Origin of the sequence: Paenarthrobacter aurescens (genome assembly GCF_025421775.1) — a bacterium.
Taxonomy (GTDB): domain Bacteria; phylum Actinomycetota; class Actinomycetes; order Actinomycetales; family Micrococcaceae; genus Arthrobacter; species Arthrobacter aurescens_B.
Genome location: NZ_JAOEFX010000006.1, coordinates 173,015 through 286,980, shown reverse-complemented (window position 1 = coordinate 286,980; position 113,966 = coordinate 173,015). Strand labels below are relative to the sequence as shown.

Annotated in this window: 109 protein-coding genes (2 of these 109 running past the window's edge); 44 read left to right on the top strand and 65 right to left on the bottom strand. The window is 63.2% G+C overall.

The annotated features are described in order from the left end of the window. Both N7568_RS14930 and N7568_RS14925 read right to left on the bottom strand, forming a co-directional pair. On the bottom strand, positions 1-60 hold the 5' end (the start) of the coding sequence (locus tag N7568_RS14930; RefSeq protein ID WP_261610572.1) for a hypothetical protein. 171 nt of this gene lie to the left of the window's left edge; the window shows 60 of its 231 coding nt (coding positions 1-60); its start codon is at positions 58-60; its stop codon lies beyond the left edge, outside the window. 98 nt (positions 61-158) lie between these two features. Further along, complete coding sequence (locus tag N7568_RS14925; protein WP_261610571.1) at positions 159-383, bottom strand: hypothetical protein; 225 nt, start codon at positions 381-383, stop codon at positions 159-161. Between the two features lie 85 nt (positions 384-468). On the opposite strand from N7568_RS14925, the gene N7568_RS14920 reads away from it, so the two are divergent. The 4 genes from N7568_RS14920 to N7568_RS14905 all read left to right on the top strand — a co-directional run bounded on the left by N7568_RS14920 (position 469) and on the right by N7568_RS14905 (position 2,920). After that, the gene (locus N7568_RS14920; RefSeq protein ID WP_261610570.1) at positions 469-936 is read left to right on the top strand and encodes a MarR family winged helix-turn-helix transcriptional regulator; all 468 of its coding nucleotides are present in this window, start codon (positions 469-471) and stop codon (positions 934-936) included. Between the two features lie 118 nt (positions 937-1,054). Then, a complete protein-coding gene (locus tag N7568_RS14915; RefSeq protein ID WP_261610569.1) occupies positions 1,055-1,564 on the top strand; it encodes a subtilase-type protease inhibitor in 510 nt (169 codons plus the stop codon). After that, a complete protein-coding gene (locus N7568_RS14910; RefSeq protein ID WP_261610568.1) occupies positions 1,551-2,489 on the top strand; it encodes a 3-methyladenine DNA glycosylase in 939 nt (312 codons plus the stop codon). The genes N7568_RS14915 and N7568_RS14910 overlap by 14 nt, the downstream gene beginning before the upstream one ends. A gap of 29 nt (positions 2,490-2,518) precedes the next feature. After that, entirely contained in the window at positions 2,519-2,920 is a 402-nt protein-coding gene (locus N7568_RS14905; protein WP_261610567.1) for a serine protease inhibitor, read from the top strand. A 43-nt stretch (positions 2,921-2,963) separates the two neighbouring features. Here the strand turns inward: N7568_RS14905 and N7568_RS14900 are convergent, their stop codons facing one another. Further along, positions 2,964-3,698: an alpha/beta hydrolase family protein gene (locus N7568_RS14900; RefSeq protein WP_261610566.1), complete on the bottom strand. Its 735-nt coding sequence runs from the start codon at positions 3,696-3,698 to the stop codon at positions 2,964-2,966. Between the two features lie 90 nt (positions 3,699-3,788). Here N7568_RS14900 and N7568_RS14895 point away from each other — a divergent pair, with 90 nt between their 5' ends. Further along, a complete protein-coding gene (locus tag N7568_RS14895) occupies positions 3,789-4,256 on the top strand; it encodes a MarR family winged helix-turn-helix transcriptional regulator (RefSeq protein WP_231340473.1) in 468 nt (155 codons plus the stop codon). Here the strand turns inward: N7568_RS14895 and N7568_RS14890 are convergent. Further along, positions 4,249-5,502, bottom strand: a complete 1,254-nt coding sequence (locus N7568_RS14890) for an FAD-dependent oxidoreductase (RefSeq protein ID WP_261610565.1) — start codon at positions 5,500-5,502, stop codon at positions 4,249-4,251. The genes N7568_RS14895 and N7568_RS14890 overlap by 8 nt on opposite strands. Before the next feature lie 159 nt (positions 5,503-5,661). On the opposite strand from N7568_RS14890, the gene N7568_RS14885 reads away from it, so the two are divergent. Beyond that, positions 5,662-6,459, top strand: coding sequence for an alpha/beta fold hydrolase (locus N7568_RS14885; protein ID WP_261610564.1), 798 nt, complete (start codon positions 5,662-5,664; stop codon positions 6,457-6,459). A gap of 14 nt (positions 6,460-6,473) precedes the next feature. Beyond that, positions 6,474-7,730, top strand: coding sequence for an MFS transporter (locus N7568_RS14880; protein WP_261610563.1), 1,257 nt, complete (start codon positions 6,474-6,476; stop codon positions 7,728-7,730). Between the two features lie 101 nt (positions 7,731-7,831). On the opposite strand, the gene N7568_RS14875 is transcribed toward N7568_RS14880, so the two are convergent. Together N7568_RS14875 and N7568_RS14870 are read right to left on the bottom strand one after the other, a co-directional pair. Beyond that, the gene (locus N7568_RS14875; RefSeq protein ID WP_439898988.1) at positions 7,832-11,008 is read right to left on the bottom strand and encodes a S8 family serine peptidase; all 3,177 of its coding nucleotides are present in this window, start codon (positions 11,006-11,008) and stop codon (positions 7,832-7,834) included. Between the two features lie 259 nt (positions 11,009-11,267). Continuing rightward, positions 11,268-14,210 carry an exo-alpha-sialidase gene (locus N7568_RS14870; protein WP_261610562.1) on the bottom strand — a complete coding sequence of 981 codons (2,943 nt, stop codon included), beginning with the start codon at positions 14,208-14,210 and terminating at the stop codon, positions 11,268-11,270. A gap of 180 nt (positions 14,211-14,390) precedes the next feature. Between N7568_RS14870 and N7568_RS14865 the strand changes: the two genes are divergently transcribed. Together N7568_RS14865 and N7568_RS14860 are read left to right on the top strand one after the other, a co-directional pair. After that, on the top strand, positions 14,391-15,338 hold the full coding sequence (locus N7568_RS14865) for an NAD(P)-dependent oxidoreductase (RefSeq protein WP_261610561.1): 948 nt from the start codon (positions 14,391-14,393) through the stop codon (positions 15,336-15,338). Positions 15,339-15,468: 130 nt separating this feature from the next. Continuing rightward, positions 15,469-16,452: a manganese catalase family protein gene (locus tag N7568_RS14860; protein WP_261610632.1), complete on the top strand. Its 984-nt coding sequence runs from the start codon at positions 15,469-15,471 to the stop codon at positions 16,450-16,452. Between the two features lie 61 nt (positions 16,453-16,513). Here the strand turns inward: N7568_RS14860 and N7568_RS14855 are convergent, their stop codons facing one another. Together N7568_RS14855 and N7568_RS14850 are read right to left on the bottom strand one after the other, a co-directional pair. Beyond that, positions 16,514-16,804: a DUF1540 domain-containing protein gene (locus tag N7568_RS14855; protein WP_261610560.1), complete on the bottom strand. Its 291-nt coding sequence runs from the start codon at positions 16,802-16,804 to the stop codon at positions 16,514-16,516. A gap of 161 nt (positions 16,805-16,965) precedes the next feature. After that, a complete protein-coding gene (locus N7568_RS14850; protein ID WP_261610559.1) occupies positions 16,966-17,151 on the bottom strand; it encodes a hypothetical protein in 186 nt (61 codons plus the stop codon). A 341-nt stretch (positions 17,152-17,492) separates the two neighbouring features. On the opposite strand from N7568_RS14850, the gene purS reads away from it, so the two are divergent. The 3 genes from purS to purL are packed head-to-tail and all read left to right on the top strand — an operon-like array spanning position 17,493 to position 20,822. Beyond that, entirely contained in the window at positions 17,493-17,744 is a 252-nt protein-coding gene (gene purS, locus N7568_RS14845; RefSeq protein ID WP_011773385.1) for a phosphoribosylformylglycinamidine synthase subunit PurS, read from the top strand. 1 nt (position 17,745) lies between these two features. Beyond that, positions 17,746-18,516 carry a phosphoribosylformylglycinamidine synthase subunit PurQ gene (gene purQ / locus N7568_RS14840; protein ID WP_261610558.1) on the top strand — a complete coding sequence of 257 codons (771 nt, stop codon included), beginning with the start codon at positions 17,746-17,748 and terminating at the stop codon, positions 18,514-18,516. Then, positions 18,513-20,822, top strand: a complete 2,310-nt coding sequence (purL, locus tag N7568_RS14835) for a phosphoribosylformylglycinamidine synthase subunit PurL (protein WP_024819426.1) — start codon at positions 18,513-18,515, stop codon at positions 20,820-20,822. The genes purQ and purL overlap by 4 nt, the downstream gene beginning before the upstream one ends. Before the next feature lie 75 nt (positions 20,823-20,897). On the opposite strand, the gene N7568_RS14830 is transcribed toward purL, so the two are convergent. The 6 genes from N7568_RS14830 to N7568_RS14805 form a co-directional block, all read right to left on the bottom strand. Then, a complete protein-coding gene (locus tag N7568_RS14830) occupies positions 20,898-22,316 on the bottom strand; it encodes a putative bifunctional diguanylate cyclase/phosphodiesterase (protein ID WP_261610557.1) in 1,419 nt (472 codons plus the stop codon). After that, on the bottom strand, positions 22,313-22,816 hold the full coding sequence (locus tag N7568_RS14825) for a hypothetical protein (RefSeq protein WP_261610556.1): 504 nt from the start codon (positions 22,814-22,816) through the stop codon (positions 22,313-22,315). The genes N7568_RS14830 and N7568_RS14825 overlap by 4 nt, the downstream gene beginning before the upstream one ends. After that, positions 22,813-23,991, bottom strand: a complete 1,179-nt coding sequence (locus tag N7568_RS14820; RefSeq protein WP_261610555.1) for a GGDEF domain-containing protein — start codon at positions 23,989-23,991, stop codon at positions 22,813-22,815. Before N7568_RS14820 ends, N7568_RS14825 begins: the two co-directional genes overlap by 4 nt. A 109-nt stretch (positions 23,992-24,100) precedes the next feature. Then, the gene (locus tag N7568_RS14815; protein WP_261610554.1) at positions 24,101-26,059 is read right to left on the bottom strand and encodes a glycosyltransferase; all 1,959 of its coding nucleotides are present in this window, start codon (positions 26,057-26,059) and stop codon (positions 24,101-24,103) included. Then, entirely contained in the window at positions 26,056-27,750 is a 1,695-nt protein-coding gene (locus tag N7568_RS14810; RefSeq protein WP_261610553.1) for an ArnT family glycosyltransferase, read from the bottom strand. Before N7568_RS14810 ends, N7568_RS14815 begins: the two co-directional genes overlap by 4 nt. Beyond that, positions 27,740-29,731: a cellulose biosynthesis cyclic di-GMP-binding regulatory protein BcsB gene (locus N7568_RS14805; RefSeq protein WP_261610552.1), complete on the bottom strand. Its 1,992-nt coding sequence runs from the start codon at positions 29,729-29,731 to the stop codon at positions 27,740-27,742. The genes N7568_RS14810 and N7568_RS14805 overlap by 11 nt, the downstream gene beginning before the upstream one ends. 161 nt (positions 29,732-29,892) lie before the next feature. Between N7568_RS14805 and N7568_RS14800 the strand changes: the two genes are divergently transcribed. After that, entirely contained in the window at positions 29,893-30,186 is a 294-nt protein-coding gene (locus tag N7568_RS14800) for a DUF503 domain-containing protein (protein WP_261610551.1), read from the top strand. 6 nt (positions 30,187-30,192) lie between these two features. On the opposite strand, the gene N7568_RS14795 is transcribed toward N7568_RS14800, so the two are convergent. After that, entirely contained in the window at positions 30,193-30,834 is a 642-nt protein-coding gene (locus tag N7568_RS14795; RefSeq protein WP_261610550.1) for a GntR family transcriptional regulator, read from the bottom strand. A gap of 217 nt (positions 30,835-31,051) precedes the next feature. Here N7568_RS14795 and N7568_RS14790 point away from each other — a divergent pair, with 217 nt between their 5' ends. From N7568_RS14790 to N7568_RS14765, 6 genes are read left to right on the top strand one after another with little or no spacing between them, the layout of a single operon-like run. Further along, positions 31,052-32,419 (top strand): MFS transporter, encoded by a 1,368-nt coding sequence (locus N7568_RS14790; protein ID WP_261610549.1) that lies wholly within the window; start codon positions 31,052-31,054, stop codon positions 32,417-32,419. Further along, the gene (locus tag N7568_RS14785) at positions 32,416-33,210 is read left to right on the top strand and encodes a carbon-nitrogen family hydrolase (RefSeq protein ID WP_261610548.1); all 795 of its coding nucleotides are present in this window, start codon (positions 32,416-32,418) and stop codon (positions 33,208-33,210) included. Before N7568_RS14790 ends, N7568_RS14785 begins: the two co-directional genes overlap by 4 nt. Positions 33,211-33,230: 20 nt before the next feature. Then, positions 33,231-33,914: a DUF2848 domain-containing protein gene (locus tag N7568_RS14780; protein WP_261610547.1), complete on the top strand. Its 684-nt coding sequence runs from the start codon at positions 33,231-33,233 to the stop codon at positions 33,912-33,914. Further along, positions 33,914-35,386, top strand: coding sequence for a 4-hydroxyphenylacetate 3-hydroxylase family protein (locus N7568_RS14775; protein ID WP_261610546.1), 1,473 nt, complete (start codon positions 33,914-33,916; stop codon positions 35,384-35,386). Before N7568_RS14780 ends, N7568_RS14775 begins: the two co-directional genes overlap by 1 nt. Before the next feature lie 2 nt (positions 35,387-35,388). Next, the gene (locus N7568_RS14770; protein ID WP_261610545.1) at positions 35,389-35,760 is read left to right on the top strand and encodes a cupin domain-containing protein; all 372 of its coding nucleotides are present in this window, start codon (positions 35,389-35,391) and stop codon (positions 35,758-35,760) included. Between the two features lies 1 nt (position 35,761). After that, positions 35,762-36,286, top strand: a complete 525-nt coding sequence (locus tag N7568_RS14765; RefSeq protein ID WP_089593578.1) for a flavin reductase family protein — start codon at positions 35,762-35,764, stop codon at positions 36,284-36,286. Positions 36,287-36,362: 76 nt separating this feature from the next. Here the strand turns inward: N7568_RS14765 and N7568_RS14760 are convergent, their stop codons facing one another. The 7 genes from N7568_RS14760 to N7568_RS14730 all read right to left on the bottom strand — a co-directional run bounded on the left by N7568_RS14760 (position 36,363) and on the right by N7568_RS14730 (position 42,141). Beyond that, complete coding sequence (locus N7568_RS14760; protein ID WP_261610544.1) at positions 36,363-36,683, bottom strand: putative quinol monooxygenase; 321 nt, start codon at positions 36,681-36,683, stop codon at positions 36,363-36,365. A gap of 170 nt (positions 36,684-36,853) precedes the next feature. Beyond that, positions 36,854-37,747, bottom strand: coding sequence for a carbohydrate ABC transporter permease (locus N7568_RS14755; RefSeq protein WP_261610543.1), 894 nt, complete (start codon positions 37,745-37,747; stop codon positions 36,854-36,856). Then, positions 37,747-38,763 carry a carbohydrate ABC transporter permease gene (locus tag N7568_RS14750; protein WP_261610542.1) on the bottom strand — a complete coding sequence of 339 codons (1,017 nt, stop codon included), beginning with the start codon at positions 38,761-38,763 and terminating at the stop codon, positions 37,747-37,749. Before N7568_RS14750 ends, N7568_RS14755 begins: the two co-directional genes overlap by 1 nt. A 5-nt stretch (positions 38,764-38,768) precedes the next feature. Continuing rightward, the gene (ngcE, locus tag N7568_RS14745; RefSeq protein ID WP_261610541.1) at positions 38,769-40,178 is read right to left on the bottom strand and encodes an N-acetylglucosamine/diacetylchitobiose ABC transporter substrate-binding protein; all 1,410 of its coding nucleotides are present in this window, start codon (positions 40,176-40,178) and stop codon (positions 38,769-38,771) included. 176 nt (positions 40,179-40,354) lie between these two features. After that, positions 40,355-40,981 carry a hypothetical protein gene (locus N7568_RS14740; protein ID WP_261610540.1) on the bottom strand — a complete coding sequence of 209 codons (627 nt, stop codon included), beginning with the start codon at positions 40,979-40,981 and terminating at the stop codon, positions 40,355-40,357. A 97-nt stretch (positions 40,982-41,078) separates the two neighbouring features. Next, positions 41,079-41,489, bottom strand: a complete 411-nt coding sequence (locus N7568_RS14735) for an MmcQ/YjbR family DNA-binding protein (protein WP_261610539.1) — start codon at positions 41,487-41,489, stop codon at positions 41,079-41,081. 49 nt (positions 41,490-41,538) lie between these two features. Next, positions 41,539-42,141, bottom strand: a complete 603-nt coding sequence (locus N7568_RS14730) for a polysaccharide deacetylase family protein (protein ID WP_261610538.1) — start codon at positions 42,139-42,141, stop codon at positions 41,539-41,541. Positions 42,142-42,154: 13 nt separating this feature from the next. Here N7568_RS14730 and N7568_RS14725 point away from each other — a divergent pair, with 13 nt between their 5' ends. After that, complete coding sequence (locus N7568_RS14725; protein WP_261610537.1) at positions 42,155-42,463, top strand: hypothetical protein; 309 nt, start codon at positions 42,155-42,157, stop codon at positions 42,461-42,463. A gap of 8 nt (positions 42,464-42,471) precedes the next feature. Here N7568_RS14725 and N7568_RS14720 read toward each other — a convergent pair whose 3' ends face one another. Further along, positions 42,472-42,897 (bottom strand): CoA-binding protein, encoded by a 426-nt coding sequence (locus N7568_RS14720; protein WP_261610536.1) that lies wholly within the window; start codon positions 42,895-42,897, stop codon positions 42,472-42,474. Positions 42,898-43,114: 217 nt separating this feature from the next. On the opposite strand from N7568_RS14720, the gene acs reads away from it, so the two are divergent. Genes acs through N7568_RS14700 form a run of 4 tightly spaced genes read left to right on the top strand, consistent with a single transcriptional unit; the run spans position 43,115 to position 48,274 of the window. Then, positions 43,115-45,229 carry an acetate--CoA ligase gene (acs, locus tag N7568_RS14715; protein WP_261610535.1) on the top strand — a complete coding sequence of 705 codons (2,115 nt, stop codon included), beginning with the start codon at positions 43,115-43,117 and terminating at the stop codon, positions 45,227-45,229. Next, positions 45,226-46,416 carry a dimethylsulfone monooxygenase SfnG gene (gene sfnG, locus N7568_RS14710; RefSeq protein ID WP_261610534.1) on the top strand — a complete coding sequence of 397 codons (1,191 nt, stop codon included), beginning with the start codon at positions 45,226-45,228 and terminating at the stop codon, positions 46,414-46,416. The genes acs and sfnG overlap by 4 nt, the downstream gene beginning before the upstream one ends. Further along, positions 46,416-47,783, top strand: a complete 1,368-nt coding sequence (locus N7568_RS14705; RefSeq protein ID WP_261610533.1) for an O-acetylhomoserine aminocarboxypropyltransferase/cysteine synthase family protein — start codon at positions 46,416-46,418, stop codon at positions 47,781-47,783. Before sfnG ends, N7568_RS14705 begins: the two co-directional genes overlap by 1 nt. Beyond that, positions 47,780-48,274: a CoA-binding protein gene (locus N7568_RS14700; RefSeq protein ID WP_261610532.1), complete on the top strand. Its 495-nt coding sequence runs from the start codon at positions 47,780-47,782 to the stop codon at positions 48,272-48,274. The genes N7568_RS14705 and N7568_RS14700 overlap by 4 nt, the downstream gene beginning before the upstream one ends. Positions 48,275-48,291: 17 nt before the next feature. Here N7568_RS14700 and N7568_RS14695 read toward each other — a convergent pair whose 3' ends face one another. The 7 genes from N7568_RS14695 to N7568_RS14665 all read right to left on the bottom strand — a co-directional run bounded on the left by N7568_RS14695 (position 48,292) and on the right by N7568_RS14665 (position 55,553). Continuing rightward, positions 48,292-49,137, bottom strand: a complete 846-nt coding sequence (locus N7568_RS14695) for a hypothetical protein (protein ID WP_261610531.1) — start codon at positions 49,135-49,137, stop codon at positions 48,292-48,294. Continuing rightward, on the bottom strand, positions 49,134-49,688 hold the full coding sequence (locus N7568_RS14690; RefSeq protein ID WP_261610530.1) for an RNA polymerase sigma factor: 555 nt from the start codon (positions 49,686-49,688) through the stop codon (positions 49,134-49,136). Before N7568_RS14690 ends, N7568_RS14695 begins: the two co-directional genes overlap by 4 nt. A 374-nt stretch (positions 49,689-50,062) precedes the next feature. Then, the gene (locus tag N7568_RS14685; RefSeq protein WP_439898987.1) at positions 50,063-51,613 is read right to left on the bottom strand and encodes an HNH endonuclease; all 1,551 of its coding nucleotides are present in this window, start codon (positions 51,611-51,613) and stop codon (positions 50,063-50,065) included. A 106-nt stretch (positions 51,614-51,719) separates the two neighbouring features. Then, a complete protein-coding gene (locus N7568_RS14680) occupies positions 51,720-52,964 on the bottom strand; it encodes an alpha-L-fucosidase (protein WP_261610528.1) in 1,245 nt (414 codons plus the stop codon). An 8-nt stretch (positions 52,965-52,972) separates the two neighbouring features. Next, positions 52,973-53,587: a TetR/AcrR family transcriptional regulator gene (locus tag N7568_RS14675; RefSeq protein ID WP_261610527.1), complete on the bottom strand. Its 615-nt coding sequence runs from the start codon at positions 53,585-53,587 to the stop codon at positions 52,973-52,975. Beyond that, positions 53,584-54,630 carry a saccharopine dehydrogenase family protein gene (locus tag N7568_RS14670; RefSeq protein ID WP_261610526.1) on the bottom strand — a complete coding sequence of 349 codons (1,047 nt, stop codon included), beginning with the start codon at positions 54,628-54,630 and terminating at the stop codon, positions 53,584-53,586. The genes N7568_RS14675 and N7568_RS14670 overlap by 4 nt, the downstream gene beginning before the upstream one ends. 50 nt (positions 54,631-54,680) lie before the next feature. After that, on the bottom strand, positions 54,681-55,553 hold the full coding sequence (locus N7568_RS14665; RefSeq protein ID WP_261610525.1) for an NmrA family NAD(P)-binding protein: 873 nt from the start codon (positions 55,551-55,553) through the stop codon (positions 54,681-54,683). Positions 55,554-55,994: 441 nt separating this feature from the next. On the opposite strand from N7568_RS14665, the gene N7568_RS14660 reads away from it, so the two are divergent. Then, the gene (locus tag N7568_RS14660) at positions 55,995-57,131 is read left to right on the top strand and encodes an AI-2E family transporter (RefSeq protein ID WP_261610524.1); all 1,137 of its coding nucleotides are present in this window, start codon (positions 55,995-55,997) and stop codon (positions 57,129-57,131) included. Between the two features lie 11 nt (positions 57,132-57,142). Here N7568_RS14660 and N7568_RS14655 read toward each other — a convergent pair whose 3' ends face one another. Then, positions 57,143-57,601 (bottom strand): iron chaperone, encoded by a 459-nt coding sequence (locus N7568_RS14655; protein WP_261610523.1) that lies wholly within the window; start codon positions 57,599-57,601, stop codon positions 57,143-57,145. A gap of 173 nt (positions 57,602-57,774) precedes the next feature. Here N7568_RS14655 and N7568_RS14650 point away from each other — a divergent pair, with 173 nt between their 5' ends. After that, positions 57,775-58,452 (top strand): CalY family protein, encoded by a 678-nt coding sequence (locus tag N7568_RS14650; protein WP_261610522.1) that lies wholly within the window; start codon positions 57,775-57,777, stop codon positions 58,450-58,452. A 106-nt stretch (positions 58,453-58,558) separates the two neighbouring features. On the opposite strand, the gene N7568_RS14645 is transcribed toward N7568_RS14650, so the two are convergent. The 5 genes from N7568_RS14645 to N7568_RS14625 are packed head-to-tail and all read right to left on the bottom strand — an operon-like array spanning position 58,559 to position 63,237. Then, positions 58,559-59,677: an NAD(P)/FAD-dependent oxidoreductase gene (locus tag N7568_RS14645; RefSeq protein ID WP_261610521.1), complete on the bottom strand. Its 1,119-nt coding sequence runs from the start codon at positions 59,675-59,677 to the stop codon at positions 58,559-58,561. A gap of 49 nt (positions 59,678-59,726) precedes the next feature. Beyond that, positions 59,727-60,770, bottom strand: a complete 1,044-nt coding sequence (locus N7568_RS14640; protein WP_261610520.1) for a Gfo/Idh/MocA family protein — start codon at positions 60,768-60,770, stop codon at positions 59,727-59,729. Continuing rightward, positions 60,770-61,561, bottom strand: coding sequence for an amino acid ABC transporter ATP-binding protein (locus tag N7568_RS14635; protein ID WP_368736521.1), 792 nt, complete (start codon positions 61,559-61,561; stop codon positions 60,770-60,772). The genes N7568_RS14640 and N7568_RS14635 overlap by 1 nt, the downstream gene beginning before the upstream one ends. Further along, positions 61,558-62,346, bottom strand: a complete 789-nt coding sequence (locus N7568_RS14630; protein WP_011773348.1) for an amino acid ABC transporter permease — start codon at positions 62,344-62,346, stop codon at positions 61,558-61,560. Before N7568_RS14630 ends, N7568_RS14635 begins: the two co-directional genes overlap by 4 nt. 33 nt (positions 62,347-62,379) lie before the next feature. Next, a complete protein-coding gene (locus N7568_RS14625) occupies positions 62,380-63,237 on the bottom strand; it encodes an ABC transporter substrate-binding protein (RefSeq protein WP_261610630.1) in 858 nt (285 codons plus the stop codon). Between the two features lie 188 nt (positions 63,238-63,425). Between N7568_RS14625 and N7568_RS14620 the strand changes: the two genes are divergently transcribed. The 3 genes from N7568_RS14620 (at position 63,426) to N7568_RS14610 (ending at position 67,617) form a co-directional block, all read left to right on the top strand. Continuing rightward, positions 63,426-64,520, top strand: a complete 1,095-nt coding sequence (locus tag N7568_RS14620) for a LacI family DNA-binding transcriptional regulator (RefSeq protein ID WP_261610519.1) — start codon at positions 63,426-63,428, stop codon at positions 64,518-64,520. A 220-nt stretch (positions 64,521-64,740) separates the two neighbouring features. Further along, entirely contained in the window at positions 64,741-65,781 is a 1,041-nt protein-coding gene (locus N7568_RS14615) for a DUF4073 domain-containing protein (RefSeq protein ID WP_261610518.1), read from the top strand. A 111-nt stretch (positions 65,782-65,892) separates the two neighbouring features. Further along, positions 65,893-67,617 carry a PHP domain-containing protein gene (locus N7568_RS14610; RefSeq protein WP_261610517.1) on the top strand — a complete coding sequence of 575 codons (1,725 nt, stop codon included), beginning with the start codon at positions 65,893-65,895 and terminating at the stop codon, positions 67,615-67,617. Here the strand turns inward: N7568_RS14610 and N7568_RS14605 are convergent. The 3 genes from N7568_RS14605 to N7568_RS14595 all read right to left on the bottom strand — a co-directional run bounded on the left by N7568_RS14605 (position 67,614) and on the right by N7568_RS14595 (position 70,749). After that, the gene (locus N7568_RS14605) at positions 67,614-68,759 is read right to left on the bottom strand and encodes an App1 family protein (RefSeq protein ID WP_261610516.1); all 1,146 of its coding nucleotides are present in this window, start codon (positions 68,757-68,759) and stop codon (positions 67,614-67,616) included. The two genes, N7568_RS14610 and N7568_RS14605, sit on opposite strands and share 4 nt — an antisense overlap. A 29-nt stretch (positions 68,760-68,788) precedes the next feature. Beyond that, positions 68,789-70,090, bottom strand: a complete 1,302-nt coding sequence (locus N7568_RS14600) for a cation:proton antiporter (protein WP_261610515.1) — start codon at positions 70,088-70,090, stop codon at positions 68,789-68,791. Between the two features lie 92 nt (positions 70,091-70,182). Continuing rightward, the gene (locus N7568_RS14595) at positions 70,183-70,749 is read right to left on the bottom strand and encodes a TetR/AcrR family transcriptional regulator (RefSeq protein ID WP_261610514.1); all 567 of its coding nucleotides are present in this window, start codon (positions 70,747-70,749) and stop codon (positions 70,183-70,185) included. Between the two features lie 96 nt (positions 70,750-70,845). On the opposite strand from N7568_RS14595, the gene N7568_RS14590 reads away from it, so the two are divergent. Further along, a complete protein-coding gene (locus tag N7568_RS14590; protein ID WP_261610513.1) occupies positions 70,846-71,679 on the top strand; it encodes an alpha/beta fold hydrolase in 834 nt (277 codons plus the stop codon). Positions 71,680-71,891: 212 nt separating this feature from the next. Further along, a complete protein-coding gene (locus N7568_RS14585) occupies positions 71,892-73,241 on the top strand; it encodes an MFS transporter (protein WP_261610512.1) in 1,350 nt (449 codons plus the stop codon). A 76-nt stretch (positions 73,242-73,317) separates the two neighbouring features. On the opposite strand, the gene N7568_RS14580 is transcribed toward N7568_RS14585, so the two are convergent. From N7568_RS14580 to N7568_RS14560, 5 genes are all read right to left on the bottom strand, one after another. Continuing rightward, entirely contained in the window at positions 73,318-74,826 is a 1,509-nt protein-coding gene (locus N7568_RS14580; protein ID WP_261610511.1) for an APC family permease, read from the bottom strand. Positions 74,827-74,855: 29 nt separating this feature from the next. Next, positions 74,856-76,529 carry an amidohydrolase gene (locus tag N7568_RS14575; RefSeq protein WP_261610510.1) on the bottom strand — a complete coding sequence of 558 codons (1,674 nt, stop codon included), beginning with the start codon at positions 76,527-76,529 and terminating at the stop codon, positions 74,856-74,858. Positions 76,530-76,533: 4 nt separating this feature from the next. Beyond that, a complete protein-coding gene (locus N7568_RS14570) occupies positions 76,534-77,961 on the bottom strand; it encodes a purine-cytosine permease family protein (protein ID WP_261610509.1) in 1,428 nt (475 codons plus the stop codon). A gap of 173 nt (positions 77,962-78,134) precedes the next feature. Further along, positions 78,135-79,631, bottom strand: coding sequence for an aldehyde dehydrogenase family protein (locus N7568_RS14565; RefSeq protein WP_261610508.1), 1,497 nt, complete (start codon positions 79,629-79,631; stop codon positions 78,135-78,137). Beyond that, positions 79,628-80,116, bottom strand: coding sequence for a hypothetical protein (locus N7568_RS14560; protein ID WP_261610507.1), 489 nt, complete (start codon positions 80,114-80,116; stop codon positions 79,628-79,630). Before N7568_RS14560 ends, N7568_RS14565 begins: the two co-directional genes overlap by 4 nt. Before the next feature lie 117 nt (positions 80,117-80,233). Between N7568_RS14560 and N7568_RS14555 the strand changes: the two genes are divergently transcribed. Beyond that, positions 80,234-82,210 (top strand): primary-amine oxidase, encoded by a 1,977-nt coding sequence (locus N7568_RS14555; protein ID WP_261610506.1) that lies wholly within the window; start codon positions 80,234-80,236, stop codon positions 82,208-82,210. A gap of 108 nt (positions 82,211-82,318) precedes the next feature. Next, complete coding sequence (locus tag N7568_RS14550; protein WP_261610505.1) at positions 82,319-82,942, top strand: TetR/AcrR family transcriptional regulator; 624 nt, start codon at positions 82,319-82,321, stop codon at positions 82,940-82,942. A gap of 100 nt (positions 82,943-83,042) precedes the next feature. Here N7568_RS14550 and N7568_RS14545 read toward each other — a convergent pair whose 3' ends face one another. Together N7568_RS14545 and N7568_RS14540 are read right to left on the bottom strand one after the other, a co-directional pair. Beyond that, positions 83,043-84,404: an MFS transporter gene (locus tag N7568_RS14545; protein WP_261610504.1), complete on the bottom strand. Its 1,362-nt coding sequence runs from the start codon at positions 84,402-84,404 to the stop codon at positions 83,043-83,045. Between the two features lie 213 nt (positions 84,405-84,617). Beyond that, the gene (locus N7568_RS14540) at positions 84,618-85,532 is read right to left on the bottom strand and encodes a LysR substrate-binding domain-containing protein (protein ID WP_261610503.1); all 915 of its coding nucleotides are present in this window, start codon (positions 85,530-85,532) and stop codon (positions 84,618-84,620) included. A 133-nt stretch (positions 85,533-85,665) separates the two neighbouring features. Between N7568_RS14540 and N7568_RS14535 the strand changes: the two genes are divergently transcribed. The 4 genes from N7568_RS14535 to N7568_RS14520 are packed head-to-tail and all read left to right on the top strand — an operon-like array spanning position 85,666 to position 89,363. Further along, positions 85,666-86,088, top strand: a complete 423-nt coding sequence (locus N7568_RS14535) for a RidA family protein (protein WP_105694094.1) — start codon at positions 85,666-85,668, stop codon at positions 86,086-86,088. Continuing rightward, entirely contained in the window at positions 86,085-86,756 is a 672-nt protein-coding gene (locus N7568_RS14530) for a DUF1028 domain-containing protein (protein ID WP_261610502.1), read from the top strand. The genes N7568_RS14535 and N7568_RS14530 overlap by 4 nt, the downstream gene beginning before the upstream one ends. Continuing rightward, positions 86,746-87,903 carry a M20 family metallopeptidase gene (locus N7568_RS14525; protein ID WP_261610501.1) on the top strand — a complete coding sequence of 386 codons (1,158 nt, stop codon included), beginning with the start codon at positions 86,746-86,748 and terminating at the stop codon, positions 87,901-87,903. Before N7568_RS14530 ends, N7568_RS14525 begins: the two co-directional genes overlap by 11 nt. A 41-nt stretch (positions 87,904-87,944) precedes the next feature. After that, positions 87,945-89,363, top strand: a complete 1,419-nt coding sequence (locus N7568_RS14520; RefSeq protein ID WP_261610500.1) for an aspartate ammonia-lyase — start codon at positions 87,945-87,947, stop codon at positions 89,361-89,363. Positions 89,364-89,474: 111 nt separating this feature from the next. Here N7568_RS14520 and N7568_RS14515 read toward each other — a convergent pair whose 3' ends face one another. Continuing rightward, a complete protein-coding gene (locus N7568_RS14515) occupies positions 89,475-90,752 on the bottom strand; it encodes a flavin-containing monooxygenase (protein ID WP_261610499.1) in 1,278 nt (425 codons plus the stop codon). Positions 90,753-91,040: 288 nt separating this feature from the next. Here N7568_RS14515 and N7568_RS14510 point away from each other — a divergent pair, with 288 nt between their 5' ends. Continuing rightward, on the top strand, positions 91,041-92,027 hold the full coding sequence (locus N7568_RS14510; protein ID WP_261610498.1) for a malate dehydrogenase: 987 nt from the start codon (positions 91,041-91,043) through the stop codon (positions 92,025-92,027). Between the two features lie 6 nt (positions 92,028-92,033). Here N7568_RS14510 and N7568_RS14505 read toward each other — a convergent pair whose 3' ends face one another. Next, positions 92,034-92,975 (bottom strand): LysR family transcriptional regulator, encoded by a 942-nt coding sequence (locus N7568_RS14505; RefSeq protein WP_261610497.1) that lies wholly within the window; start codon positions 92,973-92,975, stop codon positions 92,034-92,036. A gap of 71 nt (positions 92,976-93,046) precedes the next feature. Here N7568_RS14505 and N7568_RS14500 point away from each other — a divergent pair, with 71 nt between their 5' ends. Continuing rightward, positions 93,047-94,795: an L-aspartate oxidase gene (locus N7568_RS14500; protein WP_261610496.1), complete on the top strand. Its 1,749-nt coding sequence runs from the start codon at positions 93,047-93,049 to the stop codon at positions 94,793-94,795. A gap of 13 nt (positions 94,796-94,808) precedes the next feature. Here the strand turns inward: N7568_RS14500 and N7568_RS14495 are convergent, their stop codons facing one another. From N7568_RS14495 to N7568_RS14440, 12 genes are all read right to left on the bottom strand, one after another. Beyond that, complete coding sequence (locus tag N7568_RS14495) at positions 94,809-95,042, bottom strand: DUF6480 family protein (RefSeq protein ID WP_261610495.1); 234 nt, start codon at positions 95,040-95,042, stop codon at positions 94,809-94,811. Positions 95,043-95,166: 124 nt separating this feature from the next. Continuing rightward, positions 95,167-96,429, bottom strand: coding sequence for an MFS transporter (locus tag N7568_RS14490; RefSeq protein ID WP_261610494.1), 1,263 nt, complete (start codon positions 96,427-96,429; stop codon positions 95,167-95,169). Further along, positions 96,426-96,800: a MarR family winged helix-turn-helix transcriptional regulator gene (locus tag N7568_RS14485; protein ID WP_261610629.1), complete on the bottom strand. Its 375-nt coding sequence runs from the start codon at positions 96,798-96,800 to the stop codon at positions 96,426-96,428. Before N7568_RS14485 ends, N7568_RS14490 begins: the two co-directional genes overlap by 4 nt. A 200-nt stretch (positions 96,801-97,000) precedes the next feature. Then, on the bottom strand, positions 97,001-97,870 hold the full coding sequence (locus N7568_RS14480; RefSeq protein ID WP_261610493.1) for an SMP-30/gluconolactonase/LRE family protein: 870 nt from the start codon (positions 97,868-97,870) through the stop codon (positions 97,001-97,003). 9 nt (positions 97,871-97,879) lie between these two features. After that, the gene (locus tag N7568_RS14475) at positions 97,880-99,337 is read right to left on the bottom strand and encodes an MFS transporter (RefSeq protein WP_261610492.1); all 1,458 of its coding nucleotides are present in this window, start codon (positions 99,335-99,337) and stop codon (positions 97,880-97,882) included. A 267-nt stretch (positions 99,338-99,604) separates the two neighbouring features. Then, positions 99,605-100,894 (bottom strand): adenylosuccinate synthase, encoded by a 1,290-nt coding sequence (locus N7568_RS14470; RefSeq protein ID WP_261610491.1) that lies wholly within the window; start codon positions 100,892-100,894, stop codon positions 99,605-99,607. 237 nt (positions 100,895-101,131) lie between these two features. Next, positions 101,132-101,662, bottom strand: coding sequence for a hypothetical protein (locus N7568_RS14465; RefSeq protein ID WP_261610490.1), 531 nt, complete (start codon positions 101,660-101,662; stop codon positions 101,132-101,134). Then, entirely contained in the window at positions 101,659-102,321 is a 663-nt protein-coding gene (locus tag N7568_RS14460; RefSeq protein ID WP_261610489.1) for a hypothetical protein, read from the bottom strand. Before N7568_RS14460 ends, N7568_RS14465 begins: the two co-directional genes overlap by 4 nt. Further along, entirely contained in the window at positions 102,308-102,832 is a 525-nt protein-coding gene (locus N7568_RS14455; RefSeq protein WP_261610488.1) for a signal peptidase I, read from the bottom strand. The genes N7568_RS14460 and N7568_RS14455 overlap by 14 nt, the downstream gene beginning before the upstream one ends. Then, positions 102,829-103,488 (bottom strand): SipW-dependent-type signal peptide-containing protein, encoded by a 660-nt coding sequence (locus N7568_RS14450; RefSeq protein WP_261610487.1) that lies wholly within the window; start codon positions 103,486-103,488, stop codon positions 102,829-102,831. The genes N7568_RS14455 and N7568_RS14450 overlap by 4 nt, the downstream gene beginning before the upstream one ends. 3 nt (positions 103,489-103,491) lie before the next feature. After that, positions 103,492-104,109, bottom strand: a complete 618-nt coding sequence (locus tag N7568_RS14445) for a SipW-dependent-type signal peptide-containing protein (protein WP_261610486.1) — start codon at positions 104,107-104,109, stop codon at positions 103,492-103,494. 110 nt (positions 104,110-104,219) lie between these two features. Beyond that, positions 104,220-104,558, bottom strand: coding sequence for a hypothetical protein (locus N7568_RS14440; RefSeq protein WP_261610485.1), 339 nt, complete (start codon positions 104,556-104,558; stop codon positions 104,220-104,222). Positions 104,559-104,801: 243 nt separating this feature from the next. Between N7568_RS14440 and N7568_RS14435 the strand changes: the two genes are divergently transcribed. Beyond that, the gene (locus N7568_RS14435; RefSeq protein ID WP_261610484.1) at positions 104,802-105,434 is read left to right on the top strand and encodes a uracil-DNA glycosylase; all 633 of its coding nucleotides are present in this window, start codon (positions 104,802-104,804) and stop codon (positions 105,432-105,434) included. Between the two features lie 88 nt (positions 105,435-105,522). Here N7568_RS14435 and N7568_RS14430 read toward each other — a convergent pair whose 3' ends face one another. Further along, a complete protein-coding gene (locus N7568_RS14430; RefSeq protein WP_439898986.1) occupies positions 105,523-106,590 on the bottom strand; it encodes an ABC transporter substrate-binding protein in 1,068 nt (355 codons plus the stop codon). Positions 106,591-106,680: 90 nt separating this feature from the next. Between N7568_RS14430 and N7568_RS14425 the strand changes: the two genes are divergently transcribed. The 3 genes from N7568_RS14425 to N7568_RS14415 are packed head-to-tail and all read left to right on the top strand — an operon-like array spanning position 106,681 to position 109,651. After that, positions 106,681-107,772 (top strand): iron chelate uptake ABC transporter family permease subunit, encoded by a 1,092-nt coding sequence (locus N7568_RS14425; protein WP_439898985.1) that lies wholly within the window; start codon positions 106,681-106,683, stop codon positions 107,770-107,772. Then, positions 107,769-108,833, top strand: coding sequence for an iron-enterobactin ABC transporter permease (gene fepG, locus N7568_RS14420; RefSeq protein ID WP_261610482.1), 1,065 nt, complete (start codon positions 107,769-107,771; stop codon positions 108,831-108,833). Before N7568_RS14425 ends, fepG begins: the two co-directional genes overlap by 4 nt. Further along, entirely contained in the window at positions 108,830-109,651 is an 822-nt protein-coding gene (locus tag N7568_RS14415; protein WP_261610481.1) for an ABC transporter ATP-binding protein, read from the top strand. Before fepG ends, N7568_RS14415 begins: the two co-directional genes overlap by 4 nt. 78 nt (positions 109,652-109,729) lie before the next feature. On the opposite strand, the gene N7568_RS14410 is transcribed toward N7568_RS14415, so the two are convergent. After that, the gene (locus N7568_RS14410) at positions 109,730-110,152 is read right to left on the bottom strand and encodes a DUF3151 domain-containing protein (RefSeq protein WP_261610480.1); all 423 of its coding nucleotides are present in this window, start codon (positions 110,150-110,152) and stop codon (positions 109,730-109,732) included. Then, positions 110,152-111,171, bottom strand: a complete 1,020-nt coding sequence (gene fbaA / locus N7568_RS14405; protein WP_261610479.1) for a class II fructose-bisphosphate aldolase — start codon at positions 111,169-111,171, stop codon at positions 110,152-110,154. Before fbaA ends, N7568_RS14410 begins: the two co-directional genes overlap by 1 nt. A gap of 187 nt (positions 111,172-111,358) precedes the next feature. On the opposite strand from fbaA, the gene N7568_RS14400 reads away from it, so the two are divergent. Next, positions 111,359-112,438: a hypothetical protein gene (locus N7568_RS14400; RefSeq protein WP_261610478.1), complete on the top strand. Its 1,080-nt coding sequence runs from the start codon at positions 111,359-111,361 to the stop codon at positions 112,436-112,438. A 50-nt stretch (positions 112,439-112,488) separates the two neighbouring features. Here the strand turns inward: N7568_RS14400 and N7568_RS14395 are convergent, their stop codons facing one another. Both N7568_RS14395 and N7568_RS14390 read right to left on the bottom strand, forming a co-directional pair. Continuing rightward, entirely contained in the window at positions 112,489-113,175 is a 687-nt protein-coding gene (locus N7568_RS14395) for a TrmH family RNA methyltransferase (RefSeq protein ID WP_439898984.1), read from the bottom strand. A 44-nt stretch (positions 113,176-113,219) separates the two neighbouring features. Continuing rightward, positions 113,220-113,966, bottom strand: the 3' portion of a protein-coding gene (locus N7568_RS14390) for a hypothetical protein (RefSeq protein ID WP_261610477.1). It continues 483 nt past the right edge of the window; only the last 747 of its 1,230 coding nucleotides appear in the window; its start codon lies off the right edge, out of view; the stop codon is at positions 113,220-113,222.

Here is a 113,966-nt window from a genome sequence, read left to right as displayed (position 1 = left end):
TCCAAAAACGGACTGCAGCCGTTCGGTCACATGCTGGAATCCCTCCAACTTGCGTCCCATGTTCTTCCACCTCCTTTCTTACCGGAGAGAAAGAGCGGCAGGGCCAGTGCGTGCCGTTCAGTGAGGCAATTTTACGCCCAAAATCCGTGAAAGAACGCTTACCGCAGCGACTTGTCGTCCGGGTTGCGGGGCACCACGTAGGTGCTGCCATCCGGACGGCGCAGCGTTTCCCACTGCTGGGTCTCGGCCTGGCGCTGGGCCAGCAGCTTCCGGTTGGCCTCGGTCATTTCGTGGTCGAGGGAACTGCTGTGCGCGGGGCCGAAGACGACCCTGAACTTCCCTGTGGCGCGCATGAACTTCCGGGTGAAGGATTCCTTTGCCACGCTGGATCGACTCCTTTTTTAGACGCTTCAACATCTCCATAGTACGCTAATCATTAGTACACTAACTAACCAGCAGGAGGGACCCATGACCACTGTCAGCGGTACGACCCAGGAAACCGATGACCTCCTGCTGGAGCGCCAACTGTGCTTCGCCCTCACCGTGGCGTCGCGGAGCGTAGTGGGTGTCTACAAGCCTGTACTGGAGAAGCTTGGGTTGACCCATCCGCAGTACTTGGTCATGCTGGCGCTCTGGGAACGGAGTCCGCGCACACTCAAGGACATCAGCGATGCCCTCCTCCATGACCCCGCCACGCTGTCACCCCTGCTGAGACGCCTCGAGGAGGCCCAGCTGGTAACCCGGGAGCGCGTCCCAGGCAACGAACGCGCCTTGGCCATCACGCTGACGGAGAAAGGGGCTGCCCTCCGTGAGCAGGCCACCGCCGTGCCCGGCGCCATCCGCGAACGCCTGCAGCTAAGCCGCGAGGAAGTGGCCGAACTCCACCAGGCCATGACCGGGCTGATCGCGGCAACCCAACGCGGCAGCTCAACCTGATACCAAACCGACAGCCAGTTTCCCTAGCCAAGCGCACAGCCCCAGTGGTCTGCTGGAAGCGGACACAGAGGCGGGCACCAAAAGTGCCACGTAAAATGGACGCAACCTAGGAGATTCCATGCGCACGCGATTTGTTCGGTACTTGTTGGCAGTCCTGGCCGTCGCTGGCCTCGCCGCATGCTCAGGCACCCCATCGCCAGGTTCGACGGGCAGCGCAACGCAGGCACCGTCGTCGTCGGCCCCCTCAAGCAGCAGCGCAACTCCCAGCGCGTCAGCAGCCACCGGGGCAGGCAATGCCGAACTCTCCATCACGCTGATTGAAACGCCGGAAGCCCCACCCCAGACCTTCACCCTCGTCTGCACGGATGGCACACCGGCCGCCGAAAGCAACCACCCGTCAGCTGCGGAAGCGTGCACGTCCATCAAGAACAGCCCCGCCATCCTGAGCCCTGCCCCACCCCGGACGGACCAGGCCTGCACCATGCAATACGGCGGCCCGGCAACTGCCAAGGTGACCGGCGCGGTGGATGGCAAGGAAGTCACAGCCGCGTTCAGCCGGACGGACGGCTGCCAGATCGCGCTGTGGGACGCTGCCAAGAGCGTCCTCGGATCTGATGGCGGCCTCTAGGCTGCAGCACCTCCCCCAGGAGCAATGGCTCGGGCTGGAGGCAGCCCATCACGCGAGGGTCGCGCGCTACGCGGACCCCTATCTGGCCAGACGCTCAGCCGGCAAGAAACACCCTGTCGAGGACTTCCTCTTCACGTACTACACCCAAAAACCGGGCCAATTGCTGCGGTGGCACCCCGGCGGCGGCGCGGTCCTCAGCGGCGTGCGCGCCCTTGAGCGCTCGGGCTGGAAGTTCTACCGAACGCTCGACGACGGCGAACTCGCCTCACTCGGACTGCCTGCGGGAACGCCCGCGGTCACCTTTGACCGCAGCAGCTTCCTGGCCGACCGTGCCGAAGCCGTCCGCTTCGCGGGAATCATCCTCGCCGGCACAGTGAAGCGTCCCGCCCAGTTCGGCTGCTTCGGCCTGCACGAGTGGGCCATGGTGTACCGGCAGGAGAAGTTCGAGCTGCGGCATGAATACCTGAAGCTGAGGCTGGGCGGCGAGGGTACGGACACCGTGGTGGAAGAGAACCGTATCCGCTGCTCCCACTTCGACGCCTTTCGCTTCTACACTCCGGACGCCGTGCCGCTGAACGAGCTCACCCCCACCCGGGAAAACCAGCGGACCATGGAGCAACCGGGATGCCTGCACGCCAACATGGACCTCTATAAGTGGGCCTACAAGCTGACGCCTGCGCTGCCCAGCGAGCTGGTGATGGATTGCTTCGAGTTGTCGTGGCGGATCCGCGCCATGGACATGAAGGCCTCCCCCTACGATCTCGAAGAATGGGGCTACCCACCTATCAGGATCGAGACACCGCAGGGCAAAGCCGAGTACGTTGAATATCAGCGGGCCTTCGCGGCTGAATCCCAGGAGTTGCGGACCCGCGTGCTACAGGCAGTGGGGCCGCTCTTGGACGAGCTGAGCGGTTTGGCTGCCTGAGCACCCGCCGCCACCAGCGAAAGGTAACGATGGTTTCCCCCACGAGCGAGTCACCCAACAGCGAGTACGACGTCGACCTCACAGTCACGCTGACCGAGGCACCTGGCGCTGAGAGCCACGAATTCCACCTCCGGTCCGTCGCCGGCCTCCTCTCTCCGGACCCCGACTCACTGGACTCGAACTTGCCGGACGCGCCTGCGGCGCTGGCCGCCGTCGAGCAGTTCGGCGAGGAGATCTTCTTCCCCGAACCCCGGCCGGACCGGATCTGCACGCAGCAGTACGGCGGTCCGCAAGTAGCCGTAGTGACGGGATGGTTCCGTGGACGCAAAGTCCATAGCCAGTTCAGCAGGACCGACGGCTGCGAGATCGCACGCTGGAAAACCCTGGCGTCGCTGCTGGGAAACACCGGAGGCTCAACCGGCGACGCCTAGGCGGCGAATCCGCCCGCTCAGCTTTCCCCAGGCGATACCCGTTCTAAGTCGGCTGATCCACCAGCCGGGCTTGCATCCATTCGACCACTTGCGGCCAATGCGTGCCCTCCGGGTTGATGGCTTGCAGATGGTCCAAATGGGACAGCTGCCGGAAGTCGACTGTGTCGCCGAGACTTTTGGCCTTGGCGCAGTATTCCTTGGAATGGTCAACCGGGACCCTTTGGTCGTCTGAACCATGGACAACGAGCAGGGGCTTCCCTAGAGGCAACTGGTGCACAGGAGAGTACCTTTCCAGCAAGGCCGGCAGGTCTTCTGTGTGGTCACCGATGAACCCCTTTACCGCGCTCTCCCCCAGGTCTTCCCTGTAGGCCCGGGGTAAATCGGTGACGGGCGCCAGAGCTACGAAGGCGTCCAGAAGGCCAACATTGAGCATCCCAAGCTGCGCACCTACCGAGTGCCCAATTCCGACCACTTTCCTTGGGTTCCCTGATTCAGCACTCCAGTCGAGCGCGCACTGCAAAGCCGTCGAAACATCATTGACCATTGCGAATGGTGCCGGCGCTTGGCCGACCCGTCGATACTCCACATTGGCAACCGCCCAGCCGCGCGTCACCAGGTCTGCCGCAAGCGGCACCATGAGGTCAGCGGTGAAGGCCTCACGCCAGTACCCTCCGTGCACCAGCACCGCCGTGCCATGGATCGCACCACCATCACCGGGTTGATGGAAACTGACCACTTGTTGGTCAGATGAGCCGTACTTATGAAGTGAGGATTGCATTTTTTCTTCTGCCTCTCATGGATTTGTTGGAGGAAGGGCACGCGACTAGTCTGGATTTCAGGAATCACTTCTCACAGGAACCCTCACATTATGAGCAGCCACGACGTCCCTCCCGAACTGCTTGATGACTGGATCCGCGCCTGCAATGACGTGTATCGGGTGCTGCGTCGGGGACGCAGCCGGGTAGGCGTGCTGGGCGAAGGCGAGACCCTGACAGAGTCCCAGGTGGCCGTCCTGGATTCAGTCGCCCAACGTGGCGCCCTCCCTGTCGGCGAGATCGCACGCCAAGCCGGAATCGCACAGCCTACCGTGACCCGAATGCTGAATTCCCTTGAAGAACGCGGCATAGTTTCCCGTAGGCCCTCCGAGCATGATGACCGGGTGACGCTGGTGGAGCTCACATCCCGGGGGGCTGAACTTTGGGAAGGGAAGAGACGTATCCTTCGGGACTTCCAGAAAGATTCGCTGCTTCAATTTCCGCCGGAAACCCGCCGCCAGGTTGTTGCCGTCCTGCAGGACTTTGTCCAGATCGTTGATGCCCAGATCTCTGCTAAATAGCGGGGCTTGGATCGGCGAGCCTGTCCCACCCTTTGAACCTTTCGCCGACTTCCACAGGAACCTTCATTCCCGTGGGAACCGTTGATGCCGCACGGGCCCGGGAACGGCCTATCCGCGGCAAGGTGGCGGCAACTTTGAGGATCTCCCGACGCGCATCGTCGGGGACATTGTTCAGTTCACTCACGCGAACCGAGAACCTCTGGGTGTGTTCGATGACCGGTCGTTCCGTGGTTTCCCACAGCGCGAGGGCTTCTTCGAGTGAACGGCCGGATTCGGAGACTGCATGCGCCAGGCCAAGTGCCGACATCATGGCGCAGCCGCCCCCTTGCCCCAGATAGGGTGGCTGGGCGTGTGCCGCATCTCCGATGACGGCAACCCGGCCGGCGGACCACTTTGACAGCTCTACCCACTCGAAGTCATCCCAACGGGGAACGGGACCCAATCTCCGGATGAGGGACTCCAGCGCAGGGAATGACCGCACCCATTCGTCCTTCGGCAGATGACCGCCCATTGCCCCCAGGTCCGAGGCTGGGCAAACGAGGGCCACATAGAGATCCCCTGAGCTGCTGGGCGTATAGAGCAGAAACCGTTGGCCTGACATGTACTCGATGTAGTTGTCTTCGATCTCATGGGGAACATCACCGCCGGCACGGGGCAGGAGGAGTCTTGCGCATCGCTGGCCCAAGGCCTGCCGGCGACGCAACAGGCCGACGCTTTCACGTACCTGCGATCCAACACCATCGGCCGCAATGACCAGATCGGCCGCCCTCGAGCTGCCATCGGCGAACCTGAGAACCCCTTCCACGTCAGCCCCCACAGCCACCGAGCCCGTGACAATCTCAACGCCCGACTCAACAGCGGCGTAATGCAGGGCTGCAATCAGCCTCTCGCGCAGCACGGTAAGCACCCGAACGGATCCTGGGGTGTTGATGGGCATCTCCCCTATCAAGGCTCCGTGGCTGTCCCGGCTCTGGATGCTCGGTCCGTAATGGGCCCCCTCCGTGGCCATACCTTCGACGCCCAGTGCGCGGAGCACCGCCAGCCCGTTGTCCCACAGGTATATCCCCGCGCCCAAAGCACGGATTGATTGATTGGCTTCGTGGAGACGGACCGTCCAGCCGCGCCGCGCCAAGGCAGCCGCCGCAGTCAACCCCCCGATGCCGCCACCGGCAATTTCAACATGGCCCTGCGAAACGCTCATTTGGAACTCCTCGATCGGTGCTTGGGTGGATGTGAGCTCGCTCACGCCGAGAAGTATTACATACCTAGCTATGTAATTGGAACCCTCAAATTATTTACATAGCAGGCTATTGACTTGGCGGAGCAGCCGCCCATAAGCTTCCGGTGACGCTCGTCACATTGAATCAATATCCCCTTCTTTCCGACACTCTCGAGTGAGGTCATCGTGCAGCTCAAAACCACGTCCATCAACAACACATCCCTCGAATACGTCGAATCGGGCGACCCCTCGGCTCCCCCGCTCATCCTGATCCACGGGTGGGCCCAGGACCACCGGCTCTTCCGACTCCTGGAACCCCATCTGCGGGACCACTTCCGTGTACTGCGGCTGAATTTCCGTGGTCACGACGGCAGTGCAGGGACTCCGGCCGATTTCACCGCCGAGGACCTCATCCAGGACACCGTGGAGTTCATCGAACAACTCGATCTCGAGGATGTCAGGATCGCCTCAACGTCCCACGGCTGCTGGGTCAACATTGGCGTTCAGGAGCGACTTGGCGCCAAGGGTTTCGGCCAGGCCGTGGTGATCGACTGGTTGCTGAAGCCCTTCGACGGTTTTCACCAGCAGATCGAACAAGGAGCCTCTCCCGATACAGTCGCCGCGGCACGTCAGAGCATGTTCGATGAGTGGACTGAAGGCACGGATTCCCTTGATGTCATAGACCACGTCCAGCGGGAGATGACCTGGTTCGGTGAAAGCATGTGGATGCGGGCCTGCCGGGAGATCAGCAAGAGCTATTCACAATGGGAAAACCCACTTGAACGGATGAAAGCCGTCCCGGGCAACCTCGAGGTGGCTCACATCTACTCTCAGCCACTGGACCCCGAATACCGGAAGTTCCAGGAGGAATTCGCGGCCGGGAACCCTTGGTTCACGCCTATCCACATCCCTGGGAAGACGCACTTCCCAACGCTGGAGAATCCCGAATCAGTCGCCGCCGCCATCAAGACGTTCTTCAGCTAAGCGCCGGTTTCGACATGAACAGTCAAATCCAGCAGAATGCTTCCGCACGATGGGTCATGCTGGGCGTCATCGCCGTGGGTTTCGTTGCGATGACCTTCAACTGGTTCGTCATGCCGTCCACGTTCGCCGGCATTTCAGCGGACTACGACGCGGACCTGCCCCAGCTTGCCCTGCTGATTTCCGGCTTCGTCGTCGGCTACGGAATCATGCACATCCCCGCCGGCTTCATCGCCGCGAAATGCGGCATCCGCGCCGCCCTTGTCGGAGGCCTGCTCCTGGAAGGCCTCTTCACCGCACTGGCCGGGATCGTTGATGGATACACAATGCTGCTGTCCTTGCGGGTGCTGGCAGGCTTGGCGGCATCCGTGTACGCCGGCATAGGAATCGCGGCCGTCAGCGTGTGGTTCCGCGGGCGTGAACATGCCGCAGCTCTAGGGGTTGTCTCCGCCGCGTTCAGCGCCGGTGTCGCCGTCGGCTTGTACGCCTGGGGCCCAGTAGAGACGTCAATGGGCTGGCGGGGAGCCCTCATCCTGGCCGGGCTCATTGCCGTGGCATGTGCGCTTCTTGTTCTGCTGGTGTACCGGATTCCGCTGGGAGTTCCGGCCCTGCTGGGCACGAGGCTTAGCGGCCGGAACATTGCGGCCATACTCCGCAATCGAAGGCTGTGGCGTCACAGCATGGCGTTCTTCGGTGGCTACGGGGCGTACTTCGTCGCTTCCCAACTGATAGGAGTTTACGCAGCAGAAGAACGCGGGTTCTCCGTGGAGGTTGTGGCGTTGGCCGGACTGCTGGTCGGCCTCGCCGGCATCCCGGGCAGCATCATTGCCGGCCTTCTCGCTGATCGACTCTTGAGTGCAAAGATCACGTTCCTCCTTTTCCTGGCGATCCAGGGAATCGGAATCCTCTTGTTGCCTGCTACAGGGCCTGACGTGCTGTGGCTGTCCGCAGCGCTCATCGGCTTTGGCTTCAACGGCTGCTTTGCGGTGTGGCAAACTGCTCCCGGAGAAGATCCGGACGTGCCACCGGAACTCATTGGAACAGCGGTGGGCCTTCTCCTGACCGTGACGGCCGTCAGCGGGTTTATTCTGCCCTGGATCTTCGGTGAGATGGCGGCATCGGCGGGTTACACCCCGGCGTGGTTAATGATCGGCATCGCAACTCTCGTCTTCGGCTTGTTCGCGCTGGGGCCAGGCAAGCCAAAACCACCTGTGCCACCCAAAGCCGACGATCTGCCGAGTTCCGAAACGACCAGCGCAATTCCTTCCTCGTAACTGCTGAAGAGCCGGTAAGTGATGGAAAGAAACGGCAGTGGCCGGCAGGAAAACCCGCCGGCCACTGCCGTTACTGAATCAGTTACTGCATCAAGAAAGCCTTAGCCGGCATTGTTGCTCTGCGTCGGCTCATCAGCGCGGATCTTGCCGCGGTTCTTCTTGTCCTTCTTGTCCTTCTTCGGGTCCTCGTCGTCCGGGACCACTACGGCGCCGCCCGGGTTGACCAGAACGGTGACGAAGCTCGGCTCGCTGGTTCCTGCGAAGGTGAGGCGGCCGATGTAGGAGCCGGGTTCCAGGTTCTTCCAGTTCAGCGAAATCTGGCCCGTCTTGCCGTTGGCGAGGCGGATCGGATTCGGCGTCACCGTGGCGTTGCCCTGGTTGGCTCCCAGGACTGCGGCATCAACAGTGGCCTTGGTGGCCTGGTTGTTGGGGCTCGCGTAGAGGTTGGCGAAAACGTAGTAGTCGCCTGGCGCCGGGTTGGGAACGGACAAGGTTTCGCTGGCCGAGGCCGTCGCGGCCGGCAACTGCTGACCGGACGGAGTGAGCACCAGCATGTCGAAGTCCGCGGCCTCGTTGGAGGAGATGACCGAGAACTTAGCCAGGGCGCTGCCCTCGCCAACGGTCACCTTCTTCACGTAGTTGGAAGCATTGGTCTCACCCGCGAACGGGCCGGGAACCAGCTCGACAGCCGAGGAATCAGCCTTGGACAGACCATCAACAGTGACACCCACCGGCAGGTTGGTGCCGGAGGTGATGTTGATGGTGGCGGAGCCGTTGGGGCCCGTTCCCGTGAATGCCAGGGCCTTGTCCGCGATGACGGACTGCGGCCGGACGGCGATCGGCGAGGTGACGGTCTTGTTGGCACCCTGCCAGTTCAGCGAACCCATGGCGAACTTACCCAGTTCGGCGTTCTTGTTTTCGAACTGGACCTTGAACGTCTTCTTCTCACCGGGGGCACCGAAGGTGAGCACGGACGGCGTGACCTTGACGTTGACACCCGGAACGTTGACCGATGCCCGGTACGTGCCCGGGGTCAATGCGGTGAGCGTACGCGTGACTTCAATCTTGCCCGCGAGGTTGCCGAGGGCGAAAGAGGGAACGTTCATGTCGCGCGGTGCCGTGGTGCCAAGCCCCTCAATGCCCAGGTCCATACCCGTGCCCTGGACGAACTTGAGGTAATCCTCGGTAGTGGCGTCATACACCAGGCCCGGCGAGAGGACCTTTGCAGGATCCACCTGCCCTGCTCCGGTAGCGAAGACGTCCTTGTTGATGGCACCGTTGGCCAGCTTGACCGGTCCGGCGGTGGTCATCATGGCGGACTTCACGGTGGCCGGGGACCACTGCGGGTTCTTGCCCAGGATCAGCGCGCCGAAACCGGCAACGTGCGGTGAGGCCATGGACGTTCCGGAGAGGAAGCCGAAGTTGTCGCCGCCGGTTCCGATCGGGGAAACGCCTGCGAGGATTGCCACGCCGGGTGCGGATACATCAGGCTTCAGCAGGTCCGAGTCGGTTGCGAGCAACGGACCGCGCGAGGAGAAACCTGCGATCTGCGGCTGCGCCTCGGCCGGGAGGCCGGTGGTGTCCCTGTTGAGCAGGGACACGGTGATGGCCGGGTTGGCCGTGACCTTGTCCTTGATGGTCTGCGTTGCCGGCGGGTTCACGTGGACCGTGGGGATCACATGCTTGTCGGTGTCCAGCGACGAATCGGTCAGGTTCACCAGGATCATGCCGACACCGCCGCCACGCAGCACCTCGGCGCTCTTGGCGGTGCGGTCAACCACACCACGGTCACAGACAACAACCTTGCCGGCCACCTTGGCCGGGTCCAGGGAGCCCGGAGCACACAGGGCCGCGTTGCCTTCACCGCTTGCAGCGTTGGTGGACAGCACGACGCCGGCCCCGCTCACCTCGCGGTTCATGATGCTCGCTCCGCGGAACTTGCTGCCATCGGAGAACTCAACAGTGCCCTGGAGCTCCTGCGAGAACGAGGTCGCGGCAACCGTGGTCAGCCAAGGTGCTCCGTGGTTCACGGTGCTGGCGGTCGGTCCGGAGTTGCCGGCTGAGGTGGCCACGAAGATCCCGGCGGAAGCTGCGGACAGGAAGGCCAGCGACACGGGGTCCGTGGTGGACGTGGTGGAACCGGAGATGGAGTAGTTCAGCACATCGACGCCATCCAGGATGGCCTGCTCGATGGCGTCCACGGAAGCGGAGCCATAGCAGCCGCCCGTGGCGGGATCGGTGTCTTCCCAGCAGACCTTGTAGACGGAGAGCTTGGCGGCGGGTGCGATCCCGCTGGTGGTTCCGAAGCTGCGGCCGTCCACTACCGCGTCCACGTTGGCGTTACCCGCCGCGGTGCTGGCCGTGTGGGTGCCGTGGCTGTCCACGTCAACGGGAGAAATGACTTCTTCGGGAGCGCGGTTCTCCGGTGCAACGGTCTCCAGGAAGGCGTCTGCGAAGTAGTGGGTGCTGAGGACCTTGGAGTTGCAGGCGCTGCCGTCGTAGTCAGCTCCGGTGTCGGTACCGGGCTGGCATTCACCGATGAAGGTATCGCCATCAGCCTTGAGCATGGCGATCTTGCCGTCTGCCGTGCGGTAGGGGACGCCGACCTGCGGGTTGCCCACCAGCGGCCCGACGGGCTCGCCGGCGAAGAACGGGTTGGAGGGGGTGTAGCCGGTGTCGATCACGCCAACAACGGTGCCCTTGCCGGCGTTGTCCTGGCCACCGTACTGGGTGGCCCACGTGCCGTTGGGGCCGCTGAGCTTCAGGAAGTCCGTGGTGGAGTAGTCGGGGGCGTACTGGGTGTCCGGTGCCACCATGAGGACTTTGGGATCCTTGGCCAGGTTGATGGCCTGGTCTGCCGTCAGGTTGGCGCTGAATCCGTTGACGGCGGTGGTGAAGTCACGCTCAATGGTGATGTTTTCCTGGGTGGCAATGTCTTGCTGCTGCGTCTGCAGGTGCTGCTGGTATTCCTTCACCTCGGCGCTGTCGGCGTCGAGCTTCTTGCCCTCTTCCGGCTTGGTGGCCGCGAGGCCCGCCGTGCCGCCGTCGTAGGTTGCTGCAGGTTTCTCCGCCAGGACAACCATGTAACGGCCGTCCTCATAGGCACTGGGGTCAAGGTTCTTCTTGGCCACGCCTGCAACGTTCCCGGGCGTCTCCGGCGTGGGAGCGGCCTGGGCCGGCATCGCCATCGAAGAGAGAAGCAACGGCAAGCCCACGGCCAGTGCCGCGGCCTTTCGAAGCCCCCCGCTTCTGACGAAGCTCTTTCCTTGTGATTTCACGAGTGGTTGCACCTTTCACTGAGGGAGGACCAGGCTCCATCGCCTGGACCTGTCAACTTTTAGTTGGTTGAACCTTTGACAGTTCTTGTCAAAGCCGCGCAACCAGCCGAGTCACAGAGTACCTAGTGAGAGCGAAATATGACATAGAGCACATTTAAGGAAATTTGTCTTGTCACAGCAGGGGCGATTCGTCATGGAACGACAAACAACGGACCGCAGGAATGGCCTGCGGTCCGTTGTTTGCGCCTGCCGTTAAAGGTCAGCCCTTGGGCGTCACCTGCAGCCGGTCAAAGGAAACCAACGCGCCATCCTTATCCAGGACCACAACGTCGTCCCTGCCGTTGTTCACATCCGAGGGCAGGATGAACTCCACAGTGTTCGCCGTGGAGGGGAAAATCCAACCAATGCGGTAGCTCTTCTTGTTGAGGTAGACGTAATACCAGTCCCCATATTCGAGGCCTTTGAGCACAACCTTCTGGCCAGTGCGGTACTTGTCTTCAGTGCCCAGATCAGTGGGCGGCGTGCCCAGGTCCTGGCTGGTCACGGTGGGCTCAGCCTCCGGTTGCAGCGGCTGCACGGCCAGCACCAGCGAATCACCTTCGGCAGCAGTGGCAACTTCACGGGAACCGTTGCGCGCCTTTGCCTCAAAGGAAACGGCACCGAGCGTTCCGGCAGCGATATCTGCTGCCGTCAGCACATGCTCGCTCGTAGCGGTCACCGTGGACCCGGCGGCGAGCGCAGCCGCCGAGATGCCGGCGTCGGGTGCTTCCAAACCGGTCACGGCGACATTGCCCGCGTTGCCCACCGTGTAGGTGTACGTGACGGGATCACCGGCACTGGCGAACCGGTCGCCGTCGGCGTCTTCCCACGCGGCCGAGACGGTGGCCTCAAGCTTGGGTTCACGAACCTTGAGATCCACTTCGCCGCCATCCACCGTGATGGTTTTGGTGGTTTGGCCTGCAGAACTGACTTCCCAGGTGGTTTTTGGAATGAAGAATCCCTGCTCAGCTTCTTCAGCGGTCACAGTATGGCGCGGAGTGGTGCACTGGTAGCTCTGCCCCGCCGGGAGCACGCCGTAGCGGCAGTTGCCCGGCCCTTCCGGGAGGAACGGGCTGAAGTTGCCTGTAGTCGGGACAACCTTCTCAACCAACGGGCTCGTGTTCTTTACCGTGAAGGTGTAAGGGACCAGGTCGCCTGCGGCATACGGCTGGGTGGCGAGGTCACGCCCGACGTCGGCACGCGCCCCGCTGATGTCTGCCGTCAGCAGGCCGTCGCGCAAAGCTACTGCAGCGCCTGTGAACGGCACCGTTTTGGTGAGCGCCGGCGTCGTGCTGGCTGTGATGCTGAAGCTCGCTTCCGGCACGAAGTAGCCGCGCTCGACGTCGGCTGCCGTGATGACATGCTTGGCGGTGGTGCAGTTGTAGCTGGCTCCCGCGGCCAGGTTGTTGAAGCGGCAGTTAGGGGCCGACGGCGGCAGGAAGCCGGAGTCGAACGTCCCGGAAACCGGCACCGCGTTGGCCGTGACGTTGGCGGTGCTCTTGACGTTGAGGGAGTAGCTGAGGACCTCGCCTGCCTGGTAGGGGTTGGCCACGACATCGCGGACCGGAGCTGAGCCAGTGATGGTGAGCCCCACCTGCGGGGCTACCGGCACGGTAGCCGTGAAGGTGAACTGCGAAACCCGGCCGTCCGCCGTCGTAAATGCGGCGTTCAGGTTCTGCGGTCCACTCGCGTTGGCCGGTGCCGTCAGCGCAACGTTGACGGTAGCCGAGGCGCCGGGAGCGACGTCCGGAACCGGCACCGTGGTGGCCGACCAGCCAGCAGGCGTATAGACAGTGGCACTGGCTCCGGAAAGGGTGCTGGCTTCCTGGTTGGTGACGGTCACTGGCACCTGCTGGGTAGCCCCCGGCGCGGTGGTGACGGCCGGAACAGACAACGGAGCGCAGGCAAAGTTCAACCACGCGTCGTCGAACTTCGCGAACGGCATATTGTCTGTGTAGTTGCCCTCGTAGAGCACGCCGAACTTACCGTCTTCCAACCGGGTCACCGTGGAGTAGGCGGAGAAGCCGGAACGGATGGTGCGAACACCCGGCCACGTTGCGCCGTCGTCACAAGAGACGCGCGCCGAGACGTTTTCCCTCCCGGTCTTGGAGTTGGCGTTGGTGAAGATCAGCTTCCTGGCATCGGCCGAGCCCTGCGCCGCGTTGGGGAACATGCGGGCAATGGCGCCGTTGTTGGCAGGATCCGGGAGTTCGGTGTCCTGCGTAACAGGACCATAGGTGGCGCCGCCGTCCGTGGAGATAGCTACCTTGCGGTAGCCCTGGTTGGCGTTGTCCCGTGAATTCAGGAGCACACGGCCGTCGGAGAGTTCAACGGTCTTGTTCTCATCCATCCGGTCTCCGACGTTGGCGCCCTTCTTCCACGTCAAGCCGTGGTCATCGGAGTAGACGCTGTAGGCCTGGATCTTGTTGGTGCCGTCTGCCTGGCGGATGTCCCCGGCGTATTGCTGGATGAGGCGGCCCTTGTACTGGCCGTACTTGAGTTGGATGCCCTCGCCGGAGGATGCGAAGTTGGAGCGCACGTCACCGGCCACCGGGCTGGTCTTGCTGGTTCCGGGCTTGGTGACATTCGTAATGAGCCGCGGCTGGCTCCAGGTAACGCCACCGTCCGAGGACTCGATGACTGCCGAGGAAATCACTGTCCGGTCGGCATCGCTGTTGCCGAACTGGCTGCCACCGAACCCTTGGTCCTTGGAGTACACAAAGAAATTGAAGACTTTGTCGGCCTCGGCGTCGTAGATGTAGGAGGGGTCGCTGTAGCCGTATTTGGGACCGCTGGCGTCGCCCACGTGCCCGGCGGCAATAACGGTGACAGGTCCCCACGTCTGGCCGCCGTCAGTACTGCGGCGTTGGACTATCGAGTTGGGGTTCGGAGCATCCGCGGCTGAGCCCGGACGGCCGTCCCAAGAGGCGAGCACCACGTTGTTGCCCAGATACGTCAGAGCGGGGATCCGGTAGAAGAAGTTGGCGCCCGTGCGGTCTGCAGCGATGTTGGATTCGGTGAAGGTGCCCGGCGCTGCCGCGGGGCTGTTGGGCGGGATGGGGGCGGCGGTGGCCGGAAGACCGAGGCCGGCCAGGAGGCCCAGGCTCAGTGCGCCGGCAACTGCGATGCGGGCGAGCGATGGTGCAGGGGGTATGGATTTCAAATCCAAGGTCCTTTCGAATCGTCACGATGGGCGTTCGTGTTACGTGCTACGTCGAACGTCCTACAACCATAGGGTGTTCGTCGTCACATTGCCAGGGATGAAGTCCGGGGAGCTTCACCAGGGGGTAAAAGCTGTAGCCTCGAAGCGAACCGCCCGCCCGTTTTGAGCACTGGAGCTGCCGTGAAAATCCTTGTCCCGGACACCATCGAGCTGGACCTCGCCGATCTCGCCGCTTCAGGGGATGACGCGGTGGTTTACGCCGTGGACAAGCCCATCCCCAGCGAGCACCGCGACGCGGAAGTCCTGGTCGTATGGCGCAATACGGCGGAGAACCTGACAGACGCCTCCGGCTCAATGCCCCATCTCAAGCTTGTTCAAACACTCGCCGCCGGCCCGGACTCCGTGCTCTCGGCAGGCTTTGCGGACAGCGTGGCCATCACCTCCGGCCGCTCACTTCATGACGGTCCCGTCGCCGAACACGCCCTGGCGCTGGTGCTGGCGGCGGTGCGCCGACTGGATGTCCTGCTGGAATCCCAAAAGGCAGCCACGTGGAACAAGCCCTACAACGAGGCACAGTCCAACCCGGCGACCGAACAGCTCTACACGCTCGACGGCGCCAACGTCACCATTTGGGGCTTCGGCTCCATCGCAGGGCGGCTGGCTCCCCTGCTGGCCGCTTTGGGTGCGAAGGTCACAGGAGTGGCAAGCTCCAAGGGAGAGCGCTACGGCTTCCCCGTTGTGACAGACGACGAATTCCCGGAAGTTTTGCGCACCACCGACGTCCTGATTTCCATCCTTCCCGCCACCCCGGAAACCACTGACGCCCTCAATGAAGGCATACTCCGCGCACTGCCATCGTCGGCAGTCTTCGTTAACGTGGGCCGTGGCGCCACCGTTGATGAAGACGCACTGCTCGCCGCGCTGGCTGAAGGCCGCCTGCGCACTGCCGCCTTGGACGTCACTAAAGTTGAGCCCCTGCCGGTTGAATCGAAGCTCTGGCAGGCGCCGAACCTGATCATCACGCCGCACGTGGCAGGAAACCGCCCTAAAGGCTCAGCCAGGCTTGTCTTGGCCAACATCAAGGCGCTCAAGGAGGGAAAGCCGCTGACCAACCAGGTTGCCGGCTGAATCCAATCCATAATCCCATCGACCGATTTCATTGCCTCCGAATAGTAAGCATGCTTATGGTAAGTGGGTCCGGGATGGCCAGCAGAGGGTTTCCATCCCACGAATAGCATGAGACAACGTGAGGAAACGTATGTACCTGCACACCCAGCTTCTCATCAATGAAATCGCCGCTGACGAGCCAGATCCCGCAGCCGCCAATGCCCTCCAGGAAGGTCTCGGCGGACAGTTCGGCGAGATGCGCACCATGATGCAGTACCTCTTCCAAAGCATGAACTTCCGGGGCGACGCCGCCTCGAAACCCTACAAGGACCTCCTTCAGGGCATCGGCACAGAAGAGATCAGCCACGTGGAGCTCATCGGCACCACCATTTCCCAGCTGCTGGATGGCTCGCCTCGCTACCAGGGCAAGAAGTCCGATCCCGTGGACCAGCCGGGAGCAGGGGGCGCAACTCCCCTGAAGATCGCGCTGGACACGAGCAACATCCACCATTACCTGGTAGGCGCCCAGGGCGCCCTGCCTGTGGACGCCGCGGGCAACCCGTGGAGCGGCTCCTACGTCTACAACAGTGGCAACCTGGTGCTGGACTTGCTGTACAACCTGATGCTGGAATCCACGGGCCGGCTCCAGAAGTGCCGGATCTACGAGATGACGGAAAACAAGACGGCGCGCTCCACCATCGCGTACCTGATCGTTCGCGACCAAGCCCATGAGAATGCTTATGCCAAAGCCTTGGAGAGCCTGGGCGTGAACTGGGGCAAGCTACTTCCCATTCCGAAGACCAACGCGGAGCAATTCCCCGAAGTGAAGAAGCTTCTGGACCTCGGACTCCAGAGCATTCAGTACACCTTCAGCGCTGACAACCTCAGCGAAGCAGGCAAGCTCTACCGTGGAGCTTCACCGTCCAACGACGGTACAGAGCTCAGCACCCAGCAGATGCCTGACGGTTTCCCTATGACCGTCTCGCCGGAACGCAAGGAAGAGTTTGCGCCGGGTCTTGACCCTGAACTCATGGCTTTGATCCAGGCCACGGCGGAACAGGAAATGAAGGAAGCCGACAGCCCCAAGGAAGCGAAGTCCACCACAGCCAAGTCCACGGCCGCCAGGAAGAAGTAACCCGCATACAGAAAAGCGGGCCTGTCCTCGAATGAGGTCAGGCCCGCTTTGGTGTTGTCCGTCAGGCGTGCTCGTACGTCAGGCAGTCAGCGGCCTCGCGGCCCGGGCCAACTTTGACGTCGTGCGCCTCGCACATGAGGTTGTTGTTGTGGACACACTCGGACCGCTGGCAAGCTCCCACGTGGGCGAGGACCTTGGGAAGGCCGCCCATGGCATTCGTGTCAATGAAAGTTGCGCAGGAAGCGTGGTCCGCGGTCCCACCAATAGTGATTCCAAAGGCGGTGCAGCCATCATGGTTGAATCCGCAGCTGCCAACGCTACAGGCGGATACTTCGGCAATGTGTTCGGTCATTGTTCCTCCTGGTGTGGATCCTGAATAGTACTGGGGCTGAACCCCGCGTGTACTTTCCAAACTACGCCGAAATCACGCCAGTTGACCCGATTGAATAACGCATTTGTATGTGCCCTAATCCGCGCCATTCCGCCGAAAAACGGCAGTTCCAAGGTGAGGCTTCACTTACTTGGAGTACGCAATGCGTCACTGATTTTGGCCCGCGTTTCAGCGTCCAACGGAGCGGTCACACGGTTGTCCCGCGCCGCTCGGTCGGCGATGACTTTCTGGATGACCATGCGGCCCAAGCCCGCAAAAACGGCCGCGGCCACAACGCCCAGTACCAGGGATTTCGGTTTCTCAGCCATGCCGCAATCCTAGTGACGCCGGACACCCCCTGCCAGTGCCGGAGCAAGCCGCGCCAGCAGACACAACCAGCCCCCGCCGTCGTGCCTTCAGTTGGCTCTTTTTTCCCCGCCGCGGCGGGGTGTCCTCGCGCAATCCGGCTGAATAGGGTATGGGCGCCACTCCCGGTAGAATGGGTGTGCAAGCTCGCGGAGCGCCCCCCACGCCGTTCAAACATTGCAGTTCACCACCGTGTTTAACCCTGTGTTCAAGACGCTGTTTGAATGCGGCTGAATGGCGTGAGACGGCACCTCCGCGGCAGCCTTATTTAAGGTTCACCCAACTCACGCACAGGAGTTACCGGATGCCCCGGATCGTCGTTGACGTCATGCCCAAGCCCGAGATTCTGGACCCCCAGGGGAAGGCCATCGTGGGTGCATTGCCCCGCCTCGGCTTCAACAGCTTCAGCGCAGTCCGCCAAGGCAAGCGTTTTGAACTCACCGTCGACGGCGAGGTGACCGACGCTATCCTGGCCCAGGCCCGCGAAGCTGCCGAGACCCTCCTGTCCAACCCGGTGATCGAGGATGTTGTCAACGTCGAGGTCGTCGAGGCCTGATATGACGTCGATCCCCCTGATTGGCGAGGCAGTCGCCGTCGCCGCGGAACCCCGCTTGGCAGGCGCCAAGATCGGCGTCGTGACCTTCCCCGGCACCCTTGATGACCGCGACGCCGCCCGTGCAGTGCGGCTTGCAGGCGGCACTGCCGTTTCGCTCTGGCACGCCGACAGCGAACTGGGCGATGTTGACGCAGTCATCATCCCCGGCGGCTTCTCCTACGGCGACTACCTCCGCGCGGGTGCCATTTCCCGCTTCGCTCCGTTGATGTCCAAGATCATCGACGCTGCCAACTCCGAAGCAAAGCTCCCGGTTCTGGGTATTTGCAATGGTTTCCAGATCCTGACCGAGTCGCACCTGCTGCCCGGTTCCATGATCAAGAACGACCACCTGAAGTTCATCTGCCGCGACCAGACGCTGCGCGTGGAGAACGCCAACACCGCCTGGACCGTGGACTACACCGATGGCCAGGAAATCATTGTGCCGTTGAAGAACCAAGACGGCCAGTACATCGCTGACGAGAAGACCCTGGATGCCCTTGAGGCTGAGGGCCGCGTGGTGTTCCGCTACGTGGGCTTCAACCCGAACGGCTCCCGCCGCGACATCGCAGGCATCTCCAACGCCGCAGGCAACGTGGTGGGCCTCATGCCGCACCCGGAGCACGCTGTGGAGACGGGCTTTGGTCCTGAGTCACTGAATGGCGAGCCCCGCGACACCGACGGACTCGGTTTCTTCACCTCCGTTTTGACCAAGATTGTGGGAGGCGACAAGTGACCACGGAAACCACCAAGAAGTTCAACATCGATACCGTTGAGCACGCCGCCAAGACCCCGGACACGGAACTCCCGTGGGCCGAGCTGGGCTTGAAGCAGAACGAGTTCGACGAGATCGTCAAGGTCCTGGGCCGCCGCCCCACCGGCGCCGAGCTGGCCATGTACTCCGTCATGTGGAGCGAGCACTGCTCCTACAAGTCCTCCAAGAACCACCTCCGCCAGTTCGGCGAGAAGGTCACCGAGGAAATGAAGAAGGACATGCTGGTGGGCATCGGCGAGAACGCCGGCGTCACCAACCTGGGCGACGGCTGGGCCGTGACGTTCAAGATCGAGTCCCACAACTCGCCGTCGTTCGTTGAGCCGTACCAGGGTGCCGCTACCGGCATCGGCGGCATTGTCCGCGACATCATCTCCATGGGTGCCCGCCCGGTTGCCGTAATGGACCCGTTGCGCTTCGGTGCAATCGACCACCCGGACACCGCCCGCGTCATGCACGGTGCTGTTGCCGGCATCGGCGGCTACGGCAACTGCCTTGGCCTGCCGAACATCGGCGGCGAAATGGTCTTCGACTCCGTCTACCAGGGCAACCCGCTGGTGAACGCACTGGCTGTGGGCGTCATGCGCCACGAGGACATCCGCCTCGCCAACGCCTCCGGCAAGGGCAACAAGGTTGTCCTGTTCGGTGCCCGCACGGGTGGCGACGGAATCGGCGGTGCTTCGGTGCTCGCTTCCGAGTCCTTCGATGACACCAAGCCCTCCAAGCGTCCGGCCGTCCAGGTGGGCGACCCCTTCGCTGAGAAGGTCCTGATCGAATGCTGCCTGGAGCTCTTCAAGGGCTCGCTGGTTGAAGGAATCCAGGACCTCGGCGCTGCAGGTATTTCCTGCGCCACGTCCGAGCTCGCCTCCAACGGCGACGGCGGCATGGAGGTTGAGCTGACCTCTGTCCTCCTGCGCGACCCCACGCTGACCCCGGGCGAGATCCTCATGTCCGAGTCGCAGGAACGCATGATGGCCGTGGTCACCCCGGAGAACATCGCCGCATTTGAAGCTGTGATGGACAAGTGGGCCGTGGAGTACTCCTGGTTGGGTGAAGTTACCGACACCGGTCGCCTCATCATCACCTGGGAAGGCGAAGTAATCGTCGACGTCGATCCCCGCACCGTTGCGCACGACGGCCCGGTCTACGACCGCCCGTTTGCCCGCCCGGAGTGGCAGGACTCGGTGCAGGCCAACTCCTTCACCGGTTCCGTTGAGGACGCTGGCCGTCCGTCGGCTCCCACCGAGCTGGCCGCAGCCGTCACCGAACTGGTGGCATCGCCCAACATGTGCAGCAAGGCCTGGATCACCAAGCAGTACGACCGCTACGTTGGCGGCAACACTGCCATGGCGTTCCCGGACGACGCCGGCGTGGTCCGCGTTGACGAGGAAACCGGCCTGGGCGTTGCCTTGGCTACTGACGCCAACGGCCGCTACACCTACCTTGAGCCGTACCAGGGTGCACAGCTCGCGCTGGCTGAGGCCTACCGCAATGTGGCCACCTCCGGCGCCGTTCCGATGGCCGTCAGCGACTGCCTGAACTTCGGTTCCCCCGAGGACCCGGATGTCATGTGGCAGCTGGCCGAAGCCATCCGTGGCCTCTCCGACGCCTGCATGGAACTCGGCATCCCCGTGACCGGCGGCAACGTCTCGCTCTACAACCAGACCGGCACCACGCCGATCCACCCCTCCCCTGTGGTGGCAGTTCTGGGCAAGCTCGACGACGTCGCCCGCCGCACGCCGTCGGGCTGGCGCGAGGACGGCCAGGCCATCTACCTGCTGGGCACCACCGCAGCAGAGTTGGATGGTTCGGAGTGGTCCAACCTCCGCGGACACCTTGGTGGCTTGCCGCCGAAGGTTGACCTCGCAGCAGAGCGTGCCTTGGGCGAAATCCTGATCAACGCTTCCCGCGACGGCATGGTTGACGCAGCACACGACCTCTCCGAAGGTGGCCTCGCGGCTGCTTTGGTGGAGTCCTCGCTGCGCTACGGCGTCGGCGCCCGGATCGCCCTTGAGGAACTCATGGAGCGCGACGGCGTGGACCTGTTCACGGCCCTCTTCTCCGAGACCCAGGCCCGGGCCATCGTGTCCGTGCCGCGCTCGGAGGAAGTCCGCTTCAAGGACATGTGCACCGCCCGCGGCTTCGCCCACCTCCGGATCGGCGTAGTTGACGCCGCTGGTGGAAAGCTGGAGATCAACGGCGTGGACGAGCTCTCCCTGGACGCTCTCCGCGAAGCACACGAAGCCACCCTGCCGAAGTACTTCGGCTAGGACTGGCCAGCCAAAAGGCCCCTGCACCCGTCCGCAAGGACGGTTGCAGGGGCCTTTTGCTGTCTCACAGGGAGATCAAGCCGGCCAGGTCCGCTGCCTGCCCAGCTGCTCCGTGAACTCAGCCTGCGGCAACGGCCGGCCAAAGTAATACCCTTGCCCGCTCGCGCAACCGATGCTCCGAAGGGCGTCTGCTTGCTCGGCGGTCTCGATACCTTCCCAGACTCCTTCCAGCCCGCATGAGCGGATGACTTCCTGGATTGCGGCCACGAAGCTGAGCTGGGATGGGTCCTTCCCGAGGTCCTTCACGAACTGGCGATCCACTTTCACCCGGTCAACGGGCAGTTTCCGCAGGTAGCCCATGGACGAGTAGCCGGCACCGAAATCGTCGATCTCAAGTCCCACACCCAGCCTGTGCAGGCTTGCCAGTGTGTAGCGGTCGAGCTCGTTGTTCTGGATGATGGCACTCTCAGTCAGCTCCAGAACCAGCAATTCCGGGGCCAGGCTTTCCTCTGCCATGGCCTCGCTGACGTCATCCACGAACTCCAGGCTTTGGAGGTCCTCGGCCGAGACATTGATGCGCATGGAAAAGACGTGCTGTGCCGTGGCCGGGTTGTCCCGCCACTCCCGCAACTGCCGCACGGCCGTGCGCAGGACCCATCTGCCCAATTCGGCGATCAGGCCCGTAGCCTCTGCAACGGGAATGAACTGGTCCGGCATGATGAGGCCATGGACGGGATGGTTCCACCGGACCAAGGCCTCGCAGCCTTCAATCTTTCCCGTGGCCAACTCCACGATCGGCTGGTAGAAGAGGACCAGTTGATCCGAGCGGATGGCTTCACGGAGTTCACCCACAATTTGCCGCTGGAGCTGGCGGGCGTGGAGGGTGGCGGGATCGAACAACTTGAGCTTGTTCCGGCCCTCGCTCTTGGACTCCTCGACAGCAAAATCGGCTTCCTGAAGCAGGTCCTCGACGCTATGGTGTGGCTCCGCGATCCTCAGGCCCATGCTGGCACCGCAACGGACGCTGTTGTTCCCGAGGTCGATGTTCGGTTCCAAGGCGGCCAGGATGCGGTTGCCGACGGTGGCGGCCCGGGATTGCGGGGTGGCGGGCAACAGCACGGCGAACTCGTCGCCGCCGAGGCGGGTGACGACGTCGTCCTCCCGGACGGCCGACCGGATGCGCATCGCAACGGTTACCAGAACCTGGTCCGCAGCGGCATGGCCGGCGGAGTTCTTCAGTGCTTTGAACCCGTCCAGGTTCAGGAGGAGGAGCGCAGGCGGAGGGGAACCCTTGACCGCAGCAGCTTGGGCCTCGATGAACGCATCCACAAAGGCCAGCCGGTTGCCAAGCCCGGTGAGGGCATCGGTGAGCGCCTCCTGGCGCTGTTCGTAGCGCGCTTGGTGGAGTTCCTGCATCAGGGCTTGGATGTGCCGCTCCAGTTCCTCAATCCTGGGATCAAGATCGGCGGCCCTGCCCGGGCTGACACTGGTCACGATTCTTCCAGGCCGCGCAGGGTTGAGTCGGCAACGGCCTGCGGCTTCGAGACAGGGTTTCGGCGCTCGTCCAGGAAGAGCCTGTAGGAGGCGATGTCCAGCCTGCCGTCCGGCTCAACCCTGTTCCCGGCCCGGTAGACGTGGGTGATCCACGATCCCCCGAGGATCGCCTCAATCCAGGCGTCGCATTCGGCCAGCGGGAGGTGGACCCGGGTACCGGTGTTCCTGCGATGGCCCGCGATGGACACCGTGATGCAACTGCCAAGGAGGCCCTTGTCTGCCGTGAACCAGGCGAGGCCTTCGACGTCGGCGACGATGGTCAGGTTGGCGTTGGCGTCCTCGACTGACTGGACGGGCCCCATCCGGACCGAACGGCGGTCCGCGTTCAGCAAGGTGGGCGTTCCCGCCATGTAGGGAGCACTGGTGATGTTTTGCCGGAAGGCGGAAAGTTCCTGGGTGTGCTGCACCTGGATCCTGGTGGTGAGTTCGTTAATGGTCATGATCTTGCCTCATCCGCAATAGTTGCCGCCTCGAGGCGGTCCGCTCCGACAATTCGGTTTCGTCCTTGTGCTTTGGCGCTGTAAAGGGCCGCGTCCGCCACTTCGATCATGAAGTTCAAGTCGGCACCCGCAGGGATGCTGGAGGTGACTCCGTAACTGATGGTGGGGAAGGCGACGCCCTCCGGCGCGCGCATGGCCGCCATCCGGCGGCTGATTTCAGTCGCGATGCTCTCGGCCCGGTCCTGGGTGGCCCCAGGCAGGAAGAGAACAAATTCCTCGCCACCGTAGCGGCCGATGAGATCCGTGGACCTGACTGAGGCGGCGCAGGCTTCGGCGAATGCTTGCAAGGCCACGTCCCCGGCTCCGTGGCCGTATTCGTCATTGACGGCCTTGAAGTGGTCCAGGTCGGCCAGGACCACGGCAGCGCCCGACCCCGTCGAATGCAGGCGGTCGAGTTCAGCAGAGGCCAATTCCAGGAAAGTCCCGCGGTTGAGGAGGCCCGTCAGGTGATCCCGGGCAGCCCGTTCCTTAAGGCCTTTGATGAGCTGGTCGCTGGTAAGGGCCGTCATGCTGAAAGACACGGTGACCAGAAGCACCAAGGAGATCAGCCCGGACGGTGCGGGCCCGAAGTAAGTGCTGAACGTGTGGCTCGCCGGGCCTTCAACTGCATAAACCATCCAGCGGCCAAAATAGTAGACCGCCAGCAGGCCTGCGGCAATGGACAGGGCTTTGTGGACTTGGGAGTGGGATGCCTTGATAAACCACAGATCGTAGGCAGCCAATGTTATGCCGACGGTCATCATGGCCAGATAAACGAAGCCGCCGGACCATACATTGTTGCCGGGGTTTTCCAGGAAGGATGCCACAGCCGTGACGGCGGGACCGAGTGCCAGTTTCCACGGTTCGGCAGTCTGGTCACGAAGAGTCTTGGCTCCGGCCCAAACGCTGAATGCTCCAGCCACCACCAGGACGTTGCCCAGGGGGTTGGCCCATTGCTGGTGGGAGGAACCGTTGAGGAGAAAGGCAGCGTTGCCCACCATGAATTCCAGCAGGGCCAGGCTCCACCAGCCTGCATACGGCGAGCGCGTGCGGTGGAAGGAGGCGCAGAACAGCACCAAGAGGGTCACAGTGACCACGCCCAGGGCAACCCTTACCGAAAATGCATCGAGCACCATGTCCAACCCCCTCAGCTGGTCAGCCTTCGGCTTTGTTTTAGTGTCGCGGGGCTAACTCAACCTCGATGCGGCATTTGCTCAAGATTGGCTCAAGATTCTGTGCCCTCCCTCAGGCAGTCCAGTGACCGTCGTCGTGATATTCGGCTTCCAGCCCGTGAGGTGTCTTCTCCCATTTGTGCGGGCTTGTCAGCATCTGCCACGCCGCCCGCCAGGCGGCCACTGAGTGAAGCACCCAATAGAAAGGGTTGAGAAGGGCGAAGATCGCGATCCGCCAACCGTGGCGGCGCAGTGTGGCAGCAGCGGAGACAACAATCATCATGGCATTGCCGAACAACATCGACACCACTCCTCCCACGAGCAGCCACTCCGGTAAGACCAAACCAACAATGTCGTAGCCGATGTACGTCACCACCGTGAACCCCACCACCAGCGGGTAGGCCAGGAAGGCCAAGGGCGTACCCAGGATCAGGCCGAGGAACCCGACGGTCCCGGCCAGCCCGGTGCTCTTGATGTACCGCAGGGAGTTCCGGGTATTCACGGCCGAGGTCACCATGTAGCCCTTGATCCAGCGGGTGCGCTGCTTGATCCAGGCCGGGACCTGCGAGCAGGCTTCTTCCCAGGTGGTGGAATCGATGACGCCCACACGGTATCCGTCCACGGCGGCCCGAAGTCCCAGGTCGGCGTCCTCGGTGACATTCCACGGGTCCCATGCGCCAACTTCCTTCAGCAGGGCCGTGACAAAGTGGTTCGACGTGCCGCCCAGCGGCAGCGGGATACCGGAGTTGTCCAAGCCCGGGAGCATGGAGTCGAACCAGTGGGTGTACTCGATGGTGAACATCCGGGTGAGGACGTTTTGGTCTGCGTTGAAATAGTTGAGCGCGGCCTGGACGCAGATGAGGGGCTTGCGGTCCGGGTTGAGGTGCCGGCGTTCGAATTCGTCCTGTTTGAACGCAGCTATGGACGCGCGGAGCTGACCCGGCTCAGGTCGGTCCTCGGCGTCGTAAATCACCACATACTCGCCTCTGGCGAACGTCAGTCCGTAGTTGCACGCCCGGGGCTTCGTCTGCGGATCGCCCTTCGGCACGATGAGGATGCGCACGTATTCCGGCGGCCTTGAGGCTTTCGCGGCGGCGATGGTCTCGGCGTCGTCCTCTTCGAGAAGGACCAGGACGTCCAGCTTGGACCGCGGGTAGTCCAACTGGCCCAGGTTGGTCAGCAGTTTGTCGATGATGTTGGCCTCGCGGAACACCGGTACCAGGATGGTGTAAACGGGCAGCTCGGAGTCAGGAACCCTATCCTCAGCCACCGGAGGAAGTCCGCGGAGGGCCCGCTCCCGGTCCCTCGCCCGCACCACAGCGGCATTGTGCAGTCTGTCGAAGGGACGTCGAAGACTGGCAAGACTTTTGAAGCCTATGCTCACCAGGAACACGACGTTCGCGGCGGCCAACAGCACAATGACCGCCGTCAGCGGGGACAGCACGAATGCCGCCACCAATCCAGCGACAAGAACCACGGGAAGGTAGCGCTGCCACCGGGTCAAGGCTGTGCGCGCCGATTCACCCGGCCGTTCTTCAGCGAGGCGTTCGGCCGATTCGTAAAGGAGGTGGCGGCGGAAGGAGCGTTGGATGGACTGGTTGATGTCCCAGTCGGTGGTGGTGCGGAATTCGACGTCGCTGGCCCCGAACGTCAAGGCCGCTTCATGGGCGATGGCAGCCGATGGGGCCACCGCCGTGGCGACAGTTAGGACGTCGCCGTCCATCCGCCACGGAAGCCAAAACGGCTCCCCCAGCTCGCTGTAGCCGAGCATCTCCATCAGCCGGTCGTCAACGGGCTCGGCCACCAGGTCAACCAGCGGGGCGTCCCAGTGCTCAGCCAGGACTTCATAAATCCGGCGGCGGTCCAGCCCGGCCTCCAGGATGAGGTGCCGGCCAAGGAGCCCGCCTTCGCTCGCGGCACGATCCAAGGCACCCTGAAGCTGTTCCTGGGTTACTACTCCGGCTGCGAGGAGCGTCTGGCCGATGGACTGCCGGTTAAGCGTGGCGTCCGCAACGTCTGGGGTGGGTGTCATGAGTCGGAGGACCTTTCATAGATCCGGTGGGTTGGTGTGGAGAAGGCGACGGAATAGCGGACGTTGAAAGAGGGGTCCTTGACCATGGCCTGGTACACCAGGTCCGTGGGGCCTGAATCCCGTGCACCCGTGCCCGCTTCCACGTTGACGAACACCCACTTGGCGTACTTTGCAGGGTCTTCCAGAGCAGGCCCGAAGTAGTCGCCCGATGCCCTGTTGTAGATCTCCTTGAGCGGAATGCCCAACACTGGCAGCACCGCGTTGCCCCGGGCGCTCTCGTCCATCAGGATTCCGCCGGATTCATAGTGCTGGTTGAGCCAGCGCGCGGCGGCCGTGGAATTTGTGGTTGATTCAGCGGACATTCTTCCTTCGGCCAACACGGCGAGCCGGCCTGCCGGGTCCTCAGCCCACCACACGTTCTGCACCACGAGTCCCGCCAGCAAGGCGCCGATCAGCACGGGCCTGATGCGGGCGGGCCGGGCCAGCTCGTGAACGAACACGGCAACCAGGATTGCCACCAGCGGCAGGGCCGTCAGCGCGAAGCGGTTGTTCCACCACGTGGCCGGCAGCGAGTGGTCGTTATTGATGGCCGTCTGGCCCAGGAACAGGCTCAGCAGCGCGAAAGCGTAGGCGCTGCCGGTCACCGCCACCAGCAGGGTGCTGTTGGCAAAGCCTCGCCTGAAGACAAGCACGACGCCGCCGCACGCCGCCAAGGCGAGGACCACCACGCCGGAAGTCTCCAGCAACGACCAATGGAAAGTAGTCAACGTCAGTCCCAGGTTGCCCTTGGTAGGCAACAGTCCGCCGTCGGTGATGTTCTTCTGCTGCGCGTAAGCGGAGTATTGCCCAAACATGAACTCCAGCGGATTGCCGTAAATGGCCCAGTTGTAGGAGATCCACCAGAGCACTGCTGCGGCCGGGATCATCACGTAGCCGCCGGCCATGATGAAGGCCTCCCGCCACGCCCCGGTGCGGCGCTTGGCAACGATGAGCACGAAGAGGGTCCCGGTCATGACCAGCGCCCAGCCTTCGTACCGTGACAGCACTGCCGCGGCCGACGGAATACCGGCGAAGACAGCCAGTTCACCGGCGCTCATTCGACGGCGGCTGGTTGCCCAATGCGCCAACCCCGCCATGCCGCCCACGATGCACATGATGAGCACAGGCTCGGTCAAGGCCGTGGTGTAGACGTACAGAACCGCCGGGTTGGCCAGGACCACCAGGGTGGTGGCGAGACGCCCTGCCCTGCCCAGACCAAGGCGGGCTGCTATGAGGTACAGGCCGGTCGCGGTGGCTGACAGCGCCAGGATACCCAGGATTCCTGCGGCCCAGCCCGTGCTGAACATCCACATGTTCAGGACGAAAGGGGCCAGGAGCAGGTGCGGCATGGGAAGCCAGACGGTGCCCAGCTGTTCAAAGCCGGGCGCCTTGCTGTCGAAGATGCGCCTGGCGATGGTCAGGTGGCTTTGGGCGTCGGAGTAGTCCAGGTTGGTGCCGTGGCCGATCGTGTAGAGGCAGGCGACGTAACCCACCACCAGTGAAACCACCGCGATGATCCTGGTGCCGGGAACTTTGCGGCCAACCACTGGCGCACCCAGCCGGGCCCAGCCCCTCGTGACCAGCAGTGTCAGGGACCGCAGCGCCGGCCGCCGGTGGGCAGCCCGGCGCCGTGTGGCGACGCTAGTTGCCATGATCCGATGGGGTGGCCGCCTGTTCAGCGTCCACGTAAGCCTGCGCTTCCTTGGCACGACGCCGCATCAACAAGCTACGAAGTACGTAGGCCAGCCCCAGCACAACCACTGCCCCTCCGATCCACCAGGCGTAGGGCCGGTAGTCGTCTGTGACAGCCTTCTGCGGAACCACCACGTTGCTTTCCAGCAGGACGGGCGTGCCGGAGGGTTGCGTGACCAGGAGGTTCCGGGAAAGTGAAGCCCAGCCGCCTTCAACACCACTGACGTGGGAGGCCAGCGACGCTTGAAGCGTGGACACCGCTGCAGTCTCGCCTTCCGGCGCCCAAGCACCGAGGAGCAAAAGATCGCGGCCGCCCTGTTCAAAGGCCTCCAACACCCCGAACGGCGCGGTGGTGCCCACGCCGTATTCGACGTCGGCAGGTGCGATGGTGCGGAACTCCGCCAACCGCAGCGGTGCCGAGAGCTTGTTGGCGACGTCCGCGGTGGCGCCCACCACCAGTCCGGACTCGCTGGAGCCAGCCAAGGTGTCGATGCCCACCACGCGGGCGTCCAGCAAGGAGGCACTGTCACGCTGCAGGGCTGCTACCAAGGTGGCTGCGTTGACGGTGTTGGCTTGTGCGTTGCCGTCGGCGAAGGCCACGGGAACGCTCTGGCCAAGGGCTTGGGGAAACCGTGCGAAGCCGGGCTTTGTGGAACCGCCGCGGACGGCGGTAAGGGTGCTTCCCGCGGTGTCCAGGGTTACTTCCATGGGCATGATGCCCGCCGGTCCCGTGCAATCGCCGCCCGCAGGGAGGGCGGCCAAGCGGATCCGCAGGCCGTTCTTCGCCTGAAGCTGGCCGGCTGGAACGTCGGCGTCCACCGTGAAGGCGTCACCGCCGTCGAGGTTCTTTGAACTGAGAAGGTAGTCGTTCCAGAAGACCGAGATCTGCGCCTGGGCGTTGTCGGGAACGGCCGTGTGCGTGCCCTTGAGCTGAACCTTTACCGATGAAACCGGGCCGCCGAACTGTGACTGGGTGACTCCCACGTAGGATTCCGGGGTGCCGTAGCCGGACAGCTTGAGGGTGCTGCTTCCGAGGTCTTTGAGGCTCTGCGTCAGTCCGGGAGCGGCAGGCAGGGCGGACGTCAGCCCTGTGACGGATGACGTCACGGCGAGCGCCGTCTTGTCGCTGGCCAGTGCCCGGGCAGCGGTGCGGAGCTGGTCATCGTGGCCGCTGAGGATAAGCTGCGGCAGCCCGGCGGCAGTGCCGAGCGTGGTGCTGATCTCGCCCTGGTCGGCTACGACACTGAGAACACGGCTGCCCGACGGCAGGGTCGCGGCCCGCGCCGCCAAGTCAGCTTCCGCCACAATGCTGATGCTGGCGTCCGGGTAGCGCTGGGACATGGCAGCGGAAGCAGTCATGACGGCAGCGGAAACATCCGCGCCGGGATCAGCCGGCACAGGAAGCACGACGGCGGGCACGGACACCGGGAAGAACTCGCCAACCGTGCTGGGAGCCTTTGCCGTTCCACTGAAGTCCACCACCAGGTTGTTGAGGGTGGCTGTGGCAGTGGAGACGACGCACATGGTTTGCGTTGCGGGGACGAATTGCAGCCCTACCGTCAGTTGCTGGCCAACAACGTCCGCGCCTGTTACTGCGGCGTCAAGGGGGATGCTGGCGGCCGCGCTGGCCTCGAGGACTACCCGGCCATTGACCGTTGCCCGGACCGTGCCTTCAGGCTTCCCCGACACTGCGATGGCCCCCTTCACCCGGGTGGGTTCCAAGCCCGCTGTCACGGGCACCACCAATGTCTGCTCAGCTTGGCCCGCGAGGGCCGAGACGCTTGATGAGGTCTGCAGGGCAGATCCTTGCGCGGGTGCGGCGGTGGCACCCGGAACCGTGGCGGTCGCAAGCGCCAGGGTTGCGGCGCCTACGAGCAGGATCCGGACCGTGCGTGGTCTGGCGTGGAGGCGCGGGCGTGGTCTGGCAGGGGTTTGGGTCACGATGTCAGTCCTGAGTAACTAGCAGCGAATGAGTCCGTCAGCCATATAAGGCCAACCTCATAGACACTGCCAACCCCAACTCAAGGTGCGTTACTGCATTTCCTCAAGATTCCATCAAGTCCTCACAGTTCCATCCCACTGACCTGCGGCGATAATGAACCATGTGGATCGGCTGGATTGAATTCGACGTCCTGTTGGGCGATGTACATAGCCTCAAGGAGAAACGCTCGCTGATGCGGCCGCTCGTGGCCGAACTCAAGCGGCGCTTCGATGTTTCAGCTGCTGAGACCGGGCTGCAGGACCAGCATCGGCGGGCCTTGGTTGGCGCGGCCGTAGTGTCCCCGGATCATGCCCACCTCCAGCAAGTGCTCGACGCCGTTGAACGGTTCGTGGCTGCCCGGCCTGAGTTTGAGCTGCTCAGCGCACGGCAGCGGGAGCTGCATAGCGAGGACTAGCGGAGCCTAGTACCCGATGACCGCCAAGCGGGTGGACTCCAAGTGTGCATCGATGGCTTGGTGTGCTGCTTCGAGGCTTCGGCTGCGGAGGGCGTCAACGATCAGTTGGTGTTCCCGGAGGACGTCTCCGGCGCGGTCTGCGCCTCGGGTTACTGCTTTGACGCCGATCCTGAGTTGTTTTTGCCGTAGCGACGCGTAGAAGTCGGCGAGGACAGGGTTGCCCCCGGCACGAACCATCAAGGTGTGGAATTCGGTGTCGAGTTCGATGAACCGGGCTGGATCTTCCTTGGCTTCCTGCTGTTGTTCGATGATTCCCTGGAAGGCATCAATCTGCGCTTCGAGCATGGTTTCCACTGCCGAAACAGCCCACTTCTCCACCACGGACCTGGCCTGCAGGATGGCACGGACGTCGGGATCCGAGATGGGTGGCACGTAGGCGCCTTTGTGCGGGATCCGTTTGACGAATCCTTCAGCTTCAAGGCGCAGCAGTGCCTCGCGCACGGGGGTTCGTGAGGTACCTGTGGTCTTGGCCAGGACTCCCTCGTTCAGGAAAGTTTCTTCCTCACGGGGCAGGGCTGCGATGTAGCTTTTCATCCACTGGTAGGCCACTTCTGGCTGCGACTGTGCAGTGGGGGTCATCTGGATCATGCAGAGCCTTTCTCGCGTAGCCCAGTATACGAGTTGCATTCAGAAGCTTTGGGACGTCTGGAAAACTTCTGCTTCAAATATAGACAGGTTGTATACAACTCGTCTACAGTGATGTTCAGTGACCCCGCTCACGCATCGGAAAAACCCCAATTTCCTGGGAGCCCGGCTGTCTGACTCACCGGAAGCCCGCGTCTCCCCCTCGCAAAGGATCCCCAGAATGACCGATTTGAAGAAAGCAGAACTCAGGCAACAGAAACACTCAAGCCTGCCTGTTGTGGCTGCTTCGAGCCTGGCCGGCACAGCCGTCGAATGGTACGACTTCTTTCTCTACGGCACCGCCGCTGCTCTGGTATTCAACAAGCTCTACTTCCCCACCGACGATCCCCTGGTGGGCACCATGCTGGCACTCGGAACGTTCGCGGCCGGCTTCCTGGCCCGCCCGATCGGCGCCATCGTCCTTGGTCACCTGGGCGACAAACACGGGCGACGCGCCACCCTGGTAGCCAGCCTGATGCTCATGGGCGTGGCCACCACGCTCATTGCCTTCATCCCGTCGTACGCCGCAATCGGCATTGCAGCACCCTTGCTCCTCCTCCTGTTGCGCCTGATTCAGGGATTTGCGCTAGGCGGCGAGTGGGGCGGGGCCGTCCTCCTCGTCTCGGAACACAGCAATGAAAGCGCCCGGCGCGCCTTCTGGGCGTCCTGGCCCAACATGGGCCCGCCCCTCGGAAACCTGATGGCCGCCGGAGTCCTGGCCATCCTCGCCGCCACCATGCCGGAGAGCGAGTTCCTGGCGTGGGGTTGGCGCATCGCATTCGGCTTGTCCGCGCTCCTGGTGGTCATCGGCCTCGTACTGCGGCTCTATGTACAGGAAACCCCGCTGTTCAAGGAAGCACAGCGGAAGCGCGAAGCCGAAGGCAACAAGGAACGGAAGATGCCGCTGGCCATCCTGTTCCGCCGCAACTGGCGCGAAATCCTCATCGCAACCGGCAGCCGGATGGGTGAGAACGCAGGCTTCTACATCTACTCGCTGTTCATCATCACCTACGTCACCCAGATCATGGGGCTGCAGCGGCAGACAGGCCTCACCGCCGTCATGATCGGGCAGGGCGTGGCCGTCGTCGCTATTCCCATTCTGGCGCTGTACGCGGACAAGGTAGGGCGGAAGCCCATCCTGATCGGCGCCTCGATTGCCACCATGGTGTGGGCCTTCGCGTTCTTTGCCCTGCTCAACACCGGCCAGGTGTGGGGCATCATCGCCGCAGCTGTCGGCGGACTCCTGATCTTCGCGGCGTACAGCTCGGTGATCGGAGCTTTCTTCTCCGAGCTCTTCCCGACGGATGTCCGGTACAGCGGTACTTCCGTTGCCTACAACCTGGCCTCTCTGATCGCTGGATCGTTGTCTCCGATCATCGCCTTGGCCCTCTACAGCGCATTCGGCACTGGCTATGCGATCGGCATCTACCTTGCCGTCATGGGCTTGATCTCCATGGTCTCGGTGATGTTCGCCAAGGAAACCAAGGGCCTGAAGCTCAGCGACCTGGACAAGGATCCACACGGCGCCCCGGAAAAGGAAAAAGCATGAAAATCGCACTCGTCCAGGTGGCAAGCCCGGACTCCGAAACCCGCGAAGACCGGATCGATCGCGTTGAAGCGATCCTTCGGGGCATCAGCGGCGCCGAACTGATTGTCCTTCCCGAACTGTGGAGCGCAGGCTATTTCCACTTCGACGAATACGAGGCTTTGGCGGAGACACTCACCGGCCCCACCGTTTCCATGTGCTCACGGGTTGCCGCCGACTTGGGCGTTTACGTTCACCTCGGCAGCATCATCGAGGCCGGCGAGGATGGCCGGCTCAGCAACACCTCCATCCTGCTGGGACCGGACGGCACCATAGCCCACACGTATCGGAAGATCCACGTGTTCGGCTACAAGTCCAAGGAGGCAAGCCTGCTGACGGCAGGGTCCTCGCTCCCCGTAGTCCCCTTGCCGTTCGGGTCCGTTGCCGGCATCACCTGCTACGACCTCCGCTTTCCGGGTTTGTGGATGGAGCTGAGCACACGGGGTGCGGAGATCGTGATCGTTCCCGCGGCCTGGCCTGCCGCCCGGCGTGAACACTGGCGCCTGCTCACCACTGCCCGGGCGCTGGAGCACCAGATCTTCGTGATTGCTTGCAACGCCGCAGGCACGCAGGAAGGCGTGGAGCTCGGCGGACACAGCAAAGTGGTGGACCCTGCCGGCCACGTCCTCGCCGAAGCGGACGCCGGGGAATCGGTGCTCATGGTGGACATCGACCCAGGCCAGGTCAACGCAGTCCGCACGGAATTCCCCGTCATCGGTGACCGCCTGGCCGACTACAACGCATTGACAGTTTAGAAGCCATCCAAGGAGACGGAATGGAAACAACAAGGCAAGTCCCACTCACCTTCCGGGTGGTGGGCACAGACAAGACCATCGTGGTCACGGATTTCCACGGAGTGGTGGCAGGTTACACAGGCCGGGATCCAAAAGCCGTGCAGCACCACATCGATGAGCTGGCTGCCATCGGCGTAGCCCCGCCGCCCGAGGTGCCCATGTTCTACCGCATGGACTCGGACCTGTTCGAGACGACGGGCGAGCATGACACCTCGGAGAACCTGACCTCCGGTGAGATCGAGCCTCTCTATATCCGCCACAACGGCCAGTACTACCTCGGCATCGGCTCGGACCACACGGACCGCGACATTGAAGCCCAGGACATTGGCGATTCAAAGCGTGCATGTCCCAAGCCCGTAGCCGGCGAGGTCATCGCCGTCGAATCCCTGGACGACCTTGATCTGGACGACTGCACCGCCCGTTCGTGGGTGGACGGCAATCTGTACCAGGAGGGTTCGTTGAGCGGCCTGCGCAAGCCAGCCGACGTCGTCGAGCGCCTTCTGGCCCGAACCGACATCGGTGACGCCGACTTCATGTGCCTCGGCGGCACCCTGCCGCTTCTGAACGGAAAGTTCGTGGACGGAACTTCCTGGAAGTTGGAGCTCTCCTTCCCGAATGGGACCACCATTGAACATAACTACAAAATCAAGAAAGGCTCACTCTGATGAGGACCGGAAATGAGTATCTGAAGTCCCTGAACGACGGCCGGACGGTGATCCTCGACGGCGAGGTAGTCGGCAACGTCCTGGAACACCCGGCGTTCGCGAAGGTTGCCCGGACCATGTCCGAGCTGTTCGATATCGCAGCCGATCCCGCCAACGGAATGCAGTTCCACTCCGAGGAGATCGACGGACCGGCCAACCGGACCTTCGCCGCTCCCCGCACGCAGGAAGAGCTGGTCCTGCGGCGCCAGGCAATCGAAAAGTGGGCCAAGCACACCCACGGCTGGGTAGGCCGCAGCCCTGACCACGTAGGGACCTTCTTTGCCGCGTTCGGCTCCCATCCGGAAGTCTTCAAGAACGACGAGCGCGATTTCGCGGGCAACGTGGAGCGGTACTACAAGAAGATCCTGTCCGAGAACCTCTACCTCTCCTACGCGATCATTCCCCCGCAGGTCTCCCGCGCGACCACAGCGTCCGGTTGGGAAGGCGAATACCTGCAGGTCGGCGTCGTGCGTGAAACCGAGGAGGGCATCATTGTCCGCGGTTCACAGATGCTCGCCACCGGCGCGGCCATTGCCGACGAAGTTTTTGTCACCTGCATCAAGCCGCTGGGCCCGGACGACGTGGACTTCGCGGTCAGCTTCGCCATCCCGGTAGCTACCGATGGCCTGAAGCTCTACTGCCGACGCCCGTTCGCACCGGCCGCCACCAGCGACTTCGACTACCCATTGACCAGCCATTACGACGAGCCGGACGCCCTGGTGGTCTTCGACGACGTCCTCATCCCGTGGGACCGCGTCTTCATCAACCGCAACATCGACACGCTGCGCCGCCAATTCTTCGACACCGGCGCCCACGCCCTGGGCAACTGGCAGGCCCAGATCCGGTTCTCCACCAAGCTGAAGTTCATCGCCTCCGTAGCCCGCAAGGTCACCCAGGTAAACGGCACGGACAAGATTCCCGGCGTCCAGGAGAAGCTCGGCGAACTCGCCGCGATTGTCCAGTCCGTAGAGTCTGCCGTACTGGCTGCCGAGTACACGGCAACAACGGACGACGCCGGGATGAGGGTCCCGGGAAAGAGTGCACTGTACGGGGCCATGGGCCTGCAGTCCGAGACGTACCCGCGAGTGATCTCGATCCTCCGCGACTTGGTGGGCGGCGGCGTCCTGCAGTTGCCCTCCAGCATCGCCGACATGACCAGCAGCGTCACCCGGCCGGACATGGAACGCTACGTCCAGTCCCCCGGCGTCAGCAGCGAGGAGCGCGTCAAGCTCTTCAAACTCGCCTGGGACATCATCGGGTCCGAGTTCGCCGGCCGCCACCAGCAGTACGAGATGTTCTATGCCGGTGCGCCCTTCGTGGTTCGAGGCGCCTACACCTACCGGAACTACGGCTACGACGCCTTGGTGGCGGAGCTGGACACGTTCCTCGGTTCCTACAGCATCGCGGGCTCCACTGAATCGGAGGGGAACTGACCATGGCCAAGCCCGAATTCGAGTTCACCCCCGTGTCCTCTGTGGACTTCGCACCGTGCAACCCGCACATCGAGGGCCTGTCCGAGGCGATTCTTGCCCGGGATTCGGACAATGACAGCGTCACCCGGATCCTCAAGTTCGAGCCCGGCACGGACACCTCTCCCAACGGCGTCCTGACACACGATTTCTGGGAAGAAGTCTTCATTTTCGAGGGCTCGTTCGTGGACCAGCGACTCGGCAAGACCTTCAAGGCCGGCGACTGGGCCACCCGCCCGCCGGGCATGGAACACGGACCGTGGGTTTCCGAGAATGGAGCCAAGATGTTTGAGGTTCGCTACTACACGGATCCCGCACCAGCTGAGCGGAGCAACTGACATGAGCCTGGCACCAGCCTTCACTATCCCCGATGCCATGGGGATGCGCCGCGCCATGGGCCGCTTCCTCACGGGCGTCGCCGTGGTTACCACCCAGCATGAGGACGAGCAGTACGGGATGACCATCAGCTCGCTGACGTCCATCAGCCTGGAACCGCCCATCCTGATGATCTCTTTGAATTTCGGGACCAGGACCGGTGAAGCCCTGATGGAGAGTGGCAAGTTCGCGGTGTCCATCCTCGGCGCGAAGCAGGAGTCGGTGGCCCGGCGGTTCGCCGTCCGCGGCGGGGACCGATTCGGCGACGGAGACTTCGACGTCACCGACAACGGTCTTCCGGTGATCAAGGGCGCCCTCGCCCAGGCGGATTGCAGCGTGGTGCAGCAGTACGACGTCGGCGATCACCAGGTCTTCTTCGGCCAGGTCACCACGTGCCGGGACCGGGACGGCGAAGTGCTCGCGTTCAAGGCTGGCCGCTTCGGTTCATTCTCCGACTTCGGCCATGCAGAGATTCCTTGGATGTTCTAAGAGATGCTTGATTCTGAGTAGTACCTAAAAAGGCGGTGCCGGGCTCAACGAGTCCGGCACCGCCTTTTCGCGTTCCCTACGCGATGGTCAGCTCGCCCATGCGGTCCCAGCCGCTGCCTTCGAACTGGCGGCTGATGATGTGGGGAGTCTCCAACAGTGCCTGGGGCATGTCCGCCATGGCCTTCTTGAAGTGTTCGCTGTTGACGTGGGCCTCAGCGGCATCGTCCTGGAACGCTTCCACCAGGACAAACTCATTCGGGTTGTCCACGCTGCGGGACCAGTCGAACCACAGGTTTCCGGGTTCTGCGCGGGTTGCTTCGGTGAAGTCTCCCACGAGGTCCAGCCAGCGCTCGGACCAGTCGGGCTTGACGTTGAACTTGACCACAATGAAGATCACGGGCTGCTGCCTTTCGTTGCACTACAGAATCTGTTCCATCCTGACAGAGTTTTTGTACAGCAAACGCCCTTAACCGGCCTTCTAAAGGGCGGGAGCTGCACAAAAACTCGACGGCGGCCCACACCATAAGGTGGGGACCGCCGTCGAACGCTGTCTTTGGCTTGGTCGAACTACTTGGACGTGCCTTGCGATACGGAACCCTGCAGCTGGCGCTGGAAGATCACGTAGACAATGAGCACCGGAATGACGGTGACGCTGACGGCTGCGAACAGTGCGCCATAGTCAACGGCATAGCCCATCTGGCCGGCGAAGGCCGCGAGTTCCTGGGACAGGACGCGTGGGCCGGCGGCGTTGATGGACACCGGAATCAGGAACTGGTTCCAGAGGCCCAGGAAGTTGAAGATGGCAACCGAGGCCAAGCCCGGCTTGGCCATCGGCAGCATGACCTGGAAGAACGTCCGCCACTCCCCTGCGCCGTCAAGGGCTGCCGCCTCGGTAATTTCGTGAGGCAGCGACTTGAAGAAGGAGAACAGGAAGAACACCGTGAACGGAAGCGCGAAGCCCACGTACACCAGGATGAGTCCCGGCAAGGTGTTCAAGAGGCCCATGTTCTTCAGGACGAAGAACAACGGCACCATGGCCAGGAAGATCGGGAACGTCAGGCCGGCCAGCATCAGGTAGTAGATGGCCCGGCTGCCCGGGAACGTGTAACGCGCCAGAACGTAGGCACACATGGCACCCAGGACCATGACGATCACCAGGGCAACTGCAACAACGACTACCGAGTTCAGGAAGGCGCTTCCGATCCCCGCTTCGCTCCATGCCTTGACGTAGTTGTCCAGTTTCCACTGTGCCGGCAAGGCGAACGGCGAGGCAAAGATCTCGCTGGACGTCTTGAAGGAGGACATGAACGTCCACAGCAGCGGAAGGATGACGATGAGCGTCCAAATGGTCAAAGCCGTGTGCGACACGGCTCCCACCACTTTGTCGCCCTTTGTGGTTGCGGGCGTCCGCGGTTGGAAGTGCAGCGACTTCATTTCCGGAGTTGAGACTTTTGTTGTCATTACAGACTCACATCCTTGTCGCCGCCGGTGAGCCGGTTAATGAGGAACACCAAGCCGGAGAAAATCAGCGTTGCAATTGCCAGGACAACGCCCATGGCGCTTGCAAGCCCGAACTGACCCTTGCTGAAGGCAGTGAAGAACAGCTGTTGGGCCATGACCAGCGTGGAGTTGTCCGGGCCACCGCCCGAGTTCAGTGCCGCCATGTAAACGAAGGCGTCCAATGCCAGGATTCCCATGTAGATGTAGGCGGTCTGGATGTTGTCGCGGATCAAAGGGATGGTGATGGAGACTGCGGTGCGGAACCGACCTGCGCCATCGATCCTGGCAGCTTCGAAAAGCTCGGCAGGAATGCCCTTGATGCCCGCAACGAAGAGGACCATGTAGAAGCCAACGAAGCCCCAGACGATCACGAACATGGTGGCAATCATGGCGGTGTTCTTGTCACCGAGCCACGCGAAGTCCTTGAACTGGTCAAAGCCGAGGCCCGTCAGGATGCCATTGAGCAGGCCACCGGATGGATCGTAGATCTGTCCCCACATGATGCCGATGGCCACTGCGGGAATCGTGTACGGAAAGAACGAAACCACGCGGTAGAAGCTGGAATTGCGCAAACCCTTGATCTGGCCTTTGCTGCTCCCGCCTACAGTCACCAACGAGGCAAGCACCAGGCTCAGGATGATGGTGATGATGGGGAGGAAGATGACCAGGACGATGTTGTTGGACATCGCCTTCATGAAGATGTCGTCGGTAAAGATCTTCACGTAGTTTTCGAGACCGATGAAGTTCTGGTTGGGCGAGAAACCGGACCAGTCCGTCAGCGAATACCCGAATGCCTGGATAAAGGGCCAAATCACGAACAACAGGTAGATCGCCAACGGCAGTCCGAGGAACACCGCGAAGAAACTGACCTTGTCCCATGTCAACGGCTTCCGCCGCCGCTTTATCACTTGCTGTGGAGCCGTCGCCGGAACGACGGCGGCCAGGCCGTCGTCGTTCCGGCTCTGCTGAGTTTTCACTGAAGTCACTTCACTTCGATCTTCTTGACCGAGCTGTCGTTACGGACCTTGTCGGTGATGTTCTGCAGTGCGGAGGTGAGGGTTGCAACGTCCGATTTGCCGTCCAGGAAGGTGTTCCAGACAACCAGCTGGTCCTTGTTGGTGCCGTACAGGTCAATGAAGTTCCAGGTGTAGATGTTCTCGCCGGCATCGCTGAGCATCTTCGTCTGTGAAACCAAAGCCGTGGAACCGAACCCATCGGCCGGAACAGTGTCCTTGACGATGGTTGGAGCCAGTTTGGTCTTGGCGAAGTTGGTGGCGGCTTCCTTGGACAACATGATGCGGAGCAGTTCCTTGCCGCCGGCAGCGTTCTTGCCCTGCGACGGGACAATGAACGGCTCGCCTGCGGCACTGTGAAGTGCTGTCTGCGGCATCTTGGGGCTGGCACTTACGGACGGGGCCGGGGCGCCCATCATGTTGAAGCCGGCCTTGGTCTGGTCCTTCATTTCGTTTTCAATCCATGAACCCGACGGGTAGAACACAGCTTCCTGGGCGTTGCTCCACTGCGCCTGGGCTGCCGTGAACTGGGTGCCTGAACCGCCCGGCTTGAAGAAGCCGGCCTTGACGATCTTGTCCAGGGCGGTGAAGACGGACTGGATGGCCGGGTGCGACCAGCAATCGGCCTTGAGGTTCTCAAGGCCGAGACGGACATCGTCGCCGCCTTCCTTGATGGCAGATGCAATGGCCAGTTCCTGGTAGTACGTGGCCGCTTCCTTGCCCCAGACGAAGAGGTACTTGCCCTTGGCTTTGGCTTGCTCGCCCAAGGCGTACATCTCATCCCAGGTCTTGGGAACGGTCCAGCCGTTTTCCTTGAGCAAGGCGTCGGAGTACCACACAGCGAAGACGGTCAACACGTAGTTCAAGGCGGCAAGTTTGCCATCGAACGTGCCTGGAGCCAGTACACCGGTGTACAGGGTGTCCTTGATGACCTTGTCTTCAAGGTTCTTGGCCTCCACAACGCTGGTGAGGTCTTCAAGCTGGGCAAGGATGGTGCTGAAGCCGATGGACTTCGCGCCGGAGTTGTCGATCAGGTCCGGCGGGTTGCCACCGACGAAGCGCGGCTGAAGTTCCTGCGCGATGTCCGTGGACGGGGAAATCTTGGCAGTGGAACCCTCGTGGGTCTTCTCAAAGATCTTGCCCGCGAACTCGACATAGTCGATGCCGTAGCCGCCCTTGAAGATCACGGCGTCGATGGTGGCTTTGTCTGCCATGCCGAACGGGTTGGTGTCGGAGACAGTGCCTGTGGGGCCGGTGGTGGTGGTGCCGCCACCTGCGGCACATGAAGCAATGGTTCCCCCCATGGGCACGAGCACGGCTGCAGCGAGTGCTCCACGCAGGAATCCACGGCGACCGACGGACTGGTGCTGAACGTTCATTTCTAAACCCTCCAGTGACTCGTAGTGTCGACTGTTGCGGCGGGAAAGCCGTTCAGTCAGACAGTCTGGGTTGGCGCTCTGGCAGCACCAACCTTCTGTGACATAATTCACCACGAATGATCGAAAATCAATATTTCGTGGCAGTTTCGATCAACATTTGTCAAAGCGTGATCTTTCTACGGACCTTCAGCCAAGGCCTTCCCGCACTCGGTGATGGCTTCCCGGGCCAGGGCCCTTTGCCGCTCAGTTCCCAGTCTTTCCGCCCATTGCTCGGCCAATTGGAACTCCACCAAGGCCTCGGTGAGACGCTTTTTACCGCGCAGAAACGAGCCCAGGCTTGCGTGCAAAGCAATCATCCAGCGCTTGGTTCGCTCATCATGGGCCGTAGAGGCATATTCGAGGGCGCTCCGCATCCACACCTCGGCGTTTGCGGCATCTGCGATGGAGAGCATGTGCAGCGCATCCACGGCCAGGAATTCCTCACCAAGGTGGTCCGCCAACTCCGCTGCCTGCTCCAGGAGGGGGACTGCCATGGCGGGTCGCCCGCCGGAGTTCAACACCCGGCCCCGCTCCAGGAGGATCCGCACGCCGACGGTGGGCTCGTCGTCGTCTATTTCATCCAGGAGGGCATCGGCTTCGTCGAAGCGGCCCTGCAGACTGATGGCCCGTCCAAGTTGCGTTGCCAGCTCAGCCCGCTCGTCGGCGTCGTACATCTCCTCGATCATCGCGGCGCGGAACGTAGCCTCGGAAGCTACCGGATCGCGAAAGTTCCATAGGTGGTCCAGTGTTTTCTGATCCAGCATCAAACCGCTCCTGACCAGCGCTGTGGCTGAGGTCTTTAGGTATGCAGTATCAATCTAGCCCCATGTCAGCGCCGTGGGGAGTGTGCTTGCGGGCGTGTCAGCTGCCGCGCGGATTGGTGAGTCTGGCCCAGCCCAACTGCTCCTGCTGCTTGCGGCTCAGGGTGGCAACAACAAGGTCATAGGAGTCCTCCACCATGTCCCTGACCATGTCATCGGAGAGGGCCCCATCCAGCCGGACACCGTTCCAGTGGGTCTTGTTCATATGCCAGGCACCCGTGATCTCGGGGTTGGCGGCCCTGAGCTGTTCGGCCAACGCCGGCTCACATTTGAGGCTCACGGACCAGTTGTCCGGGTCCATCGAGGACAGGGCGAACATCTTTGCCTCGTGCCGGGTTCCACCAGCGACGGCGGCTCGCACCTTGAAGACGGATGTCTCGGGACCGAAGGGGAAGTCTTCGAAGGCACCGGGAAAACCCAGGCAGATGTCGCGGAGGCGGGAAACGTCCATGCAGTGAGCCTACTGGGGCACCACGCGGGAGGCCACGGCTAGGCCATGCCTACGCCACGCCCAGGAAGTCCTCCAGCAGCACCACTTCCAGCCCCGCAGCCAACTGGGCCGCGCGGAATGCAGCGAGGTCCGCGGCGAACTCGGCGCGGAAATGCATCAACACGATGTCACCCGGACGCAGGGAGTTGCCCACCTGGTAGTCCATCTTTCCAGCGTTTGCCTTGGCCTCCCACGTGACGATCGCCTTCATGCCTGCGTCTGACACAGCCTTGCGCATCACATTGGAGTAGGCGCCTCCCGGAGGCCTGAACAGCGTGGGACGACGGCCGTAGTGCTGGAACGCGTACTCCTGCATTCCCACCATGTCGTTGACCTGCTGCTGGTAACCCCACTGCCGGACCATATTGATGTTGTGCGTCACCGTGTGGTTCTCCACCAGGCTGCCTTGGGCTTTGAAGGCATTAAAGAAGGCGGGATGGTCGGCGATGGTGTCCTTGGTGAGGAAGAGTGATGCCGGGTAGTCGTACTCCGCCATCAGCCTGACCGATTCGGGCGTCTTGATGTTGCCGTCATCGATGGTCAGGAACACGATCGGATGCTTGGTCTCGATCTTGGTGATGACCGGAGCCAGGCCCCCAACGATCGGCGGCAACTGGTAGTCAGGGATGAACGTTTTCCGAATCCGCTTGGTGGCCGTAGGGGTCGGCGCCTGTGAAGCGGACGACGTCGGAATCTCGCCTCCGACAGCCAGCGCACCGTTCGGCCCCGGCACCTCCGTCGACCCGGCAGCGCCGCTGGGCGTCAGCGCCGGCGTCGAACTTTCCGCCGCAGTGCAAGCCGTTAAGCCGGCCACCACGGAAGCGCCAAGAATGCTGAAGGCGGCCCGTCTGCTGGGTGTGGAAAAGGGCACCGCAGAATGGCCGCCGAACATAGTTGTCCCCCAAGACTCAAGAAATGATTCAGCTGCAATCTAGCAGAGGAATCACAAGCCGTAGTGCCAGCCTTCGCGCGCCGGGCAGGAGTTCACAACAACGTCCAGTCCTGCGTCCTTGGCCCGCTGGGTGGCTTCGTCGTCGAACACGCCCAGCTGCAGCCAGACGGCCTTGGCACCGATCGCGATCGCCTGGTCAATGACTGCACCCACGCGTTGGGAGTTGACGAAGCAGTCGACGACGTCGATGGGGTGCTTGGCTTCGGGGATGTCCGCCAAAGTTTGGTAGCCCTTTTCGCCGTGCACATCCTCGCCTTTGAGGTTGATGGGAATGATTTCCATGCCCATGGTGTCCCGGACGTAAAGCGAGACGTCGTAGGCGGACCGCCACTGATTGGTGCTCAGGCCCACGATGGCCCATGTGCCCTTTGTTCGCATCAACCGCTCCACGACGGCCGGATCGTTGACATGCATCATGACCCAAGCCTACTCCTGCCCTTCACAGCACCCCTTTGCCGAATATTCTGCGGAAATTGCGAGCCATGCCGTCGCTATGGCGAATATTACGCATGGCGACAGTCGAATTTGGCCCCAAATGATCGAGCCGCTTTAGTGGAGAGCGACCATCCCAGCGAATCAAAGGGCGACCATCCCTTGTATCGCACTGCGCCAATTCCAGGCATGGAGATTTCGCATGACTTCTGCCGTACCCAAAATTTCACAATCCACTTCGGACGCGACGGCCTCTGAAGCAGGGCTGCTTGACGCGCCCGGTTCCCTTCACGGCTCATCGGGATGGTCCTCGGCTGAGCCCACGGACGGCGCAGTGCACGGCGCCGATTTCGGCGGGCGGGCGCGTCACAGCGGTTTCGATGAGGCCGGCTCCGCCGTTGGTTTCTGGGAAGAGCAAGCCCGGCGGCTGCATTGGGCAGCGCCTTGGCATACCGCGCACAGCTGGAAGCCTACGGATGTCGAAGCGGGCCGGGGCCCGGACATTGGATGGTTCGTCGGCGGCAAGCTGAACGTTGCGTACAACTGCGTGGACCGGCACGTGCTCGCCGGCAGGGGTGACAAGGTGGCCCTGTACTTTGAAGGCGAGCCCGGAGACCGCCGCACCATCACGTACGCGGAGCTGCAGCGCGAAGTCTCCAAAGCGGCCAACGCGCTGCTTGCGCTGGGCATCACCAAGGGCGATCGCGTAGTCATCTACCTTCCCGTGATCCCCGAAACCGTCATCATCACCCTTGCCGTGGCCCGCATAGGTGCAATCCACTCATTGGTGTTCGGTGGGTTCTCGGCCGAGGCGCTCCGCTTCCGGGTTGAGGACACCCAGGCCAAGCTGCTGGTCACCACGGACGGCCAGTTCCGGCGCGGCGCCGCGGTTCCAGTCAAGGACAACGCCGATGCAGCTGTCGCCGGCGACAATGCAATCGAGCACGTGCTGGTCATCAACCGCACCACTCCAGCGGAAGAGCTGCACACGGTCAGCATGAAGGAAGGCCGTGACGTCTGGTGGCACCACATCGTGGACACCGCCCCGGACGTTCACGAGCCCGCAGCCTTCGACGCGGAGACTCCCCTCTTCATCATGTACACCTCCGGGACTACGGGTAAGCCGAAGGGCCTGGTCCATACATCGGGCGGTTACCTTACACAGGCTTCGTGGAGCTTCGAGTACCTTTTCAGCAACCCCGACCCCGCACTGCGGGACAGCGACGTCCACTGGTGCACGGCTGACCTGGCGTGGGTCACGGCCCACACGTACGAGATCTACGGGCCGCTCTCCAACGGAGCGACCCAGGTGATCTTCGAGGGCACACCCAACACGCCGCACCCCGGCCGGCACTTCGAGATCATCGAACGGTACAAGGTCACCCAGTACTACACGGCGCCCACGCTGGTCCGGTCATTGATGGGCTGGTTCCCCGACGGCGTTCCGGACACGTACGATTTCTCCTCCATCCGGCTCTTGGGAACAGTGGGCGAAGCTGTAAACCCCGAGGCCTGGCGCTGGCTGCGCGACAACATCGGCGGTGGCACCGCTCCCGTGGTGGACACGTGGTGGCAGTCCGAAACCGGTGCCACCATCATGTCTCCGTCGCCCACGGACACCGAATTCAAGCCGGGCTGCGCCGCGCGGCCGTTGCCGGGGGTGAGCACGCGGGTGGTGGACGAGGCCGGTGTTCTTTCAGACCCCGGAGTCCAGGGCTTCATTGTGGTGGACCGTCCCGGTCCGGCCATCGCCCGGACCGTTTGGGGAAACCCGCGGCGCTACTTCGATTCGTATTGGAGCCAGTACCCGGAGCAGGGTTGGTTCCTTGCCGGCGACGGCGCCAAATACGATTCCGACGGCGACATCTGGATCCTGGGGCGCGTGGACGACACCCTCAACGTCTCAGGGCATTTGCTGTCCACCATCGAGATCGAGTCCGCTTTGGTCTCCCACCCGGACGTGGTGGAGGCCGGAGTCTGTCCCGTGGCCGATCCCACCACCGGGCACGCCGTCGTCGCATTCGTCGTCCTTCGCGGTGACACGGTAGGTGCCGCTAACGGCGGGGCAACCACGCAAGTCACCAACGACCTGCGCAACCACGTTGCCAAGGAGATCGGCCCCATCGCCAAGCCGCGCGACGTCGTCGTGGTTGCCGACGTACCCAAGACCCGCAGCGGCAAGATCATGCGCCGTTTGTTGACCCAGCTTTTTGAGGGTACCGCCCTGGGCGACACCACCTCACTCCAGAACGAACCGGCAATTGCCGGCATCCAGGACGTCCTGCGCGAGCGGGCCCTAGTAAAGGAAAATTCATGACCGAGATCAGCAACGTTGCCCGACTCTCCGAACCGCTCAAGTTTGCCTACTGGGTTCCCAACGTCTCCGGCGGCCTGGTGGTATCCACCATCGAGCAGCGCACCGGATGGGACTTCGACTACAACAAGAAGCTTGCCCGGATCGCCGAGAACTCAGGCTTCGAGTACGCCCTGACCCAGACCCGCTATGCCGCGTCCTATGGTGCGGACAAGCAGCACGAAGCCACGTCGTTCAGCCTCGCGCTCCTCGCGGCGACCGAGCGCCTCAAGGTCATCGCCGCCGTCCACCCCGGCATGTGGCACCCCGGTGTCCTGGCGAAATTCATCATCACCGCGGACCACATCTCCAACGGCCGTGCTGCCGTGAACATCGTCTCGGGCTGGCTCAAGAACGAGTTCACCAACTTCGGCCTCGAATGGCTGGAACACGATGAGCGCTACGTCCGCACCGAGGAATTCATCAGGGTACTCCGCGGCCTGTGGACCGAGCAGGGCTACAACCAGGACGGCAAGTACTACAACATCACCGACTTCACCCTGAACCCAGCGCCTGTTGCCGTTCCCGGCCGCGCGCACCCGGAGGTCTTCTTCGGCGGAAACTCGACGGCGGCACAAGCCACCGCTGGCCGCGTCGCCGATTGGTACTTCTCCAACGGCAAGGACCTGGAGGGCTTCAAGGAAAACATCGCTGGCGTTGTTGCGGCGTCCGGCGAGACGAAGCGCGGCACCGACGGAGCACTGTCTTTGCCGAAGTTTGGCCTCAACGGCTTCGTCATTGCCCGCGACACTGAGAAGGAAGCACGCGACACCCTCCGCGAAATCGTGGAAAAGGCACACAAGCCGGCGGTCCAGGGCTTCCGCGACGCTGTGCAGGAAGCCGGCGCCTCCACCAAGGACGGCAAGGGCATGTGGGCCGACTCCACCTTCGAGGACCTGGTGCAGTACAACGACGGCTTCAAGACCCAGCTCATCGGGTCACCGGAACAGATCGCCGAGCGGATCGTGGAGTACAAGAAGATCGGCGTGAACCTGTTCCTCACCGGATACCTGCACTTCCAGGAGGAGGTCGCAGCGTTCGGCCAGGACATCCTGCCGATCGTCCGTGAACTCGAGGCCGACCTGGCCCGCAAGAACGGTACCGAACTGGACCTCTCCTCCACACCCGTGGCCGAGCAGGTGGCTGTCTGATGGCTGACCGCACTTTCGGCTTCCGCACCCGCGCCCTGCACGCAGGCGGCACGCCCGACGCCGAGCACGGCGCCCGCGCGGTGCCGATCTACCAGACCACGTCCTTCGTCTTCAAGGACACCAACGACGCCGCGAACCTCTTCGCCCTGCAAAAGTACGGCAACATCTACTCGCGTATCGGCAACCCCACGGTCGCTGCGTTCGAGGAGCGCATCGCGTCCCTCGAAGGTGGCATCGGGGCGGTAGCAACGTCGTCGGGCATGGCCGCCGAGTTCATCACCTTCGCCGCGCTGACACAGTCCGGCGACCACATCGTCGCGGCGTCGCAGCTGTATGGCGGCACCGTCACCCAGTTGGACGTCTCGCTGCGCCGCTTCGGCGTGGACACCACCTTCGTGCCCGGAACCGACCCGGCGGATTACGCCGCGGCCATTCAGGAGAACACCAAAGCCCTGTTCGTCGAGGTTGTTGCCAACCCGTCGTCGGAAGTCCAGGACCTTGCGGGGCTGGCTAAGGTAGCGCACGACGCCGGTATCCCCCTGGTGGTCGACGCCACCTTGAGCACGCCTTACCTCGTGCGGCCGTTCGAGCACGGTGCCGACATCGTGATCCACTCGGCCACCAAATTCATCGGCGGCCACGGCACCACCCTGGGCGGTGTCATCGTGGAAAGCGGGCGCTTCAATTGGGGCAACGGCAAGTTCCCCATGATGACCGAGCCCGTGCCGTCGTACGGCAACGTCTCCTGGTGGGGCAACTTTGGTGAATACGGATTCCTCACCAAGCTGCGTTGCGAGCACCTTCGCGACATCGGCCCGGCGCTTTCACCCCTTTCCGCGTTCCAGCTGCTCCAGGGTGTTGAGACACTCCCCCAGCGCCTGGATGAGCATCTGAAAAACGCACAGGCAGTGGCGGAATGGCTCGATGCCGATCCCCGCGTGGCTTACGTGAACTACTCCGGCTTACCGTCCCACCCGCACTTTGACCGTGCCCGGAAATACCTGCCCAAGGGGCCGGGCTCGGTGTTCTCGTTCGGCGTGGCCGGTGGTCGTGCGGCCGGTCAGAAGTTCATCGAATCGCTGCAGATCGCATCCCACCTGGCCAACGTTGGCGACGCACGCACGCTGGTAATCCACCCCGGTTCCACCACGCACCAGCAGCTCAGTGCCGAACAGCTCGAGTCCGCCGGCGTCCCTGAGGACCTGGTCCGCATTTCCGTTGGCCTGGAAGACCTTGAGGACATCCTCTGGGACCTGGACCAAGCGCTGACAGCGGCCCAGACTGTTGCATCTGATGAAGAAGCAGTTGAAGCCTGCGCGGTGGGAATCCCGGCGGCAGGCACTCAAGCCGTAGGAGCGAAAGCATGAGCACCGCTGAACGTACCTGGGAGGGCCCTTCTGCTCCTGAGCGCCTGGCACTCCTGCGCCAGGCCAAGTCCATCGCGATAGTTGGGGCCTCGGACAAGCCGTCGCGTGCCAGCTACTTCGTGGCTACGTACCTGCAGTCGTCCACCCGTTACAAGATCTACTTCGTGAACCCGGTGGTCAAGGAAATCCTGGGCCAGCCAACGTACGCGTCCCTGGCGGATCTGCCCGAATCCCCGGACATCGTTGACGTCTTCCGCAAGCACGACGACCTTCCCGGAGTCCTGGACGAAGCCGTAGCTGCCGGCGCCAAGACACTGTGGCTGCAACTCGGCTCCTGGCATGAAGACGTTGCCCGCGACGCCGAGACCGCTGGACTCAACGTGGTCATGGACCGCTGTGTGAAGATCGAGCACGCCCGCTTCCACGGTGGCCTCCATTTGGCTGGCTTCGATACCGGGGTTATCTCTTCGAAGCGCCAGGTTCTGGCGTAGCCAGCCCCCAAACACGACTAGCGGTGACCGCGTTTCATCCACTGCTTCCACTTGTCCATCGCAGTCTGGAACTGCTCTTCTGCGCGCTTGTCGGACAACGACGGAAGCTGCGGGCCTTGTTTGCTGCCCTGGGCCCCGGGCTTGTCTGACTGCCCCGCACCGGGTTTTGATGCTTCAGGCCAGACTGCTTCCTGGCCCCGCGGCTTGACCTGACTCGGCTTCGCCTGCGCGTTGTGGGCCGGGTTTGGCTTGGACCCGTTCGGGACGGCGGGGGTGGGTACGGTGGCTTCCGGGACAGCGACCGCTGCCGGCGGCTGTGCCACGTCCGCGGCCGGCGCCTTTGCCGCCGTTGGTGCCTGGACGGGATCTTCGACAGGCGTGGCCTGGGTGGGCACTGTGCCTGCGACGGGAATCGACGGCACTTCCGCGGCCGGTGGAACAGCAGCCGGATCCGCGACGGGCGCAGCTTCCGTGGTGATCCGCGGCGCGTCGGGAGACGGCAGTACAGGCGCCGCAACCTCTGGCTGGGGCTGGAGATTGCCGAGGAGTTCATTAATGAAGGACGGGCTCCGGGTGAAGCCCGAGCTCGCGGCGGCGACACCGCTCACGCCGAGTCCCATCGCGGCAACTACGGCAATGCTGACCACAGCGGTCCGATGCTTGTGCCGCCAACGACGCTTGGACAGTTCATCGTGCGGTCCGGCGATCATGGCAGCGAGCTCCGCGCTGGGGGCAGGAGCCGACAGATTGGCAAAGGTACCCAGCGAAAGCAGCGCTTGCCTGACATCCGAAGAGTCAGCCAGATCGGCGTCGAGCAGCAACTCGTCAACCATCGCTTCGCGGTCTGTATCCCTGTATGTCATGACGACACGTATTCCTTTACTGCCGAATGCTCACGGAGCGTAATAAGAGCCCGGCGCTGCAACTGCTTTACTGCGCCGGCGGTTTTCCCCATGATGTCGGCTACCTGTTCAACCGTCAGGCCGGCCACGATGCGGAGGTTCAGGACCTCACGTTGGTCGTCGCCCAGGTAATCCAGGAGTGCTGCCACCTCATTCGGCGCCAGCCTGGTCAACGCTTCGGCCTCCGCAGAGCTCGATTCGCGCGTATCCCGCTCGGGCTCGAACTCGTGGTGTATTGGAGCCCGGCTTTGCTTCCGGTGCTCATCCACCATCCGTGCATGGGCCACCGAGAAGATGAATGTCCGCAGGCCGTTAACACCGCCGCTGAGGTCATCCAGCCGCGGCAAGACCGCGAGGAACACATCCTGCGTACTTGCTTCAGGATCGGGCACGCCTTTGGCCGTCAGGTAGCCGAGAACCTGGCCCGCGTAGGACTGGTAGACGGCGCTGAACAGTTCCGCGTTATTGCCCTTGAGCGCGTGAAGCGCTTCGTCGGTCAATGCGTCGGTCACAGTTATGGGACTTTCGATCGGCGGCAGGTCCGTGGCTTTGTAGCCAGGTCACCCGCCTTTGCACGACGGAGGACTTCACCAAGGGTATCTGCTCTGCCGGGCCATCCTCACGGAGGACCCGCTTGTCCGAGGAAAATCTGATCAGGCAAATTGATCCGGACAAGGAAGAGCCGAGCTGGAACATGATGGGGGACAAATTCCAGCTCGGCCCTTTCACAGACGTAATCGTCGGGGTACGCCAAAGGGTTACGCGGGGTACGAACTTTTTTTGAAAACTTGTCCAGGCACTTTTTGAAGACTTGTCCAGGCACGTCAGCAAGCCCCCTGACGCGCGCCGCTGCGTGCACGGGCTGGGCTCGCTCAGGGTCCAATGCTCATGTTCTGGAGGGACGATGCCCGGGCAGTGGCGGCGCTTGCGAGCGGTAGCTGTGCCCGGTGGGGGTGCGGATTTCAAGGGCGTGTCTTTCCCCGGGCATGGTGTTGGCGCTCCAGCCCGGGTTCTCTTTGGTGAGGTTGCAGGCTTCGCAGAGACCGGCCCCGTTGCTCACGGTGGTTGTTCCGCCGGCGCGCCAGGGCACGATGTGGTCGATGTGCCTGATGGGCGCGTCGCAGTACGGTGTGCGGCAGGTGTCATCACGGGTTTCGATGAAGCGTCTGAGCCGCGGCGGAAAGAGCCTCGCTTTGGAGTCCATAGTCAGGAGATCTCCCGTGGCGGGTGCAGTGTAGAGCCGGCGAAGCCAGATCTGGAACTCAGGATCCCGCGGAGGACCGGAGTCGCTGCCAGCCGAGGGATCCTGCCCCGCTGGAATCTCCCTGCCTGCACCGCCTGCAACGTCGGCATGGCCGGCATGGCCGGCACCGCCTGCACCGCCTGCACCGCCTGCACCGACCAGTTTCCGGGCCCACCCTGCTGGGACGATTCCGTAGCTCTTCACGCGGGCTGGTTCGCTGTCGGCCTGGAAGAGGGTTCGGTCGGTCATCACGAGATCCAGATTGATCCCTGAGATCCCGCCCGGCGTACCGGTGACCCGCTCGACGAGGGTGTCGGCCATGACCTGGCCTCGGTTCCGGGGATCACCGGCCGAACGGGCAGAATCAGCCCCACGCGTGAGCGCGGCATAGACCGCGACCCCTTGCGCGACCGGCAGCAGCGCGGTCAGGTACGTCATGGTGTCCGGCGCCGGACGAAGACTCACGGTCCGCTCGGACGCAGCGTGACTGGCACGCTTCACCACCGACCGCGGATCGCGCCGGTACGCAGCCGCCTTCGCTGCGGCAATGATCGCTTGATCTCCGGCGCCGTCGAAGGTTCCGGTGTCCGGGGCGAGCTCCTCATCCACCGCACACCTGTCCTCCACAGACAAGCACGCCGTTTCCCTGACCAGCAGCGTCGCCCGCCACTCATTCAACTGGCCCGTGTTCAACGCGGCCAAGGTTCGTGGCATCTCCATGACCAGGGCTTTGGCCATCCCCAGGAGTCGGGAGCCACGATTCGGGGACTCCCGCCGAGCCAACGCCACCTGCGCCCCAACACCCTTACCCCGTTCGGACACGGGCACGCCGGCCTCTGCCTGCTCTTGCCGTTGGGTCAGATCCAACGCCACGGCAATTCTTGCCTGCAAGGCAACGATGGCTGACTTCATCTCCTCCAACGCCCGCAACTGATTGATCAGATCGCCGCTGACGGTGCCGGACTCAACAGCTCTTGGCTGCAGAGAGGAACTGGAGTGCCATGATGAGCCGGACAGCACAGCACCGAGCCGGACACGGCCTGGACGAACGGAATCGTCACCGACAGGAACCGCCAGTCCATCATCACCGCCAGTAACGGCCGGCGTCAGGCTATCGGAGCGGGCAGGAAGCAGCGCAGGAATGGGCGCGCCCGACGCCACCACACCCGCTCGCCTGTCCCGAATCTGCTCCATGTCCATACTCTTGCAGGAGGCACCGACAAAATAAGGACCTGGCCCGGAAACATCGCCCGGTGGCTGGGCAGCTGGCATTGCCGACCTGCCCGGGACCCTGCAGACGTTAGTCCGGCGCGTCCGTGGGAGCTTCGTAGCCTTCGGGAATCACAGGCACGGCAGCATCGAGGGCCCCGGTGTAGACGCGCGCCGATGCCAGGCGCCCGCCTTCACCGCTCAGTTTCACGTGCAACCTTTCTGCAGTGACAACAGGCAGTTGGTGGATGCGTCGGTTGCCCACCGTCTTTCCCTCAACAAGCTTTGAATCATCCCCGGAAACAACGTGGTGCGTGATCCGCTGGCCTGACTTCAAGTCCTCCACGAGCTCCAGGTGATTGAACGTCACCGCCCCCGGGAAGCTGAGGGTCGCACCGCCGTCGTGATGTTCCACGGTGGCCTCGACCGCCCCGGAGAGGCGACGGTCCAGTTCTGCCTTCCACGCCTGGAGCCTCACGACGTCCTGGTCCGGAATCAGCCCGCGGGTATCAGGAGGCAGGTTCAGAAGAAGGTTCGCGCCCATTCCCACCGATTGGTAGTAGATCGCGAGCAGGTGCCCCGTGGATTTCGGCTCGTCGTCCGGATGCCAGAACCAGCCACGACGGATGGAAACATCGCACTCCGGCGGCAGGTAGTGCCCGGCTCCGAGCCCCGAACTGGAGTCCGTGTATTGGGTATCCGATGTGCGGTCCACCACGTAATTGACGGGATCCTCGGCAAGGCCGTTCTCGTTGCCCACCCAGCGGATGGTCGGCTGGCCCATGTTGAAGATCATGGCCTCAGGCTGGTGTTCCTTAACTACCGCAATGATCCTGTCCCAGTCGTACTCCCGGCCCACCGAACCCGCGCCGTCGAACCACAGCTCCATGAGCGGACCGTAACCCGTGCAGAGCTCGGTGAGTTGCTGCACGTAAAAGTCGTCGTAAGCCGCGGGGTTACTGTAACAATCGGCGTTCCGGTCCCACGGTGACAGGTAAAGACCCAGGCCTATCCCCTGTTCTGCACAAGCCTCCGCGACCTCGCGGACCACGTCGCCCTTCCCGTCCCGCCACGGCGAGGAAGCGACGGAGTAGTCAGTGGTGTCCGTGGGCCACAGGCAGAAGCCGTCGTGGTGCTTGGCTGTGAGGACCAAGTACCTCGCACCCGCCTCCTTGGCCACGCGAACCCAACTTCCGGCGTCGAGCTCTGAGGGGTTGAAGGTGGAGGCCGGGATGGTGCCGTCGCTCCATTCCTTACCGGCGAAGGTGTTGATGCCGAAGTGGATGAACGCGCCGAATTCCAACTGTTGCCACCGAAGTTGGGCGGGGGTAGGCATCACCTGAGTCACCGAGAAGCTTCCTGTCCGTGGATCAACCACTGTGCCGTGTGAATGATGGAGTGATCGCCGGTTTTGGTTCGCAGGCCGGCAATGTCCGATCGCGTGACCGCTGCGCCCTCGAAGAGGCTCACTATCGCGGCAGCAACACCGGCGAGTTCATCTTCCGGGAGATCGGGCCTGCCGCGCCGGACGACGCCTTGCACGTGCCCGGCGTAGTCCGAATAGAACTCTCTCAAGGCGCTGGCCGCTTGCTCGTCCGAAGCAGCCAGCGCCCAGATCTCAAGGTGCATCTTGACGTCCGCCAGCTCCGAATGTTCGTGCAGCAGCGCAGTCAGCAGACGGCGCGAATCGTCCCGGGTCATTCCGCCCGCTGCCCCCGGAGCGAGGTCCAGTCCAGCCACCTCGGTGAGTCGACGAAGCGAGCGCTCGAGTGTCCGTTCAAGGACGGCGCGGATGAGGTCGGCCCGGGTTGGGAAGTAGTGCTGCAGGTGCCCGATCCGCACCCCGGCGGCAGCGGCAAAATCCCGCATTGCGGCGTTTGCGTTGCCCTTGGTGACCAGCACATCCTCCGCAGCGTCAAGGAGCGCCGCCTTCCGCAGGGCGCCCTTGCTTTCGGTCATGACCTCAATATTGTCACACCGTATGATTCGAGTTTCGCGAGCGCTGAACCCAACGACGCAGTTGATTCGGGGAAGGAAACACCAGGGCGGGCGCCGGGACCGAGGACATTGTGCAGCCCCAGCATCCCGCCCATTGCGGTCAGATGCGCCTGGCCATGGGGATCCGAAATGACAGCCGTCCTCGTTCCGCCAGGCCCCTTCACATCCACTCGGATGTGCGCGGTTCCGCCCGACCCGGGTGAGTACAAGAGGGAACGCCGCAGCGGCGCCCACCGCTCTCCACTGCCCCAGCGGAACAGTCCCACCGTCCTCGCGGCGAGCAACGCCGTCGTGGATGCATGTGAACTGAACCCAATGCGGGTGGCAACCGAGCGGGCCCCAATGGTGAGTGGCAAGGTGAACTGCTCGGGGGTATCCAGCCGGGCCACCTTGGTGCGGTGGCCGGCGATGTCCACCCAGCGGGTATCGGTCAGCGGACGTACGACGGCGGCCTTACCGCCTTTGCGTACTTCGAAGTCCAGTCCCAGCCGGTCGATAAAGTCGACAGAGTCGGCGCCGGCCTGGTCGTTGGTGTCATAGCGGATGGCGACGTCGATCTGGTCAGCGCCTCCCACTTCTTCGGCCAATGCCGCGGCCACGATGTTGGTGACTCCTCCCATCCAGCCGGAGCTCAGCAGCACAGGAGCTTCCGGCTGCATGAGGGTGGCCAGTGTGATCGCCCTGGTGACGCGGCTGGTCCAGCGGGTGAGATCAACATACGGAATACCTGCCCGAACGGCTGCACGGAGGACCCTGTCCTCAGGGTCGTTCACCGTGCTGACAACCGCCCGGACCTTGGCTTCGAACGGTTCCGGCTGGTTGAGGTCCCATTTCTGCACGGTCACGTTCTCGCTGGCCAGGTGACCACCGCGGGCCGGGTTCCTCCCCGTGAGGAGCAGGGGCCATTCCTTCGCAGCGAGTCTGGTGAGTGCCGTGCCAACAGTGCCATATCCGCCGACAATCAGCACGGGACCAGTGGGGTCGAGTTCAAGGTAATCGTTCATGACATTGATTCTAGGTCATTTGACCTAAAATCAGATCATCGACAACAGTCTCATCCCAGCAGCGGCCGAAACTCGCCATAGGCCCACGCCGCCAACGACGACGGCGTGGTGCTGCGAACCGACCGCTGTTGCTCCGGCTCGAAACCGTCGAGGAACCCGGTGGACATGCCGACGAGCGAATCCACACCAGCCGCGCTCATGCCCAATCCCCGCATGGCGCTTCGCATGTCCTCCTCTGGAATACGTTCAACGTCAAGCGGACGTCCGATGGCTTCCGAAACAATCCCGGCAACCTGCCGCCACGTCAGGTCAGCCGGTCCGTGAACCGCCTGGACCTGCCGCCCACTCCACTCCTTCGAAAGCAAGCGTCCGGCTGCCACTTCGGCGATGTCCCGGGGCGACACCCAGGGCATGGGCTTGTCGACGGGAATCAGGACTTGGAGCATTCCTGCCCGAATCGCGTCCAGCTGGTATTCGAGGTTGGTGAAGAAGTAGCCACAGCGCAGATGAAGGACGTCCGCACCAGCATGGTCCAGTGCGACTTCGGTGGCAGCAAGTCCGTCAATTTCGCCCACCCCATGCCGCTTCTCAGCCCCCACACTGCTCTGGAAAACCACCCGGCCAACGCCACCCTCAGTAACTGCGCGCGCGGCACTGGCGGCGGCCAGGCCGTACTCGGCCAGGGGGTCGTCCCCAGCAGGGGGTGGATCCACCCAGTAGAGAGAGTCGACGCCGGATACTGCCTCGACAACGGCGTCGCCGTCGAGCAGGTCGGTCACGGCAACATCAACCTCGGCCCGAATGTCCGAGGCCAACCCGGCCGGGTCCCGGCTGAGGACCAGCGGCCTCACCCCCGCCCGAATCAAAATCGAGACAAGATGACGGCCCACATGGCCCGTCGGCGCTGCTACCGCTATTCGCATTGCGTGCCTCCCCAGTTTGCTGCGTTTGCCTACCACGGTAGTCACCATTGCGGTCTGATTCAGTCCGCAATGGTGCAGTCCTGTAGATAGGGGCCGCGCGGGAGTAGGCTGCAGTTATCTGCCGAAGCGCCACCCCGGAGTACGCAAAGGAGACATGATGACACTTCCCCCAACTCATGAGCCCGAGCCATTTCCCCCGGATCCCGGACCGGTGCCGCCACCGCCGGACCCCACCACACCGTTTCCACCCAGCCCCATCCCGGACCCGAATCCCACCCCGGGCCCATCGCCGGCTCCCGACCCAGGGCCCGTTCCACCACACCCCGACCCGACCCACTAGCCGGACCGATCCGGCTCGGGGCGTCTCTACATAGCGGAAATAGTCAGTAGGCTTATGTTTGATCACGTCGGTGAACCGATGCGAACGAACAGGAGCTCACCATGACGGCACCCGAGGAAACGGTCCCCGTTTCCATACGCAAACCCTCCAAGCCCGATCTTTGGAAAGACTCAATGGGCCGGACGGCCGTCCGGGCCACCCAGATACTGCTGATTCTGACCCTTGTAGTCGTAGCGATTTTCGGGCTGCTTCAAGTCCGGCTGCTCGTCATCCCGGTGCTCATCGCCTTGATCCTGGCAGCGGCTATCGCACCGTTCGTCAACATGCTGAGACGCCGTGGATGGCGCGGCGGTCTCGCTACGGGCGTGGCCTTCCTGGGCTTATTGATAGTGCTCGGCGGAGTCATCACGCTCATCGTCTTCTCGGTTCGAAGCCAATGGGACGAACTGATCAGCCAAGCAGCCGGAGGACTGGACGAGCTTGAGAACTTCCTGCTGACCGGACCGTTTCCCATAGACCGGGAGCAACTGAACCAGGCACGGGAAGCCGTGGTGGAGTTCGCGCAGAGCAGCCAGGTACGCTCCGGGGCAGTGACCGGCTTGTCGGTGGTCACGGAGTTTCTGGCCGGCGCCAGCTTGGTAGTAGTCATCCTCTTTTTCTTCCTCAAGGATGGCGCCAAAATCTGGGAGTTCTTCCTCCGGCCCTTCAAAGGCGTCCGGGAAGCCAAGCTGCGCCGTGTAGGCAAGCGCACGCTTGAGGTCCTCGGCGGCTACGTCCGGGGCACGGCGATCGTCGCGTTGGTGGACACGGTGGCCATCGGCGCCGTCCTGCTCATCCTGCAGGTTCCCCTGGCCATCCCTTTGGCCATCATTGTGTTCATCGGCGCATTCGTCCCCTTGGTGGGTGCCACCGTGGCCGGAATTCTGGCCGCCTTGGTGGCACTTGTGGCAAACGGCCCCATCGTGGCATTGATAGTGGTCATTGCCGTGATCGCGGTCAACCAGCTCGAAGGTGACTTCCTCCAGCCGGTAGTGATGGGCAAGTCCTTGGAGCTCCACGCACTGGTCATCCTCATGGCCTTGACGGCAGGCACCATCCTTGCCGGCATCATAGGTGCTGTCCTGGCGGTGCCCATCGCGGCGGTCACATGGGCCATCATTCAGGTCTGGACTGCCGAAGACCCGGACTTGGAACCCATGAATCCGGATCTTCCACCTGCCAACAGCCATCCGGCCTAGAGGCGCCTACTTTATGCCAGCGCCCTCTTGATGAGCTCGACGATCCTGGCTTCTACGGCCGGGGTGATTTCCTTGAGGGCGAAGGACGTTGGCCACATGGGACCGTCGTCGAGCTTGGCGTTCTCTTCGAAGCCGAGCGTGGCGTAGCGCGCCTTGAACTTGTGTGAGCTTTGGAAGAAGACGATGTTCTTTCCGTCTTTGGCGTAGGCCGGCATGCCGTACCAGGTCTTTGGCGTGAGCTCCGGGGCGTGCTCTTTGACGATGGCATGGAGGCGTTCGGCCATGGTTTTGTCTGCTTCAGGCATCTCGGCGATCTTGGCTAAGACGTCAGCCTCGCCGTCAGCCTTGGATGCCTTCTTGCGCGGCGCCTTCTTCAGTTCCTGCGCGCGCTCCTTCATCGCGGCGCGTTCTTCAACAGTGAAGCCGTCGTAGGACTTCTCTTTGGTAGCCGTCTTTTCGCTGTCCGTCATGGCATTCCCTCTTCCCTTGGTCCTTTGATTGACACCACTAACGCTAGGCCTTGGAGACGCCGGCAGCTTCTTCAATACTGCTCGGTTGGTGGTGCAAAAGTCTTGAGGTTTTCCTGAGGAAGTGCTGCGGGTTTGCAGGATTGGTTCTTGATCCGGGCCCGGCACAGTAGTTCTTGTCAGCCACGCAGGCCGGCAAGAACCGGCCGGCCGATCACGGTGGCCACACGAAAGGACACCTGATCCCCATGGCCATCACCCTGAAGTCCACCTCCGGCAAGATCCTCGCCTCCGTCGCACTGGTCGGCACCGCAGCCGCCGTCGCCGGCATGGGCACCTACGGCGCGTTCACCTCCTCCACCTCCGCCTCCCAGGCAGTCACCGCAGGGACCGTCACCATCGCCCTGGGCACCGGAGCGGCCAACACGCTCAACGTCCCGGTCGCAGGACTGCTGCCCGGCGACAAGGTCGAAAAGCTCGTCACCCTGGCCAACACCGGCAACTCGGACCTGAACAACGTCACCCTCACCACCTCCGCCGGCGCCACAGGTTCCCTGCTCACCACCGACACCACGCACGGGCTGCAGCTGACCATCGAAAACTGCTCCGTCGCCTGGACCGGCACCGCCGCCCCCTACACCTGCGCCGGCACCAAAACCACCGTCCTGGCCAACGGCCCCGTCATCGCAGCGAACAAGGCCCTGAACAACCTGACCTCCCTGACCTCGACCAAAACCGACAACCTCAAAGTCACCACCGCGCTGCCCGCCACCGCGAACAACGACTTCCAAGGCGCCACCTCCACCCTCGCCTTCTCCTTCACCGGCACCCAACGCACCGAAACCACCAAGTAGCACCCAGTAACCACCAAGAACTCCAAGGGCCCCGACACGCTAAAGCAGATGGCGTATCGGGGCCCTTGGCTTGGTGATGCGGAAGGACGATGTTGATGAGGAGTGGCTAGGAGAACCGGCCCGGGCGGAACGTCGCCAGCATCGGGTGCTTGGCTCCCGTGAGGATCTCGCCGGAGAGCAGCTCTCCCGCGATGAGGCCCAGGGTGGCGCCCGAATGGGTGAAGGCCACGAAGCAGCCCGGTACCTGGCCGAGTTCACCAAACACGGGTTCGCCGTCGCCGGGGATGGGCTTGTAGCCGATCTTCCAGGACGCCGGCTTGAGTTCGGGGTTGCCTGCGATCAGCTTGGACGCCTCGTCGGCAAGCTCTTGAACGACGTCGTCGGGGATGGTGAAGGAACCGTCGGCGTGCTCGGTGATGTGCTCTTCATACCAGTCGTGATCCAGGGCGAAGGTATTCCCCGGGTTAGGGCGCACAGCTGCCCGCGGGGTATTCATCACCGCGGTGACGTCGTGTTCCACCGGCTTGGTGACCACCAGCATGGAGACCGGCGAACCGTTCGGGATGTCCACGCCCAAAGGCTTCACGACGGCGGGTGTCGCCGCCCCGCAGGCGACGAGGACGGCATCTGCCGGGTAAGTCCCACCGGCAGCAGTTTCGACGCCGGTGGCCCTGCCGCCGTCGACCATCACCGACGCTTTGCCGGCGTTGAGGACGAGGTGGCCACCCAACCCGTGGAATTCCTCCATCAGAAAGTTCACCAGGTCCGGCAGGCTGACCCAGCCCTCGCCGGGATTGAAGATAGCCTTCTCAGGCACGGCGCCGGAGTCGATCCCGGGCGTAACTGCTGCGATCTCGTCAGGAGCCAGCAGCTTGGAGTCGTACCCAATGGACTGCTCGTAGGCGTGCCGGGCTTCGGTGACATCACCCTGCCCGGCCGTGTTCCACATGAGGCCACCACCGAACTGCAGCCACTCGCGGCTGGGATCGGCGGCGAAGAGTGTGCGGTACCGGTCAACGCCGGCCACCCGCAGCTGGTGATAAGGGGTGGAGCGTTCTCCCGCGGAGTTGAGCCAGGACAAAGAGCGGCCAGTTGCTTCGCTCGCCAGGCCCTGCTCGGTCAACAAGGTGACTGAGGCGCCTTGGCGGAGCAGGTGGACAGCCGTGGAGACGCCCAGGATGCCGCCGCCGATGACGGCGACGCGCTTGGCAGTGGTGGAGGACATGCGTGATCTCTCTTTCGGGTTCAGAATGTTGACGCGCTGGTGAAGCTGCCTACGCGAAGGCGTGGATGTTCTCGATGATCCTGAGGGTTTCCAGGGCATCGGATGGCTGTACGGGCAGTGGCCCGTGGCCCCGAAGTGCGGCTGCAAGTTCCCTGTAGAACTGCGGGTAGTCGCCCTTTTCCGCTGGGAGGGGCGTGGATGAACCGTCAACTCCCAGAAGCCCCCAGGATTCCCGGGGCTCCACGCCGTAGGCAGAGTCCGACGGCGTGATGCCGGCCGCGAGCGCGGGTTCCTGGCTGTCCAGTCCCCACTTGGTGTACCCGGCTTTTGATCCGAGAACATGGAATCGTGGGCCAACGCGGGCTGCAATGCCGTTCATCCACAGCCGCGACCGAACGCCGGACCCGTGGCGCAGCGAGACGAAGGCCTCGGTATCGGCAGCGTCCGGGTGGTTGCCGTGGTTCGCGGTCTCGCCGTAGCTCTCCTCCACAGGTCCAAACAGCTGGATGGCTTGGTCGATCAGGTGGGCGCCGAGATCGTGGAGGATTCCACCGCCTTCGACCAGCGTGGCCGCATCGCGCCAGTTCCCGAAGCCTTCCGGCCGCCACCATTCAAAACGCGACTCAAAGGTCCGCACCTCGCCCAAGGCACCCTCCCGCAGCAGCTTCCGCAACGTCAGGAAGTCGGCGTCCCACCGGCGGTTCTGGAAGACCGTGAGCTGCACACCGGCGTCGGACGCGCGGGCGGCCAGCTCCTCACCGTGGGCGACCGTGGTGACGAACGGCTTGTCCACCACCACGTTGAGGCCGTGGGCGATGGCCGTGGCACCCAGCTCGAGGTGAGTCAGCGGCGGGGTTCCCAGGACCACCAGGTCCAGCTCGCCGGCCAGGCTGAACAGTACCTCCGGCGTCGGGACAATGCGGGCCCGCGGGTACAGCCGCGCTGCTTCCGCGGCACGTTCCGGGTCCGCCGTCACGATGACGTCCAGCGAGTAGTCCGGGTCCGCCGCGACGAGCGGCGCGTGGAAGACCTTGCCGGAGACACCAAACCCGACGACGGCGGTCCGCATGGGTGCCGCTTTTGCCTCCCCCATCACAGGACTTCCGAAAGGAAGCGTTGCAGGCGTTCGCTGCGGGGGTTGTCGAAGAGTTCGGAGGGCGTGCCGATCTCCACCACTTCACCTTCGTCCATGAACACCACTTGGTCCGCCACCTTGCGGGCGAAGCCCATCTCGTGGGTGACCACCAGCATGGTCATGCCGCGGCGGCCGAGGCCGGCCATGAGGTTCAGGACACCCTTGACGAGTTCCGGGTCCAGGGCGCTGGTGGCTTCGTCGAAGAGCATGACTTCGGGCTCCATGGCGAGAGCCCTGGCAATGGCGACGCGCTGTTGCTGGCCGCCGGAGAGGTCGCGGGGCCTGTGGTCTGCGCGTTCGGCGAGGCCGACTTCGGCAAGGCGGCGCTGGGCGCGTTCCCGGGCTTCAGCCTTGGACATTCCCTTGACGCTCCACAGGGCGAGCGCCACGTTTTCCAGGGCGGTGTGGTCCGGGAAGAGGTTGAAATGCTGGAACACCATGCCGATGCGGGCCCGGAGGATGTCCGGTTTCACCTTAAGGGCGCTCTCCCCCGCCAGGAGCACGTCACCGCTCTTGGGTTCGTGCAGGCGGTTGACTCCGCGCAAGAGCGTGGACTTGCCCGACCCGGACGGGCCGATGATGCAGGTGGTGGTTCCCGGGGCCACGTTGAGGCTGACGTTGCGGAGCACTTCAACGTCCCCGTAGGCCATGGTCAGGTTCTGCAATTCCAGGCTGGACCCATGGAACTTCTCAATGTCCTGGGTGGGCTGGTTGGTGCTGGTTGCGCTGCTGCTGCTTGTGAGGTTCACGTGTTGCTCCCGGTGATGAGCGGCGAGGCCGCATCGAGTTCCTTGACTTCCTTCAGCCCGCTGGTGGGTGCGGTGGGACGGCGGCGACCGGTGCGGAACTTGTTGTCGAAGTAGTTGACCAGGTGGGTCAGGGGAACGGTGATGATCAGGTAGAAGATGCCGGCCATGACCAGCGGTGAGAGGTTGCCGGACAGTACTGCCGCGTCCTGGCCCACCCGGAACAGTTCACGCTCGCTGACCAGCAGCCCAAGGAAGTAGACCAGCGATGAATCCTTGACGATGGCGATGAACTGGTTGACCAGGGCGGGCAGGACCCGGCGAATTCCTTGCGGCACCACCACAAGGGCCATGGACTTGGAGTAGCTCATCCCCAGGGCGCGGCAGGCCTCCCCTTGGCCCTTATCGACGCTCTGGATGCCGGCCCGGAAGATTTCTCCGATGTACGCGCTGGCGATGAGGCTCAGGGCGATGATGCCCAGCGGGTAAGGAGAGGGACCGAAGACCGATTGGCTCAACCGCGCAAAACCCTGACCGATCAGCAGGATGGTGAGGATGGCAGGCAGGCCGCGGAAGAGGTCCGTGTAGATCCGTGCCGGGATGCGCAGCCACTTGGACCGCGAGATACCCATAACCGCCACCACCATGCCCATCACTACGCCGAGGATGGTTGCTGCGATGGAGATGATCAGGGTGTTGAGAAGGCCAACTCCGAGGAGCTGGGGCAGTACTTCGACCATGGCGTCAAAGTCGAAGAACGTGCGGCTGATGGTATTGAGCCAATCCATTGAATGCTCTCAGACGTTAGTTGTTTGGGCGTGCTATTTGCTGGCTGTCGGGGCCGGGCTGGAGGTCTGCTCGGCCTTCGGGAGGTACTGCTCCGGCATCGGCGAGCCCGGGAACCACTTCTCGTAGAGCTTCTTCCAGGTACCGTCCTCCATGGCTTCGGCGAGGCCCTTGTTCAGGGCTTCCTTGAAGGCGGGCTTGTCCTTGGCGATGGCGAAGCCGGCGGGGGCGTCAAAAGACGGGATATCCGCGGCGCTCACCAGTCCGAACTGCTCCTGGTATTCCTTGGCTGCCTCGTAGTCCAGGAAGTGGGCGTCCACGGCACCGCTGTTGACGGCTGAGATTGCGGTGTTGTTGTCCGGGAAGCGAACAAGCTGCGCTGAGGTGAAGTTCTTCACTGCATAGGCCTCCTGCAAGGTGCCTTGGACCACGCCCAGGCGCTTGCCGTTGAGGGCATCGGCGTCGTTGATGCCTGAGGTCCTGGTGGTAATGACCGTCAGGTACCCGGCGAGGTAGCCGTCGGAGAAGTCCACGGTTTCCTTGCGCTTGTCCGTGATGCCGATCGCTGCCACACCGACGTCGAATTGACCATTTGCAACGGCTGCGAGCAGTCCGGAGAAGTCCTGTCCGGTGAAGACAACTTTGTCCACTCCGGCGCGGTGGGCAACGTCCTTGAAGAGTTCCACGTCGAAGCCGGTGAAGTTACCCGAGCTGTCCGTGAAGGTGTAGGGCTTGGAGTCGCCCAAGCTGGCGACACGGATGGTGCCGGACTCGATCAGGCCGTAGGGGTTATCGGCGGATGGGGAGGAGCTGGCGGAAGATCCACCGCAGCCGGAGAGGGCGAGGACGGCCGCCAAAGCTGCTGCTGCGAGCGCTGCCGGGCGGAAGTTCATTTTGATCACAGCGTTGTCCAATCGTGGGAGGGAAAGCGGTGCTGTCAGGAGCCGCTGAAGAAATTGCTCGATGGATGGTCTTGCTGAGTCCGGTCTCAGTCCCTAGGATTGAGACCGGACTCACATCGATTGATAGAAATGTAGCGGAACTCACAAAGCCGCGTCAACACCCCATCTGAAAGGTGAACATGAGTAGTGACGGATCCCGACGGCGGGACGTAACGGTTGCCGACGTCGCCAAAGCCGCGAAAGTCTCCAAGGCACAAGCTGCCCGCGCACTGGGCAACTACGGCGCCGTCAGCGATGACGTCCGCGAGCGCGTCCTCGCCGCAGCCGAAGAGCTGGAGTACCGGCCCAACGAGCTTGCCCGCAGCATGAACACCGGCAAGTCGAACACCATCGGCGTAGTGGTGGGCGACATTGAAAACCCCCACTTCGGGCTCGCCATGAGGGGCATCACGGACACCGCCAAGAAGAGCGGCTTCAACGTCATCCTCGTCAACACCGACGAGGAAAGGGCAGCCGAAGTGGACGCCGTCCGGGTGCTGCTGGACAAGCGGGTGGACGGGCTCATCGTGGCTCCCGCTTCGTCCCTGGAAACCTCGCACCTGCAGCAGGTCAGGGAGTCCGGCCGTCCCCTCGTCCTGCTGGACCGCGCCGCCGAAGGGCTTGACGTTGAGACCTTTGCGGTGGATATGGGGAGCATCTCCTACGAGTCAACCAAGTACCTCATCGAGGCCGGGCACCGACGTATCGCTTTTGTCTCCACGGTTCGCACTGACGCACCCTATGTTCCCGGGATGACGTTGGACTCCTCGCAGATCTCAGACCGCCTGAAAGGAATTCACCGGGCGTTCGATGAAGCGGACCTCCCCCACCCCGCAGACCTCGTCCGCCTCAATGCAGGCGACGCTGACTCCATCATGCGCATCACCCGGGATCTGCTGCACGGGCCGGACGCCGCCACAGCCATCATCGCCTCCGACGGCCTGATTGCCTTGAGCGTGGTGGAGGCCATCCAGGAATCCGGACTCTCCATTCCCGGTGACGTCTCGTTCCTCATGTACGACGATTTCTCCTGGACCCGCCTCACCACTCCCCCGCTCACCGTCATCGCACAGCCCGTGTACGACATGGGAATCGCCGCGGCCGCTGCGCTGATCCGGCAGATCGAGGGCAGGAAGTCCGCCGCTCCAACTCCTGACCTGGTGGCGCGTTTGATTCAGCGCGGATCCGTTGGGGCACCCAAGGATGCGGACGTACTCAGCCAGGCGGGAGGCTAAGCGCCCGCACGTGCCAGCCGGCGTCGGCCAGCCACCTGGCTATACAACTTTCCATACAACTTCGCGCCGATATTCAGGCCGTGAGCTGCCTGGGTATTGGCCGGGATCGCCAAATGGCCAACCTGTCATGACAAGTTGGCCATGGTCCATTTGCCGGCAATTCATTGAACGAATCTACATTCTGAGGGTCAACGCATCCCTTTGAGTGAAAGGTTCCATCATGACTTCCCCCAGCCGCCGCTCTGCCATCGCAGCATCAATCGCAGGGTTGGCCACTATGGGCGCCACGGCCGTCGCCGCGTCCCCCGCGCAGGCAACCGGAAACGGACACGGCAGCAACCGCCCCTCCGGCAAAGCCACTGTCTTCACCGTCATCAGCGACATCCAAGGTGACCTGGCCGACTTCGACCTCGCACTCAAGGACATCGAAAGTACCAACCCGAGCAAGCGAAGCGCCGGCCTGGTGGTCAATGGCGACATCACCCCGCGAGGCTACGACTTTGAGTACGAAGCCGTCCGGAAAGTGCTGGACGCCAATACCCACGCCTCCAACATCCAATGGGCCATCGGCAACCACGAGTTCTACGTCCCCAAGTACTCCAACCCCAACACACTCGCCCAGGCGACGTGGCCCAATGGAACCACCGAAGCTTCGCTCTTCCAGAGCTTCTTCACGTTCACCGGCCGGGACAAGGTGTACACCGAAATTGACCTCGGGGGCGTGCCGGGACTGATCCTGGGCACCGAGAAGTACATGCACTACCACGACTCCACACTGTGGGACGAGGTATGGCTCAGCGAGGAACAGATCACTTGGTTCGAGCAGCGGCTGGCCTACTGGGCCCGCAAGGGCCAGCCCGTCATGGTCTTCACCCACCACCCGTTCCCGGACACGGTCTCCGGAACCCGCAACAACCTCTACAAAAAGGACTACCTGCAGGTGGACCGGCTACTCGGGATCCTGGGCAAGTACAAGAATGTCTTCGTCTTCACGGCCCACACCCACTGGGCACTCCAGTTGGCTGACTGGGAAGTCCGCCGGACCGTCCCCGGCACGGGCAACTTGCAGGGCTTCCAGGTCATCAACACCGGCGCCGTCCAGACCCTCTGGGAGGACAATGGCGCCGGCGGCGAGCGCGCCCTCGACGGCCGTGAAGCCAGCGGGCTGCAAGTAGAGGTCTACAAAGACTGTGTAGTGGTCAAGGCCCGCGATTACCGCCGCCGCGAATGGATCAAGGAAGTTCAGATCCCGCTGTTCTAGCTGTACTGCCCGCCCCACTCCCAACCGTTCCCGCCCGGTTAACCTCCAAGCCATCCCACTTCCCTACTGTGATCCCGCTGGGGGGATCACCATCAACAGAGGGAAGGCGCCATGTGCACCACAGAAGAAAACACCATCACCCACAGCCGAAGTGTGGAGCTGGCCGATGCTGAACTGAAGACCATGGGGCTGAGCCGCCGACGCATTCTGCAGTCGGCCGGCATCCTGGCCGCCGGCACTGCCGCCACGGCAGCGATGGCCCGGCCTGCGATGGCCAACCCGGGCGGGAACGACCCCCAGCTGAAGTGGCTCGTCGGTGACCACCACGTCCACACCCAGTACAGCCACGACGCAAAGTACATGATCAAACAGCAGCTCGACACCGCTCAGCAGTACGGCGTGGACTGGCTGGCACTGACCGAGCACAGCAACTTTGGCCACGCCAACAACGGCGGGGCAGTCAATGCCAACAAGGAAATCCGGGCGCAACGTGCCGCCCGACCCGACCTCCTGATCTTCCAAGGACTCGAGTGGTACATCCCCGGAGCTGAGCACGCGTCAGTACTGGTCGCCCCCGGCCCCCATGAAGTAGACCTCCTGCGGACCTTCGAACTGGTGTGGGACGGAAAGTTGAACCAATGGGAGAAGCCAACCCCTGGAACGGCCCAAGTGGAAACCTTCGAGCGAAAAGCCGTTGAAGCTATCGCCTGGTTGGCCAACCAACGGCGATCCGGCTACATCGACGACGTCGTAGCCCTGGCAAACCACCCCATGCGTTTGGGCATCGATTCCCCACACGAACTGCGGGCATGGCGCGACGCCGCCCGCGAGGTGATGATCGGCATGGAAGGCGCTCCCGGCGCGCAAGGCTCCGGCGTCAGCCAGTTCTCCAGGCCCGGCGACCAGCGCGGCGAATACACCAACAACCCCACCCAGTACAGCTTCCCCGGCTACCCTGCGGACGCCTTCCGGCCCTACGGCGGCTTCGACTGGGCCACTGCAACCGTGGGCGGCGTATGGGACTCCATGCTCGCCGAAGGCCTGCCGTTCTGGATCACGTCCAACTCGGACAATCACCTCACGGTCAAGGACACCTGGAAAACCGGCCCCTACCCAGCCGGGGAGCCCTATTCAAGCCTGCCCAACGAATTCGACCGATGGTCCGTGACGGGCAAGCGCCCCGATCCTTTCGATACCGGCGAAAAGCAGGGCGGCAGCGACTACTGGCCTGGACAGTTCAGCCGCCTCCACACCGGCGTCACCAAGCACTCCTACACAGGCGTCCTGGAAGCAATGCGCCAGGGCCGTATGTGGGTGGACCACGGACACCTGCTCCAGGGCCTCGACGTCCGGGTCCGTGAGGTGCGCGGCAACGGCGCAGGCAACAATAACGGACGCAACGGCGTCACCCTCGGTTCCCGCCTGCGGGTGAAGCGAGGTGCCGACGTCGAAGTTTCCATCACCATGACGACGACGGGCTACCGCAACTTCGCGGGGATACTTCCGAAGCTCGCCCACGTGGACGTGATCGGCGGGGTTGTAACTGGTGCTGCGGCGGACCGCGACACGTTGAAGGCACCAGGCACGGCCGTGTGGAAGCAGATCGATGTGTCCGGTCGCACCGGAACCTTCACCGTCAAGCACGTCATCAAGGACGTCCAGAAGTCCTGCTACTTCCGCCTCCGCGGCAGCGACGGCAACCGCCACGGCGCAGGCTATTACGGCGCCTCCGTGGATCCTGCCGGGCCCATCCGCCACGGCGACAACCTCGGGGACGCTGACCCGTGGACGGATACCTGGTTCTACGCCAACCCAGTGTTCATCGACGTCGACTAACTGTTGGAGTCCGTAGTGATTTCGCCTTCCTCCGGATCGTCGGCGGAACGAACTTCATTCCGGATGATGCCCAGCTCCTCGAGCTGCGCGGACATTCCCGCTCCGTCCGGAGAGTAGACCCACGGGACTCCGGGGGTAGGTTGGCCGCCGGTCTTCGACCGCCCGCCTGCGAGCACTGCTTCACCGGCGGAGAGCTGCCGGATCGCGATTGCCCTGACGTTTTCGGGATGACGTTGGGCAAACGCGGAGTAGATGGCCTCGTCGTGCTGTCCATCGTCGCCCACCAGCAGCCACTTCATGTTGGGGAACTCCTCCGCAAGGCGTTCCAAGGAATTCCTCTTGTGCTCCTGGCCGCTGCGGAACCACCGATCAGGTGTGGGGCCCCAGTCGGTCAGGAGCTTGGGACCGGCAGGGTACAAATTGCGGGACAAGAACCGCGACAGCGTAGGTGCCACGTTCCAGGCTCCGGTGGAGAGATACAGCACCGGCGCGGACGGCTCAGTCCTGGCGATCCGTTCGTACAGCACAGCCATACCTGGCGTCGGGGTGCGCGCGTGCTCGTTGAGGACGAAGGTGTTCCAGGCTGCAAGGAACGGGCGGGGCAGTGCCGTCACCATCACGGTGTCGTCAATGTCGGACACCACGCCAAAATCGGCATCGTCCGCAACGATTTCCACGGGGGCCTCCACGATTTGGGACTCCCCGGACTGCAGCGTGACGGTGTGCCATCCGGCGTCGAGAACTGCCGGTATACGTGCGTCCACCACGCCCCCGCGGTCGGCGACGACCTCATGGACGGTGCCGTCGATGGTGACCTTCACTGTTGCCTGGGCCACGGGCGCACTCGTGAAGTTACGCCAGCCACGCATGCTTTCCTGCAACGGATTGGCGTGACCGGCGGCGTCCCGGGGATCACTGCGTACAACGCGCGCCAGCACCCGCACCCAGGACGTACTGCCGTATCCGGTGTAAGGGATCACGGTTTCCACCCGGCCACGGCGGATGGCAAGGCGCGTTTGGAACCCAAGCCACGCGTCGTCGAGCCTTAGCGCGAGGTGGCGGCGTCCATTGCCCGGCGGCTTAGGGCCGTCACTTGCAACGGCGTCGGACTGGGGGCGCGGTTTCATGGGGCGGGGAGACATGTGTCCAGTCTTCCACGGCCCGACTTCGGCTACACCGCCGTCGTGGGCGCCCGGCCCTCGTCACCATGCTTCTTCCGCGCCTCAGCAACGCGCAGTCGGTCCAGTCGGTTCATCAGGGGCGCAGTGGTAGCTCCATGGACCACGATGGACAGCGCCACCACCAAGCCGACCATCGCCCAAAGCCCGCGGGCGTCAGCGTCGAAATTCCCGTGGCTCAGCGCGAAAGCCACATAGAACAAGGACCCGATCCCACGAATCCCAAAGTAGGAAATGGCCAGACGTTCGCGAGGACCGGTCTTCCCCCGCATCAGCCCGAGCCACCCGGCCACAGGGCGCACCAACAACAGGAACGCCAGAGCCACCAGCAACTCCAGCCAGCCGATCCCTTCCAAGAGACCGCGCGCGATGGCGCCACCCAGGAGCACCAGGATGACAACAGTCATGAGTCGCTCAAGCTGCTCCACGTAGCTGTGCAGCACTTGGTGGTAGGAGTGGTTGTGCTCGGCGGAGCGAATCGTCAGGGCACAAATGAAGACTGCGATGAATCCGTAACCGGCCACCATCTCCGTAGCGCCGTACGCCAGGAACGTGGCCGCGAGGGCCACGAAGCCCTCGGAATGCTCAGACAGGCGAAAGCTCTTCCCCTTGGCGGCGAAAAAGATCAGGCTCAAGAGCTTGCCTGTACCAAATCCGATCAGCACGCCCGCACCAATACGCCAGAGCACGTCAAGCGCGACCCACTCCCCCAACCATGCTGCCGGCGACAATCCGACGAGGCTGATGAGGATTGCCAGGTAAACGAAGGGGAATGCGAGGCCATCATTCAACCCCGCTTCGGATGTCAGGGCGAATCGAACCTCGTCTTCGTCCGGGTCTTCTTCACTATCCGCCGGTTTGCCCACCTGCACCTCGGAGGCCAGCACGGGATCCGTGGGTGCAATCGCGGCCGCGAAGAGGATGGCAGCAGCCAGCCCCAAGCCCAACACCCACAGGCCCAACAGCGTCATGACGAGGATGCACAACGGCATGACAATGCCGAGCAGCCGCCAGGTGGTGGACCATCCACGCCAGCGGAAGGGCCTGTCCAGTGCCAACCCGGCGCCCATAAGGGAGATGATCACGCAGATCTCGGTCAGATGGGTTGTGAACTCCCCGTAGTGGACGGGATCCGGATCCGGTAAATCGGGGAGCAACGTGAACGCCAGGATTCCGCTGCCAAGAAAGACCATGGGCATGGACAAAGGCATACGACGCAGCAGTTTGGGCAAGACCGCTGCGGCCAACACCGCAAAGCCTGCGGAGAGGAACAAAATACTGGGGGCTTCAAACACGAATGGTCTTCTTCCTGACGGGCCGTTCGGCGCGTCTGAAAATCCTAGCCCCGATGGAGGGAATCGATCATGCCGGGGTGGCGGGTCGGAACCTAAGCTTCCGAACGCAAGGCCGCGTTTATCAGGACCTCGGCTGCTTGTCGCGCCTGACCGGCAGCGTCGGGCGTTCCGGCGATGGCCGCCGTCGTCTGCGCACCCTCCGCAAGGATTGCGAGCTGAGGGGCCAGGAAGGGTGGCGCACCGGCTTCCTCCGACAGCTTGCCGACGTAGCGCTGGAATGACTCCTTGTGCTTCCGCGCATAGTCGGCAACGTCGGGACTGATGGCGCCGAGCTCGGCGAAACTATTGATGAATCCGCAGCCCCGGAACGAGTCCTGGCAGAACCAGCCGGCGAGGTAGTCGAAGATGGCGAGCAGGCGCGCGCGTGGGGTTTCGGCCTGGCGGACTGCCGCATCCAAACCTTCGGTCCAGGAATCATGGCGTCGCTCCAGGACAGCCATGACGATGCTGCTCTTCGACGGGAACTCCCCATACAGCTTCTTCAGCGAAACGCCCGCAGCCGCACGCAACTCGTCCATGCCGACAGCCTGGATTCCCTTGGCGTTGTACAGCTCATCGGCGGTCTCAACGATGCGCGCCCGTGGCTCGGAAATATCCATTCCTCAATAGTACTTGAAAGAAGAACGATCGTTCTCTACTATTGAAACCACAGGGAGAGAACGATCGTTCTCCACTTCGAGAAAAGGTACAGGATCATGGGCTTCATCAAGGTAGGCACCGAGAACAGCACTGACATCGAGCTTTACTACGAGGATCACGGCACGGGCCAGCCCGTTGTCCTGATCCACGGCTACCCGCTGGACGGCGGCTCGTGGGAAAAGCAAACGGCCGCCCTCCTGAACGCCGGCTACCGCGTCATCACGTATGACCGCCGCGGTTTCGGCAAGTCCAGCAAGCCGACCACGGGCTATGACTACGACACCTTTGCGGCCGACCTCAACACCGTGCTTGAAACCCTGGACCTGCAGGACGCAGTACTCGTCGGATTCTCCATGGGCACCGGCGAAGTTGGACGCTACATCGGCACGTACGGCGAGGCCCGCGTGGCAAAGGCCGCTTTCCTGGCATCCCTGGAGCCATTCCTCCTCCAGACTGACGACAACCCCACGGGCGTCCCGTCCACCGTGTTCGACGGCATTCGCAGCGCAGCCATCGAGGACCGCTACGCCTGGTTCACCAACTTCTACAACGACTTCTTCAACACGGACAACTTCCTGGGGAACCGCCTCAGCGAGGAAGCGCTGCGCAATGCATGGAACGTCGCCGCCGGCTCCTCCTGGTACGCATCGTTCGCCGTCGTGGACTCCTGGCTGACGGACTTCCGCTCCGACGTCGAGAAGGTCACCGTCCCGTCCCTGATCGTTCACGGCACTGACGACCGCATCCTGCCCATCGACTCGACCGGCCGGGAGTTCACCAAGCGCCTCCCCTCCGCCGAATACGTCGAGATCGAGGACGCACCCCACGGCATGCTGTGGACGCACGGCGCCGAAATCAACGAGATCCTGCTGCGCTTCCTGGCCAAGTAGTTAATAACGACGGCGGCAGGTCACCCAGGGTTCCAGTGGAACCCGCGGTGGCCTGCCGCCGTCGTGCGTTGACGTAGCGCAGGTCACGTCCTATGCTTTATGAATCGATTCAAGAAGTAACCTTCCTCACGCTGAATGAGCACCAGACAGTTCAGTCCTGGATGGGAAGAGCTCTTGTTCCTTGCCAACGACGACATAGGAGTTCAGCCGCAATGACTGTCATGCACGGGAGGGATGTCCCCTCCACCCAGGACGAAGCCATCGGCCACAAAGACCCGAGGAAGGCCGCCATGAGCGGCTGGATCGGAAGCGCGCTGGAGTACTACGACTTCGCCCTGTACTCGCTGGCCGCAACGCTTCTCTTTCCCACCATCTTCTTCCCCACCGAGAATCCCACGGTGGGCATCATCGCCTCGTTGGCCACCTATGCAGTCGGCTACGTTTCCCGTCCGCTCGGCGCCGTGGTCCTGGGCGCCTACGGGGACAGGCACGGACGCAAGAAGGTGCTGGTCTTCGCGATGCTGCTCATGGGCTTTGCGACGTTTGCCGTGGGACTCCTGCCCACCTACGGACAGGTGGGCCTGCTTGCTCCCGTCCTCCTGGTGATCCTCCGCCTGATCCAGGGGTTTGCCGTCGCAGGCGAACTCGGTGGTGCCAGCGCCATGATCGTGGAGCATTCCCCCGATGCCAAACGCGGTTTCTTCGCGAGCTTCAGCCTCCAAGGCACGCAAGTCGGCTCCATCCTTGCCACAGCTGTCCTGATTCCGCTCGCAGCATTCCTTCCCGATGACCAGTTCCACGCGTGGGGTTGGCGCCTGCCGTTCCTCCTCAGCGCCGTGGTGATTATCGCCGGGTACGTCATCCGCCGCCGCGTGCAGGAGCCTCCCGCATACCTCGCGCAGTCCGGAGAATCCGGCGCCAAACGCCGGTTCCCGTTGGTCGACCTCCTGCGCACCCACCCGTGGGTTCTCGTCCGGTGCATCATCATGACCTTCACCAACGTCATCGGCATGGCGACCCTGATCTTCGGTGTGTCCTTCGCGACCCAGAAGGGTTACGGCATTGGCTTCTCCAGCAGCGAGTTCCTCTGGGTGACCATGGCGGCCAACCTGGCCGCAGTGGCTACCATTCCTGTCTTCGGCGCCCTGTCCGACCGGATTGGCCGACGCGCCCTCATGGTCGCCGGCGGAATTGCCGGTGGTTTGCTGACAGTGGGCTACCTGTGGGCGATCGAGCAGCGAAGCCTGCCCTTGGTGTTCATCTGCGTTGTGATCGTGCAGGGCATCCTCTTCCAGATGTGGAACGCCACTTTTGCCACGTTCTTCCAGGAGCAGTTCCCCATGCGCATGCGGGTGACGGGTTTCGCGGTATCCCAAAACATCGGGCTCATGATCGCCTCGTTCTTCCCCAGCCTTTTCACTGCGATCGCTCCCCCGGGATCGGCGAACATCCCCATGGTCATTGGACTGACCACCCTGGGCATCTGCCTCGTCTCAGCAGTAGCCACCCTTCTGTCCTCCGATACCAAGGGCAAATCGCTGGAGGACCTGGAAGTCCGCTAGATCGTCGAGATCGCCGGAAAGGCTCCAGATCGCTGGTCCTTTCCGGCGATTCCGCACGTCTCCGGCGATCCCGCGGCTAGCCGTTGACCAGCTCAGCCGACTCGCTGACCGGTGCTACTGCGTCACGCACCTTCTTGCCGCGGGCATAACCCACGAGCCCCAGGGCCAGGATGCAACCCAAAGTGCCTAGCGCAAAGGCCTCAAACGTGAACTGCGAGACGCCCCACGTTGCCTCGAAGTCGTATGGCAAGCCGAAAAGCACATCCAGTGTCCCCGGGAAAATAGCCACCCAGGATCCGATCAGGATCCACGCAAAGCAGATGTAGCCGAGGATACGGAAACCTGTGTTGGAAACGGGAACCTTGAACGGCCGGTCAGCGTGGGGATACTTGCTCCGGAGCTTCACCGCCGCCGGGATGGCCAACAGATAGCTGAGCAGGAACGTCGAGATGGCGATGGAAAGGACCACTCCAAACAGCGCGCTGCTGGTGCCGCTGAGCTGCATGGCAGCGAGCATGAACAGGGTCGCCACCACACCGGAGAGCGTATTCACCCGGATGGGGGTGCCCAGCTTGGGATGGAACCGGCCGAAGAAGCCTCCAAAGAAGGAGCCATCCGCGGCAGCCATGGCCTGCATACGGTCACTGATGATCATCCAGGCAGCACCCTGGGAGACCAGGATGAAGCAGAAAACGATCGCTGAAATCGACAACATGACCTCAGCAGCCGGGCCAAAGACTGTGTAAACCGTAGCCACAGCACCGAAGAGCCCGCCGATGCCGGTGATCTGGTCGAGCGGCACCACCAGCAGGATGGCGAGGACCGGGAGGAGATAGCTCGCGGCCGCAATCATTGAGGAGCGCGCTACAGAGATGGGAACGTCCTTGGCCGGATTCTTCATCTCCCCCGCGGCGCTGTTTCCGGACTCGAAGCCGAGGAACGAGAACAGCAGAAGTGGAGTGACGCCCAGGAAGCCGGCCAGTGTGGGCGAGAAGAAGCCGAGATCCAGGCCGTTGAAACCGTGCTGCATGCCGTAGATCAGGGTGACGATGATGAAGAAAGTCAGGAACCCGACCTTAAGAATGGCCCCGAGTGAGGGCAGCCATTTGCCGTGCTTCAAGCTGATGATTGCCGAGGTCACCGTGATCCAGATGAAAACGAGCTTGAAGATGTAGTCACCAACGCTGCCGGCATCCACGTGTCCCACGTATTCTGACCACGTTTCCACCGCCACGAAGGCCATGGCGCCGCCCACCCACACGGGCTGGGTCACCCAGGTGAAGAGGGAAGTTATGGCTGCAACCACGCGGCCAAACGCCATCTTCGTCCATACGTAGACGCCGCCTTCTTCGGTGAAAGCGCCGCCGGTCTCGGCGAAGATCAGGCCGTAAGGGACCATAAACGTGACGGCCAGGATGAGTGTCCAGGTGAAGGTTTCCCCGCCGAAACCGGAGACCTGGCCCAGGACCTCCACGGAAATGACGGCGGCGACCACCAACAACAAAATGTCGAAGCGGCCCAGGGATTTTTGCAGATGCTTGCTTTGCTCTTGCGCGAGCCGCGTTGAGGCTACTGGCTGATCCATGATCGATCCTTTGCTACTGCTTAAGTTTGCTACTGAGCAAGAAGGGTGGGAAGCGCGCCGTTGTGGGCACGGCTGTAAACGGGCTGGCCTCCGGCGAAGGTGAGATCGACGCCGATTTCGCCCAAGGCGGTGGCCTCGGCGGCGAGCGGATCGGCGTCGAGCACCACCAAGTCAGCGGACATGCCCACCCGGATGGCTCCACGTTCTGCGTCGAGTCGGTTGGCGCGTGCGGCTCCGGTGGTGTGGGCCGCGAGCGCAGCGCCGAGGGTGATGGCTTCCGCGGGCAACAACGGTTCAGTTTGTGAGCGGCGGTCGCGGGCATGGGGGTCTCCCGGCGGAGCGGTGCGGTTCACCGCTGTGTGGATCCCCCACAGCGGGTCCGGACTGGACACGGGCCAGTCGCTGCCGATCGCCAGTTCGACGCCGGCGCTGCGCAACGTTTCGAAGGCAAAGTGCACTTTTTGGTGGGCTTCGTCGAGGTAGGGAAGCTTGGTTTCCACGAGCACCGGATCCTGCCGGGCCCACAGGGGTTGGATATTCGCGATGGCCCCTGTGGCGGCGAAACGGGCGACGTCGGCGGGGTCCACCAGGTCCAGGTGCGCGATCTGATGGCGGGGTTCCCACCCTTCACGGCGGGGCAGCTCCAGTGCGTTGACGCAGTCCCGCACTGCTTGGTCACCCACAGCGTGCAGGTGCAGGTCGAAGCCCTCCGCGTCCACGGCGCGGGTGATGCGGGCCAGCTCCTCCGCTTCGATCAGGCTCATGCCCACCTCATGGGGATGCCCTTTGTAGGGTCGGGTCAGGGCAGCAGTGAGATTTTCGCAGACGCCGTCCACCATGATCTTTACGGCTGTAGCCCGGAAGCGTCCCTGTGCTGTGGCCCGGCGTTCCTTGAACCGCTCAAGCTGCTCAAGCCCGCGGTCCCGCTGCCACCAGAGCGCTCCCGTCACAGTGGCAGTGAGGAGCCCTTCCGAATCCAAAGCGAGGTAGTGCCCGAAAGAGTCGGGCATTCCCAAGGCTTGTCCGACGGCGGCGTCCTGCCAGGCGGTAACGCCGAGTGAGTGCAAATAGGCTTGAGCGGTGAGGAGGGCCCTGCGGATGTGCTGTTGGTCAGGGTCCGGAATCAGGGCCGAAACGAGGTCAGCTGCATGTTCGATCAGCATGCCCGTGGCGCGGCCTGAACCATCACGGGCAATGATGCCGCCGTCCGGGTTGGGCGTGTCCTCTGTGATTCCGGCAAGCTCAAGGGCCCGGGAGTTCACCCAGGCACCGTGGCCATCATGGCTGATCAGGAACACGGGCCGGTCGGGTACCAGCTCGTCCAGCAGCCCGCGGTGCGGGAAGCCGCCGTCGAAGACATCGCCGTACCATCCGGCCCCTTGAATCCACTCCGCGGCGGGGTGGGCTTGGGCATGGTGGGCGATCAGCCGCCGGTATTCGGCAACGGAATGGGCGCCTGAGAGGTCGCACCCGAGCATCTGCAGTCCGCCCGCGAGTGGGTGGACGTGAGCGTCCTGAAAGCCTGGAAGCAGTGCTTTGCCTTCAAGGTTGACGAGCTCGGTTGCCGGTCCGCGCCAGTCCGCGGCATCAGCGCCAAGGGCCACGATTTTCCCGTCTGCCACCGCAACGGCGTCGGTGCGGGGGTGGGCGGGGTCCATGGTGTGAACTGGGCCGCCGCTGAAAATCCAGTCTGCGTGGGTCATGTTGTTACTTTCCAAGGAGATGGGGTTCGATGGGGCCGTGGTCAGCATCCAGGCGCACCAGCGCCGGGGCGGTGCGGGCGATCACGATATACGCCAGCGCACTGACGCCGAGGCCAACCAGCCAGGCGATGTCGATCCCGCCCATGGCTTCAGCCGCCGCTCCTGTGTAGAAGGGCGTAGCCATGAAGGGGACCTGCGCGAGGACGCCAACGGCGAAGACGATCAGGGAGCCGGCATTCCAACGGCCATAACGGCCACCATCGGCTGCGTAGAACTCGTCTACGGCGTACGAGCCGTGCCGGACGACGTAGTAGTCCACCAGGTTCACCGCGGACCACGGAATGAGCACGTAAAGCAGCACGCTGAGGAAGCTGAAGTAGGAGGAGGCGAAGCTGGTTGCCGCCGCCAGGGCCAAGGTCACGCCGAGGACGTGCAGGACCATTGACGTCACGAGCCGGGCTTTCGCTCCGGGTCGCCATCCGCTGAAGAACGTTTCCACCAAGGTCAGGGCACACAGCGCACTGCAATAGGCGTTCACGGAGTTTCCGGCAGCAGCTACCAGCGCGAAGCCCACCAGAACGGCGGCTCCGAGTCCAGGACCAAGCATGCCGTGAAGCCCGGTCATCGTGTCCACGCCGGCTACGGCTATCCCCACTCCCGAGCCGAGAATCATCAGCAACGCGCTGGACGTCACGCAGCCCAGGTAAGTGCCCCAGAAGGCTCCCTTGGTGCCCGACTTGGCAGGCATGTACCGGGAGTAGTCCGAAACATACGGAGCGTAGGTCAGCTGCCACACGATGCCGATGGCCAGCATGGCGAGGAAGCCGGTCCACGTGAATTCGCCGTGGTTCACCTGGCCCCAGAAGTCACCGCTGGCAAGGAGGGCTGCGAACGAAACCAGCACCAAGGCGCCAACCACGTAGGCGCCCAGGGCAGTCACTTTCCTCACCAGGTTGTAGCCGAACGCCGCGATGACGAAGCTGAGGACAGCGCAGCCGATGATCATGGCTGTTCCGTTGGCTTCCGGCAGGAGAGCAGTGATTGAATCCGAGGAAACAATCAGGTTCGAGGAAAAGTAGCCCACGAACATGAGGATCGCCACGGCAACGATCAAGCTTGCACCCCGCGAACCGAATTGGCCGCGGGCCTGCAGCATCTGCGGGACACCGAGCTGCGGTCCCTGTGCTGCGTGCAGTGCCATGCCGATTCCACCGAGCGCGTGGCCGATGAGGATCGCGATGATGGAGCTGAGCATGGGAAGGCCCAACAGCGTGGTGGCCGTGGCGCCGGTAACCACTGTGAGGGGTGTCATGTTCATGCCGAACCAAATGGTGAAAAGCTCCCTGGAGCGGCCGTGCCGGGCCTCGGGCGGAATGGGGGCGATGGACTCTTGTTCTATTTCGAAGAGGCGGGAGCGAAGCATCGATTTCATGGAGGGTGTCCTTAAGACGGTGTAAGGATGCTGGCAGATTCTGGTGGGCGGGCTTCCCCAAAGCCCTTCGGCGCCTAACCGGGTCTGCTGTCAGGCCCAGCCTAGGCTTGTGAACTGCATCACGTAAACCATGGAATCATGATGCATATCAACGCTTTTCCAGATGAACATCATCAGCCGAACTGGATCCATGTGGTCTTCGGCGCGGTGTAGTTGTCGAAGGCGTGCAACGACAAGTCGCGCCCGAAGCCGGACTGCTTGAAGCCCCCGAAGGGCGTGGTGTTCCCCAAAGCATCCACCGTGTTCACGGAGACGGTTCCGGCGAGCAACTCTCCCGCTACCCGATGGGCTCGGGACAGGTCGGAGGTCCACACGGACGCCGCCAATCCGTAGTCGGTGGCATTGGCCAACAGAACTGCCTCTTCCTCCGTGTCGAAGGGGTGGAGAACAGCCACAGGACCGAAAATCTCTTCGCGATGGACATCATGGTCGGACTCAAGACCACCCAACAACGTGGGCTCCAGGTACGCATCAGAGCCATGGATCTCGCGCCGCCCACCGCCAAAAAGCACCTCACCTTCGGCGCGGCCGCGCCGAATCCAGCCTTCGACGTCGTTCGCGTGGGCGCTGCTGATCAGGGCGCCATTGCCCGCCAAACCGGCCAACGGATCCTCGGGTCGATAGCCGGCCGCCGCCTCTGCCAACAAGGCCGCGAACACGTCATGAATATCCCGCTGCACCAGGATCCGTGAGTTCGCGGAGCAGACCTGGCCCTGGTTGTAGAAGGCGCCGAAGGCAGCCTTGGCTGCCGCTTCAGGCAGGTCTGCCGTGTCAGCAAAGATGATGTTGGAGCTCTTGCCGCCCGCTTCGAGGCTGAGCCGCTTGAGGTTGCTGCGGCCCGAGGCTTCCAGCAGGGTGCGCGAGACGGCAGTGGAGCCCGTAAAAGCCAAGGCATCAACGTCCATATGGTGCGCCAAAGCTGCCCCTACCTCCCGGCCTGTGCCGGTCACGATGTTCAGCACGCCATCCGGGAGCCCGGCTTCGGTGGCCAATTCCGCAAGCCGCAACACGCTCAGGGAAGTCTGCTCGGCCGGCTTCAGCACCACGGTATTCCCGGAGGCAAGCGCCGGAGCCAGTTTCCACACAGCGATTTCCAGGGGGAAGTTCCACGGCACGATGGCCGCCACCACGCCCAGGGGCTCGCGTGTCACCATCGCGGTTGCACCGGGCGGAACTGCGGGTAGTTCCCCGTTCTGCTTGTCCGCTGCCTCCGCGTACCAGCGCAGCGTGGAGATGGCGCCGGGAACATCTACGGTCGTGGTTTGAAGAATGGGCTTGCCGCTGTCCAGCGTCTCCAGGAGCGCCAGCTCGTCGGCATGCCGCTCCATCAGGGAAGCCAACGCCAGCAACAGCCCCTTTCGATTGTCGGCCCCCAGCCGGGACCACGACGGGAAAGCCCGCCGGGCAGCGGCCACTGCACGATCGACGTCGGCCGGGCCGCAAGAGCTCAATTCCGTCAGAACGCGGCCGTCAATCGGGCTGATGGTGGGGCGTGTGAGTTGTCCGACTGCCACTGCCCGGCGACCGTCGACGAATGCCCTGCCGTCGATCGCCAGGGCATTGGCACGGCCGTGCCAATCGAGGGACAGCGTGGTGGAGGTGGTGTTCATGGTGACTCCTGGGTGTGGGGTTTCAATTCCGGGGGTGGTGTTGAGGTACGGGTCATGCGGAGGGCTGCCGAAGCGGCCATGAGGCAAAGCAGTTCAACGCCGATGAGGGTGAGCATGGCTGGCTGGTGGTCCGGCGCGGAGGGGTCGTGGGCCAAGCCATGATGCCCGCCGCCAGGTCCCAACAGGATGACCAGGTGAATGAGGATCATGGCTGCACTCATGGCCAGGAGGTGACCGGCGGCTCGCGGTGTCCCCCGCCTGGCACAGAGCCGCAACCGTCGGCTGGGAAAGCCCACCATGGGAGCGGCACAGGTCAAGCAGGCAGCCCCCATGGCCGCCATCCACCAAGCCATCACGCCGGCCGGACCAATCCCCGCCGCCACCAGGTGCGCTGCAGCGCTGCCCGCAGCGGAGACTCCTACGAGGCCCGCGGGAACGGGCATGGTTATCCCGCGCCGCCAAGGTAGGCGGGATTGCTGGTTCATGGTTCTCCTGGCCGCCGGCGACGTTGGGTTGAGGGCTTTACGCCAGCCTGTGAGGTGGGTAACATCAAAGCGTTGGTTGAACAGTTGTACCATCAAAAATCGACTTCAGGAAGTGCCATGACCCTTCAGACCACCCCCTTGGCCGCAACGACGCAGGCTCCTCAGGGGCAGCACCCGCTTGAGCAGCTCTCGGCACAGGAAATTCAGCAGGCCCGCCGGATCCTGGCAGATGCAGGCCTCGTTGCAGACACCACCCGCTTCGCCTATCTCGGCCTTATCGAACCGCCGAAGACCGCTTTCCACGGACCCGCTGCGGACGCCGCCCGCCTGGTCCGGGCCATGCTCTGGGACGCTGCACTGTCCCGCTCCCTCGATGTCCGCCTGTCCCTGACCACCGGCTTGGTGCTCGACCAGCGCGAACTGAATCCCGCCGTCGATGGCCAGTTGCCGGTCCTTCTCGAGGAATTCGGGCTCATCGAGGACATCCTTGCCGTAGACCCACAGTGGAACGCAGCCCTTGCCAGCCGGGGCTTGACCCCGGCCCAAGTCCGCGTCGCTCCCCTGTCAGCAGGCGTCTTCGAGTACGGGAACGAGGAAGGCAAACGGCTGCTACGCGGCCTCGGCTTCCGCCAGGACCACGCCGCAGACCACCCGTGGGCCCACCCCATTGATGGCCTGGTGGCCTTCGTGGATGTGGAAAACCGCCGCGTCAACCACCTGATCGACGACGGTCCCGTTCCAGTTCCGGAGGTCAATGGCAACTACACCGACCCCACGATTCACGGCGAGCACCGCACGGACCTGAAACCGATCGAGATCACCCAACCCGAAGGGCCCAGCTTCACCCTTGAGGGCAATCACCTTTCCTGGGCCGGCTGGGACCTGCGTGTTGGCTTCGATGCCCGCGAAGGCTTGGTGCTCCACCAGTTGAACCACTCGCACAAGGGACGCCGGCGCCCGGTGGTCCATCGCGCATCCATCTCCGAAATGGTGGTCCCCTACGGCGACCCTTCCCCCTACCGCAGTTGGCAGAACTACTTCGATTCCGGCGAGTACCTGGTGGGCCGGGACGCCAACTCGCTCAAGCTTGGATGCGACTGCCTGGGCGACATCACCTACATGTCCCCCGTGGTGGCCGATGACTTCGGCAATCCGAGAACCATAGAGAACGGCATCTGCATCCACGAGGAAGACGCGGGAATCCTGTGGAAGCACACGGATGAGTGGGCCGGATCCAACGAGGTTCGCCGCAACCGCCGCCTGGTGGTCTCCTTCTTCACCACCGTGGGCAACTACGATTACGGCTTCTACTGGTACCTCTACTTGGACGGCACCATCGAATTTGAGGCCAAGGCCACGGGCATCGTGTTCACTGCCGCGCTCTCGGACAAGGACTACGCGTACGCCTCGGAGATCGCTCCCGGCCTTGGCGCGCCCTACCACCAGCACCTCTTCAGCGCCCGGCTGGACATGATGATCGACGGCGCCACGAACCGCGTTGAGGAACTGGACCTCGTGCGCCTCCCGAAGGGACCGGAAAACCCGCATGGCAACGCCTTCACGCAGAAGCGCACGGCGTTGACCCGTGAATCGGAGGCAGTCCGCGACGCCGATGGAGCCAAGGGACGCGTGTGGCACATCAGCAACCCGGACTCGTTGAACCACCTGGGTCACCCTGTGGGCTACACCCTCTACCCGGAAGGCAACCCCACGCTGGCCATGGCGGATGATTCCTCCATCGCCTCGCGGGCCGCTTTCGCCAAGCACCACCTGTGGGTCACGAAGCACGCTGAGGATGAGCTCTACGCCGCGGGCGACTTCGTCAACCAGCACCCCGGAGGTGCCGGGCTTCCCAGCTATGTTGCCCAGGACCGCGACATCGATGGCCAAGACCTCGTGGTGTGGCACTCCTTTGGCCTGACCCACTTCCCCCGCCCGGAGGACTGGCCGATTATGCCCGTTGACACCACGGGATTCACGCTGAAGCCGCACGGCTTCTTCGACGAGAATCCCACGCTCAACGTGCCGTCATCGGCTGCGGGCCACTGCGGTACCGCCGTCGGGCATTCCGAACCCGGCCACTGCGCGCACTGAAGCGGGCCACACGGAGCACCGCTCACCGCCGCGGGACGCGCAGCCGCGCTCCCGCGGTGGTAGTGTGCTCACGGTCCCAGCCATGGACCCCGCGAACGAAGGAGCACCATGCCCCGCTTGGTTGATCACGAGGAACGGCGCCGTTCCATCATCGAAACCACGTGGCGGTTGATCGCGGGCCAAGGCATCGAGAACGCCAGCATGCGTGACATCGCAAGGGAGTGCGGTTATGCGGCGCCGGGCGTACTGGCCCACTACTTCCCCAACAAGGACGCGTTGCTGCTGGCCTCCTACGAGTTGATCTGCGAGCGAACCAACGAACGCATCGCGGCCGGCACGGCCGGACGCCGGGGACTTTCCGCCCTTAGAAGGTTGTGCCTGGAAATCATCCCGGCCGACCCCCTCACAGTGGTTGAAGCCCGGGTAGCGGTCTCCTTCTGGCAGCGCGCCCAGACGGAAGACGCGCTGCGCGCCGTCGGCAGGGAGGCCTTGCTGCACTGGCGTGGCCTGGTGATGGGCTTCCTCGCCCAGGCGGAGCACGACGGCGAATGCGAACCTTTGGTTGACCCGGATGCGGTTGCCGACGAGCTGCTGAACATCATGATGGGGCTGCACGTCACGTCCATGCTCGATCCGGATGCCGTGACGGGTTCCCGGCAGCGGCATTTGGTGGAGCGTGCGCTGGCGAGGCTGGCCGCCCGGAAACAGGCGCAGCCCGGGCTCAGATCCTGAGCCGGGCTGCGGTTCCTGCCTGGTTGTCCGAATTCAGTTGTACGAATTCAGCTGTGCGGAATTCAGTGGTGCGAATTTCAGTGGCGCCGGTTCAGTTGCGTCAGAGGCGGATCGGCGGCGCTTCCTTGGTGGCCACAGCACCGGGTAGAGCCGTGACGTCGTCCCCGCTGAGAAGATCCTTGCCTTTGCTTTCCTTCATGCTCAGCACGGCAGCCAACCCAATCAGGCCAACCAAAATGAGGTAGAAGGCGGGCATCATGTCGTTGCCGGTTTGGGCAATGAGCCAGGTCAGGACGTAGGGCACCGTGCCGGCGAAGATGGCCGCCGTAAGGCTGTAGGCGATGGAGAGCCCCGTCTGCCGGGTGCGGGTGGGAAAGAGTTCGGCAGCCGCGGCGGCATGAACGCCAAGGATGAGGGCCAGGATGACGCCGAGTCCGATGGTGCTGACGATGCCGGCCCAGGCTGTGCCGGCCTGCATGATCAGGAACAACGGGTAGGCCAGCACCACAAGCGAAATGGCGGCCGTGATCAGGAGCGGCTTTCTGCCGATCCTGTCGGACAGCGCGCCCACCAACGGGACGAGAATCAGGCCCGCCACGGAAGCTGCGGTGGAAAGCAGCGCGGCCGTGCCGGCGTCGAACCCCAGTACTTTCTCTTGATAGGTCAGGAGGTAGACCAGCACCACGTAGAAGGTCACATGCATCATGATCTCCAGGCCGCTCATCTGCAGGAGCTGCTTCCGATGTTTGGTGAGGACCTCCTTGACGGGACTCTGCGGGACGTTGCCCAGTTCCTCCAGGGAAAGGAATTCCGGGGTGTCTTCAATCTTGGAACGGATGTAGAAGCCGATCACTCCCAAGGGAACCGCGATCAGGAAGGGAATGCGCCAGCCGCCGTCGGCGATTGCTTGGGCGTCCATGGCGCTGGAGAGCACGAAGACCACCAACGAGGCCGCCAGGAAACCGAGAAGGCTTCCGAATTCAAGCCAGCTGACGCCGAAGCCACGGTGTTTCCGGGGCGAATACTCGGCGAGGAAAGCCGCTGCACTGCCGAACTCGCCGCCAGCCGCGAGGCCCTGGACCACGCGGGCAGCGACCAGCAGTATGGGTGCCCACAGGCCGATTGCGTCGTACGTGGGCAAGAGTCCTACCACCAACGTGGCGCCGCTCATGGAGAGAATCACGATGGACAGCGTCTTCTTGCGGCCGATCCTGTCGCCGAGCGTGCCGAAGACCAGCGCGCCCAGGGGCCGGACGCCGAAGCTGATGGCGAAGACGGCGAAGACTGACAACAGCGCGGCGGTGCTGTCCTGCTGGGGGAAGAAGACCACGGCGATGGTGGAAGCGAGATAGGCGTAGATGGCCCACTCGAACCAGTGGACAAAGACGCCGATGGAACCGGCGGCAACACTGGTGCGCAAACCCTTTCGACTGATCTGCCCCTCGTTGTTATTGGTGTTCACAGTTCCTCCTGGAGGAAAAGATCCGATGCTGGGATGGGGAGAGCGAGCCTGCGGTGGTCGACGTTGACCGACCTGGGACTGCGCCACCAGAACACGTGACTTGAGTCACGCCCGTTTGCTGGTGTAACCATTTTCGGACGCGGGAACATGATCTGTCGAATAGATTTTTAACACCAAGTGCATCTATTCAGCAGATGAATGGGAGGGGCTGACCTAAGCTCGGGCCGAGCGGGCGGCGACGACTTGGTGCCTCACTGCCTGCGCAACGGCCCGCACCCTCGCCGTGGGGCGGTGGGACTTCAAGTGCGCCAGGACTGTCTTCAATTCCGGCACATCGTCGCGGATTTCGACGGCGGCGAGGCGGCCGCCGTCGTACGTCAACTGATGCTGTGGCCGCTGGTGCAGGATGGAATAGCCGAGGCCCCGTGCGACGAACGTGCGCACGGTTTCATAGCTGGCCGAGCGGAACCTGACGTCCGGCTCCTGGCCACCGAGGCGCGCGATGGACAGCATGAGATCCCGGGTGTGCGGCAGGTCCAGGAGCACAAAGGATTCGCCGCTCAGCGCAGACAGCGAGACGCTCTTTGACCCCGCCAGCCTGTGATCCGGCGGCAGCGCCACGTAAGGCCGGACAGTGTCCACCACAGAGCTGGCGATTGCCTCCGGCAGGTCCAGGTCGTAGCACAGGGCCAGATCAGCCTGCCCGCTGAGCAGCGCACTGATGCAGCCCGAGGTGTCGGTCTCGATGACCTCCGTCTCAAGGGCAGGGTGGTCCTCCCTCAATTTGGTCAGCACCCCGGGGAGCAGGAACGGGGCCAGCGTACTAAAGCAGGCAATCCGGATTCGCCCGGCAACACTCTGGTGTTCACCCCGCGCGTGATCGATGCTTTCCTCTACCTGCGCCAGGATGGCCTGGGCATCCCTGACGAACAGCTCACCGGCCGGAGTCAGCACCAGGCCCTTGGAGCGCTGCCTGATAAAGAACTGCGTTCCGACGTGCCGCTCCAGCTGGGCAATCGCGGCCGATACTGCCGACTGCGCCACATTCAAACGCACGGCCGCCCCTGTCATGGACAACTGGGCCGCGGCTTCGACGAAATAGCGCAACTGCGTGAGGGTCACATCCATGCCACGAGACTACACCGTGCATCAGAAAAGTCGATGCAACCGTTCTAAAAGAACTGTTGGACAGATTTAGCACGCCACAGGAAGCTGAAGGATACGAGCACCCGGCTTACAGGACTGAAAGGCAAGCTGCGACATGAAGCACCAGCGTATCCGCACGTTCAATACCAAAGAGACCTATCCCGAACAGAACCTGGATAACGACCTCTGCCAGGCAGTGGTGGCCAATGGTGTGGTTTACCTCCGTGGCCAGATCGGACAGGACTTGGAGACGCGGGAATCAGTAGGAATCGGCGACGTCGAAGCCCAGACAGAGAAGGCCATGGCCAACATCGACATGTTGCTCAAGGAGGCCGGCAGCAGTTTGGAAGACATCGTCAAGGTGACCGTCTACCTCATCGATCCCCGCTACCGCGAAACCGTCTACCGAACCATGGGCCGCTGGCTCAAGGGCGTGTTCCCCGTGTCCACCGGGATAGTCGTCCAGGCCTTGGCGCGCCCGGAATGGCTCGTGGAAATTGACGCCACTGCAGTGCTCTCCACGGAGGGACAGCAGTGACGTTCAGCATTGCCGCCACGGACGGCCACGGCAGGTTCGGCATGGCGGTCTCCTCGTCCTCCCCCGCCGTGGCCGCGCGGTGCGCGCACCTGCGCGACGGGATCGGCGCCGTCAGCTCCCAGAACATCACAGACCCCCGGCTGGGAACGGCGTTGCTGGACCGCCTGCAAGCCGGCTATTCCGCGCAGGAGGCGATCGACGCCGTCGTGCAGGAGTCACCATCGGTGGATTACCGGCAACTGGTGGTCCTGGATGGCAAGGGCGGATCCGCAGTGTTCAGCGGAGCCCATACCCTTGGCGTGTTTGGCGAAGGCCGGGGAGCGAACAGTGTAGCTGCGGGCAATATGCTGGCACATTCGGGAGTTGCCCAGGCCCTATGCGACGCGTTCGAAGCCGCCTCCGGCGAGCTGGAAGTGCGCCTCATGGCCGCCCTGCGAGCCGCCGAAGCAGCAGGCGGTGAGGCCGGACCAGTGCGGTCAGCGGGTATCTCGGTGGTGTCCGGACACGGTTGGCGGGACACGGACCTGCGTGTGGACTGGCATGAGGACCCGATGACCGAACTGGAGAACCTCCTGGGGGTGTGGCTTCCGCAGCGGCATGACTACGTGGTCCGGGGCCTGGACCCCGCCGCTTCCGTCGGTTATGGAGTGGCTGGCGATGAGCGCTGAAGCAGTGACACCCGTGGATGCCGCTGTCCAGCGTCAGCGGGTGCTTGATTCCGTCACCGAACAGCAGCCGGAGCTGATCCAGCTCTCCGGGACGCTCCACGCCAACCCGGAGCTCGGCTGGCAGGAACACCGCGCGGCGGCCTGGACCGCCGACTATCTCGCCGCGCACGGCTTTGAGGTGGAAAGAGAGTATTTGGGCTTCCCCACTGCCATCCGTGCGGTGTTTGGAACGGGCTCCCGTCGCATCGGGCTCATGGCCGAGTACGACGCCCTTCCAGGTCTTGGCCATGCATGCGGCCACAACATCATCACCGCCATCTCGTGTGGTGCCGCGGTGGCCCTGGCAGAGTTTGCCGCCGAGCGGGACCTGACCGTGGAACTCTACGGAACCCCCGCGGAGGAAGGCGGCGGCGGAAAGATCGAGCTGCTGAAGAAGGGTGCCTTCCAGGGCCTGGACCTGGCCATGATGGCGCATCCCAGTCCCGTCGATTCCGCCGAGGCCCGCCCCTACGCCGTGGCCCACAACCATGTGGAATACCGCGGTAAATCAGCTCATGCTGCCGCCTATCCCGACCAGGGAGTCAATGCCAACGATGCGTTCATAGTTGCCCAGGTGGCGTTGGGACTCCTCCGCCAGCAATTGCCGGCCGGTACCCGTGTCCATGGGATCCAGACCCGCGGCGGTGAAGCGCCCAACGCCATACCTGAGAAAACAGAAGGCCGCTGGTACGTCCGGGCCGAATCACTCGCGCAGTTGGGCGAGCTCGAAGAGCGCGTGCACCGGTGCTTCGAAGCCGGAGCCCTGGCGTCGGGCTGCGAGCTGTCGGTGACCCCGGAATCGGAACCCTATTCGGAGTTCCGCACGGACCTGCGGGCGCTGGAGCTGTACGTCAGGCATGCGAAAGCCCTGGGCCGCGACTTCGACGCACCTCCGGAGCAAGCAACCATGAACCGCGCCTCAACGGACATGGGCAATGTGTCCCAAGTGGTCCCGGCCATCCACCCCTATATAGGACTCGGCTGCTTCCCTGCAGCCAACCACCAACCCGAGTTCGCCGCGCATTGCGTCGGCGACGCAGCCAACCTTGCCATTCACGACGGCGCAACCGCCTTGGCGCTTACGGCGCTGGACTATTTGGCTGCATAGCCGGGGAGTCCGGCGTCGTGAGCATTTTCAGGAACAGGACAATGACCGAACAAGTAACCTCTCCCTGCCCGGGAGTACGACGAGAGCACGACAGCCTCGGGGACGCAGACGTCCCCGAGGCTTCGTACTGGGGCATCAGCACGCTGCGAGCGGTGGACAATTTCCCCGTCAGCGGACGAACAATCGGCACCCTGCGTTCCCTCATTTGGAGCCTGGGTGCCGTGAAGTACTCAGCGGCACGGGCAAACGAAAGCCTGGGCCTTCTGGATCCCGACAAATCCTCAGCGATTCAAAAGGCTTCCCTGGAAGTCATGGACGGCCATTTGGATGACCAGTTCGTAGTGGACACCATCCAAGGCGGAGCCGGGACCAGCACCAACATGAACGCCAACGAGATCATTGCGAACCGCGCCCTGGAAATCATGGGGCACCCCAAGGGCGATTACGCCGCACTGCACCCTATTGACGATGTGAATCGCAGCCAATCCACCAACGACGTGTATCCCACTGCCATCAAGATCGCCTTGCAGCGGGAAATCTCTTGGTTCTGCGCCGAACACGGCAGGCTCATCGAAGCATTCGATGCCAAAGCCGCCGAGTTCGCCGGCATCATCAAGGTGGGCCGGACCCAACTCCAGGATGCCGTCCCCATGTCCATGGGCCAGGAGTTCGGCGCGTTCGCCGAAACGCTACGCGAAGACGGCCAACGGCTCCTGGAACTGTTGCCCCACCTGCGGGAATCCAATCTGGGAGCCACGGCCATCGGCACCGGCATCACAGCTTCCCCGGAATACCGGCACGCCGTGATCAGCGAGCTCAGCTCCATCACCGGTCTGCAGCTCTCCTCTGCCACCAACCTCGTGGAGGCCACCAGCGATACGGGCGTCTTCATGCTCGTCTCCGGTGTCTTGAAGAGGGCAGCAGTGAAGCTTTCCAAGATCTGCAACGATCTTCGATTGCTCTCCTCCGGTCCGCAAACGGGTTTCGGGGAAATCTTCCTGCCCGCAGTGCAGGCAGGGTCATCCATCATGCCCGGCAAGGTGAACCCGGTGATCCCGGAGATGGTCAACCAGGTCGCTTTCCGGGTTGTCGGCGCCGACGCGACGGTGACCATGGCCGTGGAGGCCGGCCAGCTCCAGCTCAATGCGTTCGAGCCGGTCATCGCTGACGCCTTGCTGGAGTCGATCGCCTGGCTCACGGTGGCCTGCCGCCAACTCCGGACGCACTGCGTGGACGGCATCACCGCGAACACGCAGGTGCTGCAGCAACGCATGATCGAGTCGATCAGCGTGGTCACCGGGCTGGCACCCTTGATCGGATATGCGGCCGCGGCGGAACTTGCCAAGGAAGCCCTCGCGTCCCATCGGGGCATCGCGGAACTCGTGTTGGAGCGCGGACTGCTTGATCCGCAGAGGATGGAGGCGGCCCTTTCCGCCAGGTCGCTGGCAGGGCTCGGCTGAGACACCAAACAGCAAAAGGGACCATGCCTGACAGGCATGGTCCCTTTTGTCTGGTTTGTCTGGTTTGTCTGGTTTGTCTGGTTTGTCTGGTGTGTCTGGTTTCTTCCGGCGCTAGACCGCTCCGCTCGCCACCAGCGCGTCCTGCTCGTTGTGCACAAGATAGCTCCGCTGGATGGTGATCTGATCGGCAACGTACTTGGCATCGTGCCAGACGCCCCAGATGAAGCTTGAGCCCCGTCGTGACTGCCACGGCAACCCCAGGAAGTACACGCCTGGCTCGGTGGACACACCGCGTTGCTGCAACGGCTTGCCCTTCTCGTCGAAGGCGTCCACTTGCAGCCAGCTGTAGTCCACTGCGAAACCTGTGGCCCACACGATCGACGTGACGCCGGCGCCGGCGAGGTCGAGCTCGCGGATGGGGTTGGTGAGGCTCTCCGGGTCAGGCCGGAGGAGGCGGGCTTCGGGTTCTTCCGGGAGGTCCAGGCCATTGCGTTCAACGTAAGCGTCGGCTTCGTCGAGCAACTCCAGGTAGTGGGTATCACCGTTCGCGATATTGGTGCGGAGGTCATCCGCAAAACGCATTGTTCCGTTGTCGAACGCAGTGGTCCGTCCCACGAGCTTGATTCCGTTCTCGGCGAGCGCACGGAAGTCAACGGTATGGCCACCGTCTGCCCCGCTCACCGCGATGGTCACATGCTCTGCACCCGCTGCCGGAGTGGAAGCGTCCCACTTGCCGAGCACCCCCAGCCACCAGCAGAAGTCCCGGCCCCGGTAGTTCCGCGGCGGACGGTCATGCGGCCCTACCGAGAGGAAGACCTGGCGGCCGGAGCGTTGGATTTCCGCCGCGATCTGCACGCCCGATGACCCAGCCCCGACCACCAGCACCGCACCTTCGGGCAGTTGGCCCGGGTTGCGGTACGAGCTTGAGTGCATCTGCATCACGCCGGCGGTTTCGGGTACGACGGCGGGGATCACCGGCCGCTGGAACGGCCCCGTGGCGGCTACGACATAGCGGGCGTTGAACTCTCCGTCAGAAGTCTGCACCTGGAAGCCCGGTGCGCCGACGTTCCTGCGCACGGATTTGACCTCCACGCCGCAGCGGATGGGCGCCCCGATCTTCTCTGCATAGGCCACGAAGTAGTCTGCCACCTGCTCTTTGGAGGGGAACGAACCGGGTTCCATGCCGGTGAATTCCAGGCCCGGGAACCGGTCGTGCCAGGCCGGCCCATTCGCAACCAGGGAGTCCCACCGCATTGAACGCCACCGCTCGGCGATGCGGTGGCGTTCCAGCACGATGTGGGGAATTCCCCGCTCGCTCAGGTGCTCGCTCATCGCTACCCCGGCCTGGCCTGCACCGACGACGAGGACCTCAACCTCTTGGCTTGACATGTGTTCTCCTATTTAGCGATGGGTCACAGCGCGGATCGACGGCTCCCGTCGTTGGGAGCATCGGCTGAAATGACGGACGCTGTGGCCCTTTTCTGTGACGGTTAATTCATTCTCACGTGCACAAAGTGCATCTGCATAGCGAATAAAACCGCACAACCACATCGGAAATTCTGATGACACTCTTGGCGACTCGAGCGCAGGCCATTACTGGCAACCACAGCTCTGTGGCACCATGACATACAGCTTGCAAAGCCCTTCGGTGTATCAAATCGATAAGGAGAACGTCACGTGAGCAGACCCATCAAGATCGCGGTGACCGGCGCGGCGGGCCAGATCGGCTACAGCCTTCTGTTCCGGATCGCCAGCGGTGCCCTCTTCGGCCCGGACACTCCGGTACAACTCCGGCTCCTGGAGATCACGCCGGCATTGAAGGCCCTCGAGGGAGTTGTGATGGAGCTCGATGACTGCGCGTTTCCCGCGCTCGATTCGGTGGAAATCGGCGATGACGCCGACCATATATTCGACGGCGTCAACTTGGCTTTACTTGTTGGCGCCCGTCCGCGGTCCAAGGGCATGGAACGCGGCGACCTGCTCAGCGCCAATGGTGCTATTTTCACGGCGCAAGGCAAGGCTCTCAACCGTGTCGCGGCCGACGACGTCCGTATCGGTGTGACTGGCAATCCGGCCAACACGAACGCCTTGATTGCCATGAGCAACGCGCCGGACATCCCCGCCACACGATTCAGCGCCCTCACCCGGCTGGATCATAATCGTGCCCTCGGCCAGCTTGCTCGAAAGACACAAGTCCCGGTCCGGGAGATCCGCAGGTTGACCGTCTGGGGCAATCACTCTGCAACGCAGTACCCGGACATCTTTAACGCGGAGGTAGCCGGCAGAAACGCGGCCGAGGTGGTGAACGATCAAGACTGGATTGAGAATGACTTCATCCCGACGGTCGCTCAGCGAGGCGCAGCGATCATCGAGGCCAGGGGCGCATCCTCTGCGGCCTCGGCGGCATCGGCAACCATCGACGCAGCCCGCGACTGGCTTCTCGGCACCCCCGAGGGCGATTGGGTTTCGATGGCCGTTGCCTCCGACGGATCATATGGCGTGCCCGAAGGTCTTGTTTACTCATACCCAGTGACCACCTCAGGCGGAAACTGGGAAATTGTTGAAGGACTGGAAGTGAACGACTTCAGCCGCAGGAAGATGGACGCTACAGCCGCTGAGCTTTTCGACGAGCGAGCTGCCGTGGCTGATCTCGGATTGATCTGATATCCCTCAGTGACGTGCTGTTGGCGTGACCAGCCGTGCAAGGTCGGTTCCAGGGGCCGCCAGCCGGTCCACTGTGCTGAAGATGAACTCCTGCATTGCTGCAACGGCTGCTGAGGGTCCAATGTCGTTGCGTCGGGCCAGGTTGACTGTTCTTGTCAGCGAAGGATTGACCAGGCGGGTACTGCGGAGTCCGGGCCGACCGATGACTACCATTGCCGGCACCACCGCCACACCCAGTCCCCGTTCCACGAACCGTAGCACGGCGTCCATCTCGGCGCCTTCGACGGCGATCACGGGCTCCAAGCCGCCGGCGGAGAACGCAGCCTCGGTAGCCATCCGCAGGTCATAGCTTCGGTTGAAAGCCACCTGCGGAATGCGCGCCAACTCTTCCAGGGTGAGTTCTTCCGGCGTCGCTGATCCGGAGGCGGAGACAACCACCAGCTCCTCCGTCAGCAACGGAACCAGTTCAGTGCCCTGCACGGCGGGGTCCGTTCCGCGGGTGACGACAAGAGCCAGGTCCAAAGCGCCTTCGTGGAGGGCGCCAACCAGGAAGCGCGAGCCGCCTTCAGTGATGTGCAATTCCACTCCGGGGTGCGCGCTTCGGAATGCGGCCAGTACATCGGCCACCAGTGAGACGCACAGGGTAGGTGGAGCACCCAGACGAATGCGACCCCGGCGCAACCCTGCAAGCTCGTTCATCTGCTCCCGCGCGGTCTGCGCGTCACCGAGCATGCGCCGGGCGATGGGCAGGAGGAGCTCCCCCGCATTGGTCAGAGTCGCTCCGGACGGTCCGCGGTGGAAAAGGGCCATTCCAAGATCGGCCTCAAGTGCTGCGATCTGCCTGCTGAGGGAAGGTTGCGCGAGAAACAGTTGCTCGGCCGCGCGTGTGAAATGGCCCACCCGGGCGATCGTCTCAAAGGAGCGTAACTGCTCTAGCTTCATGGTCATAGCGTAAACGCATCGACTTGACTCGAACAATTCATTGGAGACATGATGCTGTTCCTTCTAGCGTGGGGACCATGAACCTCAACACGATTCCAGAACGCCTTATGTCTACCACCGTGCTGGTCATCGGCACTGGCGGCGCCGGCCTGCGGGCGTCCATTGAACTCGCCCAACAAGGCGTGCAGGTGCTGGCGGTGGGCAAGCGCCGCAAGCATGACGCCCACACGAGCCTGGCCGCCGGTGGCATCAATGCCGCTTTGGGCACCATGGACCCCGAGGACAGCTGGCAGCAGCACGCCGCCGACACCTTGCGGGAGTCCTATTTCCTGGCCGATCCGTCCATCGTCGAGACAGTAGCCCGCAATGCGGCCCGGGGCATCGAGGACCTTGAACAGTGGGGCATGCCGTTCGCCCGGGAGGAAGATGGCCGCATCTCGCAGCGCTTCTTCGGCGCGCACAAGTATCGCCGCACCGCCTACGCAGGGGACTACACCGGGTTGGAGATCCAGCGCACGCTGATGCGCCGGGCCGCAGAGTTGAACGTGCCGGTCATCGACACCGTTTACATCACCCGGTTGCTCGTCGCCGACGGCACCGTCTTCGGTGCTTACGGATTCGACATAGTTGACGGCACCCCCGTGCAAATTCACGCAGATGCGGTCATCCTGGCCGCAGGCGGACATACCCGCATCTGGCGGCACACGTCGTCCCGGCGAGATGAGAACACCGGGGATTCCTTCCGGCTGGCCGCCCTGGCCGGAGCCCGAATCCGCGACGCCGAGCTGGTCCAGTTCCACCCTTCCGGCCTCTTGGAGCCCGACGACGCGGCCGGGACGCTGGTCTCCGAAGCCGCGCGTGGAGAAGGAGGCATCCTCACCAACGCTCTCGGCGAGCGCTTCATGGAACGCTACGACCCTGAGCGCATGGAACTTTCCACCCGGGACCGGGTTGCGCTGGCCGCATTCACCGAAGTCGCGGAAGGTCGCGGGACCGAGAAGGGCGGCGTGTATCTGGACGTCTCCCACCTGCCGCGGGAAACCATCATGGAAAAGCTGCCACGGGTCTATCGCACCCTGATCGACCTGCAGATGCTGGACATCACCACCACAAAAATCGAAATTGCGCCTACCGCTCATTACTCGATGGGCGGGGTCTGGGTTGCACCGGAGGACCACGGAACGGGCGTGAACGGCCTCTACGCAATCGGCGAGGCCTCTTCCGGGCTGCACGGCGCCAACCGCCTTGGCGGGAATTCACTGATTGAGCTCCTCGTCTACGGACGTATCACCGGCGAGCATGTTGCCCGCTACGTCCATTCGCGCACCCATATCGTCCGGGATGCCGCCGCCGTCGCAATAGCCCGCGGGGAAATGCAGTCACTGCTCAGTGAACGCGGAACAGAGTCCGCCCGGCGGCTGCAGCGTGAACTGCGCAACCTCATGACCGAACACGCCGGGGTGGTGCGCACCGAACAGGGCCTGGAACAAGGACTCGCCAAGCTGACCGCTTTGGAAGAGCGCGCCCAGCTGGTTACCGCCCATCCGGACATCGCAGGGTTCGATGACCTGGCCCACGCCTACGACCTGCTCGGTTCCCTGCTGGCAGCACGAGCCACGCTTGAGTGCGCCCTTGAACGCCGCGAAACCCGCGGCGCCCACAACCGTGCTGACTTCCCAACGGCAGATCCCTCACTGCAGGGGAACTTTGTTTGGTCCACAGATGAGGGCGTCAGGTTCGAAAGTCTGCCTCCAGCTCCGGATTCCTTCCGTGCCCTGGCCGAGGCCAACGCGGACGATTCCGTCGCCGGGAAGCTCGTCGAGTAGAACACCACGCCGCCTAGTCGAAAAACCCCACGATGTAGCCGATGAAATAGAGCAAGGACAGGAGGACGCCCGCACCGATCGCCGCCAGCCAGAAGACCTGCGTTCCTTTCCTCGGCCCGCCCTCATCGTGGCCCTGTGGCCCAGCGGTCGAGGCTTCCCCGGGAGGCGTCTCTCCCGGTGGAACGCCCCCTCCGGGTTCCAGCCCAGTGATCTTGTCCTCGTAAGGATCGGGGTTGCTTCCTGACACGGTAACTCCCTTTGATAGCACGGCTGTGCTTTTGTTCAGCGTATCGGGCCGGGCGCAGCACGCCTAGGGGCCGCTGGCGGCGGAAGCCTCCCGCCGCCGTCGTCGGCCTGCGTTTGCCGGGGCCTCAGGAAGCCTGCGTCGCGCGCCTTCGGAGCCACGCGGCACGTACCTGATCGCGGATGGTGCGTTGGCTGCGACGGCTGACCAGGATCACCGATGCCACGCCGGTGGCGAGGACGATAGCTCCTCCAGCGGCCACCGCCCATCGAGCACCAAACTCCGTGCCGATCCAGCCCATGAGGGGCGCACCAATCGCCGTACCCCCTTGCAGGATGGCCAGGTACAGCGCCAGGACCCGTCCCCGGAACTGGGGTTCCACGGACAACTGGATAGTGGTGTTGCAGCTGTTGAGGAACGTGATGGATGCGAGGCCCACCGGGATGAGGACCGCCGCATAGATCCAAAACGTTGGCGAGATGCTGGCCAGGAGGGTGAATGCCCCCAAGGTCAAGGCACCTCCCAGCATGAAGCGCAGCCGGGGGCCGGATCGTCGGGCGGCCAGCAGCGCGCCGGCGAGTGTTCCCACGGCCATGATGGAACCGAGGAGTCCAAATTCTTCAGGCCCCATGCCAAATTCAGCGGTGGCCATCAGCGAGTTCGTGACAGCGAAATTCATGCCGAAGGCTCCCAGCAGCCCCACCATGACAAGGATGAGGACCAGGTCCGGACGCTGCCGAACGTAGCGCAGGCCATCCACCACTTGATGCTTGCCGCGCACCACTGGAGTGCTCGGCTCAAGCTGGGAGAGCTTCACCCGGAAGAGTGAAATGATGACCGCCACAAAGCTCACCGCATTGATGAGGAACACCGGGCCTGTGCCGATCCACGCAATGAGCAGGCCGGCAATGGCTGGGCCGGTAAGCCGGGCACTGTTGAAGGATGCGGAATTGAGGGCCACGGCATTGGAAATTTTGTCCGGTCCTACGAGTTCGGAGACAAACGCCTGCCGGGCCGGACCGTCGATCGCCGCAGCAATTCCGAGTGCAAGGGCGGCGAGGTAGACATGCCACAATTGCGCCCAGCCCGTGACCACCAGCAGGCCCAGGATCAACCCACAGACCCCCATCGCGGTCTGGGTCCACAGCAGGATCACGCGCTTGCGGTACCGATCGGCAAGCACGCCCGCATAGGGCCCCAGCAGCAGCATGGGAAGGAACTGAAGGGCCGTGGTGATGCCGACGGCCGTACCGGAGTGGTTGGTGAGGACAGTCAGGACCAACCAGTCCTGGGCGACGCGCTGCATCCAGGTACCGATGTTGGAAACCAGCGCACCGCCCGCCCAAACCCGGTAGTTGGGGTTCTCGAGCGCCCGGAACATGGCACTCATTTGGCGCTCATTTCCTGCATGATGTGCGCGGCGCGGCTGAGCGTCAGTCGGTCCTCCTCGCTGAGTCCTGCAACGCGCTGGGCCAGCCAGGCGGTCCGTTGGCTGCGCGCCTCCGCAAGGACTTCCTGTCCCGCTGGAGTGATGCTGATGTGGACCTGACGCCCGTCTCCGGGATGGGCCTGCCGGGTGGCGAAGCCCTGGTCAGTCAAGGCATTCACAATGCGTGTCATTGAGGGGGCCTGGACATGCTCGCGTTCCGCCAGTTCCCGGAGTGTCTGCGGGGCACCATTCAAGTGCACCAACACCGTGTACTGACCGGGGGTGATGACATCACCCGTTGCTTCGATGCGGAGACGTCGCGATGTGCGCATCACGGCAGTTCGCAGGTCGATGGCCAAGGCATCCGGACTGATGCCTTCCGGCTCGCTCGCTGTGGTGGGGGTTTCGCTGGCCGTGGTCAAAGGGAGGCGCCTCCTGAGATGGAAATAATGGTTAGCAATGCTAATTAGCTCTGCTAACTATTATGCTCCCCTCCCTTGGGCCTTGTCCATGAATGTCATGAGCGCCTCCTTTACCTCGCCGCGGCATCCTGCGTAGACGTCCTCAGCCGGTAGAGCGATGACGTCGCAGTGATGTACAGATCGGCGCCGTCAGCTCCGCCAAAACAAAGGTTTGAGACTCTTTCCGGAACGTCGACGGCGGTCAGCAGCTCACCGTCGGGCGCGTAGACCCGCACCGCAGACCCGGCGGACGTCCACACGCGTCCTTCGACGTCAACGCGGAATCCGTCCGAGGCTGCGTTGTCCTCAAGCTCAACGAAGGTCCGACCATCCCCGCACCCGCCGCCGTCAACCGGATAGACAGCGATCCGCAACGGCACCCCGAGCCCCGGACCTGCCGTGTCAGCCACATACAACAGCGATTCGTCCGGAGAAAAAGCCAAACCATTGGGGTGAACAAGGTCCGTGACCACCGGCGTAAGCTCTTCCGATTCCGGATCGAAGCGGAACACGTAACAGCCACCGTATTCCTGTTCGCCCTCGTGACCTTCGGTTGTACCAGGCAGGATCCCGTACGGCGGGTCCGTAAACCAGACAGTGCCGTCGCCGGCCACCACCACATCGTTGGGCGAATTGAGCCGATGGCCACCGAACGTATCGACGATGCCTGTCACCACGCCGTCGTGGTCCCGCTCAACGCGCCTGCGGCCGTGGCTGCACTGCACCACACTGCCATCGCGGTCCAGCGTCCGGCCGTTGGTGTATTCGACGGCGGTGGCGTACTCACGGGCCCGACCCGTGGCGGGATCGAACTCCAGGATGCGGTTGTTGGGGATATCGCTCCAGCGAACGGTCTGCGACTCCGGAATCCACACAGGACCCTCCGCCCACACGGTGCCTTCAAACAACTTTTCCAGGGTGCCTGCGAGCGGATTTTCCATGCCTCGAGACTAGTCCTTGGCAGGCTCCGCGCTGGCCTTCGACGCCGTATCTGCGATTCGGCCTTTGCTTTCAGCAGGCATGGCAAGCACCGCCACCACGGTGAGCACTGCGCTGACAAGCACCGCCAGGAAGACCGCTGACGACGCCGACACCGTAGTGTGCGGATCCGGACCACCGCTTGGACCGTTGGCATAGATGGAGTTGGCTACTGCGCCAAACACGGCCACGCCGATGGCACTGCCGATGGAGCGCGCAAAAAGGTTCGTCCCGGTGACAACGCCCCGCTCGTTCCATTCGACGCTGGTCTGGGCGGCGATGAGGCTCGGGGTTGCTACCAGCCCCAAGCCAAGCCCGACGATGAAGCAGGACATCGCCACCAGGAGAATGTTGGGCGATGAGGCGGTCAGGGCAAGGACCGCCGATCCGATAACGGTGACCACGATGCCAATGATGGCTGTACTCCTGAACCCGATACGGAGATAGAAGCGGCCGGCCTGGGAAGCGCTGATTGGCCAACCCAGCGTCAAGGCCGCCAGGGCGAGACCGGCCAGCAGCGGTGAGGTGGACAGGGCACCTTCGAGGAACGTGGGGACGTAGGAAGTGAGCCCCAGCATCACAGCACCCACCCCGAACGCGACCAACGCCGTTGTGGCCAGCAGCCGGCGGGAGACCACCCACATGGGCAGGATAGGCTCCGCTGCCTTCCTCTCGACCAGGAGGAACGCGATGAACACCACAGCTCCCCCGGCGAAAACGCCGATGCTGATAGGCGAGTTCCAGGGCCAGGCTTGACCACCCTGGAGTGCCCCGAGAATGAGCAGGCTCAACGAAACCGTCAGCAGCGCCGCCCCCGGATAATCTATGCGGTGCTTGGTACGCTCCACCTTCTCGTGGAAGGTACGGATCAGCATCCAACCCGCCAGCAGGCACAGCGGGATGTTGATGAGGAAGATCCACCGCCAGATCCCCAGTGACGCGAAGACGCCGCCCAGCGTTGGCCCTACAACCGACGACACAGCCCACACACTGGCGAGGTAGCCTTGCACCTTCGCCCGCTCAGCGAGCGTGTAGATGTCACCTGCAATAGTGATCGCCACAGGCTGGACCGCACCTGCCCCGAGGCCCTGAAGCACCCGGAAAGCGATGAGTGCCGGCATGCTCCACGCCACGCCGCAGAGGATCGACCCGAGGAGGAAGAGCCCGATCCCGAGGAGGATGACCGGCTTACGGCCCAGGACGTCCGAGAGCTTGGCGTAGACGGGTACTGAGACGGCCTGCGCCAACAGGTACGCGGAGAAGAGCCAAGGGAAGGAGGTGAAACCACCGATGTCCTCAACGATCGAAGGCACTGCCGTGGCCACTATGGTGGCATCGATCGCCACCAGGCCGGTGGCGAGCATCAGAGCAACCAGAATGGGTCCGCGCCGGGAGCGGAACCCGACTCCTTCGTCAGTTGCTGTGCTCATGCGCTCACATTCCCATCGTCATCACCGGCTTGGTCCACATGGCGTAACCCCTCCAGATGACGAATTAGTCCCGGCCCCTGGGAGAGTTCGGGCCTCCGCCGCGGTGGCCGATTCGACGCCCGGCAACCCACGTCCGTGCAAGATCGAGGTTACAAGCCCGGCACGGCGCGAAGAAACGACGACGGGCCACCGTGCGGTTCCGTGAGGAACCGAGGTGACCCGCCGTCGTCGTAAATCCAGTCCGCCGCAGTCGAGGCGGCAGTAAAGCTAGTCGTTGATCAGGTCGTGGACCACGATCGTCTGGTCGCGGTCCGGGCCGACGCCGATCGCCGAGAAGCGAGTGCCGGAAAGCTTCTCGAGCGCCAGCACGTAATTGCGGGCGTTCTCCGGAAGGTCCTCCAGGGTGCGGGCACCGGTGATGTCCTCGGTCCAGCCGTCGAAGTACTCGAAGATGGGCACTGCGTGGTGGAACTCGGTCTGCGTCATGGGCATTTCGTCGTGGCGGACGCCGTCAACATCGTAGGCAACGCAAACCGGAATCTGCTCGATGCCCGTGAGGACGTCCAGCTTGGTGACGAAGTAGTCCGTGAAACCGTTGACGCGGGAAGCATGGCGGGCCAGGACGGCGTCGTACCAACCGCAGCGGCGGGGACGGCCGGTGTTTACACCGAACTCGCCGCCTGTCTTCTGCAGGTACACGCCCATCTCGTCGAAGAGTTCCGTGGGGAACGGGCCGGCGCCAACACGCGTGGTGTACGCCTTGATGATGCCGATGGACCGCGAAATGCGGGTGGGTCCGATGCCCGAGCCAACGGACGCGCCGCCGGCCGTGGGGTTGGACGAGGTGACGAACGGGTAGGTGCCGTGGTCGACGTCCAGGAACGTCGCCTGGCCGCCTTCCATGAGGACAACCTTGCCCTCGTCCAGCGCGTTGTTGAGCTCAAGCGTGCTGTCGATGACCAACGGGCGCAACCGCTCCGCGAACGACAGGAAGTACTCCACGATCTCGTCCACCAAGATGTCGCGGCGGTTGTACACCTTGACCAGGAGTTCGTTCTTCTGGCGCAGCGAGCCTTCCACCTTCTGGCGGAGTATGGACTCGTCAAAAACATCCTGGACGCGGATGCCCAGGCGGGCCACCTTGTCCATGTATGCAGGACCAATACCGCGGCCGGTGGTACCAATGGCGCGGCTGCCCAGGAAGCGCTCGGTCACCTTATCCAGGACCTGGTGGTACGGGGCAACCAAATGGGCGTTGGCCGAGACGCGCAAGCGGGACGTGTCCGCGCCGCGGGCTTCGAGGCCATCGATTTCCTGGAACAGGGCCTCGAGGTTCACCACGCAGCCGTTGCCAATAATAGGAATTGCGTTGGGGCTCAGGATGCCCGCGGGAAGGAGCTTCAGCTCATACTTCTCACCGCCAACAACCACGGTGTGCCCGGCGTTGTTACCGCCGTTGGGCTTGACCACGTAGTCAACGCGGCCACCGAGCAGATCGGTTGCTTTGCCTTTGCCTTCGTCGCCCCATTGGGCTCCGACGATCACGATAGCGGGCATGGGATCCTCCCCCATTCTTTCGGGCTGGCCCCAGAAGGATAACTGGGGCTCGGCGCCGTACATGAGAATGCCCCGACATTACCGGTGCAGCCTGCCACGGGGGCCGGCATACGCAAGAGTTCGGGGCTCTTACCAGCCAAGTTTAGCCGATGGCACCGGTTTCTCTTGTGTCAAGGCGTCTTGAAAGACGGCCCGGTGAAGTTTTCTCCAGCGAAACACGTGCAGGATCCGTGCGGACTACGCGGCGGGCAGATTCCGACAGTTGCCGCCCAGTCCAAGGATGAGTCCCGCATTCGTGGCCACTGAGGCCGGCTGGGAGGTCCACCCGTACCGCTTCACCACAATGGCGAGTTGGAGTTCCGTGCCAAGGCCCAGCAGACCGCCCAACAAATTGGTGGCAACGTCCGTGGTGTATCCGCCTGCCGCTGTTCCGGTAGTGTTCGCAGCCAACGAGTAGCCGGTCAGTGGCGCCAGAAGGGACCCCAGGCCACTGGTGGAGGCCTGCATTTCTGCATCCGCCAGTGCGTAGCCTGCTGGTGGTTTCCAGTACACCCGCACATAGGCGCCCAGACCGGCGATCCCGTTGTTGTACACACATGGACCGTTGAGTGTTGGAGCCGGGATGGTCACGGTACCGAAGCTCCCCGCCGAGTACTGATCGCGTTGCCATGCCGCTTCCGTGACGGCCGGCGGGTTCACCGCGGAAAACACGACGGCGAGGGGCAACGCCACCGTCAGTCCAACCCGCGCCCGCTTGAACATATTCACCCGGCAGCACCCCGCATGCGCGCCAGGACAAATCCTGCCGCGACCGCCCCGAAACCGAGGAGCGCAAACCCTCCCAGGCGAAAACCGGTGTCGGCCAGGATTCCCGACGACGGCCCGGCCGGGTTTTCGGGGAAGTCCGGCCCACCCGTGTCGTCCCCTGACCCGTGGACGCCCACCACGATCTGCGTACGGCTCCCCTGCACCTCACGGGGCACGTCCTCGGCCAACGTTGCTGTCAGGAGGACGTAGGCGTTGGTCGATTCGGCACTGCCGGGTTCCATGAGGTCCACCTGCACACCCCCGGCAGCGTCCAGCGATGTCCGTCCCAACAAGACACGCTGGCCCTCCGCGCAGGAGCTTCCCTCCCAGGGTTGCGAGCAAGCCTTGAGCTCCACGCTCAGGAAATCCCGCAGCACCTCCGTTGACGCCGGCTCGGATTGCAGCCCGACGTCGAGGGATGTGGCAGGTTCGCCGCGAACATGGACATCCACCGCCCAATCCGCACTGCCGCCCGGGGTGAGCCGATGCACTTGGCCGCCTGGACCGGCGTCGAGCTCCAACCAACCCGAAGCCTCCCTATCGGCGGCAACCGCGGGTGCGGCACCCAGCAGCAGCACTGCCGCAACGGCTGCCGTCCACAGCCCACTACGCCGCCACATGCTGTCCGCCCCCGCGTCGGCGTGACTGCCGCGGCCAGAGCACCCACGTCACCAGCGCGGACACGGCCACTGTGGTGGCGCCCAGGACCAGCGGGTTGGCGGCCGCGGCCACTGGTTGGGCGAGCCCCGGCACGGACCAGAGGACCAGCCGGACGTGCTCCACCACGTAGGGCGCGGGATCGGCCTCGATGTTGGCGTCGCCCTTCATGGTGATGGTTCTTGCAGGGCCATCCGCGGGCACCACCGTTTGGACCCGGTGCGTGATGGGCAGCTTCCCGGGCCGGTCCACGGTCACCACATCGCCAATACTGACCTCGTCCGCCGGGATCTCACGAACCACAGCCAGAGATCCTGCCGGAATGGTGGGCGACATCGAACCTGTCTTGAACATGATCAGGGTGATGTTGAAGAGCAGTGCACAGATCACCGCAAGGATGCACACGGCACCGCCTGCCGCGGCGATGTTCAACAGGATTTCGCGCAGCCGGCCGCGGAACGGGCGGAGGCTCATGTGCTTGAGGTGGCAGTGAACTGCCAGGTCGCAGTGGCGGTCTGGCCCTGGAGTGCGTTATTCGCACCGACAGGAAGAGTGACTTCGAAGCAGAACTGTGTGGGCGCCCCGGGGAGCGTGGCCGACGCTGCGGCCAGAGGATTGACGACGCCGGCGGCTTGCCCTTGCGTGAACGGTTTAGCGCCGTCGCTGCCCACCACGAACGTTGGCGTTCCGGTGAACGACGACGCCTGGCATGTGGCCGACCTGACCACTCGGTACCGGAGCGCCGCGCCCAGGTCAGCGTTCCCGGTTCCGCTGCTGGTCACCACGGGAATCCCGAGGACCACTTCGCCGGCCACCGACGTTGCCTTGGTCCGAATCGCGAAGGGGGCGTAAACCACCGTGCCCGGGCTCATCGCGGCGGCATTGAACACCAGGGCGCCGCCAGGGGATACGTCGTTGGTGCTCCACGTGCCAAGGGCGTCATACGGTTTGGTGACATTCGACTCCGTTTGGAAGACACTCGCACCAAAAGAACCCTGGGCGAAGTCGCTGTCGGTCCACGATGCCAGGGTCACGGAGCTGCCGAGCCCCAGCACCAATGCCCCGGCAAGGAGCGCACGGATGCGGAGGAAACCCGCACCGCGTCTAATCTTGGCTTGTCGACGGCCCATGGATCACTGCGATTGTGCGGCGAATTCCCAGGTGGTGGTCCCGGTTTGGGATTGGACGAGGTCATCGTCCGCAGTGATCCTGAAGCATAGGTTCACCGGTGCGCCCGGATCGGTGCCCGCTCCCTGCGTCAGCGCAAAGGTGACGCTGCCCGGCGTCGTCCCCAGTACCTGTCCGGCTGCCACCAACGTGGTGTCCACCGGTTCGGCGCACCCAAAATCCGTCGATTGCGTGAGGGAATACGTGAGACCGGTCAGTGCGCCCGTCGAAGCTTCCGTTGAGACGGTGACCGTGGCGTCGTTGGTAGTAGCGTCGTCCAGCCTGACCGCGAAGGGTGCCGTGACGACGTCGCCCGGTGAGAGGTTGGACGGTGTTGCCGTGAAGCCCAGCGTTGCGGGGGCCGTAACGGGGTTCTCCCCGAAGGTGGTGCCGTCAGTGCTGCCTTCAAGATTGAAAGTGCCCGCAGTGAAAGTGCCTTGCGCGAATTCGGAGTCGTTCCAGGCGGCGAGGGTGATGGCCGCCCCCACTCCGAGGACCAGACCGCCGGCCAGGATGGCGCGGACTTTGGGTACCTTGCTGTGACGCTGCGTTGTTTCCGGTGAAGCTACTTCATGTGCAACCATTGTTCCCCCGAGCTGGATGTTGGCGCCTGAGGGGTCGCCGAATGACTCCCCTCCAACCCATGATCGACTTAGGCGGAGAGAAGCGACGCGGAACGGCACTTAAGGGTTAATCACTCACCTGCCACAAATTGCAACGCAGCTTCGGCGAACGCGGGCCACTCCGCGTGCGATGGGAAAGGCACTTCCACCCAGTCCTTGAAGGGACGCTTCATCCCGGAAGGATCGAACAAGACGGCTCCGGGAAGGGCCAGTGCGCGGGCATGCTCTACAGTGTCCCGGCCCAGTTTGAAGACCACCTTGTCTCCGTTCAAACAGGCCAATGCCTTCTTGTTCAGCATCAGGGACGTTGCTCCGAACATCTTTCCCATGACAACGCCGGCCGGCGCCAGATCCGCCCCCAAGCCCTCGAAAGCGGACACCGCGGCAGCGGGCGATTCATGTTTCTCCATACGCCGCATCATGCACGAACCCGCGTGCCGTCGTCGAGAGTTGGCCACCGGCGTCGGGATACGCGCCACGTTTCCGCGGCAACACGCCGCGTCGCATTCGGGGGCGCGCCGAAGCGGGCCCCGTTCACGCCCATAGTCCGGTAAGGTTAGTTAGCCCCCAACAGCACCCTTTGAGGTTCGGCTGCGGCATGCCCGCGGCCCCTTGGAACGGTGCGCTGTAACACCTAGGAGACCTAACCCCTGATGCAAGAACTGGCGACTGAATCACCCGAAGAAATCCTCTGGAACCGCCGCTACGAACCGCACATCGCCGAGGTCAACGAGCTGTGCGACTCCATCAAGGAGCAGAAGCCGGGCAGCGAGGTCCTTTACATCGACCCCGCCCACAGCATGGATGACTGCCGCATCGTCAGCCTTTTCTCCAACCAGCGCACCAACACCGGCGAAGGCTTCATCACCCCGGGTGACGAAGAAGCCGCCACCCGCATGCTCGGCATGCAGTGGCAGCTGGGCCTCCGTCCCGGGCTCATGATGCCCTGGAACGCATACCCGTGGATCGAGCCCACCGAGGAACCGGGCAAGCTGACGCCGGCCAACATCACCGAGGGCCTCAAGCCTTTGCTTCGCCTCCTGCAGCTCCTCCCGCGCACCTCCGCCCTGGTGGCACACGGCAATGAGGCACACCGCTTGGCCGACCAGCTGATGAAGGCCGCTCCGGCCAGCATCGCCCGCCGCGGCTTCAAGACCTTCAAGGTCCGCTCGCTCGGCGGCCGGTCCTTCGCCGGCACTCCTGCCCGCCAGCAGGAATACCTGGATGCCATCCACGGCGCTTACGCCGAGGCCATGGCACGCACGGGTATCCCCCGCAAGGCCTAGCCGTACCCAACCAACGACGACGGCGGCCCTCACCTTTTTGGTGGGGGCCGCCGTCGTCGTTGGGGTGCTTGTGGTGGGGGTGGAAGCGTTAGCCGACCAGCATGCTGCGGAGGTCCTTGAGGATCAGCTGCGCGCCGGTGGGGCCGAGGCCGAGGAACCAGACGTCGTCGCTGACGGCCTTTGCCTGGCCGGCCTTGACGGCACCGAGCTTGGGCCAGACGGCGCCTTCAACAACCGACGTTTCGCCGGTAGCTGCGGGGTCGCCGTAGCTGCTGTAGAAGATCCAGTCGGCATCGCCTTGCTCGATGTTCTCGGCTGAAATCTCGGCCGCGAGTTCATCGATGTTCTGGTTCTCCGGACGGGCCAAGCCGGCGTCCTTCAGGATGACACCGATCAGCGACTTGTTCGCATACAGGCGGATCTTGCCCGGCAGGAAGCGGACCAGCGAGATCTTGGGATCGCCTTTCACGTCTGCCTTGAGCGCATCGGCTTCTGTCTGGTAGTCGTTCAGGGCCTTAACGGCTTTGTCTTCCTCGCCCAGGGACTCGCCCACCAGGAGGAAGTTTTCCTTCCACGGGAAGCCAGGGCGGATGCTGAAGACCGTGGGGGCAATGGCGGACAGCTGCTTGTACAGCTTGTCCGCGCGGAGCTGACTGCCCAGGATGAGGTCGGGCTTCAGCGCAGCAATGGCTTCGAGATTGAGGTCCTGGATGGTACCCACCGAGGCCACATCCTTGACCTTGTCGGCCAAGTACGTGGGGACAGGGTTGGCACCTTCGGTGGTGGCCATGCCGACCGGCGTGATGCCCAAGGTCACGACGTCGTCCAGCTCACCGGTGTCGAGGACCACCACGCGGGTGGGCTTCTTCTCCAGGGTGGTTTCGCCATTGGCGTGCTTGAGGGTGCGCGGGAAAACGCCCGGGGCAGCGTCCGTGCCCAGCTTGGCAGTTTCCTGGTCCGCAGTGGTGAACTTGGAACCGCCCGTGGCAACATCGGCGTTGCCGGCGCTCGAGCCTGAGCCACCACTGGTGCCGCAGCCCGCGAGGAGGCCCACCACTACGGCGGCTCCGGCCACCTTCATCGCGAGAGTACGCACTGCATTTCTGCGAAGAGGGGAAGCCTTACGCGGCTGCACTTCAAAATCGTCATTTTTCACGGAGTAAGGCTAACCTAATTAAGGCACACTTCTGTGACGTTGTGACAACAGTCACGGAATGGTCGCCCGATTACCGCCCAACTCCCCGGAATGGTCCCCTGCTGTGTCCCACATGACGGCGCTATGTCGCAAGTAGCCGCCCCCGCCCGTCCGGCCGCCGACGCCGCCCGGCGTACCGGCGTCGTCAATAAATCCCAGTGGCGGGTCCTCTTCCTGTTCCTGGCGGCGGCGGTACTCCTCGGTGCTGTGGTGTTGAGCCTGGGCGTCGGGGCCAAGTTTATTCCGGCGTCCACCGTCGTTGAAGCTTTCACCAATCCGCAGGACACCGCCGACCACGCGATCATTCTCGAAAGCCGCCTGCCGCGTACACTCATGGGAATCGCCGTCGGAGTCGCTTTGGGTGTGGCCGGAGCGCTCATCCAGGCGATCACACGGAATCCCCTGGCCGATCCCGGCATCCTGGGCGTCAACGCGGGCGCTTCCTTTGCCATTGTGATCGCTATTGGCGTCTTTGGGGTTGGCTCGCTCAGTGGCTACATCTGGTTCGCCTTTGTTGGCGCCATCCTGACCACAGCTGCCGTGTACCTGATCGGTACATCCGGCCGGAACGTGGTGAACCCGATCCGGCTTACCCTGGCCGGGGTTGCCCTGGGCGCCGTGCTCACCGGTATCGGCTCCGGGCTCACGCTGTTGAATCCGAAAGCCTTCGACCACCTGCGCTCGTGGAGCATCGGTTCTTTGGACACCCGCAGCATGGAATCCGTCCTCACCGTGGCCCCGTTCATGGGAGTGGGATTGTTCGTCGCGCTGTTCTGCGTCCGCGGGCTCAATGCCGTGGCCCTGGGCGATGACCTGGCAACCTCCCTCGGAGCCAACGTCAACCGCACACGAATCCTGGGCGTCGTGGCCATCACCCTCCTCAGCGGCGCAGCAACAGCCGGCGCTGGAGCCATCGGCTTCGTGGGGCTCATGATTCCGCATGTGGCCCGCTGGATCGTGGGCCCGGACCAGCGTTGGATCCTGGCGACCACCGTGGTGCTCTCCCCCATTTTGCTGCTGGTATCGGATGTAGTGGGCAGAGTCGCCGCACCTGGTGAGCTCCAGGTGGGCGTGGTGACGGCGTTCATTGGTGCGCCGGTGCTCATTGCGCTGGCCCGCCGCCGGAAAGTGAGCGGGCTGTGAATCGCCTGGGCCCCGGAAGCCGCGTCAGCTTCGGCCGGCCCACGGCTTTGGTCCGCAACCGTTCACTGAGTGTCCGGTTCGATGTCCGCAGCATCCTCGTGTGCATTCCGCTGCTTCTGGCCGCGCTTGCCGTAGCCGTGGTTTCGCTGGCCACTGGTGACTACGACGTCCCGGTACAACAAGTACTGCAGGCTTTCACTGGCGATGCTCCGGGACTTGCCCAGACCATCGTGATGGAGTGGCGCCTCCCCCGGGTTCTGTCTGCGCTGGTGTTTGGCGCCGCGCTGGGAATGAGCGGCGGCATCTTCCAGTCCATGACCCGGAACCCCTTGGGCAGCCCGGACATCATCGGGTTCAACACGGGCGCTTACACCGGCGCGCTGATCGTGATGCTGACGGTTGGCGGCGGTTACCTTGGCATCGCGACAGGCGCACTTGTTGGCGGCATCCTTACTGCGCTGGCCGTCTACTTATTGGCTTACCGTCGTGGTTCCCAGGGCTTCCGCCTCATCATCGTGGGTATCGGGATCAGTGCGATGCTGGCCGCTTTCAACCACTGGCTCATCCTGCAGGCGGAACTCGAGGCCGCCTTGGCGGCAGCCGTCTGGGGAGCCGGGTCGCTCAACGGCATCACGTGGGAGCAAGCGGCGCCTGCCGCCGTCGTGGCTGTTGTGGTCGGCTTGGCCACGCTGGCAGTGGCACGTCGGATGCAGTTGTTGGAAATGGGCGACGACGCCGCACGCGCCTTGGGCGTCCGGGCGGAACCCACCCGTTTGCTGCTGCTCATCCTGGGCGTCGCGCTGACCGCAGCCGTCACCGCCGTCGCCGGCCCCATCGCCTTCGTGGCCCTCGCCGCACCGCAGCTTGCCCGCCGGCTCACCCGTAGTGCCGGCATCACGCTGGTGCCCTCCGCAGTAATGGGCGCCTTCCTCCTGGTGTCCAGCGACCTCGCCGCGCAACGCCTCTTTGCTCCGATCCAGTTGCCTGTGGGCGTTGTGACGGTGTGCATCGGCGGCATCTACCTCGTCTGGCTGCTGGCCAGGGAAGCAAGGAAATCATGAGCCCCACAAGTACTGCCCCTCAGTTGCATGCCGAAGCGCTGACTATCGGTTACGAGCAGCGCATCATCTCCGAGAACCTCAACGTGCGCATCCCCGAGGGAAAGTTCACTGTGATCGTGGGGCCGAACGCCTGCGGCAAATCCACGCTCCTGCGCGCACTGGCCCGGCTCATCAAGCCCCGGAGCGGCCAGGTTCTGCTCGACGGGAAGTCCGTGACTTCCCTTCCGGCGAAGGAGCTCGCCCGGCGCCTCGGCTTGCTCCCGCAGTCGTCCATTGCGCCCGACGGCATCACGGTCGCGGACCTCGTGGCCCGCGGCCGGTACCCTCACCAGAAGTTGCTGCGGCAATGGTCCGAAGCCGATGAGGTTGCCGTCGTTGAGGCCATGGAGGCCACCGGCGTCTCGGCCCTGTCCGGGCGGCTTGTGGACGAACTGTCCGGCGGCCAGCGGCAGCGTGTGTGGGTAGCCATGGTCCTCGCCCAGCAAACACCGCTGATGCTCCTTGACGAGCCCACCACCTTCCTTGATATCGCCCATCAGATCGAGCTGCTGGAGCTGTTCCGCGAGCTCAACCTGGACAAAGGCCACACGCTCGTAGCTGTGCTGCACGACCTCAACCACGCCAGCCGCTACGCGGACCACATCATCGCCATGAAGGACGGCGTAATGGTGGCCGAGGGCGCTCCCGCCGACGTCATCACGGAGTCCTTGGTGGAGCAAGTGTTCGGGATGGCCTGCCACATCATCGACGATCCCGTGACCCATACGCCCCTGGTGGTACCGCTCGGTCGGCCGCGGCACGCGGCGGTCACGGACTGACTCTGACCAACACTCATTAACGACGACGGCGACCCTCGCCTTTCGGTGAGGGCCGCCGTCGTTGTTTGCTGTGAGGCTTTAGCGGGCTTCGATTGCTGCCTTGGCCTTGGAGTCCGAGTCGTTCAGGAACTTCTCGATCCGCTCCGGCTCTTCAGCCTCGCCGATGGCGGAGGCTGCACGGCCCAGCGCGTAGAGCGCACGCAGGAAGCCTTGGTTTGGCTCGTGCTCCCACGGGATGGGTCCGACGCCGCGCCAACCGTTGCGGCGCAGGGAATCCAGGCCGCGGTGGTAGCCGACGCGGGCGTAAGCGTAGGACTCGATGGTCCGGCCTTCGGCCCAGGCTTCCTCGGCGAGGATGGCCCACAGAAGGGACGACGTGGGGTTCTGGGCTACGAGGTCCAGAGCTTCCTTGCCGAGTGCCAGGTGCTGGTAGATCTCGGTTTCGGCAGGCAGGAGCGTGGGCTCCGGCCCCATCAGGTTCTTCCGGAATTCGTCCGACATTAGAAGGTCTTGCCCACCGATCCGAGCTGCTGGGCGGCTTCGACGATACGCGCGGCCATGCCGGCCTCGGCCGAAGCGCCCCACACGCGGGGATCATAGGTCTTCTTGTTGCCCATTTCGCCGTCGATCTTCAGGACGCCGTCGTAGTTGGAGAACATGTGCCCGGCCACCGGACGGGTGAACGCGTACTGGGTATCGGTGTCGATGTTCATCTTGATCACACCATAGGAAACAGCGTCAGCGATTTCCTGCTCCGTGGAACCCGAACCACCGTGGAACACCAGATCAAACGGGTTTTCCTTGCCGATCTTCGCGCCAACCTCGGCCTGGATCTGCTGGAGCAGTTCCGGGCGGAGCTTGACGTTGCCCGGCTTGTACACACCGTGCACGTTACCGAACGTCAAAGCCGTCAGGTAGCGGCCGTTCTCGCCGGCACCCAGTGCCTCAATCGTGGCCAGGGCGTCCTCGGTGGTGGTGTAAAGCTTCTCGTTGATCTCGTTCTCAACACCGTCTTCCTCGCCACCAACGGTACCGATTTCAACTTCGAGGATGATCTTCGCAGCAGCAGCGCGCTCCAGCAGCTCACGGCCGATGCGCAGGTTCTCCGAAAGGGTCTCGTGCGAACCATCCCACATGTGCGAGTTGAAGATCGGGTCCTTGCCGGCCTTCACAGCTTCCTCGGACGCGGCCAGCAACGGCAGGACAAAGTCCGCCAGCTTGTCCTGCGGGCAGTGATCCGTGTGCAAAGCGATGTTGACGTTGTAGTTCTTCGCCACTTCACGGGCGAACGCGGCAAAACCGAGGGAACCGGTAACCATGTCCTTGACCGAAGCACCGGACCAGTAGGCTGCACCACCGGTGGAAACCTGGATGATGCCATCGGACTCGGCCTCGGCGAAACCGCGGATCGCAGCGTTCAGAGTCTGCGACGACGTCACGTTGACCGCGGGGAAAGCGAAACCGCCAGCCTTTGCGCGGTCGATCATCTCGGAGTAAATCTCTGGGGTTGCAATGGGCATGGTGACTCCTATGCTGAATTCGTCTGTGGGTTGGTAACCCTGGAGTAGACCGCTTACGGCTAGCACCCATCCTAGCGATAACCGCCGTGCCGCCGTGTTTCGGGTCACTGGGGCTCTTAACACTTCCGCCGGGTTGGCACTCCACCCGCCACCCCCCGTTCATCTAAACGATGGATATACTGCGGGAATGGAGATCCCCCCGAGTGCAGACAACCAGCCCCGCCTGACGCCACCCCTGCAGCAGCAGGGAAGTACTTTTCCCGAAGGGCAATCCAGGCGGAAGCGGAACATGATTATTGGCATCGCAGCGGGCGCAGCGGTAGTCCTGACCGCTGCCACCGTTGGTGTGGTCCTCCTGGTTTCATCGTTGTCACCGGCGCATGACGTCAGCGCGGCAGCTAAAACATACTTCCAGGCCCTGATCGACGGGGACGGCGAGAAGGCCCTCAGCGTATCCGACCCTGGCGTCCCGGAGAATGAACAAGCTCTCCTTCAGAACAATGTGTACAAAAGCGCAGGGCAGCACATTGACGGTTACCGGATCCTGGGCGCAAGGTCGGATTCCGTCCGTGCCGAAGTCACCCAAAACGGCCGCAAGCAGGAAATCACGTTGAGAATGACCAAGTCGCGAGAGGGCGAGTGGAAGGTTGGGGCTACGAACTTCCAAAAGATCCGGCTGAGTTCCAGTCGTCCCGTGAAGTCGTTCGCCGTGAACGGCGTCGACGTTCCCGCACCTGACCCCGGAACCGGAGCGCGGAATTCGCTGCTAATGCCGGCCTTCCCCGGCGAGTACACCCTGGGCGTATCGGGAGACAAGTACGCAACGGCAGAAGAGCAGAAAGCCTTGATCAGCATTGACCGGGCGATTTCCAAGAGTTCCGAAAGTTTGAAAGTGATACCCAGCCAGCTGCTCCTGGACGAAACCCGGACACTTCTCGAGAACAAACGAAGTGAATGTACTGCCTCCACGCCGGACAGTGCATCCGAAGCGACCCGTCGTGGTTGTTCGGGGTTCGCGCTCTACGAATACCGCCCTACCCGCAATCTGAAATGGACCATCGAGAAGGAACCCTCCTTCACTCTCCTTCGTGGCGAGGACAGTTGGATCATTCAGTCGGAGGAAGCGGGCAAGGCTTCCGTGAGCTACGAGGTGAACAGCGGCCGTGACGATGCCCCGCAATGGGAGCCAAAGGTTGAGCTTGTAACACCCAGGGTCTCTGGTGAGATCCAGATCGTGGACGGAAAAGCCACCCTGAAAGATCGCTAGAGAGCATCCGCACGGTCTGAAATCGGCACGGTCTGAAACTGAAAAGTTGCCTAGCTGACGGGCTGCTGGAACACGTGCCGGCGGACCCACGCGTGCATGGCGATGGCTGCGGCTGACGCGGCATTCATGGACCGGGTGGATCCGAACTGCTCAATGGACAGCGTGGCGACGGCGGAATCGTGCACCTCGGGCGACAGGCCAGGACCTTCCTGCCCGAACACCAGCACGCATTTTTTCGGGAGGTCGTAGGTTTCAAGCGGCACGGAATCCGGGAAGATATCGATGCCGATTACAGCAAGCCCCTCCCCCTCGGCCCACTGGACAAAGTCCTCAACGGTGGGGTGGTGGCGGACGTGCTGGTAGCGGTCGGTGACCATGGCGCCGCGACGGTTCCACCGCCGTCGGCCAATGATGTGGACCTCCTTGGCGAGGAACGCGTTGGCGGTGCGCACCACGGTGCCGATGTTGAGGTCGTGCTGCCAATTCTCAATGGCGATGTGGAAGTCGTGGCGCTTGGAATCGAGATCCGCCACGATCGCCTCGTGCTTCCAGTACCTGTACTGGTCCACCACATTGCGGCGGTCACCATCCCTCAACAGGTCCGGATCCCAATGCTCGCCAACCGGCAACTCGCCTTCCCAAGGCCCGACGCCGACCTCGGGTTTCGCCTCTGCCTCGCCCTCCGCTGTGGTTTCGGCAGGGGTGGGCAGGGCTGTGTTGGGGGGAAGGTCAGTCACCCCTCAACTTTAGCCCCGCCCCGTCATGGCCTCAGCGCCAGGACTTAGCCCATCTTCCACTTGTTGATGCGGTACGAGTTGCCCAGCTGCTCGAAGAGCCCCGGGTGGGCATCCCAGTATTCCTTGTGTCCGCTGACCCCGAGCATCTGCGGGGTACCCCACGGCGTCACGGAGAACAGGTTCACGGCCTGGATCGCTTCGCCACGGGCATTGGCGCAGGTGAAACCGATGACAACTGCGGCACCACGGCGGAACTCGCGTACTTCCGGCATGCTGGTCTTGAAGTCCGAGGCACACTTGTGGCCCACCAGGTTCTGGGGAAGTTCGGTAGCGGTCATGCCCTTGTAGCGGGCTTCGATGTCCTGGATGGCTTTTTTGATCTCTGCAGGATCATTGCCGAACTTGCCCTCTTCGGACTCAGCGAAGAAGGCGTAGGCGAGCGCGATTCCGTCGCCGTCGGTCTCAACCGTCCCTTGGGCCTTCTTCTGGATTTCCTCGCCGGTGGTCGGATCCTTGGTAATGCCGAAGGACTCGTCGTGGGTCCATTCGGCAAGGTACTGGAAGGACGATTCGCCCGTGACCCACTTGCTGAACAGCGGGTCGCCGTCGGCCGGAACGTTCGTGGGTCCGGCGAACTCTTCCCATACTGCAGGCAACGGAATGGCGTCGGCGGGCATATCGGTGGACGCCGACGCGTCACCGGAGGGTTCCGGCTCGGCGGAGGGATCAGTGGACGGCTCAGCCGCCGCGTCCGACGCCGCGTCCGAGGATGTCACCGACGGCGTTTCGAC

Coding starts and splice junctions, on each gene's coding strand:
- N7568_RS14920 (WP_261610570.1), top strand. CDS start 469: ATGACCACTGTCAGCGGTACGACCCAGGAAACCGATGACCTCCTGCTG.
- N7568_RS14915 (WP_261610569.1), top strand. CDS start 1,055: ATGCGCACGCGATTTGTTCGGTACTTGTTGGCAGTCCTGGCCGTCGCT.
- N7568_RS14910 (WP_261610568.1), top strand. CDS start 1,551: ATGGCGGCCTCTAGGCTGCAGCACCTCCCCCAGGAGCAATGGCTCGGG.
- N7568_RS14905 (WP_261610567.1), top strand. CDS start 2,519: ATGGTTTCCCCCACGAGCGAGTCACCCAACAGCGAGTACGACGTCGAC.
- N7568_RS14900 (WP_261610566.1), bottom strand. CDS start 3,698: ATGCAATCCTCACTTCATAAGTACGGCTCATCTGACCAACAAGTGGTC.
- N7568_RS14895 (WP_231340473.1), top strand. CDS start 3,789: ATGAGCAGCCACGACGTCCCTCCCGAACTGCTTGATGACTGGATCCGC.
- N7568_RS14880 (WP_261610563.1), top strand. CDS start 6,474: ATGAACAGTCAAATCCAGCAGAATGCTTCCGCACGATGGGTCATGCTG.
- N7568_RS14860 (WP_261610632.1), top strand. CDS start 15,469: ATGTACCTGCACACCCAGCTTCTCATCAATGAAATCGCCGCTGACGAG.
- N7568_RS14855 (WP_261610560.1), bottom strand. CDS start 16,804: ATGACCGAACACATTGCCGAAGTATCCGCCTGTAGCGTTGGCAGCTGC.
- N7568_RS14850 (WP_261610559.1), bottom strand. CDS start 17,151: ATGGCTGAGAAACCGAAATCCCTGGTACTGGGCGTTGTGGCCGCGGCC.
- purS (WP_011773385.1), top strand. CDS start 17,493: ATGCCCCGGATCGTCGTTGACGTCATGCCCAAGCCCGAGATTCTGGAC.
- purQ (WP_261610558.1), top strand. CDS start 17,746: ATGACGTCGATCCCCCTGATTGGCGAGGCAGTCGCCGTCGCCGCGGAA.
- N7568_RS14825 (WP_261610556.1), bottom strand. CDS start 22,816: ATGACCATTAACGAACTCACCACCAGGATCCAGGTGCAGCACACCCAG.
- N7568_RS14820 (WP_261610555.1), bottom strand. CDS start 23,991: ATGGTGCTCGATGCATTTTCGGTAAGGGTTGCCCTGGGCGTGGTCACT.
- N7568_RS14815 (WP_261610554.1), bottom strand. CDS start 26,059: ATGACACCCACCCCAGACGTTGCGGACGCCACGCTTAACCGGCAGTCC.
- N7568_RS14810 (WP_261610553.1), bottom strand. CDS start 27,750: ATGGCAACTAGCGTCGCCACACGGCGCCGGGCTGCCCACCGGCGGCCG.
- N7568_RS14800 (WP_261610551.1), top strand. CDS start 29,893: ATGTGGATCGGCTGGATTGAATTCGACGTCCTGTTGGGCGATGTACAT.
- N7568_RS14795 (WP_261610550.1), bottom strand. CDS start 30,834: ATGATCCAGATGACCCCCACTGCACAGTCGCAGCCAGAAGTGGCCTAC.
- N7568_RS14790 (WP_261610549.1), top strand. CDS start 31,052: ATGACCGATTTGAAGAAAGCAGAACTCAGGCAACAGAAACACTCAAGC.
- N7568_RS14785 (WP_261610548.1), top strand. CDS start 32,416: ATGAAAATCGCACTCGTCCAGGTGGCAAGCCCGGACTCCGAAACCCGC.
- N7568_RS14780 (WP_261610547.1), top strand. CDS start 33,231: ATGGAAACAACAAGGCAAGTCCCACTCACCTTCCGGGTGGTGGGCACA.
- N7568_RS14775 (WP_261610546.1), top strand. CDS start 33,914: ATGAGGACCGGAAATGAGTATCTGAAGTCCCTGAACGACGGCCGGACG.
- N7568_RS14770 (WP_261610545.1), top strand. CDS start 35,389: ATGGCCAAGCCCGAATTCGAGTTCACCCCCGTGTCCTCTGTGGACTTC.
- N7568_RS14765 (WP_089593578.1), top strand. CDS start 35,762: ATGAGCCTGGCACCAGCCTTCACTATCCCCGATGCCATGGGGATGCGC.
- N7568_RS14755 (WP_261610543.1), bottom strand. CDS start 37,747: ATGACAACAAAAGTCTCAACTCCGGAAATGAAGTCGCTGCACTTCCAA.
- ngcE (WP_261610541.1), bottom strand. CDS start 40,178: ATGAACGTTCAGCACCAGTCCGTCGGTCGCCGTGGATTCCTGCGTGGA.
- N7568_RS14740 (WP_261610540.1), bottom strand. CDS start 40,981: ATGCTGGATCAGAAAACACTGGACCACCTATGGAACTTTCGCGATCCG.
- N7568_RS14735 (WP_261610539.1), bottom strand. CDS start 41,489: ATGGACGTTTCCCGCCTCCGCGACATCTGCCTGGGTTTTCCCGGTGCC.
- N7568_RS14725 (WP_261610537.1), top strand. CDS start 42,155: ATGAACGTTTTCCGAATCCGCTTGGTGGCCGTAGGGGTCGGCGCCTGT.
- N7568_RS14720 (WP_261610536.1), bottom strand. CDS start 42,897: ATGATGCATGTCAACGATCCGGCCGTCGTGGAGCGGTTGATGCGAACA.
- acs (WP_261610535.1), top strand. CDS start 43,115: ATGACTTCTGCCGTACCCAAAATTTCACAATCCACTTCGGACGCGACG.
- sfnG (WP_261610534.1), top strand. CDS start 45,226: ATGACCGAGATCAGCAACGTTGCCCGACTCTCCGAACCGCTCAAGTTT.
- N7568_RS14705 (WP_261610533.1), top strand. CDS start 46,416: ATGGCTGACCGCACTTTCGGCTTCCGCACCCGCGCCCTGCACGCAGGC.
- N7568_RS14700 (WP_261610532.1), top strand. CDS start 47,780: ATGAGCACCGCTGAACGTACCTGGGAGGGCCCTTCTGCTCCTGAGCGC.
- N7568_RS14695 (WP_261610531.1), bottom strand. CDS start 49,137: ATGACATACAGGGATACAGACCGCGAAGCGATGGTTGACGAGTTGCTG.
- N7568_RS14685 (WP_439898987.1), bottom strand. CDS start 51,613: ATGGAGCAGATTCGGGACAGGCGAGCGGGTGTGGTGGCGTCGGGCGCG.
- N7568_RS14680 (WP_261610528.1), bottom strand. CDS start 52,964: ATGCCTACCCCCGCCCAACTTCGGTGGCAACAGTTGGAATTCGGCGCG.
- N7568_RS14675 (WP_261610527.1), bottom strand. CDS start 53,587: ATGACCGAAAGCAAGGGCGCCCTGCGGAAGGCGGCGCTCCTTGACGCT.
- N7568_RS14670 (WP_261610526.1), bottom strand. CDS start 54,630: ATGAACGATTACCTTGAACTCGACCCCACTGGTCCCGTGCTGATTGTC.
- N7568_RS14665 (WP_261610525.1), bottom strand. CDS start 55,553: ATGCGAATAGCGGTAGCAGCGCCGACGGGCCATGTGGGCCGTCATCTT.
- N7568_RS14660 (WP_261610524.1), top strand. CDS start 55,995: ATGACGGCACCCGAGGAAACGGTCCCCGTTTCCATACGCAAACCCTCC.
- N7568_RS14655 (WP_261610523.1), bottom strand. CDS start 57,601: ATGACGGACAGCGAAAAGACGGCTACCAAAGAGAAGTCCTACGACGGC.
- N7568_RS14645 (WP_261610521.1), bottom strand. CDS start 59,677: ATGTCCTCCACCACTGCCAAGCGCGTCGCCGTCATCGGCGGCGGCATC.
- N7568_RS14640 (WP_261610520.1), bottom strand. CDS start 60,770: ATGGGGGAGGCAAAAGCGGCACCCATGCGGACCGCCGTCGTCGGGTTT.
- N7568_RS14630 (WP_011773348.1), bottom strand. CDS start 62,346: ATGGATTGGCTCAATACCATCAGCCGCACGTTCTTCGACTTTGACGCC.
- N7568_RS14625 (WP_261610630.1), bottom strand. CDS start 63,237: ATGAACTTCCGCCCGGCAGCGCTCGCAGCAGCAGCTTTGGCGGCCGTC.
- N7568_RS14620 (WP_261610519.1), top strand. CDS start 63,426: ATGAGTAGTGACGGATCCCGACGGCGGGACGTAACGGTTGCCGACGTC.
- N7568_RS14615 (WP_261610518.1), top strand. CDS start 64,741: ATGACTTCCCCCAGCCGCCGCTCTGCCATCGCAGCATCAATCGCAGGG.
- N7568_RS14610 (WP_261610517.1), top strand. CDS start 65,893: ATGTGCACCACAGAAGAAAACACCATCACCCACAGCCGAAGTGTGGAG.
- N7568_RS14605 (WP_261610516.1), bottom strand. CDS start 68,759: ATGTCTCCCCGCCCCATGAAACCGCGCCCCCAGTCCGACGCCGTTGCA.
- N7568_RS14595 (WP_261610514.1), bottom strand. CDS start 70,749: ATGGATATTTCCGAGCCACGGGCGCGCATCGTTGAGACCGCCGATGAG.
- N7568_RS14590 (WP_261610513.1), top strand. CDS start 70,846: ATGGGCTTCATCAAGGTAGGCACCGAGAACAGCACTGACATCGAGCTT.
- N7568_RS14585 (WP_261610512.1), top strand. CDS start 71,892: ATGACTGTCATGCACGGGAGGGATGTCCCCTCCACCCAGGACGAAGCC.
- N7568_RS14580 (WP_261610511.1), bottom strand. CDS start 74,826: ATGGATCAGCCAGTAGCCTCAACGCGGCTCGCGCAAGAGCAAAGCAAG.
- N7568_RS14575 (WP_261610510.1), bottom strand. CDS start 76,529: ATGACCCACGCAGACTGGATTTTCAGCGGCGGCCCAGTTCACACCATG.
- N7568_RS14570 (WP_261610509.1), bottom strand. CDS start 77,961: ATGAAATCGATGCTTCGCTCCCGCCTCTTCGAAATAGAACAAGAGTCC.
- N7568_RS14565 (WP_261610508.1), bottom strand. CDS start 79,631: ATGAACACCACCTCCACCACGCTGTCCCTCGATTGGCACGGCCGTGCC.
- N7568_RS14560 (WP_261610507.1), bottom strand. CDS start 80,116: ATGAACCAGCAATCCCGCCTACCTTGGCGGCGCGGGATAACCATGCCC.
- N7568_RS14555 (WP_261610506.1), top strand. CDS start 80,234: ATGACCCTTCAGACCACCCCCTTGGCCGCAACGACGCAGGCTCCTCAG.
- N7568_RS14550 (WP_261610505.1), top strand. CDS start 82,319: ATGCCCCGCTTGGTTGATCACGAGGAACGGCGCCGTTCCATCATCGAA.
- N7568_RS14540 (WP_261610503.1), bottom strand. CDS start 85,532: ATGGATGTGACCCTCACGCAGTTGCGCTATTTCGTCGAAGCCGCGGCC.
- N7568_RS14535 (WP_105694094.1), top strand. CDS start 85,666: ATGAAGCACCAGCGTATCCGCACGTTCAATACCAAAGAGACCTATCCC.
- N7568_RS14525 (WP_261610501.1), top strand. CDS start 86,746: ATGAGCGCTGAAGCAGTGACACCCGTGGATGCCGCTGTCCAGCGTCAG.
- N7568_RS14520 (WP_261610500.1), top strand. CDS start 87,945: ATGACCGAACAAGTAACCTCTCCCTGCCCGGGAGTACGACGAGAGCAC.
- N7568_RS14515 (WP_261610499.1), bottom strand. CDS start 90,752: ATGTCAAGCCAAGAGGTTGAGGTCCTCGTCGTCGGTGCAGGCCAGGCC.
- N7568_RS14505 (WP_261610497.1), bottom strand. CDS start 92,975: ATGACCATGAAGCTAGAGCAGTTACGCTCCTTTGAGACGATCGCCCGG.
- N7568_RS14500 (WP_261610496.1), top strand. CDS start 93,047: ATGAACCTCAACACGATTCCAGAACGCCTTATGTCTACCACCGTGCTG.
- N7568_RS14490 (WP_261610494.1), bottom strand. CDS start 96,429: ATGAGTGCCATGTTCCGGGCGCTCGAGAACCCCAACTACCGGGTTTGG.
- N7568_RS14485 (WP_261610629.1), bottom strand. CDS start 96,800: ATGCGCACATCGCGACGTCTCCGCATCGAAGCAACGGGTGATGTCATC.
- N7568_RS14480 (WP_261610493.1), bottom strand. CDS start 97,870: ATGGAAAATCCGCTCGCAGGCACCCTGGAAAAGTTGTTTGAAGGCACC.
- N7568_RS14475 (WP_261610492.1), bottom strand. CDS start 99,337: ATGAGCACAGCAACTGACGAAGGAGTCGGGTTCCGCTCCCGGCGCGGA.
- N7568_RS14470 (WP_261610491.1), bottom strand. CDS start 100,894: ATGCCCGCTATCGTGATCGTCGGAGCCCAATGGGGCGACGAAGGCAAA.
- N7568_RS14460 (WP_261610489.1), bottom strand. CDS start 102,321: ATGTGGCGGCGTAGTGGGCTGTGGACGGCAGCCGTTGCGGCAGTGCTG.
- N7568_RS14455 (WP_261610488.1), bottom strand. CDS start 102,832: ATGAGCCTCCGCCCGTTCCGCGGCCGGCTGCGCGAAATCCTGTTGAAC.
- N7568_RS14450 (WP_261610487.1), bottom strand. CDS start 103,488: ATGGGCCGTCGACAAGCCAAGATTAGACGCGGTGCGGGTTTCCTCCGC.
- N7568_RS14445 (WP_261610486.1), bottom strand. CDS start 104,109: ATGGTTGCACATGAAGTAGCTTCACCGGAAACAACGCAGCGTCACAGC.
- N7568_RS14440 (WP_261610485.1), bottom strand. CDS start 104,558: ATGGAGAAACATGAATCGCCCGCTGCCGCGGTGTCCGCTTTCGAGGGC.
- N7568_RS14435 (WP_261610484.1), top strand. CDS start 104,802: ATGCAAGAACTGGCGACTGAATCACCCGAAGAAATCCTCTGGAACCGC.
- N7568_RS14425 (WP_439898985.1), top strand. CDS start 106,681: ATGGTCCCCTGCTGTGTCCCACATGACGGCGCTATGTCGCAAGTAGCC.
- N7568_RS14415 (WP_261610481.1), top strand. CDS start 108,830: ATGAGCCCCACAAGTACTGCCCCTCAGTTGCATGCCGAAGCGCTGACT.
- N7568_RS14410 (WP_261610480.1), bottom strand. CDS start 110,152: ATGTCGGACGAATTCCGGAAGAACCTGATGGGGCCGGAGCCCACGCTC.
- fbaA (WP_261610479.1), bottom strand. CDS start 111,171: ATGCCCATTGCAACCCCAGAGATTTACTCCGAGATGATCGACCGCGCA.
- N7568_RS14400 (WP_261610478.1), top strand. CDS start 111,359: ATGGAGATCCCCCCGAGTGCAGACAACCAGCCCCGCCTGACGCCACCC.